Raw genomic sequence first — 115,343 nt, 5'->3', positions numbered from 1 at the left:
TACAACGAGAACGTGGCCTGGAGCCATACGGTCGCCACCGTGGCCCCCTTCGGACTCTTCGACGTCCAGGTGGACCCACTCAACCCCACCAAGTACCTGGTGGACGGAGCGTGGGAGCAGATGACCTCGCAGCGGGTGGAGGTCGACGTGCGGAAGCCGGACGGCTCCCTCGCCAAGGTCGGCCGGACGCTGTGGGCCACGCGGTACGGGCCCGTCACCACCTCGATCCACGGCAGGGACCTGCCCTGGGTGGTCAGCGCGCACGCCGTACGCGATGTGAACATGCACAACCTGCGGGCGCTCAACACCTGGTTCCGGCTCGACCAGGCCGAGGACGTCCATGAGGTGGTGGACATCCTGGAGAGCACCCAGGGCGTCCCCTTCTTCAACACCGTGGCCTCCGACCGTACGGGCAAGGCGCTGTACGCGGACATCCAGGCCGTACCGAACATCACCGACGAGCACGCGCGCTCCTGCCTCACCCTCACCGGGCAACTGCTGTTCAACCAGACGCTACGGCTGCCGAACGTGCCACCGGTCTCCATCCTCGACGGCAAGCGCAGCGCCTGCGACTGGCCCGACGATCCGGACGCGGTCGCCCCGGGGCTGCTCTCCCCGAAGGTGCAACCGCGCCTGATCCGGGGCGACTTCGTGGGCAACGCCAACGACAGCCCCTGGCTGCCCCACCCCGGGCACCAGCTCTCCTTCCCCCGGGTGATGGGGGACACCGCCGCGCCCCGGTCACTGCGTACGCAGGAACTCCTCCTGACCGCGCGGAAGCGGATCGACGGCACCGACGGCCTCCCCGGCAAGGGCTTCACCCCGCAGACCATGGGGCAGCTGCTCTTCGCCGACCACAGCAGGGCGGCCGACCTGGCGCTCGACGCCACGGTGACGATGTGCCGCAACGTCCCCCTGGGGCTCGTCCTGGTGGACGGCAACCTGGTCAACGTGAGCGAGGCCTGCCCTGTCCTGGCCGGCTGGAAGAGCCACGCCTACACGACGGACAGCCGGGGCTCCTGGCTCTTCGCCCACTACTGGGCCTATCTGCTGGGCGGGCAGGGGATCGAGAAGCTCCCGTGGCGGGTCCCTTTCGACCCCAAGAACCCGGTGCACACGCCCAATTCGCTGGACACCGGCAGCTCCGCCCTCCGCGACGCGCTCGCCCGGGCCGTGCACGCACTGCGCACGGCGGGCGTCGCGCTGAACGCCCCGCTGTCGGACGTCCAGAAGGTCACCCGCGGCGGTGAGCAGATCCCGATCCACGGCTCGCTCGGCCAACTGGGCGTACTGAACGTGATCACCCCCGGCCAGGTGGACGGGAAGTTCGACATCGTCTTCGGGTCCAGCTTCATCCAACAGGTGCGGTTCACCGCCGACGGCCCGCCGCAGGCGCTCTCCGTCATGGCCTACTCCCAGTCGGCCAACCCGAACTCACCGCACTACGCCGACCAGACGAAGTTGTTCTCGGCCGGTGGCTGGGTGACCGACCGCTTCACGGAGGAGCAGATCGCCGCTTCACCGGCACTGCGGATCAAGGTTCTGGACTGACCTGACCAATGACACACCCTACGGACGACCTCACTTGGGGGAAGACAGTGACGAGAACAGCACACTGGTGGCGGCTCGCGGTGGCCTGGATGGTCGCGGCGGTGGCCGTGGCCGTCGTCGCCCCGGCGGCTCCGGTACGGGCCGCCGACGCGGCCTCGGCGCCGCCGCCCTTCACGTACGGCTTCGGACTGACCGAGGCCCGCGCGGCGGTCGGCAGCGCGACCAACTTCCATCTCACCGTGACCACACCGGAGGTCGCGGGCGAACAGCACATCAAGATCATCCTTCCGAGCGGCTACCACGACGACCCGGACCGGCGCTATCCGGTGCTGTACTTCCTGCACGGCTCGCCCGACGACCCGGTCGGGCAGAACTACCCGGCGCTGACGATGTCCGACGAGATGATCACCGTCATCCCGGACGGCGGCGCGCGCGGCTGGTACACCAACTGGCTCAACCAGAAGACCGCTGCCGGTGCGCAGAACTGGGAGAACTTCCACCTCAAGCAGGTGATCCCGTTCATCGACGCGAACCTGCGGACCATCGCCGCCAAGAAGGCCCGGGCCGTCGCGGGCGTCTCCATGGGCGGGTTCGGTGCCTTCCACTACGCCCAGATCCGCCCTGACCTGTTCAGCCACACCGCCTCCCTGTCGGGCGACATCGACTTCTCGGTCCGGCACATGGGCCTGCGGATGGCCGTCGTCGCCTCCCTCATCGACGGCCAGGGCGCGATCTGCGCCCTGGCGTCCGGGAGCTGCGACCCGAACGACTCCCCGTACAAGCCCGCCGTGGACAGCGACGCCGCGTTCGGCTCGCCCTACCCGGTGTTCAACGCCGACTGGCGGTGGAACCAGGTCGACCCGTCCCAGAACATGGCCAAGCTGGCCGCGGCCGGCGTCGGGGTCTCCATCTACACCGGCGACGGGGGCGGTGCGGTCGGCAGCCTGGAGTTCTGGGTGGCGGGCGCGGCCAAGAACGTCAAGGAGGCCATGGACGCCCTGGGCATGTCCTACTACTACGTCAACTACGGCGACGGCGCCGGGTGGGGCACGCGGTGCGACGGCCACCACAACGGCGGTTGCTGGGAGGAGACCCTCCGCGACCTGATCCCCCGGCTGGAGCGGGAGTTCTCCACTGCTCGATCCGCGGTGTGAACCCCTGACCTGACGCAGGAACGCGCGCCCGGGACCTTCTCCGGGCGCGCGCTGCCCATGTCCGCACCGACCAGGTCAGTCGATGGCCGGTCCGGAATCGTTCAGCCAGGCCCACTGCGACCACGTGGCGAATCCGGTCTGCCAGCGGTGATAGACACCCGCGTGACTCGTACCGAAGACCTCGATCCGGCCGTCGGCGTTGTTGGCCGTACCGATCGAGGTGCCTCCGCCGCCGAAGGTCTCCCACTGCGAGAACGCCGAGTTCGGCCGTGTCTGCCAACTCTGGCTTGCAGTAGTCGTGTTGATGGCGAACACCTCGACCCGCCCGTCCACCGAACGCGACGTCGCCAGCTCGGCGTCGGGGATGCCGCCCGTACCGGTCCACGCCGACCACGCGGTCGGACCGGTCTGCCAGCGGTGGAACACCCCCTCGCCGCTGGAGGCGAACACCTCCAGCCGGCCGTCCTGGTTGTGGCTTACGGCAACGGCGCGCCCACCGGTGCCGAAGGTCTCCCAGGCCGACCAGCCCCCGTTGACCCGGGTCTGGTAGAGGTGCTCGAACGTCGAGTCGGAGAGGGCGAAGACCTCCAGGCGCCCGTCCGGCGCGTTCTCCATGGCCAGCCGCGCGTTGGGCGGGCCGCCGCGGGTGCCCTCCCAGGCGGACCAGCCGCCGCTGGGAGCGGTCTGCCAGCGGTGGAACACCCCCTGGGTGTTGGAGGCGAACACCTCGATCCGACCGTCGGCGTTGTGGCCCGCCGCCAGTCGGTGCCCGCCGGTCCCGAAGTTCTTCCAGGCGGACCAGCCGGCACTGGGCCCGGTCTGCCACATGTGGTCGAACGTGCTGTCCGAGAGCGCGAACAGCTCCAGCCGCCCGTCCGCGTTGGACGCCACCGCCAGCTGCGCGTTGCGCGGGCCGCCCACGAAACGCCAGGTCGACCAGGCGCCGTTCACCGCGGTCTGCCACGCGTGGTGGACCCCGTCGGCCCCGGCGGCGAACGCCTCCAGACGTCCGTCGGCCGACCGGCCGGACACCACCCGGCCCGAGGCGTACGGGTGCTTGGGGCCACCGCTCGTACCCGACCAGAGGGCGTTGGCGATCAGTGTCGCGTCGGCCGCCTCGATCCCGTACAGATGACGCAGGTCCTCCCGGGGCTGCTGCACCCGCCAGCACACCTCGCCGATCGGCGCGCTGTTCCACGAACCGTTGGGGTAGCGCCGCTCCATGTCGTTGAGGAAGGCGTTGGTGGCGTAGGCCGGGTTCAGCCGCTGCTCCCGGCTGCCCCACCAGTCCTGCTGCTGGAACAGCCCGATGCTGGTGTGGTCGACGGCCTGCGAGTAGTTGTTCATGCTGGATTCCACGATGATCGTGGCGATGGCGATCGCGGCGGCCCGCTGGTTGAGCCCGCGCTCCTTCACCGCCTGGGTGACCATGCGCGCGCAGGACATCCGGTAGGCGTTCAGGTGGCGGGCCATCTTGTTGCCGAGCTGCGGGTTGAGCTGGGCGGCCATGGTGCCGTCGGTGGCCGAAGGGCCGGCCGGATCGCACGGCGCGGTCGGAATGGCCAGGCCTTCGGGGCCGCTGAAGTACCGGGAGACACCGGACCGGTCGTCGCCCCGCGGCGGACCGGACGAGGTTCCTGGCCCGGGCGCGGGCCGGGCGACCGCGACCGAGGAGGCCATCGCGATCACCGCCGCCCAGACACCGGCCAGCAGGGCCAGCCGGGTGAGTACGCGGTGCAAGCCGCTTCGTGCCATGAGGGTGCCTTTCCTTCATGAGCTCCTGTCGTGGGCGGCCGACAGTAGAAGACGGTGGTGAAATGACGATGGAATCGGGCCCTGTCCGATTCCGTGTCCGTTTCAGCGCTCGTTTCATCGGGATGTCATCGGCCGCTGCCAGGGTCGGGAGGCGTAGTAGGCAGACCAGATGGGGAGGAACGCATGCGGATCAAGAGGATGGCGGCCGCCGTGGCCGGACTTCTGCTCACGGCAGGGCTCTCGGTGACCCAGACGTCCACGGCCCAGGCGGCGCAGGCCGCGGCCCCGTGCACCGGCACGTACACCATCGTCGTCGGCGGTACAGGAAGCTCCTGGGACAACGACGGCTTCACCGGCAACATCCAGCAGCACGTCGGCTACCCCACCACGATCCCCAACGGCGCGAGCGCCCGCGCGGGCGTCAACGAGCTGAACCGGCTGGTACGCAACCAGCGTGCCGCCTGTCCCAACCAGCACGTCAAGATCGGCGGCTACTCCCTGGGCGCCGCGGTCGTGCACATCTGGGTCACCGAGAACTGGCGGACCTTCAACAGGGTCAACGCCATCCTCATCTCGGACCCCAAGCGCCAGGGCGGCCCCGGGGCCAACGGCGGATCCGTCCCGTTCGGCGGCATCGTCGGGGCCCCGCTCGCCGGCGCCGACAAGTTCTTCGGCAACGTACCCGTCAAGACCATCTGCCACTGGGACTACGTCTGCGACGAGTCAGCCGGCATCTGGACGTACCCGCACAACCACATCCACAACTACCCGCACGACTTCAACATGGACCACCACAACAACACCGCCAACGAGCAGTGGTACAACGGCGCCTGGCACCCGGCGTCCTGGTGACCCGGTGAGGTGATCCGGGGGCCTACTCGCCCCGGAGGATCATCTGGTGCGCCCGCCGCAGCAGGCGGCTCGGGGGGACCCCCAGGTCGTCCGCGAGACGGCGGCGGGCGCGCTCGAACACCGTGAGCGCGTCGGCCTGGCGCCCGCCCCGGTACAGCGCCCGCATCAGCGTCGCGGCCAGCGGCTCGTTGTGGGGGTGCGCCGCCGAGAGGGCGGACAACTCGTCGATGGCCTCCGCGTCCTGACCGAGGCGCAGTTGCCACTCCACCTTCCGCTGCACGATGGCGACCCTGCGTTCGCCGAGCCGTAGCCGCTCCAGCTCGGCGAGCGGCCCCGGCAGCCCGGCCAGCGGTTCGCCCCGGAACAGCTCCAACGCCTGTGAGCACAGGTGGAGCGCCTGGAGCGGATCGCCGGCCCGGTCGGCCCGCCCGATCCCGGCGACCAGCTCCTCCATACGCTCCACGTCGAGGTCGACCGCGCCCGGGGCCAGCTGGTAGCCCCGGGGGCCGCGCTCGATGACCGCGTCCGGACCGCGCCCGTCCCCGTCGTCGCCGTCGTGCAGGGCCTTGCGTAACCGGTAGATGTAGACGGGCACCACATTGGTGGCCGGTGGCTCCAACCCCCAGACATCGTCGAGTAGTTCATGCCGACTGAGACATCGCCGCCCCGCACCCAGCGCGAGCGCCGCCAGAACGGCCTGCTGACGCAGATGCCCCAGCTCCAGGCACCGGCCGCCCCGCCACGCCTGCAACGGCCCGAGCAGCGAGATCCGCACCCGCGGCCGCGCCACGGCCCGTACGGAGACCGCCTGCACCGAGCCCGCCCGCGCGGCCGGTCGCGCCGCCCGGGCTCGGGGGCCGCGCCCGGGGACGACCAGCCCGCAGTCGAAGGCGTGGACGACCGCGGCGGCCCGGTCCCGCAGCCCCAGCTTCGCCAGGACCCGCGCGACATGCCCGGCCACGGCCTCCTCGGGGAGGGCCAGGCCGGAGGCGATCTCGTCGTCCCGCAGCCCGCAGCCGACCGCGGAGAGCACCTGGCGCTCCTGGTGGGTGAGGGCGACAGGGGCAGTGGGACGGTCGGGGGTGTGGCCGTCGGGGGCGGGGGCGAGGGTGGTGACCGCGGGACGGTCCACGGGGACGGTGGCGGGGCGGTCGGTGGTGACGGTCGTCGGCATCTCTGCTCCCCGGACTCCGGACGGGTCGGTCTTGCGGGTGCCGTCGAAAAGTAGTCGGGGGAGCGCGGGGCCGGGCATCCGGAACGATCCGGAGTGACAGACGCGAGCGCCCGTCACCTTCGGGCACGCGTCAGCCGCGTGCCGGGGCAGAAGGCGTACGAGGAACTGCGCGAGGCGCTCGCCCCGGGCCCGGACATCCCCTTCCGCCGGACGCACCCGGACCAGGGTGCTCACCGGGACGAGGCTGCGTCGGCGGAGGATGAGCTGCTGGTTCGTCACCGGCCGGAGGCGGCGGGTGCGCCCCGGCAGCGGAAGCCGGAGCAGTGGGCCGCTTCGCCCTTCCGCCGGACACGCCGCAGGGCCGGTGCCGAGGTCGGGCGAATCAGGTTGATTCGTCCACCTCCGTCCCCCCTTCCGGAACCCGCGTTGCGCGTTCCCGACCCCAGGGTTCCCTTCATTGAGGGCCGCCGACCGACCAGGCTCGTCACGTACGGCGCCGAGACGGGCACAGCCGGGACGCACCCGGTCGATTCACGCCCGTCGGAAGAGCGAGCCCTGAATCGAGGAGCGTCCCGTCCGTGAAATCCCAGCGTGAAACCCTCACCCCGCAGATGCTGCGGTACGACGACTTCGACGACCGGGCGGAAACCCGGTATCTGCCCTACCTGATGTATTTCCACCGGGCGGATTACCGCTCCGCCACGATCAACACCGATCGGCTGGGGTTCCGCATCTCCCACGGCGCCACCGGGCAGGGATCGGTGGGGAACCCGCCCGAGGGCCCGGTCCGGCTGCTTGCAGGCAGCTCCACGCCGTTCGGGATCGGGGCGACCAACGACGGCGCCACCCTGGCGTCACGGCTCTGGAGCCGGTACGCGCCCTCCGTTCCCTGGCTCAACTTCGCCGGACGCAGCCACAATTCGATGCAGGAGCTGCTGCTGTTCCTGATGCACCGGGAGCTGGTCCCCGAGATCGACGAGATCGTGGTGTTCTCCGGGCTCAACGACCTGGCGCTCAGCCGGCTGCCCGAAGCCCAGCGCGGTGACCACGGCGGATTCTTCAATTGCGGCGAGTACTTCGACCAGATGGAGGAGTTGCGCGCCTCCCACCGCAAGAGCAGGCGGGGCTTCGGCCGGCGGGCGAGCGGGCCGGGGGAGGAGCCGCACGTGGTGCCGCCCCTCACGGAACGCATCGCGTACGCCGTCGACCTGACCGCACGTCATCTCGCGTCCCTCCGCCTGCTGGCCGGGCCGACCGGCGCCCGCATCACCTACGTGCTCCAGCCGTTGGCGACCTGGGTGCGGGAGTCGGGGTCGCCCGAGGAGAAGGCGGTCTTCGGGGAACTCGACGAGATCTCCAACTTCTGGGAGCTGTACGGGGACATCGCCACGCTGGAGACCGGCCGCAGGTACGCCGAAGCGCTCCGCACCGCCTGCGAGGCCCAGGACATCCGCTTCCTCGACATGAGCCCCGTCCTCGCCGAGTCCGTCACGGGCGACGACTGGCTCTATGTGGACCGTGCGCATTTCACCGACCACGGTACGGAAATCACCTCACGACTGCTGGCCGAATCCCTCGGACTTTCCTGAACGGTCCGCCGGTTCCCGTACACCCCTAGGCGAGAGAGGGCTATGTGTCATGTCCTTCGTGCGGAAAATCATCGCGAAAGTGTTCCGGCGCAAGCAGAAGGCGAAGAACGACGCCTCCATTTACCCCATGTTCTGACCGCACGTCCCGACCGCACGCGAACCGACGGAGAGAGGGAAACGATGCACAGCCAACAGGCAGCCGCCTCCGCCCCGGCTGCGGCCACGACGGCCGCGGAGCGCCGGACGGGCCGTCCGCACGGGCTGCCGGGGGACGGCGGCTCGGCACGGACCGTGTACGCGTACGCGACGGACCCGGAGGCGTCGCTTCCCGAGGGCGGACTGGTGGAGGAGGTGCGGACCGTACTGCGCCGCCCGGCCGCGGAAGCGGGTGCGGCCACGGGCGGCGGCTCGCTCGACGACCTCCTCCGGCAGGCCGCCGACTGGGCGGCCGGTGAGCGTCCGCGCTACCTCGCCCTCGTCACCCCGGAACAGGGGGAGAAGCACCCCGACGGCCACCACGACGTGCTCGTCCGGCGGGCCGTCCTCGGCTGCGCACCCCTCGCCCTCCTGTCCGGCGCCTGGCTCCAGTGGCTCAGCGCCCCCGGGAACGCCGACGACCCCCTCGTCCTGCGGATCCTCGCCCTGTACGCCTCCGACGTGGGCGCCGGGCACCCCGCGGCCTCCCGGGGCAGCGCCTACCTCGAACTGCTGCGCCGACTGCGGCTCGCCGAGAACGCGGCACCGGCCGCCCGGCTCACCGGCGACCAGCGCATCCCCGACAGCGCGTTCCGCCTCCCGGCCCTGCTCCTGGCCATGAGTCGGCGCCCCGACGACTTCCGGGGCGAGATCCTCGGCGCCGACCTGTGCCTGCGCGCCGTCGGGCTGCTGCCCGCACTGGAGCTGGTGCGGGCGGTGCTGCCGACGGGCGCGGAGTGGACGACCCTCGACCCGGCGGGCAGGCGTGCCTCTGAAGACCCCCTACCCGTCGAGCGGTGCCGGGCGGCCGTGGACACGCTGGTCGAGCGGGAGGGTGAGCGCGGTGCCGACGCCGTGCGCTCCGGCTTCCGCTGGATGCTGGCCGGTCTGCGGGAGTGGTCCGAGGTGCTGCGCGCGGAACTGGTGGCGGCCGGGGACCCCGCGTTCGACATGGCCGAGCTGATGCGGCTGCGGTCGCGCGAGGGCTCCGTCTACCACCACCAGTTCCTGCTGGAGGGCAAGCCCCTGGCCCGCTGGCTGGCGGAGTGCCGGACCGATCCGGCGCCACTGCTCGACGTCCTGGCGCGCAGCAGACTGGTCAAGCCCGGGCGTTCCGGGGCCAGTTCGCTCGTACGGGGGCTGGTCGGCGAGCGCGGACCGATGTTCCGGGTCTTCTCGCCGGATGACCTCACGGTCATCCGGCGGTGGATCGACTCCCTCCCGCCGAAGCCCGCCGAGGCCTCCCGGACACCCCCGGGCGCCGGGGCCCCCGGGACTTCCCAGGCGCCGGTCGGGCCGCCCCCGGCCGGCGCGCGGGACGCCCTCGCGGGGGTGGCCGGAGCCCTGCGGGCCGGGGCGCGTTCCCCGGGCCGTACGCCCTCCGGGCTGCGCGAGGCGTACCACCTGCTGATGCGCCGTACCGACACCCCCGCCCTGCGCACCTGGGCCATGGAGTACGTGGACGGATGGCTCGCGCGCTCCGGCCACGGCATGGACCGTACGGCGATGCCGCTGCCCGAGCGCTGGAGCCACGAGGGACTGCGCCCCTGGCTCCAGGCCCAGCACGACCGGCACGGAGCCGAGTTCGAGGAGAACGCGGCGATCCCTCTCCCCTCGAAGGAGGCGGTGGTCGACGACACCGTACAGACCGCGCCGCTCACCCTGATCGACGGCAGCTGGCTCCAGGGGTTCACCGACTACGAGCAGGCCTCGTCCGCGATCGGGCACTCCCTCTTCGAGACGTACTGGGACGAACTCGGCAACGGCGAGCCGCACTTGAACCATCCGCTCATCTACCGCGACGTGCTCAAGGAGATGGGAGTGGAGCTGCCGCCGACGGCCTCCGCCGCGTTCGCGCAGTGGCCCGGCTTCCGTGAGGAGTCCCTCGAACTCCCGGTGTACTGGCTGTGCGTGGGGCGGTTCCCCCAGACCTATCTGCCGGAGGTCCTCGGTCTGAACCTGGCCATGGAGCTGTCCGGCGTCGGCGGCACCTACCGCCGGGCGCGCCTCGCCCTCAAGGCGTACGGCTTCAGCACCCGCTTCGTGGACATCCACAACACCATCGACAACGTGGCGACCGGCCACTCCGCCTGGGCCGCCGACGCCGTGGACACCCTGCTGGCCTCGCTGCCCGACGCACCCGGACCCGGGGCCCGGGCCGAGGTCTGGGGGCGGGTGCGGGTCGGCTACCGCTCGCTCAACCCGCCGAGGAGCGTCGGCGCCCGGCTCGCCGCCCGCCGCACCCGCTTCACCGGCCGCCGTAGGTGAGCCCCCGCGCGGACGCCCGTCCCACGCCCCTCACCCCCCGCCCCGCCCCAGCCCGATTCCCCTCTCGATTCCCCATGCAGCCGGAGGAACGCAGCGGTGTCTGACCTCATTCTCGGAGTCTCCGCCTTCTACCACGACAGCGCCGCCGCCCTCATCGCCGACGGCGTTCCTGTGGCCGCGGCCCAGGAGGAACGCTTCACCAGGCGGCGGCACGACCCCTCCTTCCCCTCCCGCGCGGTCGCGTACTGCCTCGACGAGCAGGGCGTCAGCCTGGACGACCTCTCCGCCGTCGCCTACTACGAGGACCCCCGCCTGAAGTTCCGCCGAGTGCTGGCCACCTTCGCGGGCGCCGCGCCCACCGGCTTCGCCTCCTTCCGGGAGACCCTGCCCGCCTGGCTCGGCCGAAGCGGCAAGCTGCGCACGGACGCGACCGTACGCGCCGAACTCGCCGCCCTCGGCCGGGGCCGGGTGCCCGAGCTGTCGGTCCGCCGCCACCACGAGTCGCACGCGGTCTCCGCCTTCTTCCCGAGCCCGTACGAGTCAGCGGCCGTGCTCTGCATCGACGGTGTCGGCGAATGGGCCACGACCACCCTCTGGCACGGGCGCGGCACCGACCTCCGCCCCGTCTCCGAACTGCGCTTCCCCCACTCGCTCGGCCTGCTGTACTCCGCGTTCACCTACTTCTGCGGCTTCAAGGTCGACTCCGGCGAGTACAAGCTCATGGGCCTCGCGCCCTACGGGAAACCGCGCTACGCCCGCCTCATCCGCGAGGAGCTGATCGACCTCAAACCCGACGGCTCCTTCCGCCTGAACATGCGCTACTTCGAGTACCTGCGCGGCCAGGTGATGACCGGGCGCGGCTTCGAGAGGCTTTTCGGCGGACCCCGCCGCACCTCCGAAACCCCTCTCACCGAGCGGGAGTTCGACCTCGCCGCCTCGGTGCAGGCCGTCACCGAGGAAGCGGTGCTCCGGCTCGCCCGCACCGCCCGCGAGCGTACGGGGGAGTCCCGCCTCTGCATGGCGGGCGGGGTCGCCCTCAACTGTGTCGCCAACGGCAAGGTGATCGACGCCGGGATCTTCGACGAGGTGTGGGTCCAGCCCGCCGCCGGCGACGCCGGGGGAGCCCTCGGCGCCGCCCAGGCCGTCGCGGCCGAGCGGGGCGCGCGCCGCGACCACGTCCGCACGGGGCGCGACGCGATGAGCGGGTCCCTGCTCGGGCCCGCCTACGGCGACGACGAGATCGCCGCCTTCCTGGACGCGCGCGCCATCCCGTACCGGCGGCTGGACAGCGACACCCTGGCCGCACAGGTCGCGGACGGGCTGGCCCGGGGGAAGATCGTCGGCTGGTTCCAGGGGCGCATGGAGTTCGGCCCCCGGGCGCTCGGGGCCCGCTCCATCATCGGCGACCCGCGCAACCCGGACATGCAGTCGGCCATGAACCTCAAGATCAAGTTCCGGGAATCCTTCCGCCCGTTCGCCCCCGCCGTCCTGGCCGAGGACGCCAAGGACTACTTCGACCTGCCGCAGGAGAGCCCGTACATGCTCGTCGTCTCCCAAGTCGCCGCCGCCCAGCGGCTGGAGGTCCAGGACGGCGGTGCCTTCGGACTCGACCTGCTCAAGGTGCGGCGCTCCACCATCCCCGCCGTCACCCATGTCGACCACTCGGCACGGGTGCAGACGGTCACCGACCGAGAAAACCCGGCCTACCACCGGCTGTTGACCGCCTTCAAGTCCCTCACCGGCTGCCCGGTGCTGGTCAACACCTCGTTCAACGTACGCGGAGAGCCGATCGTCAACTCCCCGCAGGAGGCCTACACCTGCTTCATGCGGACGGACATCGACATGCTGGCGCTCGGCAACTTCCTGCTGGAGAAGAGCGAGCAGCCGGTCTGGACGGAGGAGTCCGACTGGCGCGAAGAGATCCCGCTCGACTGAACGGACCCCACCCGAACGCTGCCCCGCCTTCCGGCACTCCTCCGCGCCGACACGAGAAACGGAACGAAAGCCCATGCGTACCGTCCTGCTCCTCCTCGTCTACTACCTGGTCGTGACCCCCGTCGGCCTGTTGAGCCGACTCGTCGACGACCCTCTCGCGCGCCGCTGGAACCGGCGCGCCGACACGTACTGGAACGCGCCGCCCCCGTCACCGGCTCGCTGAGCGAGGCGACGAGGGCGTGCAACCGACCCAACGGAGACAGACGATGACCAGCTTGCTCCAGTTCGCCCGGTACCGCGTCGAGGACAGCGCCCGGGACCTGCTGCGCAAGGAGATATCGGCCCGGGTATCGGAGACCAGCCTCGATTCCGACCTCGACGACGCCATCCTCGGAGGGATCGGCGCCTACGCCCTGCGACGCCACCTGCCCGGCGACATCCTCCAGGGCAGCCAGGTGTTCACCGCCGCAGGCTCCCACGCGCTGCTCCTGTCCAACCTGCCCACCCAGGACTTCCCCGCCACCCCGGTCAGCGGCTTCGCCGACGAGAGCGAACTCGCCGTCACCAACGCGATCCACCTGGGGATGATCCGGCTCCTCGGCTGCACGCCGTTCGCGGTGAGTTACGAGAACGACGGCCGCCTCATCCGCAACGTCGTCCCCAACCCGGCGGCCTCCGGCACCACCAGCTCCTGGGGGGCCGACTCGGAGTTCTTCTGGCACTCCGACAACCCCCACCAGCCGTTCGGCCCGCCCGGCTCCGATCCCCGGCTCTACGCACCGCCGTACCTCACCTTCTTCGCCATCCGCAACGAGGAGCGGATCCCCACCGAGGTCGCGGCCCTCGACGACGTCGTCGTACGGCTCGACGAGGAGACACAGACCATCCTCAGGGAACCGGAGTTCGAGGTCGGAGCGCCCGACTCCAACGACGGTGACACCAGCGGCCCGCTGCTCAAGACCCCGGTCCTGGAGACCGGGCCGGACGGCCGCCACCGCGCCCGCTACGACCGGGGGACCACCGCCGGACTCACCCCCGCCGCCCAACAGGCCCTGGAGCGCTGGCGCGAGGTCCTGCGCGACATCCCGGCCGCCGATCTCACCCTCCAGCCCGGCGACTTCATGATCTTCGACAACCTCCGGGTGCTGCACCGCCGCAAGGCGTTCACACCACACCCGAACGCGACGGCCCGCTGGCTCCGCCGCTGCTACGCCGCCTGACCCGCCCCCTGCTCAGCCCCCCCGGCTCACCCCATCGCCTCCACCTCTCACCCGAACCCCGAAGGGAACCTCATGGGCAAGTACCGCGTGGCAGTCATCGGCGGCCGGCCGGCACCGGTCGCGGGAGCCAAGGAACTCGGCATCGACGTCGTCCTCGTCCACGAGGAGGGCGCCTACGACGTGGCCGTCGCCCAGCACTGCGAGCGCATCATCCACGGCCCCCTGGCCGACGGCCCGGCCATCCTCGAACTCCTCAAGCCGCTGCACGAGGAGCGCCCGTTCGACCGGGTCCTCACCACCACCGAACCGGCCGCCGAGTCCACCGGTTTCGTCGTGGACGCCCTCGGCCTCCCCGGCGTCAGCGAGTTCACCGCCCGCGCCCTCAAGGACAAAGCGCTCACCCGGCAGTTGCTCGATGAGCACGGCCTGAGCCCCGTCCGCTACCGGCTGGTCCGGAGCGCCGAGGAGATCGCCGCGTTCCGGGCCGAGGTCGGTGACCGGATCATCGTCAAGCCGGTGGACGGCGTCGCCAGCCTGCACATCCACCCCGTGGACAGCCCCGAGGACGCCGAGAAGGCCTGGCAGGCGCTCCGGGAGGCGGAGACCTCGGCCGTCATCGCGGAAGAGTACCTGGACGGCCCCGTCGTCAGCGTCGACTCCTTCTCCCATGCGGGCCGCCACCTCACCATCGGGTACTCCGAGTACCGGATGAACGAGCGGTACGTCGAGTGGGAGGTCAGCACGCCCAGCCGGTACGCCACCCCGTGGCTGGCCGAACTGCGCGACCTCACCCCGAAGCTGCTCGACGCGGTGGGCCTCACCGAAGGCCCCTCGCACAGCGAGTTCGTCCTCACTCCCAAGGGCCCGCGCGTCCTGGAGTCCCACGCCCGACTGGCCGGCAGCGGAGCCCCCGAACTGGTCCGCCGCGCCTTCGGGTTGAACCTCAACCGGATGTTCCTCACGGTCCCCCTCGGCATCGACGAGCTGCCCGCGACCTCGCCCGAACCGCTGGGTGGCGCGGCGGTCCGCTTCTTCACCCCGGAGCCCGGCACGGTCGACGCCATCGAGGTGGCCGACGACGCGGCCGACGAGATCCGCCGGGTCCCGAAGGGCGAGAGGAGTTACGTCTTCCTCCCGTACCTGGACGAGTTCGCGAACACGGAGGTGGCGGCGGTGATCGGCAAGAGCGTCGGGGAGACCGTACCGCCGCTGCTGACCGTCGCGGACTGCGTCTCCGGGTACGTCATCGCCTCCGGGCGCGACGCGGACGACGCCGTGGCCAAGTGCGAGGCGGCCAACGACCGCATCCGCTTCAAGACGAGCTGAGGGCCGCTCCTAGGGCTCCGGGCCGCGTCCCGCCGTGCCCGCGCTGCGGAATCCGGGTGGCCGGACCTCGCCCGTGGTCCGGCCACCCGCCCGCCGCCGTACGCCCTTCGTTTCCTCCGCCTCTTCCGCTCCTGCCCCCTGGGATGGACTCACCGATGAACACGATCATCTGCCCTGTAGGGACGGAGGGGTCCCGGCCGGACCCCGTCGCCCAGCTGCACACCGTCCGCCGACTGGTCGAGGAGCGGTACAGCAGCGAACAGCCCCTCGCCCGGGCCGCGCTCCACCTGATCGACTGCGCCACCGACATCGTCGGCCAGCTCCCGGACGGTGACCTGGACGCGGCGCGCGGCGCACTGGGCTCGGCCCGGGCCGCCGTGGTCTCCGCGACCTTCGCGGTGGGCCGGGTCCGGGACATGTCGGCCGCCGGAGCCGATCGGACATGAGCGACCACATCGTCGTCATCCACCGCTGGCGCGACCGGCACGCCCACTACGAGGACTACCTCGACCACCGCGCCCACCGCGTCACCTACGTGACCACGGAACTGGCCCTCGACTCCGTACCCGGCGGCGCGGCGGCCGCCCGTACCGTCCCGGCCACCGACGACCTCGACGCCGTCTGGCGCGCGGTGACCGAGCTGCGGACCCACTTCGGCGTGCCCGAGCGGGTGGTGGCCCTCAACGAGGGTGATCTCGACATCGCCGCCCTGGTCCGTGACCGGCTGGGCTGCGTCGGTCAGACCTCCGGCGAGCTGGCCCGCTTCCGCGACAAGCTCACCATGAACCGGGTGACCGATCGGGCCGGGATACCCGCCCCCGCCTTCGCGGACGCCCCCGACGAGGCCGCTGTCCTGGCCTTCGCCGAGCACCACGGCTGGCCGGTCGTGGTCAAGCCGCGCCGGGGTACCGCCAGCCGGGGCGTCGTACGCCTCGACTCCGAGGCCGACCTGCCGCTGCTGCGTACGTCACCCCCGGAACCCCGCCTGGTCCAGGAGTTCTGCGCCGACCCGATCTTCCACATCGACGGCCTGTGGACCGGCGAGCAACTGGGCCCGTGGCGGGCCTCGCGGTACGTCAACACCTGCGTGGACTTCACCCAGGGCGAGGCCCTCGGCTCGGTCGAGGTCGACGACCCCGAACTCCTCGGCCCCCTGGGCGCTTTCACGGCCCGGGCAGCCGAGGCCCTCGGCCCGGAACCATGGGTCTTCCATCTGGAGGCGTTCGTCGGTACGTCGGCCGACGGCTCGCCCTCGATCCGGTTCCTGGAGGCGGGGTACCGGGTCGGCGGGGCGGAGATCCCGTTCGTCTGGCGGGAGGTGCACGACATCGACCTCGCGGGGGCCGCCGCCGACGTCCAGCTGGGCCGACGCCCGGAGCTCCCCGTACCGGAGGAATGGCGTACGGGCGGCTGGCTGCTGGTGCCGTCCCCCGTACCCGCCCCGTGCCGCGTGACGGCCTGGAACCTCCCTGAACCGCCGACCCCCGACGAGGGCCCCTACACCGCTGTGATCCCGGCCGTGGGCCAGGTGGTCCCGCGCGTGGGCGGGTACGAGCACGTCGGCGCCCGGTTCCGGTTCCGCGGCGGGTCGAGCGGCGATGTGGAGAAGGCCATCCTCAGGACGGCGGCCCAGTTCCGGCTGGAGTGCGCCCCGGAGCGAGGAGCGCGTGCGGTCTGCGGACTGGATCGATGAGGGGCGGGCGCGGGGACGCAGGCGGGGGCGAACGGCCCGCCGTACTCGTCCTGGAGGACGGCCGTACGTTTCGTGGTCGTGCTTATGGGGCCGTGGGGGAGACCTTCGGCGAAGCGGTGTTCTCCACCGGCATGACCGGCTATCAGGAGACGTTGACCGACCCGTCGTATCACCGGCAGGTGGTGGTGATGACGGCCCCGCACGTCGGCAACACGGGCGTCAACGACGAGGACCCGGAGTCGGGTCGTGTCTGGGTTTCGGGTTACGTCGTCCGTGACCCCGCCCGTAAGCCGTCCAGCTGGCGTGCGCTGCGGTCGTTGGACGAGGAGCTGGCGGCGCAGGGTGTGGTCGGGATCAGTGGTGTCGACACGCGTGCGTTGACGCGTCACCTGCGGGAGCGGGGTGCGATGCGGGTGGGGATCTTCTCCGGTGATGCGATTCCGGATGAGGGCACGTTGCTGGCGAAGGTGCGTCAGGTGCCGGAGATGGCGGGTGCGGACCTCTGCGCGGAGGTGGCGACGGAGGAGGCGTATGTCGTTCCTGCGATCGGGGCGAAGAGGTTCACGGTCGCGGCGGTCGATCTGGGGATCAAGGGGATGACGCCGCACCGGATGGCGGAGCGGGGTATCGAGGTGCACGTGCTGCCCGCCACGGCCACCTTGGAGGATGTGTACGCGGTGAAGCCGGATGGGGTGTTCTTCTCCAACGGTCCCGGTGACCCGTCCACCGCCGACCACCCCGTCGCTCTGATGCGTGGCGTGCTGGAGCGTTCGACTCCGTTGTTCGGTATCTGTTTCGGTAATCAGATCCTGGGCCGGGCGCTGGGTTTTGGTACGTACAAGTTGAAGTACGGGCATCGGGGGATCAATCAGCCGGTGCAGGACCGCACGACCGGCAAGGTGGAGGTGACGGCGCACAATCACGGCTTCGCTGTGGATGCCCCGCTGGACCGGGTCTCGGAGACGGAGTTCGGCCGTGCCGAGGTGTCCCATGTCTGCCTGAACGACCAGGTGGTCGAGGGTCTGCACCTGTTGGACCGGCCCGCGTTCAGTGTCCAGTACCACCCTGAGGCCGCTGCCGGCCCGCACGATGCCGCCTACCTGTTCGACCGTTTCGTTTCTCTGATGGAGGGCCAGCGTGCCTAAGCGCTCCGATATCCAGTCCGTCCTGGTCATCGGCTCGGGTCCGATCGTCATCGGCCAGGCCGCCGAGTTCGACTACTCCGGCACCCAGGCCTGCCGCGTCCTCAAGGCCGAGGGGTTGCGGGTCATTCTGGTGAACTCCAACCCGGCCACGATCATGACCGACCCCGAGATCGCCGACGCCACCTACGTCGAGCCGATCACCCCGGAGTTCGTCGAGAAGATCATCGCGAAGGAGCGCCCCGACGCGCTCCTGCCCACCCTGGGCGGTCAGACCGCCCTGAACACGGCGATCTCGATGCATGAGCAGGGGGTGCTGGAGAAGTACGGTGTCGAGCTCATCGGCGCGAACGTCGAGGCGATCAACAAGGGCGAGGACCGCGACCTGTTCAAGGGCGTCGTCGAGGCGGTGAAGGCGAAGATCGGCTACGGCGAGTCCGCCCGCTCGGTCATCTGCCACTCCATGGACGACGTCCTGGCCGGGGTGGACACCCTCGGCGGCTACCCCGTCGTCGTCCGCCCCTCCTTCACCATGGGCGGCGCCGGCTCCGGCTTCGCCCACGACGAGGAGGAACTGCGCCGGATCGCCGGGCAGGGCCTCACCCTCTCCCCGACCACGGAGGTGCTCCTGGAGGAGTCGATTCTGGGGTGGAAGGAGTACGAGCTGGAGCTGATGCGCGACAAGAACGACAACGTCGTGGTCGTGTGTTCGATCGAGAACTTCGACCCGATGGGTGTGCATACCGGTGACTCGATCACTGTCGCCCCGGCGATGACGCTGACCGACCGGGAGTACCAGCGGCTGCGGGATGTCGGGATTGCGATCATCCGCGAGGTGGGGGTCGATACCGGTGGGTGCAACATCCAGTTCGCGATCGACCCGAAGGACGGGCGGGTCATCGTGATCGAGATGAACCCGCGTGTCTCCCGCTCCTCGGCTCTGGCGTCGAAGGCGACGGGTTTCCCGATCGCGAAGATCGCCGCGAAGCTGGCTGTGGGTTACACGCTGGACGAGATCCCGAACGACATCACCGAGAAGACTCCGGCGTCGTTCGAGCCGACCCTCGACTACGTCGTGGTGAAGGCGCCGCGTTTCGCGTTCGAGAAGTTCCCCTCGGCGGATGCGACGCTGACCACCACGATGAAGTCGGTGGGGGAGGCGATGGCGATCGGCCGGAACTTCACCGAGGCCCTGCAGAAGGCGTTGCGCTCTTTGGAGAAGAAGGGTTCGCAGTTCGCTTTCACCGGCCCGGTGGGGGACAAGGGGGAGCTGCTGGCGGAGGCGGTCCGCCCCACCGACGGCCGTATCAACACGGTCATGCAGGCGATCCGTGCCGGAGCCTCCCAGGAGGAGGTCTTCGAGGCGACGAAGATCGACCCCTGGTTCGTCGACCAGCTCTTCCTGATCAAGGAGATCGCCGACGAGCTGGCCACTGCGGAGCGCTTGGACGCTGAGCTGCTGGCCGAGGCGAAGCGGCACGGGTTCTCCGACGCCCAGATCGGGGAGATCCGCGGGCTGCGCGAGGACGTCGTCCGCGAGGTCCGCCACGCGCTCGGTATCCGCCCGGTCTACAAGACGGTCGATACGTGTGCGGCGGAGTTCGCGGCGAAGACCCCGTACTTCTACTCGTCCTATGACGAGGAGTCCGAGGTCGCGCCCCGCACCAAGCCCGCGGTGATCATCCTCGGATCGGGGCCCAACCGGATCGGGCAGGGGATCGAGTTCGACTACTCCTGTGTTCATGCCTCCTTCGCCCTGTCGGACGCCGGGTTCGAGACCGTGATGGTTAACTGCAACCCCGAGACCGTCTCCACGGACTACGACACCTCCGACCGGCTCTACTTCGAGCCGCTCACCCTGGAGGACGTCCTGGAGATCGTCCACGCCGAATCCCTCGCCGGCCCCATCGCCGGTGTCATCGTCCAGCTCGGCGGCCAGACCCCCCTCGGCCTCTCCCAGGCGCTCAAGGACAACGGCGTTCCGGTCGTCGGGACCTCCCCCGAAGCGATCCACGCGGCTGAGGACCGGGGGGCTTTCGGGCGGGTCCTGGCCGAGGCAGGCCTGCCCGCACCTAAGCACGGCACGGCCACCACCTTCGCCGGGGCGAAGGCGATCGCGGACGAGATCGGCTACCCGGTCCTGGTCCGCCCCTCCTATGTCCTGGGCGGGCGCGGGATGGAGATCGTGTACGACGAGGCGCGCCTGGAGTCCTACATTGCCGAGTCCACGGAGATCAGCCCGACCCGGCCGGTGCTGGTGGACCGGTTCCTGGACGACGCGATCGAGATCGATGTCGACGCGCTGTACGACGGGACCGAGCTGTATCTCGGTGGGGTGATGGAGCACATCGAGGAGGCCGGGATCCATTCCGGTGACTCGGCCTGTGCGCTGCCGCCGATCACGCTGGGCGGGTTCGACATCAAGCGGCTGCGGGCCTCGACCGAGGCCATCGCCCGGGGTGTCGGGGTGCGCGGGCTGATCAACATCCAGTTCGCCCTGTCCGGGGACATCCTCTACGTCCTGGAGGCCAACCCCCGCGCCTCCCGCACGGTGCCCTTCACCTCCAAGGCCACCGCCGTCCCCCTGGCCAAGGCCGCCGCCCGTATCTCCCTCGGGGCCACCATCGCCGAACTCCGCACCGAGGGCCTGCTGCCGAAGACGGGTGACGGCGGCACCCTGCCGCTGGACGCGCCGATCTCTGTCAAGGAGGCGGTGATGCCGTGGTCCCGCTTCCGTGACATCCACGGTAGGGGCGTCGACACCGTTCTCGGGCCGGAGATGCGCTCCACGGGTGAGGTCATGGGTATCGACTCGGTCTTCGGGACGGCGTATGCGAAGTCGCAGGCCGGTGCTTACGGTCCGCTTCCCACCAGTGGGCGGGCGTTCATCTCGGTGGCGAACCGGGACAAGCGCTCGATGATCTTCCCGGCCCGGGAGCTGGTCGCGCACGGGTTCGAGCTGATGGCGACCTCGGGGACGGCCGAGGTGCTGAAGCGCAACGGGATCAACGCCACGATCGTGCGCAAGCAGTCCGAGGGGCCGGGGCCCAACGGTGAGAAGACGATCGTCCAGCTCATCCACGACGGGGAGGTCGATCTCATCGTGAACACCCCCTACGGCACGGGTGGTCGTCTCGACGGCTACGAGATCCGCACCGCGGCCGTCTCCCGCTCCGTCCCGTGCCTGACCACGGTCCAGGCACTCGCCGCCGCCGTCCAGGGCATCGATGCCCTCAACCACGGCGACGTCGGCGTCCGCTCACTCCAAGAACACGCCGAGCAGCTCACGGCCATGACCTTGCGGGATCAGCTCGAAGCGGACGTGGGGATCGAGGTGTCCAGGGCGACGGAGACGGCCAGAAGGGCGAGCGCCGTTCCCATCATGTAGCGCTGTACCTTGAGCCACGAGGGGCGGCGGGCCAGGAAGACGGCGATCGAACCGGCGGCCAGGACGATGGACAGGTTGACCGTGAGCGCCACCGCGATCTGGACGGAGCCGAGCACGAAGCCCTGGAACAGCACGTGCCCCGACTCCAGGTTGATGAACTGCGGGATGAGGGACAGATACATGATGGCGATCTTCGGGTTGAGCAGATTCGTCATCAGCCCCATCGTGAACAGTTTTCGCGGGGAGTCGTGGGGCATCTCCTGGGGGGCGAAGACGGAGACGCCGCCGGGCTTGAGGGCGGTCCAGGCGAGGTAGCCCAGGTAGGCCGCGCCGGCCAGTTTGACCGCGACGTACAGCTCGGGCACCGCGACGAAGACCACGGAGAGGCCGAGGTTCGTCGCCAGCAGGTAGACCAGGAAGCCGACCGCCACCCCGCCGAGGGAGACGACCCCCGCCCGACGGCCCTGGGTGATGCTCCGGGAGACGAGGTAGATCATGTTCGGGCCGGGGGTGAGCACCATTCCCAGGGCCACCATCCCCACTCCCAGTACCCCGGTCAGCTCAACCATCGCTGTGCGCCGCCTTCTGTCCGTGAGTCTTCTGCCGTGGTCTGTTCCGTAGCCGATCGGTCGTGCTGCTCGGCGCTCCGCTCGCTCACTTCCGTGCATTTCTCGTTCCCGATCGCTGCGCATCGGAGCAATTCGAGTGTAAGGGCCTGTCATTCCTCGGTTCAATACGAAATATTGAACTCGGTGCAATGCTGTGCTTCGATGCTGGTGACGGTGTGCGTGATACGTGGTGGGTGCGGGAGTGCGGGAGTGCGGGAGTGCGGGAGTGCGGGAGTGCGGGAGTGCGGGAGTGCGGGAGTGCGGGAGTGCGGAAGTACGGGAGGTGGGGTCCGTGAAGGACTACCGGAGCGTTGCCGACGCGGTGGCCGCCGAGATCCGGGCCGGTCGGCTCAAGGCGGGTGAACGGCTGCCCACCCAAAGGGAATTCGCCCGGCAGTACGGCATCGCCAATTCCACGGCCACCCGCGTCTATCAGGAGCTCGCACGTCGGGGTTTCACCGAGGGGCACGTGGGCCGTGGCACCTTCGTGCGCGACACCTCCGGCGCGGCGGCACCACCCGCCCCCGCGCTCTCCGAACCCGCCGAGAGCCGGGTCGATCTGGAGCTGAACTACCCTGTGGTGCCTGAGCAGGCCGAGGTGCTGGCCGCCGGGCTGGGCGGGCTGCTGCGGCCCGGGCGGCTGGAGCCGGTGCTGCGCCCGGTGGGTGCGGCCGGCACCCCCGCGGCGCGCGCCGCCGCGGCGGACCTGCTCGCACGGGGTGGCTGGCGCCCGGATCCGGCGCGGGTCCTGTTCGCGGGGAGCGGCCGACAGGCGATCTCGGCGGTCGTGGCCGCGCTGACCCGGCCGGGTGCGCGGCTGGGCGTCGAGGAGCTGACGTACCCGGTGCTCAAGGCGATCGCCACCCGGCTCGGTGTCACTCTCGTGCCGCTCGCGATGGACGGGGCCGGGCTCATCCCGGAGGCGGTGGAGGAGGCGCACCGGGCCGGGCCGCTGCACGCCGTCTACGTACAGCCCGTCCTGCACAATCCGCTGTCGCTGACCATGCCCGAGGAGAGGCTGGACAGCCTGGCCGATGTGCTGCTGACGTGCGGTGTCCCTGCGATCGAGGACGCAGTGTGGGCCTTTCTCCGGGATGACCTGCCGCCCCTGGCCTCCCGTGTGCCCGAGCGGACGGTGCTCGTCGACAGTCTGTCGAAGCGGCTCGCGCCGGGGCTGTCCCTCGGGTTCGCGGTGGCTCCCGCCGCCGTGTCGGGCGGGGTCGCGGCCGCTCTGCGCTCGGGTGGCTGGACGCCCATGGGGTTCCCGCTGGAGGCGATGGCCCGGTGGCAGGAGGTCGGGGCCGTGGAGTCGCTCGTACGGGCCAAGCAGCGGCAGGCCGTGGAGCGGCAGGAGATCGCGGAGCGTCACCTCGGCGACTTCGTGACCCGCAGCGCGCCGGGGTCGTACTACCGCTGGTGGGAGCTGCCGAGGCCGTGGCGGGCCGACACGTTCGTAGCCGCCGCGGCGCGGCACGGTATCGCGGTGACCCCGGCGGCCGCCTTCGCCGTCGGGCGCCACCGGGGCCCGCACGCGATCCGCCTGGGCCTCGCCTCGCCGTCGGCGGAGACCCTGTCCCGTGCTCTCGCGACCCTGGCCGACCTCGCGAGGTCGGCTCCGGAGGATCTCGCCCAGGACTGAGGCCAGGCGTCCCCGACAACCGCCAGTCGTCTCAGAATGTGAGATTTTTCCCCCTGAATTTCCGGAGGAAAAAGTCCGGATCCGGAATGACGTCGTTTGTGCCGGGCGTGCATCAGCCCCAGGCGGAGTCTTTTCTTGCTCCCTCCGCACGGCACGTGCGCGGCGTAAAGCAAGTGTGCGCAGCATTGACGGTCCGATACATACCATCACCTTATCGATGTGATTGTTTCCATGTTTCACTGCGGGGGTTTCCCGTTTGTGAAATTTCCCGGGCGAGTTCCTGTGAATCGACTCGGGGGAGGTGTCGCAACTGCCTTTTCTCGGGCGCATTGTTTGCGTCACGGTCATCCTTTCGCATATTCCGGCGGCGATGCGAGCCTGCCTGTCGTCCTGAGCACGAATTGCGGGAACATGAAGGATGGGCAGATGACGCCAGAACCTGACATAACGTCACTAACCGAGGTACTCCTGTGCGAGGAGGGGCTGAGGCGCTACCGCGAGGCGCTGGAGGCGGGGACGGTGTCCGGGGACGTGCCCGGATGCCTCGTACGGTCCGGTCTCCTGAAACCGCTGCCCGGTGGGCGGGACGTGTACGTTCCCGTTCCCCCGGCAATCGCCGAATCGCTGCTGGCTCGTCCCGTCGAGCGTGACATCGAAGAGCGCCGGAAATCCCTGGAAGTCCTGCATTCATCCTTTCTCGCGGCGGAGGCCGTCTATCGGAAGGTACAGCGCCGGGCGGAACCGCCCATCGAATCGCTGCACGGTGAAGAGGTCATCGGTGAGGCGCTGCGCAAGGCTGTCGCCTCCTGCCGGGAGGAGCTGCTGACCGCGCAGCCCGGCGGTGGCCGGCCGCCCGCTCTGCTCGCCGAGGCCCTGCCCCGCGATCTCGCCCTGCTGCGGAAGGGGGTGCGGCAGCGCACGCTCTACCAGCACAGCGTCCGCTCGCACGCACCCACCCTCGCCTACATCGAGCGGGTTCTCGCCGAAGGCGCCCGCGTCCGCACCGTGGACGAGGTCTTCGAGCGGGTCATCATCTGTGACCGTACGATCGCCTTCATCCCGGGCACCGAGGAGCGCAGGAGCGCCGCGCTGGCCGTCCGGCACTCCGGGGTGATCGAGTTCCTGGCCAAGATGTTCGACCATGCGTGGGAGCGCGCCGAGCCCGTCGCCATCAGCGTCGAACGCCACCGACCCGACCTGCTCACCAGCTCCGTACGCCGGACCGTGCTCCGCATGGTCGTCTCCGGCCACACCGACGAATCGATCGCGTCCCGGCTGGGGATGAGCGCGCGGACCGTCTCCACCCACATCCGGAAGGTCTCCGAAGCGCTGGGCAGCCGCAGCAGGGCCGAGCTGGGCTATCTCCTCTCCCAGCGGCGCCTGCTCGAGGAGGGCGGCGGCCTTCCCGGCGAGACTCCCCGTTCCCCGGCGCGTCAACGTCGGCCCCCCGCGCCGGAGTCGTGCGGCTGAGGGGGAGTCGGCCGCGGCAGGGCAAGTTCGGACGGGAGCCTTCTCAAGGGCTGTGCTGTGTGAAATTGTACTGTCGTACTGCACCTTGCGTGTCCATGCCAAAACTGGGCGCGTGGGGTGCTGCTCCGCCATCCCCACCACCCTCATCCCCCGCACCCGTACCGGGTGAGCCCGAAGAGGAGGCAGCTGGTGAGACCAGCATCGATGCGCCGACGCGCCGCGGCCCTGGCCGCGTTGGCGCTCTGTATGTGTCTGAGTACGACCTCGTTCGGCGCCCCGTCGTTCGCTTCCACCCCGCAGCGTCCAGCCGCCGTCGGGGAACCGGGGCCGGCGGGCGGCGGCAGTGCGGAGATCCCGCCAGCCGCCTCCCTCGTACCGGACGCGGCGCCCGAGCCCGACCACGTACGCGCCTCGGCGCTGCCCGTCGACGAGCGGGGCCCGGCCCCGGCCTCCGGCGCGGAGCGCAGGCGGGACTACGACGAGCCCCGTCAGGAGGCCGCCACCGCTGCCTCCGCCTGCGATCCGGTGGACTTCACCTCGCGTACGGGCAGCGCCCTCGTACAGCGGATCAGGGAATCCGCCACGGAGTGCGTCAACACGCTGTTCGGCCTCACCGGCGAGAACGCGCGCCTGGCCTTCCGGGAAGCGCAGATGGCGACGGTGGCGCACGCGCTGCGCGAGGCCTCGGCCACCTACCCGGGCAACGGTTCCACCGGCGTGCCCCAGTTGGTGCTGTACCTGCGAGCCGGGTACTACGTGCAGTGGTACAACGAGTCGGCCGTCGGGCCCTACGGACCGGCCCTGACCACAGCGATACGGGGAGGACTCGACGCGTTCTTCGGCTCACCGCGCTCCCGTGACGTCACCGACGCCAACGGGGCGACGCTCTCCGAAGCGGTCGTGCTCATCGACAGCTCCCAGGAGAACGCCCGCTACCTCGACGTGGTGAAGCGCCTGCTCGCCGCCCACGACGCCTCGTACAACGAGCTGAGGAACATGCGGGCCGCCGTGAACAGCACCTTCACCGTGCTGTTCCGGGGGCATCAACTCCCGGACTTCGTCGAGGCGGTGACGGCCGACCGGTCCACCGCCGACACCGTCCACTCCTTCGCCGACCGCAACCTCGCCCTGCTCGGCACCGGCCACTCCTTCCTCGTCACCAACGCGGGCCGTGAACTCGCCCGCTTCCTGTCGTACGAAGCGCTGCGCACCGGCGTGCGCCCGCAGGTGAAGGGGCTCCTCGACCGGACCTCCATCACCGGTGCGACCGCACCCCTGTGGGTGGGCCTGGCCGAGACGGCCAACCACTACGACGCCGCCAACTGCGTCTACTTCGGCACCTGCGACCTGGCCGACCGCCTGGACCGGGCGGCCCTGCCGGTCCGACATGAGTGCGGCGAAAGCCTGCGCATCCGCGCCCAGGAGATGTCGGCCGCCCAACTCGCCGCCACCTGCGCCGATCTGGCGGGACAGAACGCGTTCTTCCATGAACTCGCACGGGACGAAGGGCCGGTGCCCGGCGACCTCAACACCCGGCTCGAAGTCGTCGTCTACCACTCCAGTGGCGACTACGGCACGTACGCGGGAGCCATGTTCGGCATCGACACGAACAACGGCGGCATGTACCTGGAGGGCGACCCCTCCGCCGTGGGCAACCAGCCGCGCTTCATCGCCTACGAAGCCGAGTGGCTGCGGCCGGACTTCCAGATCTGGAACCTCAACCACGAGTACACCCACTACCTCGACGGCCGCTTCACCATGGCCGGTGACTTCGCCGACGGCATGACCACCCCGACCGTCTGGTGGGTCGAGGGCTTCGCGGAGTACGTCTCCTACGCCTACCGCGGTCTCACCTACGACGCGGCCATCACCGAGGCGGGCAAGCGCACTTACCCCCTCAGCACCCTGTTCGACACCACCTACGGCAACAGCGACAGCGCCCGGATCTACCGCTGGGGCTACCTCGCGGTCCGCTACATGCTCCAGTCCCACCGCGCGGACCTGGACACCGTCCTGCGCCACTACCGCGCCGGAGACTGGAACGCGGCCCGCACCCATCTGAAGACCACCATCGGCACTCGCTACGACGCCGACTGGAACACCTGGCTCACGGCCTGCGCGGCGGGCGACTGCGGTGAGATCACGGATCCGGACGATCCCACCGATCCGCCGGCTCTGCCCGAGTGCACCCACCCCGAGCGGACCCGGCTCGACCGCGACTGCGCACGCTCCGGCATCTCGATCCGGACCGGTGACTACGCCTACCTGACCGTGTATGTCCCCGCCGGGACCGCGAAGTTGCGCATCACCACCCATGGCGGTACCGGCGATGGTGACCTGTACCACCGCGCCGGTTCCTGGCCGTCGAAGACCGACTTCACCCACCGGTCGGCCACACCGGGCAATGCCGAGACGGTGACGGTCGACAACCCCGCCCCCGGGTGGCACTACCTGTCCGTCGCCGCCGAACAGGCGGTGTCGGGGCTCGTGGTCTCCGCCGGGTTCTGAGCCCGTGCGCGCGATCGATCCGCTCCCGGTCGGCCGGGAGCGGATCGATCGGCCGGGAGCGGGTCTTGGCAGACAATGCGTCATGTGACATGTTACCGGCGTGCTCAAGGGAGAGTCCGTGGATCTCGTCGTGATCGGCGCCGGAGTCGTCGGTGCCGCGTGTGCCTACTACGCGGCCCGAGCCGGTCTCTCGGTGGCCGTCGTCGACCGGGGGCCGGTCGCGGGCGGCACCAGCGGTTCGGGGGAGGGAAACCTCCTCGTCTCGGACAAGGAGCCGGGGCCGGAACTGGAGTTGGCCCGGATGTCGCTCACACTCTGGGGCGAGCTTGCCCAAGTGCTGCCCAAGGACATCGAGTTCGAGACCAAGGGCGGGATCGTCGTGGCGGAGGACGGTGGACAGCTGTCGTCGTTGAGGGAGTTCGCCGCTTCCCAGGAACGTGCCGGGGTCGCCGTGGAGGAGGTGGGTGCCGACGGGCTCCGGACACGGGAGCCCCACCTCGCGCACGGGCTGGCCGGAGGGTTCCACTACCCCGAGGACGCCCAGGTGCAGCCGGCCCGGGCCGCCGCCAGGCTGCTGGAGTGCGCCGGGCGAGCGGGTGCGCGGATCTTCCTGGGGGAGGAGGTCACCGCCGTGACGACCACCGCGGACGGCCGGGTGAGCGGCGTTCGGACCTCGCGTCGGCGGCTGCTCACCGGGGCCGTCGTGAACGCGGCGGGCACCTGGGCGGACCGGGTCGCGGAGCTGGCGGGTTCGTACCTCCCCGTCCAGCCGCGCCGGGGCTTCGTCCTCGTCACCGAGCCCCTGCCCCCGCTCATCCGCCACAAGGTGTACGCGGCGGGGTACGTCGCCGATGTGGCGAGCGGGGACGCCGAGTTGCAGACCTCGCCCGTCGTGGAGGGCACGCCCGCCGGGCCCGTCCTCATCGGCGCCAGCCGGGAACGGGTGGGGTTCGACCGCAGCCTCTCGGCGGAGGCCGTCCACCGGCTGGCCGCCGCCGCGACCGGCCTCTTCCCGGTGCTGGCGCAGGTGCGTGTGCTCCGCGTCTACTGCGGCTTCCGTCCGTATCTGCCCGACCACATGCCGGCCATCGGCCCCGACCCGTGCGTGCCCGGCCTGTACCACGCCTGCGGCCACGAAGGCGCCGGGATCGGCCTCGCCCCGGCCACCGGACTGGTGATCGCCCGGCAACTGATCGGCGAGGGCGTGGGGTTGGATACCGGGCCTTTCGATCCGGGGCGGCTGGCCGAATCCGCAGCCGATCCGCTGCCGACGTGAGTGCGGGCTTGAGGGTGAGGCCAGAGAAGGCTTGAGGGTGAGGCCAGAGAAGGAGGAGTGGTCCCATGCACGACCGGTCCGAACCATCCGCCGAGGCGGAGGGCGCCGAGGGCGAAGTGAGAGGGGACGCCGACGTCGTCGGCTTCGCCTTCGACGGGCGGGCCCTCGCCGCACGCCAGGGGCAGAGCATCGCAGGCGCCCTCTGGGACCACGGCATCGTCGCCTGGCGCACGACGCGCGGTGGCGGCCGACCGCGCGGGGCGTTCTGCGGGATGGGCGTCTGCTTCGACTGCCTGGTCGTCGTCAACGGTGTACCCGGTCAGCGCGCCTGTCTCGTCCGGGTGGTGGAGGGCGATGCGGTCACCTCGCAGGAAGGGCACGGGCATGATGCGCTCGGCAGCTGACGGGGGGCGGGGGGACGGCGGGATGGCGCTCGGCCGTACGGAGAGCGGTGCCCGCCGTGCGTCAGACGGCTTCGACCTGGCGGTCGTCGGCGCCGGGCCCGCGGGCCTGGCCGCCGCCGTCACCGCCGCCGACGGGGGCCTCCGGGTGGTGCTGATCGACGGGTCGGAACGGCCGGGCGGGCAGTACTTCCGTCACGCGGCCCCTGCCCTCAGTCCCCGCCCCGCCGCCGATCGCGGCCTCGCCTCCACCCCTGCTCCCGGCCTCGCCAGGGGCGGCAGGGCCGTCCATCGCGAACGGTCCGCCTTCGCCGCCCTGTCCGCCCGTCGCGCGGCGCACCAACAGGAAGGGCGGATCACCCACCTCCCGCGACGCCATGTCTGGACGGCCGAAGGGGGCGCCCCGGCGGCGGCGGACCGGGACCGCTGGACACTCCGCCACATCCCGGTCGACGGGGTGCCGACAGCGAGTGGGCCGGTCCCCGGAGAACCCGCCCCCGGCATACACGTCACCACAGCCCGCTTCCTCCTCCTGGCAACCGGTGCCTTCGAGCGCCAACTCCCCTTCCCCGGCTGGACCCTGCCCGGGGTGGTCGCCGCCGGTGGGGCCCAGGCCGTGCTCAAGGACTCCCGCGCCCTGCCCGGGCGGCGCATCGTCGTGGCCGGGAGCGGCCCGCTCCTCCTCGCCGTCGCCGTCTCCCTCGCGGAGGCGGGCGCCGAGATCCCGGTGCTGGCCGAGGCCGCCTCGTACGCCGCCTACGCCTCCCGCCCCGGTGTCCTCGTCCGCAACCCGGCGAAGGCGGTGGAGGGGGCCCGGCTCGCGGGGGAGCTGCTGCGGTACCGGATCCGGGTGCGTACCCGCAGAGCGGTCGTCCGGGCGCACGGTACGCACCGGGTCGAGGCGGTCACCCTCGCCACGCTCGACCGGGAGTGGCGGCCGGTGGCCGGGACCGAGGTACGGATCGCCTGCGACGCGCTCGCCGTCGGCCACGGCCTCGTCCCTCAGCTCGAACTCGCCGTCGCGCTGGGCTGCGCGCTCCGCACCGCACCGGACGGAACGCCCGCCATCGTCGTCGACGATCAACAGCGCACCTCGACACCGGGGTTGTGGGCAGCGGGTGAATCCACCGGCGTCGGTGGCGTCGAACTGGCTCTGCTGGAAGGGAGAGTGGCGGCCCTGAGCATGACTGCACGGCTCAAGGAGCAGGGGCGTGCGCGGGCGCGGGTGACGGGGGCCGCCCGGCAGCGCCGCTTCGCCGACCTCATGGCGGGCGTCCACCGCCCCGGCGCCCACTGGACGAGCTGGCTCACCGACGAGACCGAGGTCTGCCGCTGCGAGGAGGTCACCGCCCACGCGCTGCGGCAGGCCTGCGCGTTGGGCGCCCAGGACGTGCGGAGCGCCAAGCTTCTCACCCGGGCGGGCATGGGCTGGTGCCAGGGCCGTATGTGCGAGACGGCCGTCACCGCTCTCGCGGCCGGCGGTGACGGCACGGCCCCGCTCGCCCCCGCCCGCCGCCCGCTCTCCTGTCCGGTCCCCCTCCGCGACCTCGCGGAGTCCCCACCCACGGCCGATCCCGGCGCGGCCGACTGACCTCCACCGCCCCGACTGAGGACGAACATCCCCAACCACCCATGTGAACAGAGGAGTTCCTCATGCACCGGTCCCGCCCCTGGCACGGCGTCATGGTCGCCACCACGCTGCCCTTCCGCGACGACCTCTCCGTCGACCACGACGCCTACGCCGACCACGTCCGTTCGCTCATCGACGCGGGCTGCGACGGCGTCGTGCCGAACGGGTCCCTCGGCGAGTACCAGACCCTCACCGAGAAGGAGCGCCGCCGCGTGGTCGAGACCGCCGTCGACGCGGCGGGCGACGGAGCGCGGGTGATGCCGGGCGTGGCCGCGTACGGCAGTGCGGAGGCCCGGCGTTGGGCCGAGCAGGCGGCGGAGGCCGGGGCCGGTTCCGTACTCCTGCTGCCGCCCAACGTCTACCGGGCCGACGAGAGTGCCGTACGCGCCCACTACGCCGAAGTCGCCCGCGCCGGGCTGCCCGTGGTCGCCTACAACAACCCGTACGACACCCGGATCGACCTGACCCCCGCGCTGCTGGCGCAGCTCCACGAGACCGGGGACATCGTCGCCGTGAAGGAGTTCACCGGCGATGTGCGCCGGGCCTGGGAGATAGCCGAACGGGCGCCCGGTCTCGACCTGTTGATCGGCGCCGACGATGTCCTGCTGGAGCTGGCCGTGGCCGGGGCCGTCGGCTGGATCGCCGGATTCCCCAACGCGCTCCCCGGCTCCTGCACCGCCCTCTACCGCGCGGCGGTCGCCGGCGACCTGGAGGCCGCCGTACCGCTGTACCGGCGGCTGCACCCGCTGCTGCGCTGGGACTCCCGGACCGAGTTCGTCCAGGCGATCAAGGTGTCCCAGGACGTGGTGGCCGACGGCAGCGGCGGGCCCTGCCGCCCTCCCCGTACCCCCCTCGCCCCGCAGGACGCGGAGACCGTACGCGCGTTGACCGAGAAGCTGCTCGCGGAGGGCCTGGACTGAGCCCGGGAAACGAGCCCCGAGACCGAGACCGCACGCCGCCACCTCACCGCCAAGGAGCAGCACCGTGCGCAGCCGCCGCACCATTCACACCGTGGAATCCCACACCGAGGGTATGCCGACCCGGGTCGTCACCGGCGGCGTCGGAGCCGTGCCCGGCGCGACCATGGGGGAGAAGCGTGCCTACTTCCAGAAGCACCTGGACCACCTCCGCACCTGGCTGATGTACGAGCCGCGCGGGCACGCCGCGATGAGCGGCGCGATCCTCCAGCCGCCCACCCGGCCCGACGCCGACTGGGGCGTCCTGTTCATCGAGGTCTCCGGGCTGCTGCCGATGTGCGGGCACGGCACCATCGGCGTCGCCACCGTGCTGGTCGAGACCGGCATGGTGGCCGTCACCGAGCCCGTCACCACCGTCCGCCTGGACACCCCCGCCGGTCTGGTCGTCGCCGAGGTGCGCGTGGAGGGCGGCGCGGCCACCGCCGTGACCCTGCGCAACGTCCCTTCCTTCACCGTCGCCCTCGACCGGCAGGTGGAGATCCCCGGGTACGGCACGGTCGCCTACGACCTCGCCTACGGCGGCAACTTCTACGCCATCCTCCCTCTCGACCGGCTCGGCCTGCCCTTCGACCGCGCCCGCAAGGACGACATCCTGCGGGCCGGGCTGGACATGATGGCCGCCGTCAACGCGACGGAACCGCCCGTCCACCCCGAGGACACCTCGATCACGGGCTGCCACCACGTCCAGTTCCTGGCCCCCGGCTCGACCGCCACGCACTCCCGCCACGCGATGGCCATCCACCCGGGCTGGTTCGACCGCTCGCCCTGCGGCACCGGCACCTCCGCCCGGATGGCCCAGCTCCACACCCGGGGCGAACTGCCCCTGCACCACGACTTCGTCAACGAGTCCTTTCTCGGTACGTCGTTCACCGGCCGGCTCGTCGCGAAGAGCCGGGTGGCCGGGGCGCCGGCGGTCGTCCCGGTCATCACGGGGCGCGCGTGGATCACCGGCACCTCGCAGTTCCACCACGACCCGTCCGACCCGTTCCCGGACGGCTTCCTGTTGTGACGGCCCCCGCCCTGCGGCTGTCCGAGGTTCCGACCCCCTCCGGAGGTGAACTGCCGTCGGGTAACGTGACATTGCACCGAAGAAGTCCGAGGTCCCGGAGGACGCCGTGGTCACCCTGCAGTCGCGCAAACTCGTCGCCCCCACCGAGAACCTGCGCGACCAGGTGGCCCACGCGCTGCGCGCCGCGCTCATCGCCGGGGAGATCAAGCCCGGAGGCGTCTACTCGGCCCCGGCTCTCGCCGCGGAGTTCGGCGTCTCGCCCACCCCGGTGCGCGAGGCGATGCTCGACCTCGCCCGTGAAGGTCTGGTCGAGGTCGTACGGAACAAGGGCTTCCGGGTGACGGAGATGACCGAGCAGGACCTGGACGAGTACACGGAGATCCGTACGCTCATCGAGGTGCCCACCGTCGCCAAGGTGGTCCGGACCGCCACCCGCGACCAGCTCGAAGCCCTGCGCCCGGAAGCGGAGGCCATCGTGGCGGCGGCCCGGGCCCATGACCTCATCGGCTATCTGGACGCCGACCGCCGCTTCCACCTCGATCTGCTCGCCCTCGGCGGGAACCGCCACCTCGTCTCGGTCGTCGGCGACCTCCGCAAGCGGTCCCGGCTCTACGGCCTCACCGAGCTGGACGAGGCCGGGGTCCTGGTCGACTCCGCCGAGGAGCACGTGCGGCTGCTGGACCTGATGATCGCCCAGGACGCGGAGGGCGCCGAGGCCCTCATGCGCCACCACCTGGAACACGTACGGACCCTGTGGGCCAGCCGCCCGCAGCCGGAGCCGCGGAGCGTGCTCACCCTCGGCAGGGGCTGATCCCCCGCCGGGGCTCAGCCCACGTCGAGGATCTTGCCCACGAGCCGGGTCAGGGTCCGGCGTTCGGCCGCGGCGAGGGCGCCGATGGCCCGGTCCGGCAGGCGCGGAACCCTTTTTCCGCCTCCTCCGGCGCGGGCCCGGCCTCCGGTGTCGGCGTCACCGCGTAGGCCCGGCGATCCCGGGGGTGGCGCTCCCGCCGTACGAGACCGGAGCCCTCCAGTCCGTCGATGCACCCCACCATCACGCTGCGGTCGATCCGCAGCTGTGCGCTCAGCCCCACCGCCGTAGCGGAACGGAAGCCGGGGGAGGGGTGCCCCGCGAACCCCTGTACGTTTAGCTTAGGCTTACCTATCCTTACTGCTCGTCCAACCTGAGGAACACCCATGCTCGGCTTCACCCGCGTGCGTCGTCACACCCTTGCCGCTTCGGCCACCGCCGTCGCCCTCGCCGTCGTCCTGGCCGGCTGCTCCTCGGACGGCGACAGCGGAAAAGACGCGGCGAAGGACGCGGGCAAGGACACGAGCAACAGCGCCGGCGCCTTCCCCGTCTCGATCAAGAGCTCGCTCGGCACCGCCGAGATCAAGGAGAAGCCGCAGCGCATCGTGACCCTCGGCCAGGGCTCCGCCGAGACCGCGATAGCCCTCGGCCAGACCCCGGTCGGTATCGAGAGCTACCCGTGGGGCAGCGACAAGTCCGGCTACCTGCCGTGGATCAACGAGGCCGTGAAGAAGTCCGGCGACAAGCTGCCCAAGCAGTTCACGGGCGGCGAGGAGATCGACTTCGAGGCCATCACCGAGCTGGAGCCCGACGTCATCCTCGCCCCCTGGTCGGGCATCACGCAGAAGCAGTACGACGTCCTCAAGGACATCGCCCCCACGGTCGCCTACCCGGACCAGGCGTGGAGCACCGACTGGGACCAGCAGATCGACATCATCGGCAAGGCGCTGGGCCGCACGAAGGACACCGACGCCCTCAAGACGAAGATCGAGAAGCAGCTCTCCGACGCCGCGGCCACCCGGCCGAACTACAAGGACGTCACCTTCTCCTACATCTACAACACCGGCCCCGGCACCCTCGGCGTCTTCAAGCCCGAGGAGCAGCGCGTCAAGATGGTCTCCTCGCTCGGCCTGACCGTCGACCCGGTCGTCAACGGCTTCAAGGAGACCCCCGGCACCGACTCCGCCCTCATCGGCCTGGAGAACGCCGAGAAGCTGAAGGACAGCGACGTGATCTTCACGTTCTACACGGACGAGAAGAACCGCAAGGAGATCGAGGGCCAGAAGCTCTACGGCGAGATCCCCGCGATCAAGAAGGGCGCCGTCGTCGCGAGCAACGACAACTCCTTCGTCACCGCCTCCTCGATCATCAACCCGCTGACCGTGCCGTGGACGATCGAGCGCTACCTGCCGATCATCGACGAGGCCGTCAAGAAGGCCGGCAAGTAACCCCGGCCGGGTATCGGAACCGCCGAGGTCACCAGGCACACTTCACTCCCATGGCAACCACCACGGTCGCACCGCCGAGCGGCACCGGAACCTCCCGTTCCGGTGCCGCTCGGCCGGCGTTCCTCCTGCTCATGACGGTCGCGGCGGTCGTCGCCCTGGCGGTCGCGCTCGGCGCGAGCGTCATGTTCGGCAGCCGCTCCACCTCGTTCGGCGAGGTCCTCGACGTGCTCGGCGGCAGCGCCGACGCCAATGTCACCGCCATCGTCGAGAGCCGCTACCCGCGTACGGTCCTCGGCGTCCTCGCCGGGCTCTGCCTCGCCGTCGCGGGCACGCTCATGCAGGGCGTCTCCCGCAACCCGCTGGCCGAACCGGGCCTGCTCGGCATCAACGCCGGGGCCTCCGCGAGCATCGTCGCCGCGACCGCCTGGCTCGGTGCCTCGGGCGCCACCGACACCATGTGGTGGGCGCTGCCCGGAGCGCTGATCGCCGGGGTGCTCGTCCACGTCATCGGCTCCGCCGGTACGGGGACGAGCGTGGTGCGCCTGGTGCTCGCCGGGGCCGTGCTCACCGCCGTACTGATGGCGTTCATCCAGGCGGTGACCCTCAGCAAGCCGCAGGTGTTCGACAGCTACCGCTACTGGGTCGTCGGGGCGCTCGGCGGCCGGGACTTCGACGTGTTCTGGTCCGTGCTGCCCTTCGCTGCCGTCGGGCTCCTCCTCGCGCTCGCCCTCGGCCCCGGTCTCAACGCCCTGGCCCTCGGGGACGCGACCGCCGTCGCCCTCGGCTCCCACCCGGCCCGCACCCGGGGCGGCGGGCTGCTCGCCGCCACCCTGCTCAGCGCCGCCGCGACCGCCGCCGTCGGCCCGATCGCCTTCGTCGGCCTCGCCGTTCCCCACGTGGTACGGGCCCTGGTCGGCGTCGACTTCCGGGTCCAGCTCCTCTTCTCCGCCCTGCTCGGACCGACCCTGCTGCTCCTCGCGGACGTGATCGGCCGGACCGTCATGCGCCCCACCGAACTCATGGTCGGCGTCGTCACCGCGTTCATCGGCGCACCCGCGCTGCTCATCGCCGTACGCAGGATGCGGGGCACCACATGACGCTCACCACCGAACCCACCGCCCCCGCCCGCGAGCCCGTCAAGGCTCCCCGCGGCTACCTGGTCGTCGGCCGCACGGTGGCGGTACCGATGCGCCGCGCCTCCGTCCTCGCCTTCGCGGGACTCCTCGTCCTCCTGCTGGCCGCCGCCGTGGCCACGCTCACCTGGGGACGCCTCGGCCTCGACATCGCCGACCTGCCCGCGGCCCTCCTCGGGGACGCCCAGGGCAAGGACCGCTTCGTCTTCAACCGGCTCCGCGGCCCCCGGCTCACCGTGGCCATCGGGGTCGGCGCCGCGCTCGGCCTCTCCGGCGCGCTCTTCCAGTCCGTCACCCGCAACCCCCTGGGCAGCCCCGACGTCATCGGCCTCTCCGCCGGGGCCGGGGCGGGCGCCGCGATCTGCGCGCTGATGTTCCCCGGCGCCGTCCCGGTCGCCCTCGGCGCGCTCATCGGCGCGGTCGCCGCGATGGCCCTCGTGTACGTGTCCACCGGCACCGGCTTCCGCAACCCCGCCCGGCTCGTCGTCGCCGGTATCGGGGTCGCCGCGATGGGCGCCGCCGTCACCCAGTACGTCGTCTACGCCCTGGAGCGCGACAAGGCCTCTGTTCTCACCGCCTACGTCAACGGCAGCCTCACCGCCCGCTCCTGGACCGACGCCACCACCATCTGGCTGGTCCTGCTCGCCGTCGCCCCGCTGACCGCGCTGATCTCCCGGCGGCTCGACATCGGTGAGATGGGCGACGACATCTCCCAAGGGCTGGGCGCCGAACCGAAGAAGGCCAAGACCCTGGCCGTCCTCCTCGCCATCGTCCTCTCCGCCGCCGCCGTCAGCGTCTCGGGCCCCATCGCCTTCATCGCCCTGACGGCCCCGCAGATCGCCAGGAGGCTCACCCGCGGATCGGGCCCCCACCTGCTGCTCTCCGGTCTCACGGGCGGGCTGCTGCTGGTCGCCGCCGACCTCTGCGCCCAGCAGCTGCCGCTCTTCGACGATCTGCCGGTCGGCATCTACACGATGGCCATCGGTGGCGCGTACCTGGGCCATCTGCTGATACGGGAGTGGCGCCGGGGCGTGCTCTGAGACCGGCCGCCGCCGCGGGCAGGGCGGGAGCCGGAGTTCGCGGCCATGCCAGGCAGCGGCGGCCGGCCGCCGCCGAGCCGTTCCTGACGTCCTTCGCCGGAGCGTACGACGGCGCCCGGGTCGGGATCGGGGCGCCGAAGACGGTGACGACTGGTCACGTACAGGTTCGTCGACCATACTGCCCGCCGTGGAGCAGAGCATAGATTCGAACCAGAAGCCCGAGTTCGCCGCAGGCACCGACCCGGCGTTCATCCCCCTCCCCGGTCTGGCGGCGCCCGTCGCGCCCCGGAAGACCGAACCGGAAGCGGAGGCCGGTCCCGATCCGGAGCCGGAGGACGCGCCGAAGGCGGCGACCGACATCGACGGAGGAGCGGACTCGGAGGCAGCAGCCGAAGCGGTAGCGGACCCGGAGTCGACACGGGAAGCGGAACCGACATCCGAGTCGGCATCGAAGGCGGAGTCGGCATCGGAAGCGGAGGGCGCCGAGGACGGTCCGGCCTTCGAGATCAGTGACCGTCGCGGCTCGATCCGGGTGGCCCGGGAAGGCGTCCGGTTCACGCTGGACGACCAGGAGGCCGAGTTCGACTGGGCCGAGATCGGCGCGGTGGAGATGCACGCCGCCCGCTTCGGCCGCCGGTTCACCGTGACCGTCCACCTGTCGACCCGGCGCTGGTTCAACGCCGAGGTCGAGGCGGCGAGCCGGGCCCGGCTCAAGGAGTGGCCGGCCGAACTGGACGCCGTCCTGGACGCCTACTTCGAGGAGTCCTGACCGGACTGCTCCCCCAGCCGTCGCCGGACGCCGCCGACCGGGGCCGGTGGCGGGGGGCGCGGAGCCGTTCGCCCCGGTGCCTGTGCGAGGCTGGCGGCGGTCCGGCACGCCGTCGGCGACCGCGTTCCCGGGAAGCGCGGAGCCCGGCGCCGGACGGATGAGGAGAGGTACGTGACCAGGGACGCCCGGTGGGACGCGCTGCTGGAGCTGGTCGGCAGGCACGGCAGGGTGGAGGTCGAGGAGGCGGCGGCGGCGCTCGCCGTGTCGGCCGCGACCATCCGCCGTGACCTGGACCAGCTCGCCGAGCAGCACCTGCTCACCCGCACCCGGGGCGGGGCGGTCGCACACGGGGTCTCGTACGAACTGGCGCTCCGCCACAAGACCGGCCGCCACGCCCTCGAGAAACAGGCGATCGGCCGCGCGGTCTGCGAACTCGTCGCCGTCGGCGAGGTGGTCGGCCTGACCGGCGGGACGACGGTGACCGAGGTGGCCCGGGCCCTGGCGGTCCGCCCCGACGTCGTCGGTGAGACGGCGCTCGCGGGCGGCCGGCCGACACTCACCGTCGTGACCAACGCGCTCAACATCGCGAGCGAGCTGGCGATCCGGCCGCAGATCAAGATGGTCGTCACGGGCGGGGTGGCCAGACCGCAGTCGTACGAACTGACCGGCCCGCTCGCCGTCGGGGTGATGAACGAGATCACGCTCGACGTCGCCGTCCTCGGAGTCAACGCCATCGACCTCGAGCGTGGTGCCTACGTCCACCACGAGGGCGAGGCGAGCGTCAACCGGCTCCTTGCCGAGAGGGCCCAGCGGGTGGTGGTGGCGGCCGACTCCTCGAAGATCGGCAAGCGGGCGTTCGCCCGGGTCTGCGACCTCGGGCGGGTCGATGTGCTGGTCACCGACTCCCGTATCCCGGAGGCTGCGAAGAACCGGCTGGGTGAGGCGGGAGTCCAGGTCGTCACGGTGTGAGAGCGGCCCCCCGCCTGGCGTGGAGGCGGTTCCCGGCATGGTGTGGGAGCGACTCGATCCGGCCCTTCGCCGTGTCGCTGGTACGCCGAACGGGTGAGGGAGGAGAGGATTGGCCGATGAACAGTGAGTGCAGCCGGCGCGGACCCGCCCGGCTCGACGACGGGGTGGCCCTGTGAGCAGGTACGACAGGTACGACAGATATGACGCCACCGACGAACAGTGGGAGGGGCTGGCCCAGGTCGTACCCCTGCGCGGCCGGGACGAGTGGCCGTCCCGGATCGACCACCGCACGGTCCCGGACGAACGCGCGGCCGAGCAGCGCCGCCTGGTGGTGCTGAGGGTTCAGGTCTTCGCGGACGCGCGCGAGGTCGCGGAGTACCTGGTCGCCCAGGTGCCGGTGCTGCTCGACCTGACGGCGGCGGAGACGGACGTGGCCAAGCGGATTCTCGACTTCAGCAGCGGTGTGGTCTTCGGGCTCGGCAGCGGAATGCACCGCGTCGACCGGAACGTCTTTCTCCTTGCCCCGGAGGGCATGGAGGTCGAAGGGGTCACGCCCGCGGGCCTCACCCAGGCGTAGTACCCGCGTCCCTGGCTCCCGGCCCCCTGAACGCCACGGTCCCGCCACCGGACGCCCCTGTGGGCGTCCGGGGCGGCGGTGGTAGACCTGGGGCCGTGACAGAACTCGATGTGGCGGAACTCCAGCGTCGGCTGGCCGCGTTCGCGGCGGCCCGCGACTGGGGGCAGTACCACACCCCGAAGAACCTGGCGGCGGCCCTGAGTGTCGAAGCCTCCGAACTGCTGGAGATCTTCCAGTGGCTGACGCCGGAACAGTCCGCCCGGGTCATGGACGAGCCCGGGGCGGCGCATCGCGTGACCGACGAGGTCGCGGACGTGCTCGCCTATCTCCTCCAGCTCTGCGCGGAGTTGGGTATCGACCCGCTGCGGGCGCTGGCGGCCAAGATCGAGCGCAACGAGAGACGCTTCCCCGTCCCGGCCCCGGCCCCGTCCCCCGCCCCCGCCCCTGCCCCCGCCCCGGCCCCTGCTCCGGACCCGGTTCCGGACCCTCCGGAAATCCAGGATCGTCACTCTTCGGAGTGATCGTGTTATCCACAATCGATTTTGTGTCCACAGATTTCCGATTTCCTCTGGCCTTCCGGTGCCATCTACCTCACTGTGGGTAATGAAAGGGAAGAGCGGGGTTGTGTGACGACAGGCACGACGGGGGAGACCTGGCATGGAAGCGGAGCGACTCATCGAGAGCGGGCGGCGGGCCCTGGCGGAGAGCCGGGGTGCGCTGGAGGTCATGGCGGAGGCCTGGCAGGCACAGGCCCTCGCGCGGGCGGTCGGCGGCCGGCTGGCGCTGCTCGGCCCGATGGAGTTACGGGGGGAGGCGCGGGCCCTCGGCGAGATCGGCGGCGGGTCCCCCGCGCCGGACCATCCGGCGGTCCTCGGCCGGGGCACCCGGGCGGCGCAGCTCTCCGGGATCACCGATGTGCGGGCGGCCCTGACGGATCTGGCGCTGCTCCTCGGGGAGGCGGGCATCGCGCTCGTCTCGGTGGCCTGCGACACGGGGGAGGACGGTCTCTACTGGCAGTGCATCGAGGCCATGGACGCCGCCGACGAGTCGCTGGACCGGGTGCACGGGCTGCTGAGACGGCTGGGCGAGCGGGAGAGGGAGCGTGACGGCCCCTACGGCGGGATACGCGGCCCGGCCCCGTCGGCGGCGGGGTCCTGAGGGAGCGTGCCGGTGAAAGAGGCAGGATGGGGGGCATGGATCTTCGCATCTTCACCGAGCCCCAGCAAGGGGCCGACTACGACACCCTGCTCACCGTCGCCAAGGCCACCGAGGACCTCGGCTTCGACGCCTTCTACCGCTCCGACCACTATCTCCGCATGGGCTCCGGCGACGGCCTGCCCGGACCGACCGACGCCTGGATCACCCTGGCCGGTCTGGCCCGCGAGACCCGGCGGATCCGGCTCGGCACCCTGATGACGGCGGGCACGTTCCGACTGCCCGGCGTGCTCGCCATCCAGGTGGCGCAGGTGGACCGGATGTCCGGCGGCCGGGTCGAGCTGGGCCTGGGCGCGGGCTGGTTCGAGGAGGAGCACAAGGCCTACGGCATCCCGTTCCCCAAGGAGAAGTTCGGTCGGCTGGAGGAACAGCTGGCGATCGTCACCGGCCTCTGGGGGACGGAGATCGGCAGGACCTTCAGTTACGACGGCACCTACTACCAGCTCACCGACTCGCCCGCGCTCCCGAAGCCGGCCCAGGCCAAGGTGCCCATCCTGATCGGCGGCCACGGCGCGACCCGCACCCCGCGCCTCGCCGCGCAGTACGCGGACGAGTTCAACATCCCCTTCGCCTCGCTGGAGGACAGCGAGAAGCAGTTCGGCCGGGTCCGGGCGGCGGCCAAGGCGTTCGGGCGCGAGCCGGACGACCTGGTGTACTCCAACGCCCTGGTCGTCTGCACGGGCAAGGACGACGCGGAGGTGGCCCGGCGGGCGGCGGCCATCGGCCGGGACGTGGAGGAGCTGAAGGCCAACGGGCTGGCCGGCTCGCCCGCCGAGGTGGTCGACAAGATCGGCCGGTACGCGGCGATCGGCTCGTCCCGGATCTACCTCCAGGTCCTCGACCTGGCCGACCTGGACCATCTGGAGCTGATCTCCGCGCAGATCCAGTCCCAGCTGGACTGACGGCACCCGGCCTCTGGAAGGGGCGGAGGAGGAGATGACATGAGTTCCGGCCGTACGGTGGCCGAAGCGCTGGCGGAGGGGCCCGTCCTGCTGGACGGCGGGCTCTCCAACCAGCTGGAGGCCCAGGGATGCGACCTCTCCGACGGGCTCTGGTCGGCCCGGCTGCTGGCCGACGCGCCGGAGCAGATCGAAGCCGCCCACCTGGCATATCTGCGGGCCGGAGCACAGATGCTCATCACATCCGGCTACCAGGCCACGTTCGAGGGGTTCGCGCGCCGGGGGATCGGGCCGCAGCGGGCCGGGGCGCTGCTCGCCCGCAGCGTGGAGCTGGCCCGGCGGGCGGCCGACGCCTCCCGCCGGGCCGGACCCGGGCGGGAGGTCTGGGTCGCCGCCTCGGTCGGCCCGTACGGGGCGATGCTGGCGGACGGCAGCGAGTACCGGGGGAGGTACGGGCTGACCGTCCGGGAGCTGGAGCGGTTCCACCGCCCCCGGGTGGCGGCGTTCGCGGAGGCGGGGCCGGACGTCCTGGCGCTGGAGACGGTGCCCGACATCGACGAGGCCGAGGCGGTGGTGCGGGTGGCCGAGGAGACCGGACTGCCGTACTGGCTCTCGTACAGCGTGGCAGGCGGCCGGACCCGGGCAGGGCAGCCGCTGGAGGAGGCGTTCGCGGTGGTCGCCGGGCGGGAGCGGGCGGTGGCCGTCGGGGTCAACTGCTGCGACCCGGCCGAGGCGGAGGAGGCGGTGCGGGTGGCGGCGGCGGTCACGGGCAAACCGGCCGTGGTCTACCCCAACAGCGGGGAGGACTGGGACGCCGAGGGCAGGGGGTGGACGGGGCGGAGCACCTTCGCCGCGGAGCGGGTGCGGGCCTGGACGGGCGCCGGGGCGCGGCTGGTCGGCGGCTGCTGCCGGGTGGGTCCGGACCGGATCGAGGAGTTGGCGGCGCTGCTGGGCACCGGGCCGGGGCCCCACGGGGCACCGGCTTCCTGAACCGGGCCCGGCGAGACAGTGGTGGGGAAAATGCCTGGTGGGGACGGGAGGTGAGGGCCATACTCGGACGGGTGTTCCTGACGATCAGCACGACCGGCACCCCAGACCGTCCCGCCACGGACCTCGGCTTCCTGCTGCACAAGCACCCCGACCGGGCACAGGCGTTCTCCACCTCGCACGGCACCGCCCACGTCCTCTACCCCGAGGCGTCCGCCGAGCGCTGCACAGCCGCTCTCCTGCTGGAGGTGGATCCGGTGGCGCTGGTGCGGCGCGGCAAGGGCAAGGGCCGGGGCGGGGCGCCCGACGCGGCGCTCGCGCAGTACGTCAACGACCGCCCCTACGCGGCCTCCTCGCTGCTCTCGGTCGCCCTGGCCGCCGTCTTCAAGTCCGCGCTGGCGGGAGTCTGCCGGGCCCTGCCCGAGCGGGCCGAGGCTCCGATGCCGCTGCGGATCGAGGTGCCCGCGCTTCCCGCCCGGGGCGGTGCGGAGCTGGTGCGCAAGCTGTTCGTGCCGCTCGGCTGGGAGCTGGTCGAGGCCACGGCCGTACCGCTGGACGAGCAGTTCCCCGCGTGGGGCGACTCGCGCTACGTACGCCTGGTGCTGGAAGGGGAGCTGCGGCTCGCCGACGCCCTGCGCCAGCTCTACGTCCTGCTGCCGGTGCTCGACGACGCCAAGCACTACTGGGTCGCGCCCGACGAGGTGGACAAGCTGCTGCGGGCCGGTGAGGGCTGGCTGGCCGACCACCCCGAGCGGCCCCTGATCACCCGGCGCTACCTCTCCCACCGCTGGGGGCTGACCCGCCAGGCCGACCAGGCCCTGGAGCTGGTCCGGCTCGCGGAGTCGGACGACCTGGACGTGGAGAGCGTCGACAACGCGGTGGACGAGAGCACCGACACCGAGGAGAAGCCGGTCCCGCTCGCTGAGCACCGCCGCACCGCGATCCTCCAGGCGCTGCGCACGGCCGGCGCGCACCGGGTGCTCGACCTGGGGTGCGGCCAGGGGCAGTTGGTGCAGGCGCTCCTGAAGGACGCGGAGTTCACCGAGATCGTCGGTGTCGACGTGTCCATGCGTGCCCTCACCATCGCGTCGCGACGGCTGAAACTGGAGCGGATGGGGGAGCGCCAGGCGGCCCGGGTCACGCTCCGGCAGGGCTCCCTCTCCTATACGGACAAGCGGCTCAAGGGGTACGACGCCGCCGTGCTCAGCGAGGTGATCGAGCACGTCGACCTGGACCGGCTGCCCGCCCTGGAGTACGCGGTCTTCGGTTCGGCGCGCCCGCGCACGGTCCTCGTGACCACGCCCAACGTCGAGTACAACGTCCGCTGGGAGACCCTCCCGGCCGGGCAGGTCCGCCACGGCGACCACCGGTTCGAGTGGACCAGGGCCGAGTTCCGCGCCTGGGCCGAGAAGGTGGCCGAGCGCCACGGCTACACCGTCGCGCAGCTGCCCGTCGGCCCGGACGACCCCGAGGTCGGCCCGCCCACCCAGCTGGCCGTCTTCACCCTGACCGACACCGCGCACGACCACAGGACCGAGAAGAAGAAGGAGGCGAAAGCCGCATGACGAACAACCACGGCACCACCGGCGCCCCCGGCACCGCCTCCCGCACCCTGCCCGTCCCCGACCTCTCCCTCGTCGTCCTCGTCGGCGCCAGCGGATCGGGCAAGTCCACCTTCGCCCGCAAGCACTTCAAGCCCACCGAGATCGTCTCCTCGGACTTCTGCCGGGGCCTCGTCGCCGACGACGAGAACGACCAGAGCGCCAGCGGTGACGCCTTCGACGTGCTCCACTACATCGCGGGCAAGCGCTTGGCCGCCGGGCGGCTCACCGTCGTCGACGCCACCAGCGTCCAGCCCGAGAGCCGCAAGCAGCTCGTCCGGCTGGCCCGGGAGCACGACGTGCTGCCCGTCGCCATCGTCCTCGACCTTCCCGAGGAGGTCTGCCTCGCCCGCAACGCCACCCGTCCCGACCGCGCGGACATGCCCCGCCACGTCGTCCAGCGCCACCGCCGGGAGCTGCGCCGTTCGCTGCGCGGGCTGGAGCGCGAGGGCTTCCGCAAGGTGCACATCCTGCGCACCGAGGAGGAGGCCGAGCGCGCCGCAGTGGTCCTGGAGCGCCGCTACAACGACCTGCGCCACCTCACCGGCCCCTTCGACATCATCGGTGACATCCACGGCTGCCGCTCCGAGCTGGACACCCTGCTCGGCAAGTTGGGATACGTGGACGGCGCCCACCCCGAAGGGCGTACGGCCGTCTTCGTCGGTGACCTGGTCGACCGGGGTCCGGACAGCCCGGGGGTGCTGCGCCGAGTCATGTCCATGGTGGCGGCGGGCACCGCCCTCTGCGTCCCCGGCAACCACGAGAACAAGCTCGGCCGCTATCTCGCGGGCCGCAAGGTTCAGCAGACCCACGGCCTCGCGGAGACCGTCGAGCAGCTGGAGCGCGAGGACGCCGAGCACCCCGAGTTCCGGCAGCAGGTGCGGGAGTTCATCGACTCGCTGGTCAACCACTACGTCCTGGACGGCGGCAACCTGGTGGTCTGCCACGCCGGGCTGCCCGAGAAGTACCACGGACGCACCTCCGGCCGGGTACGCTCGCACGCGCTGTACGGGGACACGACAGGCGAGACCGACGAGTTCGGCCTGCCCGTGCGCTACCCCTGGGCCGAGGAGTACCGGGGCCGGGCCGCCGTTGTCTACGGCCACACCCCCGTGCCCACCACCTCCTGGATCAACAACACCATCTGCCTGGACACCGGCGTCGTCTTCGGCGGGAGGATGACCGCGCTGCGCTGGCCGGAGCGCGAACTCGTCGACGTACCGGCCGAGAAGGTCTGGTACGAGCCCACCCGGCCGCTGTCGACCGAGGCGCCCGGGGGCCGGGAGGGCAGGCCGCTGGACCTCGCGGACGTGCAGGGCCGCCGGGTCGTGGAGACCCGGCACATGGGCCGGATCGCCGTGCGCGAGGAGAACGCGGCCGCCGCGCTCGAAGTGATGAGCCGGTTCGCCGTCGACCCGCAGCTCCTGCCGTATCTCCCGCCCACCATGGCCCCCACCGCCACCTCCCGGGAGGACGGCTTCCTGGAGCACCCGGCCGAGGCGTTCGCGCAGTACCGGGCGGACGGCGTCGAGCGGGTCGTGTGCGAGGAGAAGCACATGGGCTCCCGGGCCGTCGCCCTGGTCTGCAAGGACGCGGCCGCCGCCACCGGGCGCTTCGGCACTGACGGCCCCACCGGCGCGCTCTACACCCGCACCGGCCGCCCCTTCCTCGACGACCCGGCCCTGACCGAAGGGGTCCTGGACCGACTCCGTACGGCGGTCACCGCCGCCGGGCTCTGGGCGGAGTGGGAGACCGACTGGGTGCTGCTGGACGCCGAGCTGATGCCGTGGTCGCTGAAGGCCGGCGGCCTGTTGCGCTCGCAGTACGCGGCGGTCGGCGCGGCCTGTGGCGCGGTCTTCCCGTCCGCGCTCGCCGCCCTGGAGACGGCCGCCGCACGGGGGGTCGACCTCGGGGACCTGGTCGTACGGCAGCAGGGCCGGGCGGCGGACGCGGACGCGTTCACCGAGGCGTACCGGCGCTACTGCTGGACCACCGAGGGGCTGGACGGGATGCGGATCGCCCCGTTCCAGATCCTCGCCGTCCAGGGCCGCTCGCTGGCCGCCGTCCCTCACGACGAGCAGCTGACCTGGCTGGACCGGCTCGTCGAGCACGACCCGACCGGGCTGCTCCAGGTCACCCGCCGGCTTGTCGTGGACCCGGCCGACGAGGCGTCCGTCCGCGCGGGCACCGACTGGTGGCTGGAGATGACCGGGCGCGGCGGTGAGGGCATGGTCGTCAAGCCGCTCGGCGCCCTGGTCCGGGACGCCGGGGGACGGCTGGTCCAGCCCGGCATCAAGGTGCGCGGCCGGGAGTATCTGCGGATCGTCTACGGCCCCGAGTACACCCGCCCGGAGAACCTGGAGCGGCTGCGCTCCCGCTTCCTCGGCCACAAGCGCTCCCTGGCGCTGCGGGAGTACGCGCTGGGCCTGGAGGCGCTGGACCGGCTGGCGGAGGGCGAGCCCCTGTGGCGGGTCCACGAGGCGGTCTTCGCCGTCCTGGCCCTGGAGTCGGAGCCGGTCGACCCCCGGCTCTGAGCACCCGAAGCGGCAGCCCGCGCCAACCCATGGGCGGTTCGCGGGGTGAACGGTGCTCCGCCCGGTGAGGATGAAGACATGGGATTCCACGTCGACTCCGAAGCCGGGCGGCTGCGCCGCGTCATACTGCACCGCCCCGATCTGGAACTGAAGCGGCTGACCCCCCGCAACAAGGACGCGCTCCTCTTCGACGACGTGCTCTGGGTGCGCCGGGCCCGGCAGGAGCACGACGGGTTCGCCGACGTCCTGCGCGACCGGGGGGTGGAGGTGCACCTCTTCGGCGACCTCCTCCAGGAGTCCCTGGACATCCCCGTCGCGCGGCGGCTCGTCCTCGACCGGGTCTTCGACGAGAAGGAGTACGGTCCGCTCGCCACCGAGCATCTGCGCGCCGCCTTCGAGGAGCTGTCCTCCGCGGAGCTGGCGGAGGCGCTGGTCGGCGGGATGACCAAGCGCGAGTTCCTGGAGCGGCACAGCGAGCCGACCTCCGTCCGCTTCCATGTGATGGACCTGGACGACTTCCTGCTCGGCCCGCTGCCCAACCACCTCTTCACCCGGGACACCTCCGCCTGGATCTACGACGGGGTCTCCATCAACGCGATGCGCTGGCCCGCGCGGCAGCGCGAGACCGTCCACTTCGAGGCGATCTACCGTCACCACCCGCTCTTCACCGGCCCGGAGGCCGGGGTCTTCCACCACTGGTCGGAGGGGCAGGGCGACTACCCGTCCACGATCGAGGGCGGTGACGTCCTGGTCATCGGGCAGGGGGCCGTCCTGATCGGAATGAGCGAGCGCACCACCCCGCAGGCGGTGGAGATGCTGGCGCGCGGCCTCTTCGACGCCGGTTCCGCGCGCACGATCGTGGCGCTCGACATGCCCAAGGCCCGCGCGTTCATGCACCTGGACACGGTGATGACCATGGTCGACGGCGACACGTTCACCCAGTACGCGGGGCTCGGGATGCTCCGCTCGTACACGATCGAGCCGGGCAGCGGCACCCGTGAGCTGAAGGTCACCGACCATCCGCCCGAGCACATGCACCGGGCCATCGCCGCCGCCCTCGGCCTCGATTCCGTCCGGGTCCTCACGGCCACCCAGGACGTGCACGCGGCCGAGCGCGAGCAGTGGGACGACGGCTGCAACGTGCTGGCGGTCGAGCCGGGCGTCGTCGTCGCGTACGAGCGGAACGCGACCACCAACACCTATCTGCGCAAGCAGGGCATCGAGGTCATCGAGATCCGGGGCAGCGAGCTGGGCCGGGGGAGGGGCGGACCGCGCTGCATGAGCTGTCCGATCGTACGGGACCCTGTGTAGCACCGGCGTTTTCGGGACGGGAAGCGACGGTTTCCGGACCCAGGGGGCTGTATATAGATGCGGATGATCGTATAGACTTCCAACATTCTCCGCCGCCCCCCTGAGGATCCACGGCCCCGTGGATCCCGCAGACACCCCCGTCCCCCTGGAGCAGTCACCATGGCCATCGACCTCACCGGCCGCCCCTTCCTCAAGGAGCTGGACTTCACCGCCGAGGAGTTCCTCGGTCTGGTCGCGCTGGCCGGTGAGCTGAAGGCGGCCAAGAAGGCAGGGGCCGAGGTGCAGCGGCTGCGCGGCAGGAACATCGCGCTGATCTTCGAGAAGACCTCCACCCGTACGCGCTGCGCGTTCGAGGTCGCCGCCGCCGACCAGGGCGCCTTCACCACCTACCTGGACCCCTCCGGCTCCCAGATGGGCCACAAGGAGTCGGTGAAGGACACCGCCCGGGTGCTCGGCCGGATGTTCGACGGGATCGAGTACCGGGGCGACAGCCAGCAGGTGGTCGAGGAGCTGGCCGCCTACAGCGGTGTCCCCGTCTTCAACGGCCTCACCGACGACTGGCACCCCACCCAGATGCTCGCCGACGTGCTGACCATGACCGAGCACAGCGAGAAGCCCGTCACCGGCCTGGCCTTCGCCTACCTCGGGGACGCCCGCTTCAACATGGGCAACTCCTACCTGATCACCGGCGCCCTGCTCGGCCTGGACATCCGCATCGTCGCCCCCGAGATGTACTGGCCGGCCCCCTCCGTCGTGGCCCAGGCGGAGAAGCTCGCCGCGGTCAGCGGGGCGAAGGTCACGCTCACCACCGACGTCACCGAGGGCGTCCGGGGCGCCGACTTCGTCGCCACGGACGTCTGGGTCTCGATGGGGGAGCCCAAGGAGGTCTGGGACGAGCGGATCGCGGCCCTCGCCCCGTACGCCGTGACGATGGACGTGCTGCGGGCCACCGCCAATCCGGACGTCAAGTTCCTGCACTGCCTGCCGGCCTTCCACGACCTCGGCACCCAGGTGGGCCGGGACGTCCACGCCGCCCACGGCCTCACCGAGCTGGAGGTCACCGACGAGGTCTTCGAGTCGGCGCACTCCGTGGTCTTCGACCAGGCCGAGAACCGGATGCACACGATCAAGGCCGTCCTGGTGGCCACGCTGGCGGGCCCGTAGCGCGCCCGTACACGGGCGGGGGTTCGCATGCTCATACACCCGATTGGGTGAACATGCGCGGAGGTGGCTACCATGTCGCCTCTTGGTGGGGTTCGGGCTCTGACGCGCCCGGGCCCCTTTCCCGTGCCGCCCCCGCGCGGCCGGAACCGCCCCCCCACTGCACCACCAGAGAAGAGAACGTCCCGCATGAGCCCCGGTCTGCCGAACTCCGGCCCCCCGAAGCGCACCGGCCCCTCCCGGCCCGGTCTGCGCCGCAAGAGCCCCGCCCAGCTCATCGCCGAGTCCGGCGGCGACCTGGAGGGCCACGGCCTCAAGCGGACGATGGGCCTCTTCCAGCTCGTCTGCTTCGGCGTCGGGGCCATCGTCGGCACCGGCATCTTCGTCGGTCTCTCCGACACCGTCTCCGAAGCCGGGCCCGCCGTCGTCATCTCCTTCGTCCTGGCCGCGATCACCTGCATCTTCACCGCCTTCGCCTTCGCGGAGCTGGGCAGCGCGATCCCGGTCTCCGGAAGTTCGTACTCCTTCGCGTACGCCGCCCTCGGCGAGCGCACGGCGTTCCTCGTCGGCTGGTGCCTGATGCTGGAGTACGGCGTCTCGGTCTCCGCCGTCGCGGTGGGGTGGAGCCAGTACGTCAACGAGCTGCTGAACAGCCTGATCGGCTGGCAGCTGCCCGCGGCCGTCTCCGCCGGACCCGGTGACGGCGGGGTGGTCAACCTCCCCGCGGTCGTGGTGATCGCCATGGCCGCCACCCTGCTGGTGCGCGGTGTCCGGGAGAGCGCGGGCGCGACCGCCGCCATGGCGGTCCTGAAGATCGGCATCCTGCTGGCGTTCTGCGCGATCGCCTTCACCGCGTTCCAGGACGACAACCTCGTGCCGTTCGCCGGCCACGGCCTCGGCGGGATCACGGCGGGCGCCTCGCTGGCGTTCTTCTCGTACATCGGCTTCGACGCCATCACCACCGCGGGCGAAGAGGTCAAGAACCCCCGCCGGAACATCCCCATCGCCATCCTGATCTGCATCGGCCTCGTCACGCTGCTCTACTGCGCGGTGGCGCTCTCGGCCATCGGGGCGCTCGGCGCGGACGCCGTCTCCGACAAGCCCGCGGCCCTCTCGCTGGTCGTCAACCAGGTCACCGACTCCGCCGTGGGCGGGGGCGTCATCGCCTTCGGCGCGGTCGTCGCCATCGCCTCGGTGGTGCTCGCCGTGATGTACGGGCAGACCCGCATCCTGATGTCGATGTCCCGCGACGGGCTGATCCCGCGCGTCTTCGAACGGGTCTCGCCCAGGACCCACACCCCGGTCGCCAACACCTGGATCGTGGCCAGCGTCTTCGCCGTACCGGCCGCCTTCGCCTCGCTGGACGTCGTCGTCAACCTGACGACCATCGGCACACTCGCCATCATGGTCGCGGTCAACGCGGCCGTCGTGGTGCTGCGCCGCCGCAACCCCGAGCTGAAGCGGACCTTCCGGGTGCCGCTCTACCCGGCGAGCCCGGTGCTCGGCGTCGTGTTCTGCCTGTATCTGATGTACGGCACCGGCTGGACGACCTGGCTCCAGTTCGCGGTCTTCCTCGCCGCGGGTTCGCTGCTCTACACCTGCTACGGGCGCAAGCGGTCCCGGCTGGTCAGCTCTCCGGGGACGGACCCGGCTGGGACGGTATCGCCGGAAGCGTGAACCAGACGGCCTTGCCGTGCTCCGTGGTGCGGTGGCCGCAGGCGGCGCTGAGGGTCCGGATCAGCAGCAGACCGCGCCCGTGCTCCTGCCAGGGGTCGACCTCGAAGCCCGGACTGGGCCGGGAGAGGTCGCCGGGCGGAGCCGGGTCGTGGTCGTGCACCTCGACCTGGCAGCCGGTCGGCAGCAGTTCCACGACCAGCTCGATCGGCTCGCTGCTCACCGTGTGCTCGACCGCGTTGGCCACCAGCTCGGCGGTCAGCAGCTCGGCGGTGTCGCTGTCCGCCGGGGCGTCGATGTCCGACAGGGCGGTACGGACGAGGGCGCGGGCGATCGGCACGGCTGCCGTGGAGTGCGGCAGGGCGATGCGCCAGGAGGCGGGAGCGGCGGGATCGGGCGGCACGGCGGGGTTCCGTTCGGGAGCGGGTCTTCCTTGCGGCGGGATGTCTCGGCGCGTCGGAGCTGCGCGACTCGCCGGGGCATCTCGACGAAACGGGGTTTCTCGACTCATCGGCATCGCGTATCGAGACTTCCTGGGGTCAACCTTACGAACCGCGCGGTCCCGGCCATAGAGCCGGTCGGCCGGTGCAAACAGGACTTTCGCCACAACGGTCTCATGGCTTGTCTATCGCGACCTCGTGACGACAGTCACGTACGAGTGATAGCTTCGGTGGTGGAACGTGCCCCGCGCCCGGTCGGCGACCCGCCCGAATGCTGAAGGGAACCCCTTCATGAGTTCGTATCCCAGCTCCGCCCAGCGCGTGGAGGAGTGGCGTCACCTCCGGGTCACCCGGGAGGACGGTGTGGTGACCGTCACACTGGACCGGCCCGACCGACTCAACGCCCTCACCTTCGGTGCCTACGCCGACCTGCGCGACCTGCTCGCGGAGCTGACCCGGGAACGTTCCGCGCGCGCCCTCGTCCTCGCCGGTGAAGGGCGCGGCTTCTGCTCCGGCGGCGACGTCGACGAGATCATCGGCGCCACCCTCGCGATGGACACCGCCGCGATCCTGGAGTTCAACCGGATGACCGGCCAGGTCGTACGGGCCCTGCGTGAATGCCCCTTCCCCGTCGTCGCGGCCCTCCACGGCGTCGCCGCCGGGGCCGGAGCCGTGCTGGCTCTCGCCGCCGACTTCCGGGTCGCCGACCCCACCGCCCGCTTCGCCTTCCTCTTCACCCGGGTCGGCCTCTCCGGCGGCGACATGGGCGCGGCCTATCTGCTGCCCCGGGTCGTCGGCCTCGGCCACGCCACCCGGCTGCTGATGCTCGGGGACGCCGTGCGGGCCCCCGAGGCCGAGCGCATCGGGCTGATCAGCGAGCTGACCGAGGAAGGCCAGGCCGACGCCCGCGCCGCCGAGCTGGCCCGCCGCCTCGCGGACGGCCCCGCGCTCGCCCTCGCCCAGACCAAGGCGCTGCTCACCGCCGAACTGGACATGCCGCTCGCCGCCTCCGTCGAGCTGGACGCCAACACCCAGGCCCTCCTCATGCACGGCGAGGACTACGCCGAGTTCCACGCCGCCTTCACCGAGAAGCGGCCCCCGAAGTGGCGGGGAAGGTAGCCGTGGCGGGCAGCGGACCGTCCGTGCGGCGCATCGCGGTCATCGGCGGCGGACCCGGCGGACTCTACGCCGCCGCCCTCCTCAAGCGGCTCGGCCCGGCCCGCACGATCACCGTCTACGAGCGCAACGCCCCCGACGACACCTTCGGCTTCGGCGTCGTCCTCTCCGACGAGACCCTCGGCGGCATCGAACACGCCGACCCCGAGGTCTACCGCGCCCTCAGCCGTGAGTTCGTCCGCTGGGACACCATCGACATCGTCCACCGCTCCCACACCCACACCTCCGGCGGCCACGGCTTCGCGGCGCTCGGCCGCCGACGGCTGCTGGAGATCCTGCACGAGCGCTGCACCGCCCTCGGCGTCGACCTCCGCTTCCGCGCCGAGGCCCCGCCCGCCGCCGAGCTGGCCGCCGACCACGACCTGGTCATCGCCGCCGACGGGGTCAACAGCGCGACCCGCCGGGCACACGCCGACGTCTTCGGCCCCTCCCTCACCGAACACCGCAACCGCTACACCTGGCTGGCCGCCGACTTCGCCCTCGACGCCTTCCGCTTCGAGATCGCCGAAACTCCCTACGGCGTGATGCAGTTGCACGGCTACCCGTACGCCGCCGACGCCTCCACCGTCATCGTCGAGATGCGCGAGGAGGTGTGGCGGGCCGCCGGGCTCGACCGCTGCGACCCGGCCGAATCCACCGCCCGCTGCGCCAAGTTCTTCACCGAGGCCCTGGGCGGCAGGCCCCTGCGCTCCAACAGGTCCAGCTGGATCGCCTTCCGTACGGTCACCAACTCCCGCTGGTCGCACGGGAACACGGTCCTCATCGGGGACGCCGCCCACACCGCGCACTTCTCCATCGGATCCGGCACCAAACTCGCCGTCGAGGACGCCCTCGCGCTCGCCGCCTGCATCGAGGAACAGCCGGACCTGCCCGCCGCGTTGACGGCGTACGAGGCCGAGCGCCGCCCGGTCGTCGCCTCCACCCAGCGGGCGGCGGCGGCCAGTCTGCGCTGGTTCGAGGAGCTGGCCGGCTATGTCGACCAGCCGCCCCGCCGCTTCGCCTTCAACCTCCTCACCCGCAGCCGCCGGGTCACCCACGACAACCTGAGGCTGCGCGACGCCGCGTTCGCGGCCGCCGTGGAGGAGGAGTTCGGCTGCCCGCCCGGCACCCCGCCGATGTTCACCCCCCTCCGGCTGCGCGGCCTGGAGCTGCGCAACCGGGTCGTCGTCTCACCCATGGACATGTACTCGGCCACCGACGGGCTCCCCGGCGACTTCCACCTCGTCCACCTCGGTGCCCGCGCCCTCGGCGGTGCCGGACTCACCATGACCGAGATGGTCTGCGTCAGCCCCGAGGGTCGCATCACCCCCGGCTGCACGGGCCTGTGGGCCGACGAACAGGGCACCGCCTGGCGGCGGATCACCGACTTCGTCCACACCTCCGCCCCCGGCGCGGCCATCGGCGTCCAGCTCGGCCACTCCGGCCGCAAGGGCTCCACCAAGCTGATGTGGGAAGGCATCGACCAGCCCTTGGAGACCGGCAACTGGCCCGTCTCGGCCGCCTCCCCGCTTCCGTACCGGCCGGGCGTCAACCAGGTCCCGCGCGAGCTGGACACGGCCGGGCTCGCCGCCATCCGCGACCAGTTCGTCCAGGCGGCCCGCCGGGCGGCCACCGCCGGGTTCGACCTGCTCGAACTCCACTGCGCCCACGGTTACTTGCTCTCCGGCTTCCTCTCCCCACTCACCAACCACCGCACCGACGCCTACGGCGGCCCCCTGGAGAACCGGCTCCGCTACCCCCTCGAAGTCTTCGACGCCGTCCGTGAGGCCTGGCCCGCCGAAAGGCCGATGACCGTCCGGATCTCCGCCACCGACTGGGCCGAGGGCGGCACGGACGCGGCCGACGCCGTGGAGATCGCCCGCGCCTTCGCCGCCCACGGGGCCGACGCCATCGACGTCTCCACCGGCCAGGTGGTGCCCGAGGAGCGCCCCGAGTACGGCCGCTCCTACCAGACCCCGTACGCCGACCGGATCCGCAACACCGTCGACGTCCCGGTCATCGCGGTCGGCGCCATCTCCTCCTGGGACGACGTCAACTCCCTGCTCCTCGCGGGCCGCGCCGACCTCTGCGCGCTGGCCCGCCCGCACCTCTACGACCCCCACTGGACCCTCCACGCTGCGGCCGAACAGGGCTACACCGGCCCGGGCGCCCCCTGGCCCCTCCCGTACGGCGCCGGCAGCCGCACCCCGCCCACCGGCCGCACGGACGCCCCCAAGCCCCGGCTCACCCTGGAGTGATCGCCCGGGGGCTAGGCCCTGTCCGATGGGTCGTGTAACCAGGTTGGCGGTTGCATCGTTCCGGCTGGTGTGGGGCGGGGTGATCTGTCGGATCGGGAGTGGGCTCGGCCCGAGCCGCACTTGCCGAAGAACGTGGGACGTGGCGGTCGTGGGAAGAGCCATCGCAGGGTGATCAATGGCATCCTCTTCCGGCAGCGGACCGGTGGCTGAGTGGCGTGATCTGCCAGCACGGTTCGGGAAGTGGAAGACAGGGCACGACCGCCACCGGCGCTGGTCGGCGGACGGCACGTGGGACCGGATCCTACGAGCCGTCCAGGCCGATGCTGACGCGGAGGCCGGATCGACTGGAGCATGGTCAGCGTGGACTCGACCTCCTGCCGGGCCCATCAGCACGCTGCGGGCGCCTGCAGCGGCGTGGCTCGCCCTGATCACCTGGGTGGCGATGCCGGAAAGCCCCTAGCACGAGCACGTCCATCTCATGGCCTTCCTCGCGGATGCCCGATGCTGTCGCCGGTTCAAGACGACGAGCAAGTCCGCCCGTCTCTCTGGTTACTCCCTGGAGTGGCCACAGAGTACGGGCGGCAGGGGTTGAGCTTGGTGTCTACCGTCTTCGAGGTCGCGACAGCTGGTGAACACCCTCACGGCCCGGATGCTCAGGGCATGAGCGGTGTGCGATCGGCTTCGCTGTCAGTCGATGGTGACGACGAACTCGGGTTCTTCGTAGTCGCCCCTCGGTACGGCGAACCTGATTTCTTCGCCGGCCTTCCGGTCGGCCAACTGGGGGGCAAAGGCCATCAGCGAGGCACACGGCCGGATTCTCACGCAGCTCGGTTTCCACCGCGTCGTCTATCCCGAGCGCGACATGGGGCAGCGCGTCGCCCACCTCGTACGGGGCCGCATGCTGGACCACATCGAGTTCGAGGACGACTTCGCCATGGTCAAGACCAACCCGCCCGCCGACATCATCGGGTTGCCCCTCTCCAACAGCGCCGTCCGCTCCCGCTACGGCATCACGGTCGTCGCCATCAAACGCCCCGGCGAGGGCTTCACCTACGCCACCCCGAGACCGTCGTGGAGGCGGACGACACCATCATCGTCGCCCGGCGTACCCGGGAGACCGAACGTTTCAGCGAACTGCGGCAGCGCCGTCCTTCTGTCGCCGGCGGGCCGCCGGTGTGACCCGGAGTCCGGCGACGAGGCCGACACGGTCCGCCGTGTCCGCGAAGTGGCGCGGGGCGGCGTTGCCGGTGTCGACGGAGGGACGGTGACGGCCGGGGTGCGCCGGACAGGGATGCCGCACCGGTCGCAGTGGGCGACGTACATGTGGAGGGGCTACATGCGTACGACGATGTTGCCGATCTTGCGGCCGCTGTCGACCCGGCGATGCGCCGCAGCGATGTCGCGCAGATCGTAGACCTGGTCGATCACGACACGGAGCGCGCCATCGGCAGCCAGCCGCAGAAGGAAGTCGAAGTCCTCGGCCCGTTCGGGCGCGGGGCCCGCGACGGCGTCGCCGCGGGCGCGGACCGTGTCGCCCAGGCCCGCGACGGCCAGCAGCAACACTCCTCCGGGGCGCAGCAGGCGCCGACCCGACGTGATCGAGAGGTTGCCGACCGCGTCCAGCACCACGTCGAACCGGTCGGCGACCTCCGCCAGTTCGTCTTTTCTGTAGTCGATGACCTGGGACGCTCCCAGGTCGGTCACCAGGTCGGCGTTCGCCGTGCTGGTCACACCGGTGACGGTTGCGCCGAAGTGCTTCGCCAGCTGGACGGCATTCGTGCCGATCGCGCCCGACGCGCCGTTGACGCACACCGACATGCCGGGGCTCACCGAAGCCTTGTCCCGGAGGAAGTGCAGCGCTGTCGAGCCTCCGAACAGCACCCCGGCCGCGTCCTCGTGACTCACCGTGGACGGCTTCCGCGCGAGCTTCTTCGCCGAGGCCACGACGTACTCGGCGTGTGCGCCCAGTTTCGCCCCGGTCATACCGCACACCTCGTCACCCGGCGCCACGTCGTGGACGCGCTCGCCGACTGCCGTGACCTCCCCCGAGAAGGCACTGCCGAGGATCGTCCGCCGGGGGCGGAACACGCCGAACGCCAGCCGCGCGAGCAACCCGAAGCCGGCGGGGAACCGGGCACCGCGGATACGCGAGTCGCCCGAGGTGACCGCCACCGCTCTCACGCGCACCAGCACCTCGCCTGCACGTGGCGCGGGCCGCGGAACCTCCCCGATGCGCACGACATCGGGCGAGCCGTACCGATCGATGACTGCTGCCTGCATGACCTCTCCTTACGGGTGTAAGCCTACGGGGGACGGTAACCTTACGAGCGTAAGGAAGCAAGCCTGATCCGAGAGGCCCTGTCATGCCGCGGCGCTCTGCCCTCAGTCACGACCGCATCATCGAGGGTGCGGTCCAGGTCGCCGACCGGGGTGGCCTCGCCCAAGTGAGTATGCGCAACGTCGGCAAGGAACTCGGCGTCGAGGCGATGTCGCTCTACCATCACCTCGCGGGCAAGGACGCGCTGCTGGACGCCCTGGCGAACTGGATCTTCACAGGGATCGCGCTGCCGGAACCCCATCAGCCCTGGCGCCCGGCGATGGCCGACCGTGCGGCATCGGCCCGCGCCACCCTGTCGCGGCACCCATGGGCCCTCGGCCTCATCGAATCGCGCCGCGTCCCCGGCCCGGCCCTGCTTCGGCATCATGACGCCGTGCTCGGCTGTCTGCGTGGCAACGGCTTCTCGGTCGCGCTCGCGGCACACGCCTTCTCCGCCATCGACGCCTACGTCCACGGCTTCGTGCTGACCGAGCTCAACCTGCCCTTCGACGCCGGCGCCGGGGCCGGGGAGTTCGTCGGCGAGCTCCAGGACCAGCTGCCTCCTGACGCCTACCCGCACCTGGCCGAGCTGGTCACCGAGCACGTCGTGCGGCGGGACTACTCCTATGCCGACGAGTTCGACTACGGCCTCGGCCTCATCCTCGACAGCCTCGAGTCACGTCTGGCGGACCGGTGAGCCGGCCTCGGGGCTCCTTCGCTCAACCGACCGCCGAGCGCGGTGCCAGGCTCTGTCGACCCCCGACAACCAGGAGTTGTCGCCGGGTTCATCCGGGATGCATGAACGCCAGGGACGATCGGTCCTGCTCGTGCCGCGGATGGACGGCAACTACTGGAGGTCATGGATGGTCAAGCGTCGTGAGCTGCTCGGGATGGTCGGCGCGACCGTCGGAGCCGGAGTGCTGGGAACGGGCGCGGCCGAGGCCAGGCCGCGGGATGTCCACGGCCGCCGCCCTCCCGCGAACCGAACGCTCAAGGTCATGCAGTTCAACATCTGGCTCGGCGGCAGCCGGGTGCCGGGGGGCCGGGCGGGGATCGCCGACACCGTCGCCGCCGTGGAGCCCGACGTGGTGATGCTCAGCGAGTCCAACCCGGAACGGGTGGCCCACCTCCTGGCTGATCTCGCCGCGCGCGGGTTGACGTACTTCGACAACAGGAATCCGACGGACCCCGGGGTGATCTCGCGCTACCCGATCATCGAGTACGCGTCCTTCCCCTCCTGGTCGAAGGCGGTCGTCTCGGTCGACGGCGTCGAGGTCGCGGCCTACTCCGGTCATCTGGAGTACCGCTACTACGTCAACTACCTCCCGCGCGGATACGGCGGCGGCACTCCGGCGCCCCTTGAGACCTCCGAGTACGGCTGGAACGAGATTCCGACCGGTCCGATCACCGATGTCGGCCTGATAGAACGGCTCAACGAGGCTTCGGGGCGCACAGCGGTGACGAGGACGGTGCTCGCGGACGCCGCAGAAGAACGCGCCAAGGGGCGGCTCGCGCTGCTGGCCGGTGACTTCAACGAGCCCTCGCACCGCGATTGGAACCACCGGACCCGGAACCTGTTCGACCACCATGGCACCGTCGTCGCGTGGTCGACGACGAAGGCCATCGAGGACGCGGGGTTCCGCGACAGCTACCGCGCGGTCCACCCCGACCCCGTGCGTACCCCGGGCTTCACCTGGCCGAGCGACAACCCGGGTGCCGACGTCGGTGAGCTCACCTGGGCGCCGAAAGCGGACGAGCGGGACCGGATCGACTTCGTCTTCTACCACCCGGACCGCCGGATCCAGCTCCTCGACAGTGTGATCGTCGGGCCGTCCAGCACCATCGTGCGCAATCGGCGGGTGGAGGAATCAGGCAGGGACCCGTTCTGGAGGCCCACGTGGACCTGGCCGACCGACCACAAGGCCGTACTGAGCACGTTCCGGGTGAGCACGCGCTGAGCGGACTCGTGTTCAGGTCGGGAGCGTCCGGTGTCGCCGACCGCGACGGGACCGCCGGGGGCGAGCGTCAGGGGCGCCCGCTGAGGCGGTGGGAGCCGTACCCGGCCGCGCGTGACAGATCGCCGATCACGCCTCGACGGTGAGGGAGTGCCCGCTCCGGGACAGGGGTAGACGGGCGGCCTTCGCGGGCCCTCGCGTCACGATCCGGTCTCGGACAGGGAGCGGAGTCTTGCCTTCCGCCGCGCGATCGATTCCATGGAGCCGTGCAGGAGCGGTCCACCCTCTGGTTTCGAGGTGTACGGAAACCACAAGGAGGTGGTCCGGACATGGCGAGCACCAAAGATGTCGCGACCCCGGCGGGGGTCTCCGTCGCCACGGTCTCGCGGGTGCTGAACAGCCGTCCGTCCCTCAGCAAGGAGGCGCGCGCCCGCTGCCCGTTCTGAGAATGCGTGCGGACTTCGACATGGAAACCGCGCCGTCGTTGAAAGCGTTGCCGCTGCCCCTGTGGCCGCGCAGGGTGGAGATGAATCCCGCCGACGTCACTTTCATCGGCTCATCCGGCGTCAACTTACTGCTGGCGCATCACAGGCACTGCCGGGAAGCGGGTAGTCGTCTCCTGGTGGTCCACCCGTCCAAGACGGTTGAGCAGATCATCCGGCTTCTGGGTGTGCAAGAGCTGCTGATGGATGAAGGCAAGGACGAGGCAAACCGCGAACGGTGGGGCGACCCGCCGGACCCGCCCTAGCCAACTCCCTTTCTCCGCAAGGGAAACCGAGTAAAATTGACCCTCTACTCGGGGGAGGGCAGATGTCCGAACTGCTGGCTGCCGCCGCAGTCATCGCACCGTTCGTCAGCGCCGCCGCGACCTCGTTCGCCGGGGCCGTCGTCGACTCCGCGCGACAGGCTCTGGCGGACAGCGCGGTGGAGCGGGGGCGCAGACTGCTCGGCGCGGTGCTCCACCGGGGGAGCGAGGACCCGCCCCTCACGGGGGACGATGCCGACGCGGCCACGGCCATCGAAGGGCTGCCGCTGCGCGAGCGGGAGATGTTGGAGAGCGCGATCGGGAGATGGCTGGCCGACGGCGGTGACCTGAGTGCGGGCTCCCTGGTCCACTCCATCGGTGTCGTCCACAGCGAACACCGGGCGGGTGACCGGATCCAGGTGACCACCCACGGGCCCAACTCCCCGGCGATCGGCACCGTGCACACGGCGACCTTCACCTTCAACGGCGGACCGGACGGCGGAACGGCTTGACGGCCCAACCGCCGCCCCGGGGCGACACCGTCACCCATGGACCCAACTCCCCGGCGATCGGCTTCGTCGGCAAACTCTTCCTGAGCGTCCTCGTCGGGGACTTCGTCGACCTCACGGACCGGGCCCGGCGCTGGAGCGTCTGGAACTGGCCCCCCTTCCTGCTGGTGGTGACGCTCGCCGCCGTCGCCCTGGTCACCGCCCCGGCCGGGCCCGCGCGCCAGTTCCTCTGGGTCCACGTCGCGCTCGGCCTCTCGGTGGCCCTGGTGCTCCTCCGGCTGGTCCTGCCGGTGCGCAGAGGCCGACCCCACTGGCGCGTCCTGATGTCGGCGACGGCCCTGATCGGCTCGCTGTCCGCGGTGGTGGGCATGGACCATCTGGCGGACCACGGTGAGCTGGACGTCACCGGGCGCAGCCGGATCGGCGGTGGCCCGTTCACCGACGGCTCCACGGTGGGCCTCGTGGTCGACAGCCCGGCCGACCGTGCACGGCTGCGGCTGACCCTCACCGTCCGGGACGCCGACCGGGCCGCCCAGTTCTGCGCACCGGAGACCCGCTACTCCGCCCAGCTCCGCGGGGTCGCGAGCACGCGCGTGGAGGATGTGCGCGGCGGACAGACGATCGGCTTCCCCCTCGGCGGGCTCCGGGGCCCGATCGACGTGGAGATCACCCTGCGGACCGACGAAGGGTGCTGGATGAACCTGTCCGTCGCCCACGCCGTACTGCACGACTGAGAGGACACCGTGGCTTCCACCCGAGAGAGAAGGCGCCCGGCGCGGCCCGGGACCGGCCGACTGGCCGCAGGCCTTGCCGCGCTGGGCCTGCTGGTGGCCTCCGCGGCCTGTTCCTCCCCGCAGGAGGAACGGGAGTTCCTCGGCGTGAAACGGGTGACGGTCGCGATGCACAACGACCTGCCCGGCCTGTCGTACTCCTCGAACTACGACCGCTCCGGGCTCGACTTCATCATGCTCCAGCACATCGAGGAGGAGATCGACGTCCCCTTCAGCGAGCCCGTCGACGTCTCCTCGGGGGACCGGATCACCCAACTCCTTCAGCGCAAGGCGGACATGACCATCGCCTCGTTCTCGATCACCGCCGAGCGGATGGAGGCGATCGACTTCGTCGGCCCGTACTTCAAGACCCGCCAGGGCTTTCTCGTCGGCCCGGAGAGCGCCGGTGTCGAGCGGCTGAGCGATCTGCGCGGCAGCCGGATCTGCACCTGGCAGGGGACCACGTCGGTCGAGGCGCTGGACGGCATCAGGGAGAGCAGCGGCTCCGATCCCGTCGTGCTGACCGATGCCTCCGACTGTATCGACCAGCTGGTGGACGGCCAGGTGCAGGCGGTCTCCACCGACCAGGCCATCCTCTACGGCTTCGCGCGCCAGCACGAGAAGGAGGGCCTGCGCGTGGTGCCTGACGTCACGATAGGAGCCCCCCAGCACTACGGCATCGGGCTGCCCAAGGGGCACGCCGAGGACTGCCGCAGGCTCGCGTCCTGGCTGAAGAGGCATGTCGGGACCAGCGGTTGGATCAGGGACGTGGAGACCTCCCTGCCCGCACTCATCAAGGCGGATCCGGGCTGGATCAGCAGCCACAAGCCGAGCGCCGCCGAGATCGAGGCCCGCTCGTGCCGCGGCAGCATCAGCCCCTGACGAACCGCTCCCCGGCGTCCCGCAGCCGCTCGTGCAGCTTGCCGAACACCTCCGCCGAGCGCCCGCCCGGCCACCCCTGAGGCAGCAGCTCCTGCGGCAAGCCCGGGTCGGCATAGGGGAGTTGGCGCCAGGAGTCCAGGGCCAGCAGATAGTCCCGGTAGGCGTCCTGCGGGCGCGGGCCCTCCTCGGTGGCGGGAGCCGCCTCCCACTCCCTCAGCACCGGCTCGTGCAACTCCAGGAAGTCCCGGTGGAGTCGGGCCACCGCCTCCAGGTCCCACCAGCGCGCCACCGACTCCCGGGTCGCGGTGAAGCCCAGGTGGACGCCGCGGAACAGGTCGACGTAAGGGGCCAGTTCGAGCCGCTCCAGGGTGTGCCGGGTCTCCTCGTAAAGCCCGGCCGGGGCGATCCACACCCCGGGGGCCGCCGTGCCGAAGCCGAGCCGGGCCAGCCGGGAGCGCAGCAGATGGCGCTTGCTCCGCTCGGCCTCGGGCACCGAGAAGACCGCCAGCACCCATCCGTCGGCCAGCCGGTGCGCCGGGCGGTCGTAGATCCGCCCGTCCCCGTCGTCGAGCAGCTGGCGGGCGTCCGGCGACAGGGCGTACCCCGCCGACCCGTCCGCCGCCCGCGCCGCCACCAGCAGCCCGCGCCGCTTCAGCCGCGAGACGCACGAGCGTACGGAGGGCGCGTCGACGCCGACGGCGTGGAGCAGCCGGATCAGCTCCGACACCGGGAAGGGGGCGTGGTCGGAGGGTCGACCGTAGGCGCCGTAGAGCGTGACGATCAGGGAACGGGGGGTGCGCAGCTCGGCCACGTGATCACTCTAGGGTGTGTCCTTCCTGAGCAGGAAGCGCTGGAGTTTGCCGGTCGCGGTGCGCGGCAGCGACTGCTCGAAGGCGAAGACGCGCGGGCATTTGTGCGGGGCCAGGTTGGCCTTCATATGGGCGCGCAGCGAGTCCGCCGTCTGCTCCGAGTCCTCCGTCAGCACCACGTGCGCCACCACGATCTCCCCGCGGAGTTCGTCCGACCGGCCGACCACCGCCGCCTCCGCGACCTCCGGGTGGCACAGCAGGGCGTCCTCCACCTCGGGGCCCGCGATGTTGTAGCCCGACGAGATGATCATGTCGTCGGCGCGGGCCACGTAACGGAAGTAGCCGTCCGGTTCGCGGACGAAGGTGTCGCCCGTCAGATTCCAGCCGTGCCGGACGTACTCCGTCTGGCGGGGGTCGGAGAGATAGCGGCAGCCGACCGGGCCGCGGACGGCGAGCAGCCCCGGTTCGCCGTCGGGCAGCTCCTCGCCGTGCTGGTCGACCACCTTGGCCTGCCAGCCCGGCACGGGGACGCCCACGGTGCCGGGGCGGATGGCGTCGTCGGCGGCGGAGATGAAGATGTGCAGCAGCTCGGTGGCGCCGATGCCGTTGATGATGCGCAGCCCGGTCGCCTCCCGCCAGGCGTGCCAGGTGGCGGCGGGCAGGTTCTCCCCGGCCGAGACGCAGCGGCGCAGCGCGGAGAGGTCGTGGCCGTCCAGCTCCCCGAGCATCGTGCGGTAGGCGGTCGGCGCGGTGAAGAGGACCGAGACCCGGTGGCGTGCCAGGGCGGGCAGCAGCTGCCGCGGCCCGGCCTGCTCCAGCAGCAGCGTCGAGGCCCCGGCCCGCAGCGGGAAGACCAGCAGCCCGCCGAGGCCGAAGGTGAAGCCGAGCGGCGGGCTGCCCGCGAACACGTCGTCGGGGACGGGCCGCAGGATCTCGCGGGAGAAGGTGTCCGCGACGGCCAGCAGGTCCCGGTGCAGGTGCATACAGCCCTTGGGCCGCCCGGTGGTCCCCGAGGTGAAGGCGATCAGCGCGACCTCGTCGGCGGCCGTGTCGACCGCCCGGTACGGGCCGGAGCCGACGTGCGCGGCGGCCAGTCGGGTCAGGTCGTCGGGGTCCTCGCCGCCGTACAGGGTGGTGCGCAGCCCCTTCACATCCGCCTCGGCCAGATCCGCGGCCGACCGCGCGTCGCACAGCGCGTGGCTCACCCGGGCGAGGGAGCAGATGGTGGCCAGCTCGCCTGCCCGGGCCTGCGCCAGGACGGTCACGGCGACCGCGCCCGCCTTCATGACGGCGAGCCAGCAGGCGGCCAGCCACGGTGTGGTGGGTCCGCGCAGCAGCACCCGGTTGCCGGGCACCACGCCCAGATCACCGGTCAGGACGTGCGCGATGCGGTCCACGGTCTCCCGCAGCTCGCCGTAGCTCCAGACGCCGCCGTCGCCCGAGCGCAGTGCGGGGCGGTCGGGCCCCCGCTCCTCGATCGTGCGGTCGAGCAGTTCGTGGCCGCAGTTGAGCCGATCGGGGTACTGCGGCGCGGGCGGTCCGAGGAGGAGCCGCGGCCACTGGTCCCGCGGTGGCAGATGGTCGCGCGTGAACGTGTCGGTGTGCGCGCCGGGGACGCGTACGGACGCGTCGGCGGCGGCAGTGGGCGTGTTCGGCGTGCTCGAGGAATTCGGCTCCATGAAGGATCGCCCCCTTGTCGCTTCTGGAGCGTATCGTTTGGGTGACGGTAGTCAACGGTCCGCGATAAGACGGTTCCGCGGCAAGACTGGGACGCGACAAGACGCAGACGCGAAATGACCAGAGAAGCGACAAGAGAGGCGCCGCCATGACGGCATTCTCCCTCGAACCGGAACAGACCGCCTGGTGCGAGGAGCTGCGCACCCTCGCCGAGGAGCGGCTCCGACCGCTGGCGGAGAAGGGGGAGCCCGGACGCGTCAACCGCCCGCTGCTGGCCGCCCTCGGTGAGCTGGGCCTGCTGGAGCGGATGTTCGGCTCCGGCGCGCTGGACCTGTGCCTGCTGCGGGAGTCGCTGGCCCGGGGCTGCACCGAGGCCGAGACCGCGCTCGCCCTCCAGGGGCTCGGCGCCACCCCGATCGTCCGGTCGGGCTCCCCGGCCCAGCGCGAGCGCTGGCTCCCCGGCGTCCGGGAGGGCCGGGCCGTCGCCGCCTTCGCCCTGAGCGAGCCGGGCGCGGGGTCCGACGCCGGAGCCCTCGCCCTGGCCGCCGACCCCACCCCCGGCGGCTGGCGGCTCACCGGTGAGAAGTGCTGGATCTCCAACGCGCCCGAGGCCGACTTCGCCACCGTCTTCGCCCGCACCACCCCCGGTGCCGGATCGCGCGGGATCACCGCCTTCCTGGTCCCCGCCGACCGCCCCGGACTCACCGGCCAGGCCCTCGACATGCTCTCCCCGCACCCCATCGGCACCCTGGAGTTCGACGGCGTACCGGTCACGGCCGACGACGTCCTCGGGGAGCCCGACCGGGGCTTCCGGGTCGCGATGGACACCCTCAACCTCTTCCGCCCCAGCGTCGGCGCCTTCGCCGTCGGGATGGCCCGCGCCGCCCTGGACGCCGCCATCGCCCACACGGCCCACCGCACCGCGTTCGGCGGCACCCTGAGCGATCTCCAGGCCGTCTCGCACCAGGTGGCCGAGATGGCCACCCGCACCGAGGCCGCCCGCCTCCTGGTGTTCGCAGCGGCAGCGGCGTACGACGCGGGGGAGAGCGGGGTGCCGCGCCGTGCCGCGATGGCCAAGCTGTACGCCACCGAGACCGCGCAGCACGTCGTCGACACCGCCGTCCAGCTGCACGGCGCCCGGGCCCTGCGCCGCGGCAATCTGCTCGAACACCTCTACCGCGAGGTCCGCGCACCCCGGATCTACGAGGGCGCCAGCGAGGTGCAGCGCGCCATCATCGCCAAGGAGCTGTACGCGACGGCAGCTCAGCAGGCCGACGCCCGGCAGCCGGCGCCCCGGCAGGCGGACGTCCGGGAGCCCGCAGCCCAGGAGGCCGCCACCACCCCCCGTACCCAGGAGCCGACCCCATGAGCCCGTCCCACCGGATCAACCCGGCCGAACTCTCCCCGCCCACCGGCTTCTCGCACGCCGTCGTCGCCACCGGGGGCCATCTGGTCTTCCTGGCCGGGCAGACCGCCCTCGACACGGAGGGCAAGGTCGTCGGCGCGACCCTGCCCGAACAGTTCGCCACCGCGCTCACCAATCTGCTCACCGCCCTGCACGCGGCGGGCGGCGCCCCCGCCGACCTGGCCCGCGTCACCGTCTACGCCACCGATGTGGCCGACTACCGCTCCCACGCCCCCGAACTGGGCCGGATCTGGCGCAGGCTCGCGGGGCGCGACTACCCGGCCATGGCGGTCATCGGGGTGGCCCGGCTCTGGGACGAACAGGCGGTGGTCGAGATCGACGGGATCGCCGTCCTGCCCTGAGGGGTCGAGCCGCCCCGGCGTGCGAGCCCGGTCGCGCCCCGTTTCCTCCCGACCCCGGAGACGCCGAAGCAACCATCCCGTAAAGAGGCCGCCAAGAAGACCGCGTCAGGCTCGCCGGGCACGGCACCACAAAGAACAACTCCACCGGCGGCGGCCCCCGTGCCCCGGCCGACGGCGCTTCGAAGCCGCCCCCGGCCCAGGCGGGACGGATCGTGCGCGGCGTGCCGGTCCGGTGAATCCGGTGGCGCGATATATCTCTATTCGGTGCCCTCCATCCGGATTGTCCCCGTCTCCCAGCCCGACCCGCACACCGCCCTGTGATCGCGCTCGTCCTCTTCCATTTCGCGCTGGCGGCCTGCGCGGGCCCCCTGGTGCACCGGCTGGGCCGGCGCGCCTTCGTCGTGCTCGCCCTGCCCCCGGCGGCCGCCGCGGGCTGGGCGCTGACACAGTGGAACACCACCGCCTCCGGCGACGCGGTCACCTGGTCCTGGCAGTGGATCCCGGACTACCAGGTCGGGCTCGACCTCCGTCTGGACGCGCTCTCCGAGCTGATGGTGCTGCTGGCCACCGGGGTCGGCGCGCTCGTCCTCGTCTACTGCGCCTCCTACTTCCGCGACGACACGCCGCAACTGGCCCGGTTCGCCGGGAACCTGCTGGCCTTCGCGGGCGCGATGCTCGCCCTGGTCCTCGCGGACGACCTGATCACGCTCTATGTGTTCTGGGAGCTGACCACGGTCTTCTCCTATCTGCTGATCGGCCACAGCAGCGAACACCGCCACAGCCGCCGCTCGGCCCTCCAGGCCCTGACGGTCACCACGCTCGGCGGCCTCGCCATGCTGGTCGGCTTCCTGATCGTCGGTCACGCCGCCGGTACGTACCGGATCTCCGCGATCGTGGCCGACCCTCCGGAGACGACCCTCGCCCTCTCCGTCGCCCTCGTCCTGATCCTGAGCGGCGCCCTGTCGAAGTCCGCGATCTGGCCGTTCTCCATGTGGCTGCCGAACGCCATGGCCGCCCCCAGCCCGGTCAGCGCCTATCTGCACGCCGCAGCGATGGTGAAGGCCGGTGTCTACCTGGTCGCCCGGCTCTCCCCGGCCTTCGCCGACGTGCCCGTGTGGAAGCCCGTCGTCCTGGTGCTCGGCGGCGCCACCATGCTGCTCGGCAGCTGGCGCGCCCTGCGCCTCAACGACCTCAAGCTGGTCCTGGCCTACGGGACCGTCGGCCAGCTCGGCTTCCTCACCCTGCTCGCCGGCACCGGCAACCGGAACGCCGCCCTCGCCGCCGTCGCGATGATCCTCGGCCACGCCCTCTTCAAGGCCCCGCTCTTCCTCGTCACCGGCATCGTCGACCACGCCACCGGCACCCGCGACCTGCGCCGGCTCTCCGGAGTCGGCCGTTCCCTGCCGTACGTCGCGGGGGTCGCCGGCCTCGCCTCCGCCTCCATGGCCGCCCTGACGCCACTCCTCGGCTTCGCCGCCAAGGAAGCCGCGTTCGAGGCGCTGCTGCACGGCTCCACCGCCGAGCGGTGGGCGCTGGCGGTCGTCGTCGTGGGCTCGGCGCTGACCACCGCGTACACCCTGCGCTTCGTCTGGGGCGCCTTCGCCCGCAAGCCCGGCGTCCCCGACACCCCCGTGCACCGCGTCGGCTGGGCCTTCCTCGCCCCGCCCGCCCTGCTCGCCGCCCTCGGCCTGGTCCTCGGCCCCGCCGTCGGCCTGACCGACCGGCTGCTCTCCGCGTACGCCGACACCTACCCGGCCACCGAGAACCCCTACCACCTGGCCCTCTGGCACGGGTTCGGCCTCGCGCTGCTCCTGTCCGCCGTCGCCTGGGCAGCCGGTGTGGGCCTCTTCCTCGCCCGGACCACCGTCGCCGAGCTCTCCCGCCGCGTCGCCTGGCCCACCGCCGACAGCGTCTTCGGCCATCTGCTGCTCGGTCAGGAACGGCTCGCCCTCCAGGTCACCGGCTTCATCCAGCGTGGTTCCCTCTCGGTCTACCTGGCGACCACGCTGCTGGTGATGGTCGCCGGCCAGCTCGCCGTACTGATCACCGACACCCCGTGGCAGGGCGCCCCCGCCCCCCGGCTCTGGGACAACTGGCTCCAGGGCGGCGTGGCCGTGCTCACCTGCATCGCGGCTCTGATGTGCCTGACCGTACGGCGCCGCATGAAGGCGGTCGTCCTCAGCGGCCTGATCGGATACGGGGCCGCCCTGCTCTTCGTCGTCCAGGGCGCGCCGGACCTGGCGCTCACCCAGTTCTGCGTCGAGACCGTCGCGATGGTCGTCTTCGTCCTGGTGCTGCGCCGGATGCCGGTCCACTTCGAGGAGACCGTCTCGCCCTGGCGGAGGGCGGTCCGCATCCCGGTGACCCTCGTCGCCGCGGCGACCGTCGGCGTCGCCGTCTGGGTGGCCGCCGCCGCCCGGACCGCGGACCCCGCCGGTGCCGCCATGGTCGAGGAGGTCGCGGCCCACGGGTACAAGGACGTGGTCGCCACGATCCTGGTGGACCTGCGCGCCTGGGACACCATGGGAGAGTCCGCGGTGCTGGCCGCCGCCGCGATCGGCGTCACCAGCCTCATCTACCTGCACCGCCGCAGCGACGGACCGATGCCGCCGGAGGAGCTGAAGGGGCGCACCGCCTGGTCGCTCGCCGCCCAGCACACCATCCGGCTGCCGCGGGGCGACGACGTGGCGCCCGAGCGCAGCTGGCTGGCGGCCGGCTCCACCCTCGCCCCCGAGCACCGCTCGATCGTCTTCGAAGTGGTGGCCCGCCTCCTCTTCCACCCGATCCTGATCCTCTCGGTCTACCTGCTGTTCTGCGCCGAGAACATGCCCGGCGGCGGCTTCGTCGCCGGACTGGTCGCCGGGGTCGCGCTCATCACCCGCTATCTCGCGGGCGGCCGCTTCGAACTGGCCCAGGCCGCGCCCCTGCAACCCGGGCTCTTCACCGGACTCGGCCTCTTCATCTCCACCGGCGTCGGCCTGCTCGGTCTGATCGACGGCACCGTCCTGCACGCCTTCACCTACCACGGACACCTGCCGATCTTCGGCGCGTTCCACATGAGTACGCCGGTCCTCTTCGACTTCGGCGTCTACCTGCTGGTGCTCGGCGTCGTCCTGGACATCGTCCGGGCCCTCGGGGCCAAGATCGACCGGCAGATCGAACGGGCCGCGGGAGCCCTCAACGCCCCGGACCGTCCCGCGGCGGGAGGGGTCCCCCGATGACCGTCAGCGCCTCGCTCCTCGCCACCGCCGTGGTGCTCTGCGCGGTGGGCGGCATCCTGATGCTCACCCGGCCGCTGACCCGCATCCTGCTCGGCGCCGTGATCCTGAGCAACGGGGTCAACCTGCTGATCATCGCCTCGGCGGGCAGGGCGGGCGCCGCCCCGCTGCTCTACGGGGCCGACCTGGACCTGGTCACCGACCCGCTGCCGCAGGCCATCGCGCTCACCGCGATCGTGATCACCCTCGGCACCACCGCGTTCCTGCTCGCCATGGCCTACCGCAGCCACCAGATCACCGGCACCGACGAGGTGCACGACGACCTGGAGGACCGGCGCATCGTGCTCCGCGCCGAAGTGCTCGGCGAGCGCGCCCAGCTCCGCGAGGAGTTCCGCTCGGGCGCCGAACCCACCGCGGACGAGCGCGAGCGCTACCGGGAGGAGCGCCGCAGACTCCGCGACCGGCTCCGCGCCGACCGCGCCCGCCAGGCCCGTGGCCGCGACGCGTCGGGCGACCTCTGGAACGACGTCATCGGCGCCGACCCCGAGGACTACGAGCGCGACGGCGACGCCAGGGCCGACGACCGCTACCCCCGAGACGACAGAGGAGCCGCCGGATGAACGCGCTCGTCCCGCTGCCGGTGCTCCTGCCGCTCTGCGCCACGGGACTCAGCCTCACCTTCGGCACCCGGATGCAGCGCTTCCAGCGCTTCATCAGCGTCGCCGTGCTCACCGCCGTGCTGGCGCTGTCGATCGCCCTGATGATCGCCGCCGACCGCCAGGGCCCTCTCTCCGTCCACCTCGGGGACTTCGCCCCGCCGCTCGGCATCACCCTGGTCGCCGACCGGCTCGCCGGGCTGATGCTCACGGTCTCCTCGGCCGTCACGCTCTGCGTGCTGATCTACTCCCTCGGCCAGGGCATGACCGAGCGGGACCGGGAGACCCCGCTCGCCGTCTTCCACCCGGCCTACCTGATCCTGGTCGCCGGAGTCTCCTGCACCTTCCTCGCGGGCGATCTCGTCAACCTCTTCGTCAGCTTCGAGATCATGCTGGTGGCCAGCTTCGTCCTGCTCACCCTCGGCGGCACCGGACCCCGTATGCGGGCGGGCTCCACCTACGTGATCATCTCGCTGTTCTCCTCGATGCTGTTCCTCATCGCCATCGCGATGACGTACGCGGCCCTGGGCACCGTCAACTTCGCCCAGCTCGCGGAGGGGCTGCCCGGACTCCCCGTCGGGGTGCAGACCCTGATCCAGGCCATGCTGATCACCGTCTTCGCCATCAAGGCGGCGGTCTTCCCGCTCGCCGCCTGGCTTCCCGACTCCTACCCGACAGCGCCCGCGCCCGTCACCGCCGTCTTCGCCGGGCTGCTCACCAAGGTCGGCGTCTACTGCATGGTGCGGGCCGAGACCCTGCTCTTCCCGGGCAACCGGATCGGTGACCTCCTGATGGCCGTCGCTCTGGCTTCGATGATCATCGGCATCCTCGGTGCGGTCGCCCAGACCGACCTGAAGCGGCTGCTCTCCTTCACCCTGATCAGCCACATCGGCTTCATGGTCTTCGGGATCGGCCTCGCCACCCGGGAGGCGTACGGCGGAGCCGTCGTCTACGTGGTCCACCACATCACCGTGCAGACCACCCTGTTCCTCGTCGCGGGACTCATCGAGCGCCGGGGCGGCACCACGGAGCTGACCCGGCTCGGCGGACTGGCCAGGGCCGCGCCGATGCTCGCGCTCCTCTTCTTCGTCCCGGCCATGAACCTCGCGGGCATCCCCCCGCTCTCCGGCTTCATCGGCAAGCTCGGGCTGATGCGCGCGGGTGTCGCGGACGGCTCCGCCTGGGCCTGGATCCTGGTCGCCGGGTCGGTGGTCACCAGCCTGCTGACGCTGTACGTCACCGCCAAGGTGTGGAACCTGGCGTTCTGGCGGGCGGCCCCGCCCGGACAGGCCGAGGCGGGCACCGTCCTGGAGTCCGAGGACGACAGCGACGACGACGCCGACGTGGGCCCCGACGGCCTGCCCGGCACCGGAGACGAGGGCGTGAGCCCGGTCCTGTCCGACGGGCCCCTCGCGGCGAAGCCGCGGGAGAAGTCCGTCACCACCACCAGCCGGCTGCCCTGGCCGATGACGGCGGCCACCGCCGCGACCATCGCGCTGGGCCTCTCCTTCACGGTCCTGGCCGGTCCGCTGACCGCCTTCACCGACCGCTCGGCCGTCGAACTGCTGCAGCGCACGCCCTACGTCGAGGAGGTGCTGGGCCGGTGAGCCCTTTCCTGCGGTTCTCGTACCGCAACGCCGACCTGCCGCCGATGAGCTGCACGGTCGGCCGCCGCGGACGGGTGCTGGACCTGCCGCTGATCGCCTGGCTCACCCTCATCTGGGTGCTGCTCTGGTCCACCTTCAACCTGGCCAACATCATCACGGGCGTCATCGTCGCCACCGCCGTCTGCCTGGCCTTCCCGCTTCCTCCGGTGGACCTGGGGCTCCGGCTCCACCCCTGGGGCATCATCCGGCTCGCCGGCTATCTGCTCTACGACATGTACACCTCGGGAGTGAAGGTCACCCGGCAGATCTTCGTCGGTCTGCCGCACCGGGCCGCCGTCATCGGCGTCCCCCTGCGCTGCCGCAGCGACCTGATGCTCGCCGCCGTCGCCGTAGCGGTCTCCAACGTGCCGGGCGGCTCCGTCATCGAGGTGCGCCGGGCCACCGCCACCGTCTTCCTGCATGTCCTGGACGCCGATCTGCCCGAGCAGTTGGCCGCCGCCCGGCGCCAGGTCTGGCGGCTGGAGGAGCTGACCGTGCGGGCCTTCGGCACCCCCGACGAGATCGCCCGCGTCGCCGAACCACCGCCACCGCTCCTGCCCGACGCCGGAAGGCCCGCCCCGTGAGTGTTCTCGAACAGACCGACCGCATCCTGCTGACGGCCGCCGTCATCCTGGTGCTGGTGGCGGGCCTCCTGCTGCTGGTCCGGGTCTGGCGCGGGCCCTCCATGCTGGACCGGGCCATCTCGCTGGACGTGATCGCCGCACTGATCATCGCCGGGCTCGGCGCCAAGTCCGCCTTCGCACGGGACGCGTTCTACTTCCCGATCATGATGGTGCTGGCCTTCCTCGGCTTCACCGGCTCCGTGGGCATCGCCCGCTTCATCGCCGTACGGGACAGGCCCGCCGTCGCGGCCCCGGCCCCCGGCATCGACGAGACCGAGAAGGGCCCGCAGTGAACGCCTGGCTCCAGATCCTCGACACGGCCGGTGCCGTGCTGGTCCTCCTCGGCGCGGCGATCTGCCTGCTCGGCGTGATCGGCATGCTCCGGCTGCCCGACGTGCTCTCCCGCAGCCATGCCGCGACCAAGCCTCAGACCCTCGGCATGATCCTGGTGCTGGCAGGGGTCGCCCTGCGGCTGCGCACCGGCATGGACCTCGCCACGCTCGCGCTCATCGGCTTCTTCCAGATGCTCACCGGCCCGGTCGCCTCGCATCTGGTCGCCCGCTCCGCGTACCGCACCGGACAGGTCCAGCACGAGGAGTTGCTCTTCGACGACCTGGACGAGCAGCTCACCGACGGGAAGAGGAAGTAGTCCGTCCGCCCTTCCCCGGGATGATCACGGAACTGTTCCGGCTGTGCCGATCGCCCCACGCCCCCGGGGTCCGCATGCCATGATGCGGGCAATGCCGGACGCTGGGGGGCGTATGGGAAGCACGGGCACCGTGCTGCGCGAACTGCGCGGCGCACAGAAGAGCGCCAAGGGCGTCTCGCTCTACTCGCGGTACGTGAACCGCCCGGCCGGGCGGTTGCTCGCAGCGGGCGCCTACCGGGCGGGACTGACGCCCAATCAGGTCACCTTGATCAGTGGCCTGTTCACCTACTCCGCGATCGGGGCGGTGGCGCTTGCCGAGCCGTCCTGGACGCTGGGGCTGGTCGTCTACGCGGCCCTCGCGATCGGCTTCGCCTTCGACTCGGCCGACGGCCAGCTCGCCCGGCTCACCGGCCGGGGCGGCCCCGCCGGGGAGTGGCTGGACCATGTGGTGGACTGCGGCAAGCTGCTGCTGGTCCACGCCGCCGTGCTGGTCTCCTTCTACCGCTTCGGGGAACTGCCCTCGGACGGTTGGCTGCTGCTGCCGCTCGGCTTCCAGCTGGCCGCCGTGGTGACCTTCTGCGCGGGGCTGCTGCGCGAACACCTCGGCAAGGCGGCGGCCGCCGGGCGGGCGGCGACGGCTCCCGCCGCCCCGGTCTCCCGGGTGCGGGCGATCGCCCTGCTGCCCGCCGACTACGGGGTGTTCTGCCTGGTCTTCCTGCTGCTCGGCGCACCCGGCGCCTTCCTGGCCGGGTACGCCGCGCTCGCGGCGGTCCACACGCTCTTCCTGGCGGCCTTCCTCGCCAAGTGGTTCAGGGAGCTGACAGCGCTCCGTCCCGGCTGACGAGCACGTCCAGCGCCCGGCGCAGCTGGGTGCTGGACGTGTGCACGGTGTACGGGAAGTAGACGACCTCCACGCCGACCTCGGCGAAGTCGCGCTCCAGCTTCTTCCCCTTCTCCGTGCCCCGCCAGTCGTCGCCCTTGAAGATCACGTCGAACCGGACCTGCTGCCAGGTCTCGACCTTGTCCGGCACGGTCTCCACGAACGCGGCGTCGACGAACCGCACGCTGCGGACGATCTCCAGGCGCTCGCGCAACGGGATCACGGGCGTGTGGCCCTTGGCGAGAGCGGCCATCTCGTCCGAGACGACCCCCGCCACCAGGTAGTCACACTGACTGCGGGCGTGCCGCAGGATGTTGAGGTGACCCACGTGGAACAGGTCGTACACCCCTGGCGCGTACCCCACCCTGTGCTGCACCATCCGTATCTCTCCCCCCACGGTCGACATGATCCGGTGATGTTCCAACGACCTTACTGTGAAGAACACTTGTGCAGGCCGTGAACGGATAAGCTCGACAGGGGCCGCTCCCGGGCAGGGAGCGGCGGCTGTTGTGGGGGGAAGGGCGAACGACCGATGTCCGATGCAGAACGGCGCAGGCCGTTCGAGGGCCGCCGTGTCCTGGTGGTCTCGACGAACTACGCACCCGAGGTCACGGGCATCGGCCCGTACGCCACTCAACTCGCCGAGCACTGGGCCCGGTCGGGTGCCCGGGTGCGAGCGCTCACCGGGATGCCGCACTACCCGTCCTGGCAGCTGGACGAGGCATACCGGAGCGTCTGGCGGACCGTGGAGGTGCGCGGCGGTGTCGGGGTGCACCGGCGACGCCACTACGTGCCGTCCCGTCAGAGCGCCCTGCGACGGGCCGCGTTCGAGGCCACCGTCCTGGCCACCGGACTCCTCGCGCCGCCGCCGGGTCGGCCGGACGTGGTGGTCTCGCAGATGCCCAGCCTGGCCGGCGGGGTCATCGGCGCCCGTATCGCCCGCCGCCACCGCGTGCCCTACATACCCGTCGTCCAGGACCTGATGGGTGCCGCCGCCGCGCAGAGCGGCATCCGGGGCGGGGACCGGGCGGCGGCGCTCGCGGCGGCGGCCGAGCGGTACGCCCTGAGCGGCGCGACCCTCGTCGGTGTCATCCACGAGAGCTTCGTCCCCCGTGTCACCGCCCTCGGAGTCGACCCCGGCCGCATCCGCACCGTCCCCAACTGGACCCATGTGCACGGCCCCACGGCCGACCGGGCCGCCACCCGCGCCCGGCTCGGCTGGGACCCCGCCACCCCCGTCCTGCTCCACTCGGGGAACATGGGCCTCAAGCAGGGCCTGGAGGTCCTGGTGGACACCGCCCGTCTCGCTCCCGACCTCCGGGTCGTCCTGATGGGCGACGGCAACCAGCGCGACGCCCTGCGCGCCCGCGCCGAGGGGCTGCCCAACGTGGACTTCCTGGAGCCCGCGGGGGCGGGGGAGTTCACCGAAATCCTCGCCGCCGCCGATGTCCTCGCGGTCACCCAGCGGGCCTCCGTCCTCGACATGAGCGTCCCCTCCAAGCTCACTTCCTACTTCGTCTCCGGCCGCCCGGTCGTCGCCTCCGTCGCCGACGAGGGCGGCACCGCCGACGAGGTGCGCCGCTCCGGGGCCGGGGTGCTCGTCGCCCCCGAGGACCCGGCCGCGCTGCTGGAGTCCGTACGGAAGCTGGCCGCCGACCCCGCCACCGCGGCGGCGCTCGGGGCCAGGGGCCCGGAGTACGTGGCCCGCCACCTGAGCCGGGAGGCGGGGCTCGCCCGCTTCGACGACCTGCTGACCGAGGCCCTGGACGGGCGAGGGAGCGCCGCCCGATGACCGCTGCCAACCGAGTCCCCGACGACCAGGACGAACCGGCGCTCCTGCGCGACCAGTTCCGCCAGCTCCTGCGCTACCGGGCGCTGCTGGCGGCAGGTGTCGTCATCGGGCTGTTCGGCGGCGGCTTCCTCGGCCTCAGCGGCGAGGACACCTACACCGCCACCGGTGAGGTGCTCGTCCGCTCCGCCATCTCCGACCCCTTCGCCGCCGGGGCCAGCGCGGACAAGGGCATCAACATCGGCTCCGAGCGCCAGACCGCCGTCAGCGACACCGTCGGCACCCTGGCGGCCGGCACGCTCCTCAAGCGGGGCGACGACGTCACCGCCCCGGACCTCCTCGCCGGGCTCCAGGTCACCAACCCGCCCAACACCCTCATCCTCCGCTTCGCCTACACCGGCGCCACCCCCGAGCAGTCACGGGCCCGTGCCGAAGCCCTGGCAGGCGCCTACCTGACCCACCGCAAGGCGCGCACCGAGGACAGCATCAAGAACATGTCCGACGGCTACCGGGCCCAGCTCGGCCCGCTGGAGGAGAAGCGCGACCTGCTGGAGAAGCAGATCGGGGCGGGCGCGGACAACGACGTCACCAGCGCCCGCGCCAACATCATCGTCTCCATCTCCGAGCTGAGCCGGAAGATCTCCGAGCTGAAGGCCCTGGACACCACCCCCGGCTACCTCAACAAGAAGCCCGTCGCCCCCACCTCGCCCACCGGCCCCGGTCTGCCCCTGCTGCTCGGGCTCGGCGGGGTCGTCGGCCTCGCGCTCGGGCTGCTGCTCTCCTGGGTGCGGCTCGTCTTCGACCCCGCCGTACGCTCCACCCGCGAGCTGGTCCGCTCGCTCGGCGCCCCGCTGCTCGGCACCCTGCCCCGCGAACGGGCAGCCGCCGGGACGGTGCTCGCCATCGGCCGCAGTGGCTCCCGGCTCGCGGAGGAGTACCGAGCCGTCGCCTTCCGGCTCGCCTACGACCCCGAGTTCGCCGAGCGCCGCAGGTTGCTGGTCACCTCCCCGCGCGGCGACAACCAGGAGGCGGCGGCCGCCGCCGCCAACCTGGCCGCCGCCTTCGCCGAGATGGGCCGGGACGTCCTCCTCGTCGAGGCCGACCTCCGTACGCCCTCCCTCGCCCGCGCCCTGGGCCCCGCCGCCCACGAGGTCCGCCCCCCGCGCTGGGCCGCCGAGGAGGGGGACGGCAGCTGGCCCACCGGCGGTCGCTCCAACGTGGACGTGCCCGGCTCCGGCGCCTTCGCCCTGATCCCCGGCACCACCGTCGACAACGTCCCGCGCGCCCTCACCTCCACCCCGGTCGGCCGCATCGTCGCGGAGGCCGACCGGCCCGGCAGCGTCGTCATCGTCCTGGCCCCGCCGGTCCTCTCCTACGCGGACGCGGTCGCCCTGGTGGACCGGGTGGACGGCGTCATGATCGTCTGCGACCCGCGCGAGGTGCACCGCAGCGACCTGGAGCGCATCCGCGAGATCATCGGGGCCTCCGGCGGCTCCGTCCTCGGCGCCCTGCTCCACCCGGGCCGACGGCGGCTGTGGCAGCTTCGCCGCTCCCAGTCCGCCCGGCGCCGTGCCGGGGGCGGCGGCCCCGACTCCACCGGTGGGCCGGACGGCCCCGAGATCACGGGAGACCCCACCGAGACCCTCGGTCTGCGCTCGCTGACCCTTCCGGCGGTCCGGCGGTGAGAGCCCGCTGGGCCGTCCTCAGCTCGGTGGCGGACCAGGGCGTGGCGGCGCTCACCAACATCCTGGTGCTGGTGGCCGCCGCCCGGCTCTCCACCGTGGCCGACTTCGCCCGCTTCTCCGCGGTCTACCTGGTCTTCACGGTGCTGCTCGGCGTCTCGGGCGCGTACACCGGACAGCCCCTCGTCCTCAAGCGCGGCGCCGGTGCCGAGACCCGGGGCGCCTGCCGTTCGGCCGTCGCGTTCACCCTGCTCGCCGCCGCCGCGCTCGGCGCGCTCCTGGCCGCCGTCTGCCTCCTCGTCCCCGGGGACACCGCACGGGCGCTGACCATGCTCGGCCTGGTGCTGCCGGTGGTCCTCGGCCAGGACGCCGTTCGATACGCCTTCTCCACCCTCCAGCAGCCCCATCTCGCCCTGCTCTGCGACCTCTTGCGACTGGCCTGCGTCCTCGGCGCGCTCGGCACCCAGGTGTACGGGGCCTCGCCCGCGCGCCTGGTCGCGCTCTGGGGCCTCTCCGCCCTGCCGGCGCTGCTGCTCTCCGCCGCCCTGCTCCACCGCGCCACCGCCGGGGCCCCCATGGCCCTGCGCCCGCTGATCCGGCGCGGCCACCTCGGGCAGCGGTTCACCGTCGAATTCGGGGTCGGCAACGCCACCAGCCAGCTCTCCGTCCTCGGCCTCTCCGCCGTCGGCAACCCGCTCCTGGTCGGCGCCCTGCGCGGGGCCACCACCCTCTTCGGCCCGCTGAACGTGCTCTTCACCTCCGCCACCTCCTTCGGCCCCCCGCTGCTCGGCCGCATCACCGACGAGCGCCGCCGTGTCCGGGCCACCGCCGCCCTGGCCGCCGTGCTCGCCGCCACCGCCGCCCTCTGGGCAACCGCCCTCGCCCTGCTCCCCGACCGCGCCGGACGCCAACTCCTCGGCGACACCTGGTCGGTGGCCGCCGGACTGCTGCCCGCGACCGGTAGCCAGTACGCGGCGATGGCCGTCGGCACCTGCGGGCTGCTGGCCCTGCGGATGCTCGACCCGCGCACCACGCTCGCCATCCAGGTGGTCTTCTCGCTCACCGCCGTGGCGTTCCTCGCGGGCGGCTACCTCCTCGGGGGCGTCCCGGGGGCCGCCTGGGGGCTCTTCCTCGGCTCGCTCTGCAAGGCCGTCGTCACCTGGATCAGGGTCTGCCGCCTGCGCCGCCGCCCACCGGCTCCGCGGCCGGAGGGCGTCAGCGCCGACGCGCTGCCCGCTGCTCCCTGAACGTGGCGATCGCCAGCAGACAGAGCGCGGCGATGGCCAGCTTCCCCGCCGCCTGGAGGAGCGGGCCGCGCAGCAGGATGAAGGTGTACCCGGCGAGCAGCGGCGCGGCGATGGCCAGCACGCTCCCCGGCCCCGGCCCCGCCCGGGTGACGGCCAGGGCGTACCGGCGGTCGGTGCGCGCCGACGCGTAGCCGATCAGCGCCAGCCCGCCGATCATGCCGGTCGCACCGAGATCGACCCAGAACTCGGTCCACAGCGGGGCCGAGAGATTGGTCATCCGCAGCCCCATCCACTGCCCGACCCGGACCCCGGTGTCCTCCGGCTTCCCGCTCCACACCGCGCGCGGCACGAAGAACAGGCCGGAGCCCGCCAGTTGGCGGCCATAAGTATGGCCCCGGGTGTCCACCCACGAGATGGTGTTGGCGAACATCACCATCTGGTCGTAGTCCTTGGTCACCAGCGGCTCGAAGACCGATGCGGACTGCGCGGGCCGCTGTCCCTCCTCGTCGTACCGGAACTTGTCCGCGTACGGGAACACCACCAGCGCCCCCACCACCCCGGTCGCCAGCACCGTGCGGTAGACCGCCGCGCTGCTCGGCATCGCGGTGAACACGAACGCCATCAGCACCGTCAGGAACCAGTAACGCGCGTTGGAGATCGGGTTGTTGACCACCAGGTTGAGACCCGCCAGCGCCACCCACACCAGCACCGTCGAGGGGGTGCGCCGAGCCCGGTACGAGGTCGCCAGCCGGCGGGTGTAGAAGAGCAGCGCCAGCAGCGCCGGGACCTGGCCGAACCCCTTGATGAAGGCCGAGCCCACATTGGACCCCTCCGTGACCACCCCGCTCGCCGCCACGGTCTCGTTGATCTCCTGGCGGCTGGTGAAGAAGACCGCGGGCCCGCCCAGTTTCAGCACATAGAACGCGCTCGCCGCGAACGCCAGCACCACCAGCAGCCGCAGTCGCACCGGATGTGCCACCGCGGGACCGCCGCCCCACCCCCGCGCGGAGTGCGTACGGTGCCGCAGCGGTCGGCGCGAGGCCAGCAGTGCCCCCAGGTCGTAGGCGGCACACCCCACCAGGACCATCGCGATCGCGGTCACCAGATCCTGGCGCGGCCCCACCATCGGCGTCGGCGTCTGCCCGATCACCACCTGGGCGAACGGCGCCACGCCCATCGCGATGTACACGAACATCCAGAAGACGCCTTGGAGCAGCCGCCGCCGGGTGGAGAGGATCATCGTCGCCAGCCGGGCCCCCGCATAGCAGGTGAGCACCAGCTGGAGCCAGTACGCCGTGTCCCGGACCCCGCTGCCGGGCTGGGCGGCGATCACCGCGGGCAGGAAGCAGACCAGCCCCAGGACGATCGGCACCGAGAGCGCCCGCGACAGCATCGACCAGGCGATCGGCCGCTCGGGCGGCTCGGAGGGGCCGCGCGGAGCCCCCGGCCCCTTCGGACCCGTCACCGCGCCCCCGGCCTCGTGCCGCGCCGACGTGTGCACCGACGCCATGCGCCCCCCAGAGATCAGTGAACCGCTGAACACTCTAACGAATCAGCCCACTTGGGGAGAGCCGATGACTACCCTGTAAATACTTGGCCTTAGTTGAGGGGAACTCTGGTGAAAATCCTGCACGTCGTCACGCTCCACACCCCGGACCACGCCTTCGGCGGTCCGACCCGGGTGGCGTTCAACCTCTCCAAGGTCCAGCGGGCACACGGCGACGACGCCCGGGTCATGGCGCTCGGCGACGGCTTCCCCGGCGGCGAACTCCCCAGCCACGTCGAAGGGGTTCCGGTCCACCTCTTCCAGGCCCGCCACCTGCTCCCGATGTTCGAGGTCAGCGGCATCACCTCCGCCGGGCTGCTGCGCACCGCCCGCCGCATGATGCGCGGCGCCGACCTGGTCCACGTCCATCTGATGCGCGACCTGGTGACCCTGCCCGCGGCGCTGCTCGCGCTCGCGACCCGTACGCCGCTGGTCGTCCAGACCCACGGGATGATCGACCCCACCGAGAAGAGGGTCGCCCAGCTCACCGACCTCCTCGGGGTGCGGAAGGTACTGCGCGAGGCCGACGCCGTGCTGCACCTCACCGAGATGGAGCGGCTCGATGTGAACGCCGTCGCCGCCCCCGTCCCGCTCACCCGCACCGTACGGCTGGTCAACGGGGTCCGCCCGCAGGAGCGCAAGCCCGCCCGGGAGCCCGGCCGCCCGCCCACCATCCTCTACCTCGCCCGGATCCAGGAGCGCAAGCGGCCCGAGGACTTCGTCGCCGCGATGCCGCACGTCCTCGCCCGCCACCCCGACGCCCGCTTCGTGCTGGCCGGTCCGGACACCGGGGCGCTGTCCGGCACCCTCGCCCTCGCCCGGAAGCTGGGCGTGGCCGACTCCCTCGACCACGTGGGTCCACTGGAGCACGACGAGGTGCTGGCCGCCGACCGCGAGGCCGATGTGTATGTGCTCCCCGCGATCGAGGAGCCGTTCCCCGTCTCGGTGCTGGAGGCGATGTCGGTCGGCACCCCGGTCGTCATCACCCGTACCTGCGGGCAGGCCCCCGACGTGGCGGCGGCGGGGTCGGGCCGGGTCATCGACAGCCAGGTGGGCGAGGACGAGGCCAACGCCCGCAAGGTCGCCGACGCCGTCCTGGAGCTGCTGGAGCCCGAGGCCGCCGAGCAGGCGGGCAAGGCCGCCTGGGAGCTGGTGAACGGGCAGTTCACCATCGAGGCCGTCACCGCCACCCTCCGGCGGACCTGCGAGGACGTGGTCCACCGGAGGCGAGGGTGACCGGGAGGCCCGTCAACGCGCTGGCTTCTCACGGGACTTGAGTGCGATCTGCCAGCGGTAGAAGCTCATCGCCAGCGCGAAGTCGAACCCGGCCCGCCCGTCCAGGAAGCCCCGCTTGTAGAGATACATGTAGGCGAACGAGACCACCGGCTTGAACGGTGCCTTGTGGAACAACTGCCCCTGGCGGGACTTGACCTGGCGCACCTGCTCCTTCACCTGGGGGTGGTGCTCCAGCCAGGCCTCCCAGTCCGAGTACCGGTTGTGGCGCTCGAACCAGGCGGTGACCGGGTCGAGGTCCTGGTGCTCGATGGGGTGCGTGAGCGTGCCCACGCTCGCCGCCACCGGCTGGTAGTGGCCCTCCACCTCCCCGATCCCCGGCGCGTCCAGGTCCCCGACCTCCGGGTAGTGGCAGCGGGTCCGGTCGGTCAACGACCGCTTGCGGATGGTGTATCCGTGGCGCAGCCGCTTGCCGGAGAACCAGTAGCCGAGCGGGATGTCGTACGCGGCGGGCTTCGGCGCCGACGGATCGCGGAAGGTCTGCCGCAGCTCGGCCAGCAGCCCCGGGCTCAGCCGCTCGTCGCCGTCGAGCAGCAGGATCCAGTCCAGGTCGGTGCGGACGTTCTCCAGACACCACTGCTTCTTGCGGGGGTGGCCCCCGTCCCAGGTGTACGTGACCACCTCGGCCCCGCACTCCTCGGCGATCTTCACCGTGTCGTCGGTGCTGTGGGAGTCCACCACGACGACCGCCTCGAAGTGGCCGAGCACCGACTTCACCGCCTCGGCGATGTTCAGACCCTCGTTCTTCGTGGGGATCGCCACGGCTATGGGCAGCTTCGTCGTGCCGGTGGTCATCCCTTGGCTCCTTCGGGCAGCCAGGCGTAGCAGCCTGTGGAGGTGAACGTACGGGCGGACTTCGGGATAGTGATCTTCCGCGACTCGCCCGTGTCGGAGGTGCCGGAGGCCAGCTCCTTGCCGTCCGCGCCCTCGATCTGCCAGGAGCAGTCCAGGGTGGGGGAGGCGGAGCGGTAGACGCCGGGGCGCAGTGCCCTGCCGGTGTGGGTGCCGTCCGCATAGGCGTACGCGGCCTCGTCGACCAGGTCCTGGTGCTGGGGGCAGAGCCCGGCCACCGCGGCCGGGGCGTCCTTGATCTCGCCGGTGGCGATGGCACCCACGGCCGTGTCCCGGTCGGCCTTGATCAGATAGCGCAGCTTGTCGCAGGTCTCCTGGCCGGTCTGGAGCACGGCGGCCGGGTCCATGCCCTTGGGTACCCGGTCCTCCAAGTACTTCTTCTGCTTCTCGGTGAAGGTCCCGGTGGCCGGAGTGATCTCCCCGACGGGTGTCCTGGGGCCCTCGGCGCTCGCGGAGGGAGCGGACGGCGCAGGGGCGCCCGGCTCCTCGGTGGCCGGCACCGCGGGCGTGTCGGTCGTCTCGGGCGGGGTGGACGTCGTGGCGGACGGGCCGGGGGCGGAGGGCCCGGAGGCCGCGGGGCGCTCTGCGCCCGCGGCCTCCGGCCCGTTCCCGTCGGCGGACGACCCGCAGGCGGCCAGCGCCGCCACCGTCAGGACGACGGCGGCACCGGCCAGGAACGGATTTCTCATGGGGTCAGCTGTTCCTCAGGGCGTAGTGCGCACTGACCTGGGAAGAGGTCAGCGTGGTCGGGTAGACGGCTGTCTCGTCGATCTGCCCGGCGAAGAAGTTGCTCGTCGGCCGGTTCGGCCAGCTGCCGAGGTTGTCCCCGCCGATCCGCCAGTACCCCGGGGTGCTCTCGTTGGTGGAGACCAGGGAGTTCGACGCGCGCAGCTGCCCGTCGACGTACAGCGACATGCCCTGGCCGAAGGGGCCCTGGGTGGCGACGACATGGTGCCACTGGCCGTCGTTGTAGGCGGCCGGGGTGGTGACCGTCTGGGCGGAGCCGGAGTAGACGCCGAAGACGAGCCGGCCGTCGTTGCGCATGTAGATGTGCTTGTCGTGGCGGGTGCTGTTCTGCTGGGTCAGGTTCCCGAAGCCGATGATCTTCCCGCCGCGGGTGGTGGTGGTCTTGATCCAGGTCTCGATGGAGAACCGGCCCGGCGCGGGGTGCTGCCGGTTGCTGTAGGCGTACTGGTTGGTCCCGTTGAACCCGATCGCGGTGGACGGGCCGGTGATGGCCGCCGGGGTCTGCCGGTAGGCCGGGGCGTTGCGCAGGAAGCCGTTGTTGAGGTTCCCGCTGCTGTCGTGGGCGAAGGTGGCGCTCGGCTCGTCGAAGCGCCAGTAGAGGATCGCCCCGTCGGACTTCACCCGGGCCGGGTAGGCCTGGGTGGAGGTCGCCACGGTGGCCGACTGGGCCGGGGACTTGGCGCTGGTGTTGATGCCGTCGCTCGCGGTGATCCGGTAGGAGTAGGTCTGGCCCGGCACGACGTCGGTGTCCGTCCAGCTCAGCTGCGGCCGGTTCCAGAAGACGGAGTAGCCGGTCGTGGTGTGGACGGGGGTGTTCGACCCGTCCTTGTAGACCCGGTAGGTCAGCTCACCGTCGTCGGTGTCGAAGCTGGTCTGCCAGTTCACCTCGACCGTGCCCGGGTTGAGCGTGGAGAGGCTGACGTTGGGCACCCAGGGCGCTCCGGTGTCCGGACCGTCCCAGAACCGGGTCAGGCCCTGCTGCGGGGCCCCGTTGACGGTGGTGAACTCGCCGCCGACCCACAGGTAGTGGCGGCCGTCCTTGCCGGTCTGGGCCATGACGCGCGGACCGACCGGCTCCCCGATGCCGTCGTTGGTGTCCGGGAACCACGGCAGCAGCTTCGGGTCGTCGACCGACTGGGCCAGCAGGTGTTTGCGCGGCTGGTCGGGGAAGGCGCCCATGGAGGAGCAGTCGTGGGCGTGGCTGCCGCTGTAGAGCACGCCGGAGTAGACGGCCACGGCCTGGGTGGCGCCCAGGCAGGTGTCCCGCCAGCGCTGCTGGAAGTTGCTCAGGTTGAGCGCGATCCGGCCGTCGAACACCCCGCCGCCGGTGCCCTCGTTGGCGGTGTAGAAGCCGGTGGCGTCGGTGGTGATGTCCATGACGGTGGACCGGTCGTGGATGAATCCCGGGTATGACTTGGTGAGTTGGCCGGTGGTGGCGTCGACGACGGCCAGCGCGTGGGTGCTGGTGCCGTTGATCCGGAAGAAGTCACCGCCGAGCAGTACGTTCTGCCCGTCGGGGGTCACCTCGACCGCCCGGCCGACCTCGTCGGCGTTGGCCGTGAACGGCAGCAGGGAGGCCCCGGCGGTCGTGACCGCCGCGAACCGCGTCCTGCTCTGGCCGCCGACGGTATTGAAGTCACCGCCCAGGTAGACCGTGTCGGAGGTGACGGCGAGCGCCCGCACGGTGGCCGAGACGGCGATCTTGAAGTCGTTGCGGACGGTGCAGGTCGCGGTGTCGATCGCCGCGATGTTGCTGACCCCGACGCCGTTCACGCCGCCGAACTGGCCGCCCGCGTAGAGCGTCTTCCCGTCGGGAGAGAGCGCCAGCGAACGTACGGTCGCGGTCCCCGAGGAGATGGTGAACGACAGCGAGCAGTCGGTGGGCGCCCCGGTCGCCGCGTCGAAGGCGGCGAAGTTCACCGCGGGCTGTTCACTCGTGCCGGGTGAGGCCTTGGGCGGCCGCAGAGTGGAGAAGGTGCCGCCCGTGTAGACCACGCCGTCGCCGGCCGCCATCGCCCAGACGATGCCGTTGGTCTGCCAGGTGGACTGGTCGTCCGCGGTGAGGGCCACCGGAGGGGTCAGTGCGGCTGCCGGGGAACCCCCGGCCGCCGTGGCGGTCAGGGCTCCGGTCAGCAGGCAGAGAGCGGCGGAAGCGGCCCGCAGACGGCCGCGCCCTCCGAATCCTTGCCCCGTACTTCCGTTCATCATTCAGCTCCGAAGGTGAGAACGAGCTGCGGCCGACAGGCCGCTGATCCTGCCTCGCCCGGCCGGCTGCGGGGACGTGGTGTCCCGCCGCCGGTCGGGGCGAGTGGGTGGACGGGGCGAAGCGCCCCGCCCCATGCCGGCGCGGTGAGCCCCGCCGAGTGCTCGGTGGGGACGGCGGTTGCGCCGGTGGTGCTCCCCGGCACGGACGCGCTGGGCGCCGGCCGGGAGTCATGGGTGACCGGGGGCCCGGTCCGGGCAGCGGCGGAGCCGGCCGGGGCGGTCGGAACGGCGGCCGGAGCGGGGACCCCGGCGGCCGGTGCGGTCACGGCGGTGAAGGGCCCGCCGCGCCGGGGTGCCGGGGCAGCCGGGGGCCGGGCGGGGGCAGGCTCCCGGCGTCCCGGCCCGGTCATCTGTCCACCCGGACGGCGGCGCCGGTCAGCTGGTCCGAGAGCAGGCGTATGTCCGCGTCCACCATGATGCGGGCCAGCTCCTTCGACTTGACCTCGGGTTTCCAGCCCAGCAGCTCCTCGGCCTTGGAGGCGTCACCGATCAACGCGTCGACCTCGCTGGGGCGTTCGTACTTCGGGTCGTACCGCACGTGCTCGCTCCAGTCGAGCCCCGCGTGCTCGAAGGCGAACTCCAGGAACTGCCGGACGCTGACCCCCTCGCCGGTCGCCACCACGTAGTCGTCCGGCGTGTCGCACTGGAGCATCCGCCACATGGCGTCCACGTACTCCGGCGCGTACCCCCAGTCCCGGACCGCGTCCAGGTTCCCCAGGTGCAGCCGGTCCTGGAGCCCCGCCTTGATCCGGGCCACCCCGCGGGTGATCTTCCGGGTCACGAAGGTCTCCCCGCGGCGCGGCGACTCGTGGTTGAACAGGATCCCGTTCACGGCGAACATGCCGTACGCCTCACGGTAGTTGACTGTCGCCCAGTACGAGTAGACCTTTGCCACGCTGTACGGGCTCCGCGGGTGGAACGGCGTCTTCTCGTTCTGCGGCGGCGGGCTGGCGCCGAACATCTCGGAGGACGACGCCTGGTAGATCCGGGTCTCGATCCCGCTGGCCCGCACCGCCTCCAGCAGCCGGATGGTGCCGAGCCCGGTGACGTCACCCGTGTAGAGCGGGGCGTCGAAGGAGACCCGCACATGGGACTGCGCGCCGAGGTTGTAGACCTCGTCGGGCCGGATGTCGCGCAACAGGTTCACCAGCGCCACCCCGTCGGAGAGGTCCGCGTGGTGCAGGACGAAGGAGCGCTCCGGCTCCTCGGGCCCCTGGTAGATGTGGTCGATCCGCTCGGTGTTGAAGCTCGACGAGCGACGTATCAGGCCGTGGACCGTGTACCCCTTGTCGAGCAGCAACTCCGCCAGGTACGAGCCGTCCTGGCCGGTCACTCCCGTGATGAGCGCGGTCTTCGCCACGTTTCCCCCTTCTCTGCTGTCCGTCCGTGCGACGAACAGTTCACCGACATATCGGAATTGGAGCGGTCTGCGGCAAAACGTCACCGCAGTCCCTCGCTGCTGGCACAATCCGAGCCATGACGACCGAACTCCCCGTCCCGTCCCAGGAATCCGCCCGTCCCCTTCTGCGCCCCGGCTCCCGCATATTCGTCGCGGGCCACCGCGGCCTGGTCGGCTCGGCGGTGGCCCGCCGCCTCGCCGACGACGGCCACGAGGTCCTCACCCGTGGCCGGGACCTCCTCGACCTGCGCGACAGCGCGCGCACCCAGACGTATCTGCGGGACGTCCGCCCGGACGCCGTGGTGCTGGCCGCCGCCAAGGTGGGCGGGATCATGGCCAACAGCACCTACCCGGTGCAGTTCCTGGAGGACAACCTGCGTATCCAGCTGAGTGTGATCGCCGGGGCGCACGCGGCCGGGACCGAGCGGCTGCTCTTCCTCGGCTCGTCGTGCATCTACCCGCGCCTCGCCCCCCAGCCCATCCGCGAGGAGTCGCTGCTCACCGGCGCGCTGGAGCCCACCAACGAGGCGTACGCGCTGGCCAAGATCGCCGGCATCGTCCAGACCCAGTCCTACCGCCGGCAGTACGGCGCCGCCTACATCAGCGCCATGCCCACCAACCTCTACGGGCCCGGCGACAACTTCGACCTGGAGACCTCGCACGTCCTGCCCGCGCTGATCCGCCGCTTCCACGAGGCCCGGCGTGACGGGGCGCCCGAGGTCACCCTCTGGGGCTCCGGCTCGCCGCGTCGCGAGTTCCTCCACGTCGACGACCTGGCCGCCGCCTGCGTAACGCTGCTGGAGGCGTACGACGGTGACGAACCGGTCAACATCGGCTGCGGTGAGGACCTCACCATCCGCGAACTCGCCGAGACCGTAGCGGAGGTGACGGGCTACCAGGGACGGATCTGCTGGGACACGTCGAAGCCCGACGGGACCCCGCGCAAGCTGCTCGACGTCTCCCGTCTGACCTCCCTCGGCTTCAAGCCGCGGATCCCGCTCCGGGACGGCATCGCCCGTACCTACGCCTGGTGGCTGGGCCAACTCCCGCCCGCCGCCTGACCGTCCGTGTCGCCGCCGGGCGTCACCGCCCGCGTGGCGGCACACCGGGGCTCCTCGCAACCGCACGCCCGCCGTCCTCAGTAGGCCCCGCGGCCGTCGGTGACGGCACGCACCGTACGGGCGAGGAGCCCCATGTCCGTGGCCACCGACCAGTTGTCGACGTACCAGAGGTCCAGGGCGACGGTCTCCTGCCAGGAGAGGTCGGAGCGCCCGCTGACCTGCCAGAGCCCGGTGAGGCCCGGCTTCACGGCGAGCCTGCGGTGCTCCCGCTCGTCGTAGCGGGAGGCCTCCTCGGGCAGCGGGGGCCGGGGGCCCACCAGGGACATCTGACCCAGCAGCACGTTGAACAGCTGCGGCAGTTCGTCGATGGAGGTCCGCCGCAGTGTCCGCCCCACCGGGGTCACCCGCGGGTCCTGGCGCATCTTGAAGAGCGGACCGTCGACCTCGTTGTCCTTGGTGAGCTGCGCCTTGCGCGCCTCCGCGTCCGCCACCATGGTGCGGAACTTCCACATGGTGAACGGCCGGTTGTGCTGGCCCTGGCGGACCTGCCGGTGGAAGACCGGGCCGCGCGAGGAGAGCCGTACGCTCAGCGCCACCGCGAGCAGCAGCGGCGAGAGGACCAGCAGCCCGAACAGTGCGCCGGCCCGATCCACCGCGGCCTTGAGGAGCCCCTGCGGGCCGCCGCGCAGCGGGGGTGCGATGTGCAGCAGGGTGAGCCCGGCCGCCGTCACGGGGCGGACCCGGGAGGCGGCGATGCCCGAGAGCTCGGAGAGCACGCACAGGGCGACGCCCGCGTCATGCAGTCCCCAGCCCAGCCGCCGCAGCCGGTCCCCGGTCAGCCGGGGCCCGGGAGCCACCAGTACGAGGTCCGCCTCATGGGCGTAGGCCCCGCCGAGCACGGTCGTCACATCGTCGTCCGCCGGGCAGGAGGCGAGCCGCCCCGGCACCTGCACCGTGTCCTGCGTCGGTCGGCCGGGCCCGACCGGAACCGCCGCCACCAGTTGGTAGGCGTGGTCCGTTCGGGAGTTGAGTAGCTGCGCCGCATGGTCGATGCCCCTCGCCTCGCCCACCAGGAGCACCCTGCGCACGCCCCGGCCCCGCCGTCCGGTGCGCGCCCGGCGCCGTACCCCCTCGACGACGGTGGCGACCAGCAGCCCCGGCGCCACGGCCAGGACGGCCGCCGCCGGGGCGACGGGGCCCCCCGCGGCCGCGTGCAGGACCGCCAGCACCCCGAGCAGCGCCAGCCAGTCACCGAGGGCGCCGAAAGCGCCGCCCGGCTCGCCCCGCAACGGGTCCGCGTACCGTCCGCGCGCACCGCGCAGCCCGGTCCACACCAGACCCGCGACGGCCGCCGCCCAGGGGTGGGGCTGCCCGCCCAGGTGGAGCAGGAGCCAGGCGGGTCCGGCCATGCCCAGCAGGTCGGTCAGCGCGCCGACCGCGGGGCGGTGGGCCGGCCGCCGACGGGCCGGTGGCCGGCCCGTGCCCGGACCGCGCTCGGCCGACGGGGCCCTCCACAGCTGCTCCAGGGCCGCCGTACGATTCCGGGAGGCGGCGGTACGGGGGCGTGGTGCGCCCCGGATCCCCACCGGCCCGGATATGTCAGTCTCCGGTATCTCGACATGCCCCATGAACCCCCCAGCCACAGTCGCACCCCCACAAACGCGACGCATCCGTCGATCCCTTGGACAGACGGATGCGCCCTCGCCCGGTGCACGATATCCACACACGTGCCATTTCGCTGGAGTTCTCGTGAAGTTCAGACGGCTCGGTCCAGACTCCCGCGATCTGCCGCAACCCGCCGATCTACCCTGCACAGGCCGGTTGTTGACGGGCTACCAGGCTGGCAAGCCCTTGTGGGGCGCGTCCAGTGGCAGTCGACGGCGGAAGCGTTCACTCCGGCGTGCGCCGGAGTGAACCCACAAACCCCCTGGCGGCGACCTGTGCCGTCAGGGGGCCGTGGTCCGTGGACGGCCCAGCCGGGGTGGAAGGGGGGCGCCAGCGAAGTCATGCGGGACCCGTCGTGTGCCTCCCGGCCGGGCGCCGGATCGGTGCGCCGCCGCCAACGAGTGCGAGGGCAAGAAGAGTTACCGAGATCACAGTCAGCCCGGTCGCCGCGAGGCCGCCTCGGGATGCCGCCCCCGCGGCCCAGCCGCCCGCGACACCGCCGCCGACGGTCGATCGGGTGCCACCGGTCGCGGAGTCGCCGGAGCCGGACGCCCCGTAGGGGCCGGATGTGCTGTCGGACCCGTTCGCGGCCGAGCTGCCGACCGCGCTGCCACTGGTGCCGTCGAGGCCTGTCTACCCGTCATAATCGGTGCTCATACAGCCACTTGACGCGCTCTCGGAGCCGACTGCGTCGCCGGAGCCGCCGGAGCTGTCGGACCCCCCTGATCTGCCGGACCCGCCGGACCCGGCCGTGTCCCCGCCGCCCGTGGCCTTGGGTGACCGTCAGCGTGATCGGGGCCGTACGCGTGGTGCCGACGTCGTTGCGGAACTCGGCGCGGTGGCGGTAGCCCTCCTGGGCCGTCCGCGCGGTGGACCTGAGCACCGGCTCGGTGGCCCCCTCCAGCTCCCGCCAGGTCCCGGAGGACCAGCCGGAGGCCATCGCTGAGGCGATCAACCGGTGGGCCGCCCGGCATGCGCTCATCCGGTAGCGGGAGCCGGGGCCCGGGCTCTACAACCTTGGCCCCGGGCCGGTCGATGCCGTGGGCCTGGGATGATGAAACGTTCCTGCACGCGAGCCCATGCGCGCGTGCCACTCTGCCGAGGGAAACCAGTGTTGAACGATATGAACGTCCTCCGTCCGAGCCGCCGCAGCCTGCTTTCCTGGGGTGGCGTAGCAGCTCTCTCCGCCGCCGGGCTGGGCTCGGGGATGTCCTCCGCGTACGCCGCCGGGGGCATCCCCGCCTCGAAGTTGATCAGGGTCGAGGGCAACACGGGGCCGGCCTACTTCCGCGAGAAGGCGCTGCACCACGGGACGGTGCTCCAGTCGATCGGCTTCGACAACGTCAACCGCCGAATATACATAGCCCAGCTCATGCAGGGCGGCATCAGACTCGCGGGCGAATCGAGCGCGCTGTCAGGCGCCACGCGTGACCTGCACGGCGACCTGACGGTCACCCAGTGGGACATGTCCGGCAACATCACCGGTCACATGTACCTGCGCGGCTTCGGCCACGGCGTCAGCTTCGGCGTCGAGCCGTCCGGCACCAGCACCTACCTCTGGTTCGAGGTCGACGCCGTCCAGGACCGCGACAAGATGACCAGCCGGGGTCGGCGGATCTGCCGCTTCAAGTTCGTCAACACCAATACGCCGCTGGACGCCACCAGCACCAGCTTGCAGAAGTTCACGCCCGTAGCGGGCAGCACCACCAACACCGTCAGCATCGACCCCGTCCACAACCGTCTGGTCCACCGCTACAACCTCGGCGGGATGCGGTTCGCCGTCCACGACCTGGCCAAGGCGCGCGCCGGTGACTTCGGCTCCCCGCTGGTGGACATCGCGCAGCCCGCCGTGAAGATCGACCCGCAGGTGTACGGCAAGCCGTCGTTCCAGGGCTACGCGGTGGGGGGCAGCTACCTCTACCTGCTGCACGGCAACTCGTACGACTACTACCAGGACCACGACGGCAACCCGGACACTCCCAAGATCAACATTTCTCGGCAGGGTGAGGGCAACACCCACCTCACTTCCGTGAACCTGAACACCGGTCAGGTCGTCAAGACCTTCCACACCAGGGCCGCCCACACCCTTTCCTTCCGTGAGCCCGAGGGCCTGGCGATCCAGATTCCCAACCCGGCGACGCCGGGCGTCTTCCGTCTCTGCATGGGCTTCGCCTCCGGTCTTCAGCCGGGCAAGCGCCTGGCGTCGATCTACTACAAGGACGACCTCGTCCAGCCGTAACCGACGCCGCTCCTCCCCGCGGGCGCAGCGAGCGCGTGGCGGCCGTCCAGGACCACGAACGCCGCCTGCGGGGAGGAGCCGACCCGTCCGCCGTTGAGCACGGTGGCCAGGACCCGGTCGGCTGAGGTGAGCTCGGGTTCGGCTCCTGTGCCAGGGGCCGTCAGGCGTTCGTGGCCCCTGCGGGTGGGGAGCACCTGCTCGCGTCGGATCTCCATCGCTGGAGTCAGCACGTCGATGCGTTCGTCGCGCTGCCGGCGGGGCATCCCGGTCGGTTCCGGGCCCTGGAGCGAACGCCGTGTGGGGCGGGCCGGTTGGTGCGCCAGGGCCCTGTCCTGTGTGCTGGCGGTGGTCGCCGCGTTCGTCGGGCGGTGGGGGTGGAGGGTGTGGTTCCAGTCACCGTGGAAGCGGTGGCGGGTGATGGGCAGGGCGGCGATCTCGTCGTCGCTGACGCGGGTGCCGGTGGAGTACTCCCCACAGCTGGAAGCCACGACTTGTCCCCCGGCAGGCCTTAGGTGGGCATACCTGAGTCCGAAGAAGTCGACGGTGTCGACGGAGCCGCCCGGGAGGCCCGGGGAAAGGGACCGGGTTCAGCCGAACTCGCCCGGAGGGAAGGCCTGTTCCGTCCAGATGGTCTTGCCGGCCGGGGTGTAGCGCGTGCCCCAGCGCTGGACGAGCTGGGCGACGATGAACAGTCCGCGCCCGCCCTCGTCGTCCTCCGCGCTGTGCCGCAGATGCGGCGAGGTGTGGCCGGTGTCCGCGACCTCGCAGAGCAGCGTGCGGTCCCGGATGAGCCGCAGTCGCAGCGGCCCGCCACCGTACCGGACCGCGTTGGTGACCAGCTCGCTGACGACCAGCTCGGTGGCGAACGACAGCTCCTCCAGCCCCCACGCGGTGAGCCGGCCGGTGGCCAGCTCGCGCGCCCGGCCCACCGCCACCGCCTCGGCGGGCAGCTCCCACTCGGCCACCTGGCTCTCGTCCAGCTGCCGGGTCCGGGCCAGTAGCAGGGCCGTGTCGTCGGCGGTCGTGGCGTCCGGCACCAGCGCGGAGACGGCCCGGTCGCACAGCTCCTCCAGTGAGGCGGCCGGTGCGCCGAGCACCCGGCCCAGCGCGTCGAGCCCCTGGTCGATGTCGTGGTCCCGGGCCTCCACCAGCCCGTCCGTGAACAGCGCCAGCAGGCTCCCCACCGGCAGCTCGATCTCCATGGACTCGAAGGGCAGGCCCCCGAGCCCCAGCGGCGGTCCGGCCGGCAGGTCCGGGAAGGTCACCTGCCCGTCGGGATGCACCACCGCCGGCGGCAGATGTCCGGCCCGCGCCATGACGCACCGCCGAGAGACCGGGTCGTAGACCGCGTACAGACAGGTCGCCCCCGTGGTCAGCTCGTCGTACGCGTCCGAGGGCGGGCCCTGGGGTACGCCGGGCTGCCCCACCAGGTCGTCCAGCCGGGTCAGCAGCTCGTCCGGGGCCATGTCCAGCTGGGCGAAGGCCCGTACGCTCGTGCGCAGCCGCCCCATGGTGGCGGCCGCCTGGAGACCGTGACCGACCACGTCCCCGACCACCAGGCCGACCCGGGTCCCGGAGAGCGGGATCACGTCGAACCAGTCGCCGCCGACCCCCGTCACATCGTCCGAGGGCAGGTAGCGGTAGGCGATGTCCACCGCCGACTGCGGCGGCACATGGTGGGGCAGCAGCTGGCGCTGGAGGGCGAGGGAGGCGGAGCGCTCACGGGTGAAGCGGCGGGCGTTGTCGATCCAGACCGCGGCCCGGGCGGCCAGCTCGTCGGCCAGGGCGACCTCGCCGTTGTCGAAGGTGTTGGCGGAGCCGTGGGCGAGCGGCCGGCCGGACACCTGGGGGCGCGGGCTCCGTACGAAGGTGACGAGCCCCAGCACGCTGCCGCCGACGCGCAACGGCACGACCAGGACGTGGTCGTCGAGCACCAGGCCGCCCGAGGCCAGACTGCGGTCCTGGGGCGAACCCGGCGGATAGGCGACCGGGGGATAGCGGTCGGCCGCGCTCCCCGGCGCGCCCCGGTACAGCGGCTCCGCCGCGTCGGCCGCCGCCGGGTCCACGGAGTGCTCACCGACCCGCAGGAGGTCCATTGCCGCCGAACTCCCGGTCGCGGGCAGCTCCCCGCTCATCACCGTCACCCGCGCGATGTCGACCCGTACGGCGGCGGCGAACTCCGGCACCGTCACCTCGGCGATCTCCTCGGCTGTGGTGACCACGTCCAGGACCGTCCCGATCCGGCGGCCGACCTCCACCAGCAGGGCGAGGCGCTGCTGGGCGCGCTGTCGGTCGGAGATGTCGAAGGCGTCCTCGCAGACCCCGAAGACATGGCCGTGGGCGTCCTCCAGCCGGTAGTAGGAGCACGACCACAGGTGCTCGCTGCCCGGGTCGCTCGGCGGAATCCCCTGGAAGTGCAGATCGAGGACGGGCTCCCCGGTATCGATCACCTGGTGCATCACGGCGTCGAGCGTCGAGGGGTACCCCGGGGTCACGAAGCGGCCCCCGGAGTACAGCTCGTCGGCCCGCATCCCCAGGTACTCCGCGAGCGGCCTGCCGATCTCCCGCTCGAAGGCGGTGTTGCTCCAGGTCAGCCGGAGGTCGGTGTCGTAGATCGCCAGCCCGACGGGGGACTGGGTGGCGAGCCCCTGGAGCAGCGCGAGCCGGGACTCCCACAGCCGCAGCTCGCCCAGCTCCGCCGCGACGAGCACCCGCTCCGGCGCCCCGCCGTCCGTACCACCGTCCCCCGGGCCGGCCAGCGGGCACAGGGTCGTCACCACCAGCAGCTCATGGCCGTCCCGGTGGCGGGCGAGGCGGATCTCGTGGCCGGCGGGCGGCTGCCCGGGCCCGGGCGGCTCAGGGAGGCCCGGGGCGGCGAGCGCGCCCGAGGAGACAGCGGCGGCCGGGCGGTCCGAGGCGGCCGGGAGCGGGCCGTCGGTCGGCAAGGGGGCCAGGAACGCGCTCAGCGGCCGCCCGGCGGCCTCCCGCGGGCTGTAGCCGAGCAGTGCGGTGGCGGCCGGGCTCCACCCGATGACCGTGTCCCGGCCGTCCAGAACCACCGTGGCCGCCCTGGTGATGTCCAGGGGGCCGCGGAATTCGGCGGCGTCCGCCGCTCCGGTCGCGCTCACCGCGACACACCGGCCTGGTCCATGGTCTTCAGAATCCGCCCTGGTCGGGGTCGGCACAACTGCGGTAGGCCCCCGCCAGGGGCCGATCGAGGGGCCTGGCGCCTTTCGTTCGGATCTCGCCGGGCGCGCGGGCCCCGGCACGCGCCCGCCCGCGTGCTCAGCGCACCCCCTCGGGGCGGAACTGGACGCTGATCCGGGGGCCCGCCGCCCGTGCCGTCTTCGGGACCGCGTGTTCCCAGGTGCGCTGGCAGCTGCCGCCCATGACGATCAGGTCGCCGTGGCCGAGCAACCGGCGTACGGGGGCGGGGCCCGGGCGGCGGGGCCGCAGGGCCAGGTGCCGGGGGGCGCCGAGCGAGAGGATCGCGACCATGGTGTCCTCGGTGGAGCCCCGGCCGCTCGTGTCGCCGTGCCAGGCGACCCCGTCGCGGCCGTTGCGGTAGTAGCAGAGCCCGGCCGTGGTGAACGGCTCCCCGAGTTCGGCGCCGTAGTACGCGCTCAGCGCCGTGCGGACGGTCTCCAGCGCGGGGTGCGGCAGGAGATCGCGCCGCCCGAAGAAGGCCAGCAGCCGGGGGACCGCCACCACCCGCTCGTACATCACCCGCTGCTCCGCCCGCCAGGCCACGTCGCGGGCCAGCGCCTCGAACAGGGTGTCGGCCCCCTGGAGCCACTGCGGCAGTACGTCGATCCAGGCGCCGTCGCCCAGCTGCTCGCGGCGCACCCCGTCCAGGGGGCGGACGGCGACCTCGTCCGCCTGGTCGAAGAGCGAGCTCTGCAGATGAAGGGCCATGGAGCGAGCGTAACGCTGATTCGTTCATACGTGCGAATGCGTGGCTCGGGGCCGTCAGCTCTCCCTGATCAGATCGGCGCATTTCTCACCGATCATCATGGTCGTGATGCACGGATTGGCCGTGGTCAGCACCGGCATCACCGACGCGTCCGCCACCCGCAGCCCGGTGACCCCCTTGACCCGCAGCTGCGGGTCGAGCGGCGACTGCGGATCGTCGGCCGGACCCATCCGGACCGTCCCCGCCGGGTGGTAGACGGTGTTGTGGGTCTCGCGGATGTAGGCGAACAGCTCCGCGTCGGTGGTGGCGCCCGGTCCCGGGGCCAGCTCGGCCCCCGCCCAGTCGGCCATCGCGGGCCGCGCGACGATCTCCCGCGCCAGGCGGAGCCCGTACGTCATCACCCGTACGTCGTGCTCGTCGGTGAAGTAGCGCGGATCGACCCGGGGCTTGTCCCGGAAGTCCCGGGTGCGGAGGCGGACCGTGCCCCGGGAGCGGGCGCGGGTGACGTTCGGGGTGAGGCAGAAGGCGTTCTCCGACGTGGGGTAGCCGCGCCGGTAGGTGTTGAGGTCGAACGGCACCGAGCCGTAGTGGAACATCAGGTCCGGCCGGTCCAGCCCCGGTTCCGTGTCCGCGAAGATGCCGATCTCCCACCACTGGGTGGAGGTGGTGACCATGGGCCGCTTCGCCTCCCACATGATCACGCCCTCCGGGTGGTCCTGGAGGTGCGAGCCGACGCCGGGGGAGTCCACCCGGACCTCCACGCCGGTCTCCCGCAGATGGCCGGCCGGACCGATCCCGGAGAGCATCAGCAGCTTGGGGGAGTCGATCGCCCCGCAGGCCACGATCACCTCGCGCCGGGCGTGCATCCGGCCGCTGTGGACGGTGTCGGGCTCCAGGTACTCCACTCCGGTGCACCGCCGCCCGTCCTCGCCCCCGAAGAGCAGCCGCTTCGCCTGGAGCCCCGTCCGCACCTCCAGGTTGGGCCGCTTTCCCAGGACCGGATGGAGATACGCGACCGAGGCCGAGGCCCGGGTGCCGTCCTCGCGGGCGTTGATCTGGAACCAGTGCGCGCCCCTGAGCACGGTGGTGCCCGTGTTGAACGGGGTGGTCGGGATGCCGGCCTCGGCGCACGCCTCCAGCAGCGCCGCACCGCACGGGTCGGCGGGCGGGACCGTGCGGATGGTGACCGGGCCGGAGCGGCCGTGGTGGTCGCCGGGGGCGTCGTTGGTCTCCAGCCGCCGGTAGAGCGGGAAGCACTCCGCCGCGCTCCACCCGGTGCAGCCCAGCGCACCCCACTCGTCGAGGTCCTCGGCCGGTGCCCAGAAGGCGATGCACGAGTTGTGCGAGGAGCAGCCGCCGAGCACCTTGGCGCGGGCGTGGCGCATGAAGCTGTTGCCGTACTCCTGCGGCTCCACCGGATAGTCCCAGTCGTAGCCGGACTCCAGCAGCGCCATCCACCTCTCCAGCCGCAGGATGCTGTCGTCCCCGACGTCCGATGGCCCGGCCTCCAGGACGCAGACGGTGGTGGCGGGGTCCTCGCTGAGTCGGGCGGCGACGACGGCACCCGCCGTACCGCCGCCGACCACGACGTAGTCGTACACGGTCACAGGGCTCTCTTCGGGCATCGCGTCTCCAGGGGTCAGCGGTTCAGCGGTCGGGCGTTGCCGGCGGCGCAGCGGTGGGGCCCCGGCGGCCACCGGACCCCTTGGGCCCGCTCGGCCCCTCGGCGTGTCCGGGGCGGGCGGGGCGGCTCATTCGAACCACCGTTGCGGGGCCGTGGCCACATTGCGCCAGATGTGCTTGGCCTCCTGGTACTCCGCCAGCCCCGTCGGCCCCAGCTCGCGACCGAAGCCGGACTGCTTCATGCCGCCCCACTCCGCCTGCGGCACGTAGGGGTGGAAGTCGTTGATCCACACGGTCCCGGCGCGCAGCCGGGAGGCCACCCGGTGGGCGCGCCCGGCATCCTGTGTCCAGACCGCGCCCGCCAGCCCGTACACCGTGTCGTTGGCCAGCCGCACCGCCTCGTCCTCGTCCCGGAACCGCTCCACGGTCAGGACGGGCCCGAACGACTCGTCCCGCACCACGGACATGGACGGACGGCACTCGTCGAGCACGGTCGGCAGGTAGTAGAAGCCGTCCGCCAGCGCGGGGTCGTCGGGCCGCGCGCCCCCGCAGCGCAGTACGGCGCCCTCGGCGACGCCCTCGGCCACGTACGCCTCGACCTTGTCGCGGTGGGCGGCGGAGATCAGCGGGCCGCTGCGGGCCTCCTCGTCGAAGGGCCCGCCGAGCCTGATCCGGCGGGCCCGCTCCACCAGCTCGTCCACGAACCGGTCGTGCAGCTCGTCCTGCACGAGCAGCCGGGCCCCGGCGGAGCAGACCTGCCCCGCGTGCAGGAAGACCGCCATCAGCCCGTAGTCGACGGCGGTGTCGAAGTCGGCGTCGGCGAAGACGATGTTGGGGTTCTTCCCGCCCAGCTCCAGGGCCACCTTCTTCACGGTCGGCGCGGCGGCCGCCATGACGGCCCGCCCGGTGGCGAGCCCTCCGGTGAACGACACCATGTCCACCCGCGGGTCCTCGGTGAGCGGCGCGCCCACGGCCGCGCCCGCCCCGAGCACCAGGTTGGCCACCCCCTCCGGCAGCTCGGCCTCGACGAGCAGCCCCATGAGCAGGACGGCGGTGTGCGGGGTCAGCTCGCTCGGCTTGAGAACGAAGGTGTTGCCGGCCGCGAGCGCCGGGGCGACCTTCCAGGCGGTCTGGAGGAGCGGGTAGTTCCACGGGGTGATGAGCGAGCAGACGCCGACGGGCTCGTACACGATCCGGCTGTCCACGTCCGCGTTCCCGGTGTCGACGACCCGGTCGGTGGACCCGGCGGAGACGAGGTTGCCGAAGTAGCGGAAGCAGTTGGCGATGTCGTCCATGTCGTACGCGCTCTCCACCAGCCGCTTCCCGGTGTCCAGCGACTCCGCCCGCGCGAAGGTGCTCCTGTCCCGCTCCAGCAGCTCCGCGACCCGCAGCAGCAGCCGCCCGCGCTCGGCGGCCGGCATCCGCGGCCAGGGCCCCTCGTCGAAGGCCCGCCGGGCGGCGGCGACGGCCGCTTCGGCGTCCGTCGGCCCACCCTCGTCGACGGTGGCGACCAGCGTGCCGTCGGCCGGGCAGCGGATCTCCCGCGTCCCCCCGTCGGCGGCGGCGGTCCACCGGCCGCCGATGAACAGCTCCGGCATGGCTCCTCCTGCTCCCAGCGCCCTCTGTGGCGACTCCAGGACAGAGAGTATGCGCAGCGGGACGGACCCGCAGCGTGGACGGGGCCGGCCGGGCACCGGCCCCGTAGTGATCCGCCGCCTGCGGCTACTCCGGGGCGAAGGACATCATCCGGGCCTCGCGACGCGAGTCCTGCCCGTCGACGATCGACGGGGTGATGACGAGCCGGTCCTTCACATAGGCCAGGCGCCCGGCCAGCATCCCGGCCTCGGTGGCGCGGGCCGCCTGGGGATGGCGAAGCACCTGCTTCTTCGTGTCCACGCCACCCGGGCCGAACCGGATGATCCCGCCGTCGCCGCTCGGCAGGCCCTGCTCGTAGACGAACGCGGACGTGCCGCCGGCCCCGCGCAGGGGGTGGAGGGTGCTCGACTCGGACTTCACCCCCCAGACGAGCTTCCCGGTGGCGAGATCGTAGGCGCCCACCTGCTTCGTCCCCCCGACATGGACGGCCTCCTCGCCGACGACCATGCCCGGACAGTTCTGGATGCCCTGGCCCGAATCCCCCGAGTCGCCGCACTTCTTGAAGCCCTTCGCCCGGGCGTCGATGGTCGTACGCGGCTTGCCGCCGGGGCCGAGCGAGACGATCCGCCAGTTGCCGACGATGTCCTTGGCGTCAAGGGAGACATAGACGACGGGAGCCACGGAGAGCACCTTGCCGACCTTCCAGCCCGGCTCGGTCCGGTGGCGCCAGAGCACCTTCCCGGTGCGCGGGTCGATCTCGCGGAGCTGGTCGTACGACTCACCGCGGTCGGCGCCGATCGCGCAGTTGGCGTTGACCAGGAGCCGGGAGCCGCCCGCCACGTCGTCGGGGTAGCACTTCCCGGGGTTCTCCATGGGGATGTCGTACAGCTTGGTGCCGTCATCGACCCGGTACGCGGCGGCGGTCATGCTCTGCACGACGGCCAGGACATCGCCGCTGATGGCGGTGTGCACGATGATCGTGTCGTCCATGGACCCGGACTCGGTCAGCTCCTTGTGCCATCCTGCCTTGCCGCTCCGCAGATCGATCATCTGGAGCTGGTTGCACCGGTTCCCGCTCTTCTCCTGGCTGTTCTTGTACACCAGGACCACCTTGCCGTCGGGCGTCGGATGGACCGGTGTCTCGCAGACGGGGGCGGGCAGGGGCACGCTCCACGCCTCGGAGCCGTCCGCGAGGCGGTAGGCGGTGACCTTCCGGTGCATGGCCTGGACCACGGTGTCGCCGACGATCCACAGATCGTGGAGCAGGATGCTGCGTCCCGGCAGGTCGGTCGGGTCGTCGACGACCCAGGCCTTCGCCTCGCCCGGCCCGCGTCCGGCGTTGATCTCCTCGGACGTCGGTATCCGCTTCGGCTCGGGTGCGGGCGCCGCGGAAGCCGGGGGAGCGGTCGGGGTCTTGGGGGCGGCGGGTGAGGTCTCCTTCGCCACGGGCGCGGCGGAGTCCCCCCACCACCGGCCGTCGGTGACGGCGTACACCCCGCCACCGGCCACCAGGAGCAGCAGGACGACGGCGGCGGCGATCACCGGCACCTTGGAGGAGCGCCTGCGCCGGGGCGGCTCCACCGGGGGGCCGAAGCCCTGCGAGGCGTACGGATTGCCCGGCAGCGGCCGGTGCTCCGGGGGCAGTTCCCAGGGGTGGGGCGGGCGAGGCATCAGCCCGCCCGGAAGGCGACGCGTTCGCCGGACGGCTCGGCGACGACGATCTGAAGGTGGTGCGGGGCGTGCGCCCGCGCCTTGCGGACCATCTTGTCGAGGTCGAACTTCCCCCGGGGTACGGAGACATGCACCGGCGCGGGCATGTCCGGGCGGGGCGGTGCGAGGCCCGCGTCCGCGGGCGGGAGAGCACCGGACCGCAACCGGGCGCCGATCAGCGCGTGGTGCTCGTCGGGGGTGGCCACGACGAGCTGGGTGACGTCCTGCCACGGCAGCGGCACCTGCCCGAACCGGACACCGGCGGCGTCGAACTGGAAGGCGGTGCGCCGCTTCTCGTGCCAGGAGATGATGAAGGGGATCGCCAGGACGATGACCGTGCCGCCCTTCATATCGAGCGCCCAGCCGAGCAGCAGGGCCAGCGCCACGACCCCCGCGATCAGCCCCCACAGCCCCGCCTGGTCCTTGGCGGAGAACGGGTGCGTGACGCGGTAGCGCTCCCATCGCGCACCGCGGCGAGTGGGCCCCGCACCGGGGGCGCGACTGCCGTGTGACATCGGTTTTCCCTTTCCTTCACCGGCCCGCCCACCCGTGCTCACCAGGTGTCCGGGCCGGTGCCCCGAATGGCGCCGACACCGGCGCAACCTGGCAGACTCTGTCGCGACGCGCTGAAACGCCGATGAAATTCCGCTGAAGCGGCGGACGCGGCACGGGGATGTGGGGGAGCGGACGTGGACGTGGACGTGTGGCGGACTCCGGCAACCTTGACATGGGCATGAGCGAGAAGGATCCGGTCGGGGACGCGGCGGGAACGGACGGGCGGGTGCGGATCGAGGTGCTCGGACCGGTCGGCGCCCGGCGCGGCACGGCACCGCTCGCGCTCGGACCGGTACGGCGGCAAGCGGTGCTCGCGGCGCTGATCCTGCGGGCACCCGCCCTGGTGACGTACCGTCAACTGCTGGACGACGTCTGGGGAACGGAGACCCCCGGCACGGGCCACCGGGTCCTCTCCAGCTACGTCTACTCGCTGCGCAAGGCGCTGGACGTGCCGGGCGCCGGGGCCTCCCGTTCGGTGATCCGCGGCGGGCGCGGCGGCTACCGCTTCGAGCCCGGTGCGGCCCGGACCGACCTTGCGGAGCTGGCCGAAGAGGTTGCCCATGCCCGCCGGGCGAAGACCGCGGGCGACCTCGAAGCGGCGCTCGCCCACGCCGACCGGGCCCTCGCGCTGTTCCGGGGCGAGCCGCTGCCCGGCCTGCCCGGCCCGCTCGCCGCCACCGAGCGCGAACGCCTCGCCCGGCAGCGCCGCACGGCGCACCAGGACCGGGCGGAGTGCCTGGTGCTGCTCGGGCGCTACGCCGAGGCCCTGGACGCCCTGATGGCCACGCCGCTGTCCCACCCGCACGACGAGCCGCTGGCGGGCCTGCGGATGCGCGCGCTGTACGGCACCGGGCGCCAGGCCGAGGCGCTGGCCCTCTACCGGGAGATGCGGCACCGGCTCCTGGAGGAGCTGGGCATGGAGCCCGGCGAGGAGCTGCGCCGGGTGCACCAGGCCGTCCTGCGCCGGGACGACGAGACGCTGCTGGGCCGCCGAACGCCCCGTACGGCGAAGCCGCCCGCGCCCGACCGGCCGCCCCCCGGCGAGACCCGCCCCGCCCCCGGTGGGGCGGTCCCCCGCAGGAACGACCTCCCCGGCGACACGGCGTGTCTGGTCGGCCGCGAGGCGGAACTCGCCCTGCTCACGGCCCCGGTCCCGCCGGAGGGGGTCTCCGTGGTGGCGGTCGACGGCACGGCGGGCGTCGGGAAGACCGCGCTGGTGGTGCGGGCCGCCAGGGCGCTGGCCGACGCCTACCCTGACGGCTGCCTCTTCGTGGACCTGCACACGCACGGCGCCGCCCACGAGAGAGTCGGCCCGCAGCGCGCCCTGCGTCGGCTGCTGCGCGCGGTACGGGGCAGCTTCGACGAACTCCCGGACGACCTGGACGAGATGGCGGACCTGGTCGCGGTCTGGCGCACGGCCACCAGCACGCTCCGGCTGCTCCTGGTCGTCGACGACGCGGACAGCGCCGCCCAGGTGCGCCCGCTCCTGCCCGCAGGACCGGGCAGCCGGGTCCTGGTGGCGGGCCGACGGCGGCTGCTCGGCCTCGATGCCGATCTGCGGCTCACCGTGGAGCCGCTGGAGACGGACGACGCGGTCGTGCTGCTCCGGGACCTGATCGGGAGGTCCCGGGCGGACCGCGAACCCGAGGAGGCGGCCGAGCTGGCCCGGCGCTGCGGCGGCCTGCCCCTGGCCCTGCGCATCGCGAGCGCCCGGTTGCAGAACCGCCCGTCCTGGACCCTGGCCCTGCTGGCGGGCCGGATGTCCGACGACGTGCGGAGCCTCGGTGAGCTGAAGGCGGGGGACCGCAGCGTGGAGGCGGCCTTCCGGATGTCGTACGACCAGCTCGCCCCCGAACTGCGGCGAGCGTTCCGGGCGTTGGGGCTGGCCCCGACCGCGCGCTTCGATCCGCTCACCCTCGCGGCCATGCTGGGGGTGTCCTGGGAGGAGGCCGAGGAGATCCTTGAGGACCTGGTCGACGCGAGCCTGCTCCAGCAGCCGCACCCCGGCCGCTACCGCCTGCACGATCTCGTACGGGCCCACGCGAGGCGCCTCGCCTCCGAAGTGCCCGAGGAGGCCGCCGCCGACCGTACGGCCGTCCTGGACCTCTACGTGGCCGCGGGCCGCGCCGCCGGTGACTGGGGCCCGGGCGGCTTCCCGGCCGATGCCCGCGCGTCGGGCCCGTCCCCCTTCCTCGGCTGGCGGGAAGCCGCGGCCTGGCTGAAGGCGGCCGGCGGGGAGCTGGTGGACGTGGTGGCCTACGCGGCCGCCGCCGACCGGCACGACCACGCCTGCAGGATCGCCGAGGCCCTGGTCGACCACCTGGTCCACCAGGGCCGGTACCACGACTGCCGGGCAGCCCTGGAGCTGGCGCTGCCCTGCGCGGACCTGGCCACCGACCGGCGGATGGCCTCCTCGCTGCGCAACTGCCTGGGCATGGTCGACATCTACCAGGGGCGGTTCCCCCAGGCGCACGCCTGGTTCACCAAAGCGCTGGAGCTGGGCCGCCGCCGGGACGCCCTGCGGGAGCAGGCCCGCGCGACGGCCGGTCTGGGCGCCGCCGAGTCGATCCTGGGCGACCTCGAAGGAGCCGTGGCCCATCTGAGTGAGGCGGTGGAGCTGGCCCCCCGGACCGGCGACGACTGGCTGAGCGGGATCGCGTGCTGCAACCTTGGTGCGATCCGCTCCCAACAGGGTCGGCACGAAGAGGCGCTCGGGCACGCGTCGGCCGCCCTCGCCACCGCCGAGAAGAACGGCCGCCCCCGGGCGATCAGCAACGCCCTGTGCTTCACCGCCGACGCCCTGATCGCCCTCGACCGCCAAACGGAGGCCACGGAGCTGCTGCTGCGCGCGGTCCGACTGGCCCGTGACGCCGAGGACCTGCCCCTGCACGCGGCGAGCCTCTCCCGCCTCGCCACCGTGGCGCATCTCCAGGGCAGCCTGCACTCCGCCGTCGACATCCACCGGGAGGCCCTGTCCACGCTCACGCCGAGCGCGAGCACCTGGCTGGAGATGGAGGTACGCGTCCGCCTCGGCACCACGTACGCGGCAGCGGGCCGCCACACCGAGGCCCGCCACGAGTTCGAGACCGCCCTCACCCTGCCCGCCGCAGCCGACCACCCCCGCCAGCACCGCGCGGCCCACGAGGGGCTGCGGGCCCTGGACGCCGCCGGGGATCCGTCGCCCTGACGTCGGCCGTGCGGGAAAGCGGAGACGTGCGCGGTGTGTCAGGGCAAAGTGCTGAATGCACCACAGAGACGCCAGGAGTGGGCATAGTCTGCAGGATCACCGCGGACGAGCCGGGGCGGGCTCGTGGTTGGGGCGGAGGTGCCATGGGCGGGGACCTGTATGAGCCGGTTACGGACAGTGGGTGCGGGAGAGCGGAGACCCCCGATCCCTATGAGGAACGGGCGCTGCTGACGCGGGCCATGACAGCAGGGCACGATGCGGTTCCCCCGCAGGAGCGCGAGCGGCTGCGAAGCTACCTCCAGGGCGTCGTGGCGGCCCGTCGGACACCTGTGCACACCGCGGTCGCGTTCAACGCCGCGTATTTCGGATACGACCGCGGCGGCGAGGGATACGGCGCGAGCCCCCTGCGCCCCGAGGACTTTCCTGTGATCACCCTCGGCGAGTGCGCTCCGGTGCTGCCGGTCGGCGCGATGGTGTGCGTGACCACAGGATCGGATCCGCTCTTCGCGGAGATCGTCTACCGGGAGGGCGCCCACCCGGAGGTGAGCGCGCACGGTGACGTCCCGGCGTGGGTGTCGGGAGCGCCCGCGGAGGCCGAAGGGCCGGGAGAACCGGGAGACGGGGCCGCGCCGCGACGCAGGGAACTGCTGGTACCCGACCTCGACGCCTTCGGGCCGGCCCTGCGACTTTCGCCGACCCAGCTCCACCGCCTGCGTACCCGTCAGCGATGGATCAACGCGGACGGACACCTGGTCGTCGACGTCTGCTACCCCTCCCAGCAGGCTGCCCGCCGAGACGAACTGTCGGCGTACGCCGACCATTTGATGAGCACCGCCCGGGACCAGTTACTCAGCCCCTTCGTTCCCGTCTCCCTCGCCGAACTGGTGGGCGGGACGCGTGACGAGGATATGCGGGCAGGGCTGGCGGGCCTCTTCGACACGATCCGGGGGGTCCTCGGTTCCAGCGACCTGCTGCGTACCTGGGGCGAGTACGCCATGACCAGGGCGTCCCTGGCCGGATGCTGGCGGGACACCGGCCCGCTGGGCGGCAACGACCTCAGATCGCTGGCGGCGGCCGTGGAGCACGCGGCCGCGCCGGTGAAGCGCCGCCACATGCTCACGTCCGCGCACCCCGTCCACACCGCCGTCGGCCCGAGGCTGCGGGCCTTCCCCGGGGCGGCGGATCTGCTCACGGGGACCGGATACGCCACCGCGGTGTGCCGGGCGAACACGGCGCTCGCCGATGTCGTCCAACGGGACAGCGAACAGGGCCTGTTCCCGAGCGGAATCCTTGTCACCCTCGACGACGCCTTCGAAAGCGGAGGTGTCTGGCGGTCCCACCGTCCCGGCGCACCGGAGCCCTCAGGGGACCCCCTCGTGCCCGCCGGGCGGGGCTGGGCCTCGACCCTCGGCCCGGAGGCAGTGCCCGGGGCCGGTGTGGACCTGGAGCCGGTCGATCTGCCGCTCGCCGACGACACCCTTCTCGGCTCCGGTGAACTTCTGCGCAGCGACGGTACCGATGTCGTCTGGCGGGCGCCCCTGCGGCTGGCCCACCTGATCGACGGCTGGTTCCCCCTGCCCTCGGAGGCCGTACGCGACCTCTGCCGGTCCCGCGACAGGCATCCGGCCTTGCGCCTGGAACTGCACCACCCGGGGCAGACGCTGGATGAGAAGGAGGCGGAGCAGGATGTCACCGTGGATCTGAGCCACGAGGTGCCACGGCTGACCGGCGTCCGCTGGCCGCTCGGCTTCTTCCCCGGACTGATGATCGAGATCCACCGCTGTCTCGGTGCCCCCGCGATCCGCCTGACCACGACGCCCCTTCGCGAGCGGGTACTGATCGGCGACCGCGAGACGGGCCACCGCTACGACCCGCGCGTGCTCACCCGCGAGGACGTCCCGGGCAGCGACCGCCACGGGGACAGCGCGGCCGGACTCGGCCCACGGCAGTTGGTCATGCGCACCGTGCGGCGCTGTGGTCTGCTCACCCTCGACGGGCACGCCCTCATGGACCGTGAGGCGCTGCCGACCGCCGCATACGGGCACCGTCCGGCCCGCGCGCAGGCCACTCGCCTGGAGTCGGCGGTCATGGAGCTGTGCGCGGAACGGGTACTGGAACCGGCCTGCGGCAGCCGGGACGCCCTCGGGCGCCCCCACCACCCGGCGCGCGATGGTCAGCCGGTCATCGAGCTGATCGGCTACCGACCGCTGGAGCGACGCGTGATACGCCCCTGGGGCGTCGCGGACGAGGGCGGTGCGCTGCCCGGCATCCAGTTCGTCCCCGGTCATCTGCGCCGCCTGCGCCCGGGGTGCTCACCCAGTGAGGCCCAGCGTGCCGCCTTTCGCGACTACTGCCGCCGTCTCGGCAAGGCGGACGGCTGGGAACTGCCCCATGGCTACACATTCGTCACCGAGCACACGCGCGGACACTGAAGACCGGCGCGCTTCCGGTCGATCCCGTACGCCCCCACCGATCGTGCGACCTGGGTCGAACCCTCGAGCGCACCATCCCCCTCCCGCACCGCCGTCGGGCCGGCCCCGTGCCCGTCCCGTGGAACCGCACCCGCCAGGGCGGGCCCGGCACCTGCGGGGCTCAGCCCGCACACCGTTCAGAAGTACGAGGAAACGGAGTACCCCCGTATGCAAGATCGCTACCACGTCGTCACGGGGCCGCCCCTGTCCCCGCGAGGCACTCCCGCCGAGGAACTCGAAGGTCTGGCGCAGGCGCTCGGGGCCCTGACGACGCCGGCTGTCGCCGCTGTGCACCGACTCCCCGTCAGTGCGGTGGAGCTGGCGTTCAACTCCCTGTCGCCCAAGGGGCGTCAGCACCTGCTGGACAGCCTGGGTATCCGCATCGCGGCGCCGCGGCGGGCGAGCAAGTCCCTGTGCAGGGATGTGCTCGGAAGGCTTCAGCGCGAGGCGCGGCAGCAAGCGGGCACCGGTGCGCTCCAGATGCTCACGCACACCGTGATGAACCAAGTCGGCCAGCACGCCTGCGCCACCCCGAAGGAGGCCGCGTCCGACCCGGCTTCCCGGTGGGGAGAGCCGTTGGTCAGGGCCACGGTCTTCGCATGGTGCAACGCCTCGGTCGGCGACGCCCACATTCTGGCCTGGGCCGCGGACCAGGACTGGTTCGCCGGGAGCGCGGACGAGGACGAGAAGGCCCGCTTCGACAGGGTCGGCGAGCTGGCCAGGGAGATCGTGGCCGCGTATCCCACCTTCCAGCCAGGCATGCCCGGAGAGCGGGGAACCACGCCCGAGGCCAATGCGCACCGGCGCACGCCGCGGACGGCCGTGGATACCGTCCCCGCCGAGGCGCCAGGGGCAGGCGTTGGGGCGGGGCCCGAGCCGGGCGACATGTGCCGGGAGCTGGGGGCGGGCCTTGCCCGGGCCCGGCAGGCCGCTGAGAAGGTGATGGTGGCGGTTGCGGACGGAGTTCCGCCACAGAACGAGGACCTGCTGCGGCTGACCGCGTTGAACACGCTGTTCGACCGTGCGGAGGCGGCGTTCGACGCGGCCGGGATCAGAGGGGTGCCCCGCCGCCTGGAGGACATGGTCCGCGCCGCGGAAGCGCACCGGGCGGTGAGTGAACGCGACGTACGGGCGCGAGAGGGGCTGCGGGAACTACTCGGTGTCGTATGCCGCCCCGGCAGCACCGCTGCGTCCGCCGCCGAGGCCGCGCGGGAAGCGGCGCGGAACCTGCTGGGAGAGCAGACATGGGGGGACGAGCAGCGCGAGGAGAGTACGGCCCTCCTGGCGCTGGCGCGGATCGTCCGACTGGGGCGCCAGGTGGACGCGGCGGCGGAGATCCTCGCTCTTCAGGAACAGGTCGTGCGGGTGCTGCCCAGCTGCGCGATGGCCGCCGTCATGGCCGCCGACCTGTCGTTCCCGCGGCCCGAGGCGGCGCACCGTACGTCGGCCCGGGCGGAAGCGGCGGCGGAGACCGGCGAGGGGCCGGGCAGCACGACGGCCGAGGAATCCGCGGAGGGACCGCCTCCCGCAGCGACAGACCCGGCGGCTGACGTCACCGCCGCCCCCTCCCGTCAGGCCACGCCCGTCTCGGCCTGCGAGAAGCGGAAGGCCCCGCCCGCGGAGGCGGTCCGCGAACCCGTCGGCCCTGCCTCCCAGCAGCCCGTGGTGCCCGGGGACAGCGCCCGGGCGACCACTCACGACACCGTCCCCACGCCCACGCCCACCAGCGCTACCGCGCCTGCGAGCGCGCCCACCACGGTGTCCCCGACTGCGGACGCGGTGCCGCCCGTCGAGCACGCGCCCTCCCCCGGGACGGCCCGCGTCCAGGAGCCGCCCCGGCACGACGACGGCCCCTCAGCGGAGGGAGAGCCGGATGAGGCGAGCGCCGAGGAGACCACGGCCGAGCGGGTTCTCGCCCGCTTGATCGTCGAGCGGCGCTTCGGGCTCGCCCATCAGATGGCGCGCGCCGCAGGTCGCCCCGAGCCGCAGGCGGCGGCGCTCCGGCTGGCCGGTGCCGCCGCGTTGCTCAGCTCCAACGACAGCCGTGGCGCACGGCTCACCACCGGCCTTCTGGAGAGTTACGGGGGGTACGGTCGTGACACCGAGGGAAGCGAACTCCTCCTGCTCCCAGCCCTGTTGCGCACAGCGCTGATCACCGGAGACCACCTGGCGGGAGCTCAGCTCAAGGCACTGGTACCGCGTCTGCCCGACCAGCTCGGCGGGGCGGCGACCGCGGTCGCCGACCGTGCGCTCAGCGGTGCCCTGATCGCGTCGCCGCTGGTCGTCATCGCCGACGACGCCGAGCGCGACGCACGCCTTGCGGAGTTGCGCGACCACTGCAACACGTTACTGGCGCCGCAGCGGCTCCGGTTCGCGCGGGCGACGGAGATCGCCAAGCGATGGCTGACACCCGGGGGCGGTCTGCTCGGCTCGCTCCTGACGGCTGTCGCGCACGACGACCGGGGCGCGATCCAGCACGTGCGAGAACAGGCGGAACGCCTGTCGAAACTGGCCGAGATCAACAGCGAGATCGACCGGATGGATCGCACATACCGCTCGTCGAGCGGCAAACCGCTTCAGGGATCCGGACGGCAGGACCTGGTGCACCTCGTGGAGCGCGCCGTCGGTCTGGCCAAGGAATGGTGCCTGGTGGTCGACGGCACCCGCCGCTCCGACCGGTCCGACCGCAACCGCGCGGTCAAGGAGATCTCCGCCCTTCGGCAGTCGCTCCTGGACGGAAAGGACGGCGTACTGGCGGAGTTGAAGCAGCTCGCCGGGTGCTCGGCAGGTCTCGCCGCGGCGACGGCGTGGGCGGCCCGTGCCTCCATGAAGGAGCTCTACGCTCTGCTGACCGGGGACAACGCGACCATGCGGACGGGCGGACCGATTCCTCCTGAGGTCGTGTTGGACGCGGAACTGCTCAAGGTGTGCGACTCGGTGGAGGAGCGACCGCCCTCGGCTGTGCTGCTCGCCGCGGTCGACCGCAGCTGGGCGGAAGCCGTCGCCGAGCGACTGGACCACGACGCCTTCGCCGCCGTCCGCACCATCGTGGAACTGGCCGACCGCGGGGTGCTGCCCGCCGCCCGCGCCGGGGAGTTCCTGCCGCCGTCGCTCCTCGAGGTCGAGGAGCGCGAGAGCGTCCGGCGTGGGGAACTGCGTGGGCAGCACGGCGAACTCGTGGCCGAACTGCACCGTGCCCAGGCCGAGGGCGCTGTGACCGATGATCAGGATCTGCGTCTCCAGGAGCTGCTCGCGGATGCTGAGGAGCGGCTCGACAAGGCCGAGACGCACGACCTGGTCTCCGTGCGGCGCGGCCTGGACACCGTACGGAGCAGCCTCCCCGACTTCCGGCGGGAGGCGGCCGACCGGATCCGGGCCCGACTCGACGTGCTGGACAGCACCGCGGACCAGCGGGCACAGGTGCTGCGAAGCCTGGAGACCAACGACCTGGCCACCGCCGCCGACCTCGTCTACTTCCTGGAGATCGGCGAGGACGTACCCGAGATCGAGAACGACGAGTCCCACCTGGCGGAGTTCTTCCCGGCGGTGCCCGACGGACTGCGCGGCGGTATCGACCGCGACCTGATCGACCTGGTGCGGTCGTGCGGCACGCATCCCGCCGTTCCCACGCTGGACTACAGCGCGCTGTCCACCGACGAGGCCGCGCTCGCGGCCGACGCCCTCGACGAGTGGAGGCTCATGGGCACCACCGAGCCGAAGGACAGGCTGCACGTGGCGCACACACGGCGGGTGCCGCCACTCCTCAAGCTGCTCGGCTACGACGCCAAGAGCGCACGACAGCTCGACGAGCGGTCCCAGAACCGGCGCGAGTACCGGCTCTTCGAGGCGACGGACGTGGTGATCAACGGCAGGGCGAAGGCGCCGGCGTTCGGCTCCCAGATCCGTGAACACGGCGGAAACCTGCGGGTCATGATGGTGTGGGGTCGGCCGCCCGCCAAGGTCGTGATGAGCTGGGCCGAGCGCGACACCAGTGGAACAAGCCTGGTCGTGCTCTACTTCGGCACCCTCAGCCGGGAGGCGCGCATCGAGCTCGCCGTGGGCTCGGGGCAGCTGTCCCAGCCCTTGCTGGTCGTCGATGACGCCGCACTCGCCTACCTCGCGGCCCACGGCAACCGCCAGGTCAGCATCGCCACCCAGACCCTGCTGCCGTTCTCCGGCGTCAACCCGTACATCAGGGAGAAGCGGGGCCGGATCGGCGGTGAGATGTTCTACGGCCGGGACGCCGAACGCAAGAGCATCCTCGACCCGCGCGGTACCCAGGTCATCTTCGGCGGCCGAGGCCTCGGCAAGTCGGCACTGCTCGCCGACGCCGGGGACAAGTTCATGGAGCAGTACCCCGATTACCACCTGTCGGTGTACGTGAACCTCGACCAGGAGAACATCGGCAAGGGCAGCTCACTCGGGCCGGAGACCCTGTGGAGCGTCCTGGACCGCAAGCTCACCGAGGCGCAGGTGCTGGGCCCTCCCCAGGGCCGTAAGCCCGTGAAGGACATCTCCGAGCGGGTGCGCGCGGGAATCCAGGCGTGGACTGACGGTGACTCGCGCCGACGGCTGCTGATCCTGCTCGACGAGTGCGACCAGTTCTTCGAGGCGGACGCTCCTCGCTTCAACCAGACCAAGAAGCTCAAGGGCCTGGGGGACGACACCAAGGACAGGGCCAAGGTCGTGTTCGCAGGCCTGCACTCCGTGCAGCGGTTCTCCAAGATGGCGAGCAACGGACCGTTCGGCCACCTCGCGCAGACCCCCAAGGTGATCGGTCCGCTCGCTCCGCAGTTCGCCGCCGAGCTGCTGGTCGAGCCCATGCGGGCCCTCGGCTTCGAGTTCCTCGACCTGGACCTGGTCAACCGGGTGCTCGGATACTGCTCCTACCAGCCTTTCCTGCTCCAGATGTTCGGGCATCGGCTGGTGGAGGTGATGCACCGCAAGCGGGCACGGCGTGGGCCCAACGGGCCGACGGGGCCGTTGTACAAGGTGGAACTGGCGGACATCGAGGTCGTGGAGTCGGACACCGGGCTGCGGGACAGCATCTCGGCCGCCTTCAAGGACACGCTGAGCCTCGACCACCGTTACGACGTGATCGCCAACGTGCTGGCCTACCACGCCCGGCACCACGGCCTGGAGGTGCGGCTGAGCGACACCGAACTGCGTGAGGAGTGCGAGACGTACTGGCGGAGGGGCTTCGAACAGCTCGACACCGAGGGCTTCAGGGCGTACCTCTCCGAGATGGTGGGCCTCGGCATCCTCGCCCCCAACCACGACGGTCTCGGCTGGCATCTGCGGGGTCCCAGCGCCCTGCGGATGATCGGCAGCTCCCACGAGGTGGAGGCCCGACTGCTCAGGGCCGAACAGGACTGTGAACTCCAGGAGAGCATCGTGCTTGAGGGCCGTCCCGAGCTGCCCGACGGCCGGCCCGCCCCGCTCACCATCACCCAGCTCGACGACCTGCTCGGGGAGCGTTCGAACCAGGCGAGGGTGGTCCTTGGCAGCGCGGCGACGGGTGTCACCGACGTCGGCGACACCCTGCGCAGGGTCGCGGGACGCATCGCCGACTGGAAGCTGCCGGCCGTCGGCAACGGACGCGTGTACCGGCAGGAACTCACGGGCGGAGCGCCGCGCGAGCGGAGGGTCGTCATCAGCGACTTCGCCAACTACCCGGCCCGTCCGGAGACGTGCCGGGAGGCCGTCGACCAGGCCGCGACGCTGCTGCCCGGCACGCCCGGCGTGACGCGAGCGGTCGTCCTCATCACCGATGTCGACCAGCTGGGCCTGTGGCGAACGCTGCTGACGGGCGCTGAGCACGCCCCTGCGGCCCCGGTCGTGCTGCGCCGCCACGATCGCCGCAGTCTGCGGGGCTGGGCGCAGCGCGTGGAGATGTTCCACACCGAGGACCGTCTGGACCGACTCCACGAACTGACCGGAGGCTGGCCGCTCCTGGTCGACCGGGCGCACCGGCTGCACGGCGAACTGGGCGACGCCGACAAGGTGTTCCGCCAGCTCGCTGACGTCCGCGCGGGCCGGGCGGGCGCCCGGGCCTTCACCGAGGCGACCGGGATCTACGCCGACCCCCTGCTGGCCGCCGGCTATCAGGCCCTCGCCGCCGAGTTCAAGGAGGACCGGTTCGACCTGTTGAGCGCGGTCACCGCTGTGGCACTCACGGTGGCCGGGCTCGAGGACGAGGAGGAGGCCCGCTGGATCGTCTCCTGTCTTGACGCCCTTCAGGTCTTCGACCGGGAGGACGGACACCTGAGACTGGAACCGTTCCTGCGGGAGTGCGTGGCGCTCTGCACATGAGGCCGTGACCGAAGAGTCGGCACGGTGCGTATGTCCCTGATACGCACCGTGCCGAGGGCCAGGCGGGATGAACCACCCCGGGTTGCCGCAACGCCCTCATGCCGATGTGAGGACCCGATGCCATTCGGCGAGAGCGGGGAGGGGAGCGCGGATCCAGCGCAGGATTCCACCAGGCTCCGTCATCGAGCCCCGTACCCGCCCCGAAGTCGGCATCCGAGCGTAGGGTCTGATGATCTAGGAGTTCGAACTGGGGGGAGCTACAGATGAGTTCGGCGCTGACGCCTGACGATCCGCAGCGGATCGCCGGATACTGGCTCGCTGCGCGGCTCGGCGCCGGCGGGCAGGGCGTGGTCTATGAGGCGTACGACGGGGCCGGTGTCCGGTACGCGCTCAAGACGCTGCACCGGGGTGCGGAACGTGTTCACCAGGAACGGTTCGCGCGGGAGGCCGAGGCGGCCCGGCGGGTAGCCGCGTTCTGCACCGCGAGAATCCTGGACTCCGGCGTCGACGGAGATGTGGCATACCTGGTCAGCGAGTACGTTTCAGGGCCCACACTGGCCTCCCGGGTGCGGGCGCACGGACCTATGGAGTCAGGTTCGGTGCTGCGTCTGGCGACCGGGGTCGCGACCGCGCTGGCCGCCATCCACCAAGCGGGGGTTCTGCACCGTGACCTGAAACCGGGGAACGTGCTGCTGGGGCCGGACGGGCCCCGGATCATCGACTTCGGCATCGCCCGCACCTCCGAGATGTCGCTCACCGCGACCGGCGCGATCATGGGAACCCTCGGCTACATGGCGCCGGAGGTACTGGCCGGGCGTCGGGCCACTGAGGCGTCCGACGTGTTCGCCTGGGCGGCGGTCGTGCTGTACGCGGCGACGGCCACCGAGCCCTTCCGAGGGGAGAACATCGCCGAGGTGGCGCACCGCACCACCACTGTCACACCCGATCTCCGTACGCTGCCCGCACCCGTACGGCCCCTCATCGCCGCGGCCCTCTCCAAGGACCCGCAGCATCGGCCCACGGCGGGCGACCTGCTGATGGGCCTGGTGGGTGCTCCCGTACGGGCCGCAGATCCCCGGATCGGCCTCATCCAGGAAGGCGCGCGCAAAGCCGCCGTACCAGCGCGGGGCACGGGGCCGGGCGAGAGCGATGACGCCGACGCGGTAGGCGGCGGCACCACCGGGTCCGGCACCGGCTCCGCGACGGGCGAAGGGAGCCCCCCGCGTACCGCGGTGGAAGCGTCACTCGGTGAACGTGCGGAGGCCGCTTTCACGGCGCTTTCCCCCGCGGCACAGTCGACCGCGCACGAGCTGCTGCTCCGGCTCGTCGTACCCGGCTCCGCGACCGACGGCTCCCAGGACTCCGTACGTACCGCCCAGTCGGCCGAGATCCTCGCGGGACGGCCCGACGCCGAACGGCGAGCCCTCACCGAGGCCGTCCAGGCGCTCACCGAGGCGGGGATCCTGGTCACCGAGGCGGATGGGTCGGTGCGCCCCGTCAGCGCGGCCCTGGTGCCGGCCTGGCGTCGGCTGCGTGCCGGGGTCGACGTCGATCGCCCGGGCATCGCGAGGCTCCAGCGGATCAGTGGCGCGGCCCAGTTGTGGGAGGCGCACGGCGAGCGGCCCGAGGACCTACTGCGCGGCACCGAGCTGCGGGCGTGCCTGGAGTGGCTGCCCACGGCCCCGTACCACCTGCGGCCGAACCCCCTTGAGCGGCGGTTCCTCGCGGCGGGCCGCACCGCCGCCGCACGCACAGCACGCCGCCGCCGCCAACTGCTTGCCGGCCTCGCCGCTGCGACGACGGTCGCGCTGGTGGCGGGAGGTGTGGCGTGGACGCAGAGCCGGGAAGCCGAACTGCGCCGTTCCCAGGCGACGGCCCGTGCCGTGGCACAGGCGGCGGAAGCCCTCCGGGGCACAGAGCCGGAGAAGGCGATGCTGTTGGGGCTGGCGTCCTGGAGGCTCGCCGAGGTCCCGGAGGCGCGAGCGGCACTGACGGCGGCCGCCGTCCAGCCGGAGCGTGCCGCGCTCGACGTCTCGGCTCTGCCCGGCGGCCTTCACGCGATCTCACCGGACGGACGCCGGCTCATGACCACGTCGGGCCAGGGCATCAGCTTCTGGGACCTGTCCCAGATCCGTGCGGGCGGCGCCGAACCACGGGTGACCCTGTCCTCCAAGGACTTCCGGCTGGACGACCTCCCCACGAACGAGCCCGTGCTGAGCCCGGACGCCCGGCTCATACTGCTGAGGGGCAAGGACGGTCCTACCTTTCAAGACGTGGGTCCGCTCCGGTCATTCGTAAGATCGGAGGGCCCGGGGGTTCTGGGTATGGCTGGCATGGCGGAGACCGCTC

87 protein-coding genes and 3 pseudogenes (1 of these 90 running past the window's edge) are annotated in these 115,343 nt (G+C 71.8%); 67 read left to right on the top strand and 23 right to left on the bottom strand.

What is annotated here, in order from left to right; translation table 11 throughout:
• Positions 1-1,551, top strand: partial view of a penicillin acylase family protein gene (locus tag AC0682_RS20940; RefSeq protein ID WP_478534533.1) — the 3' portion only. It extends 888 nt beyond the left edge of the window; 1,551 of the gene's 2,439 nt are visible here — the last part of the coding sequence; the start codon falls outside the window, past its left edge; it ends in the stop codon at positions 1,549-1,551.
• An 89-nt stretch (positions 1,552-1,640) separates the two neighbouring features.
• A complete protein-coding gene (locus AC0682_RS20935) occupies positions 1,641-2,705 on the top strand; it encodes an alpha/beta hydrolase (RefSeq protein WP_478534580.1) in 1,065 nt (354 codons plus the stop codon).
• Positions 2,706-2,780: 75 nt separating this feature from the next.
• On the opposite strand, the gene AC0682_RS20930 is transcribed toward AC0682_RS20935, so the two are convergent.
• Complete coding sequence (locus AC0682_RS20930) at positions 2,781-4,460, bottom strand: PLL family lectin (protein WP_478534531.1); 1,680 nt, start codon at positions 4,458-4,460, stop codon at positions 2,781-2,783.
• Between the two features lie 183 nt (positions 4,461-4,643).
• Here AC0682_RS20930 and AC0682_RS20925 point away from each other — a divergent pair, with 183 nt between their 5' ends.
• Positions 4,644-5,312 (top strand): cutinase family protein, encoded by a 669-nt coding sequence (locus tag AC0682_RS20925; RefSeq protein WP_478534529.1) that lies wholly within the window; start codon positions 4,644-4,646, stop codon positions 5,310-5,312.
• Between the two features lie 22 nt (positions 5,313-5,334).
• Here the strand turns inward: AC0682_RS20925 and AC0682_RS20920 are convergent, their stop codons facing one another.
• On the bottom strand, positions 5,335-6,486 hold the full coding sequence (locus AC0682_RS20920; protein ID WP_478534578.1) for a BTAD domain-containing putative transcriptional regulator: 1,152 nt from the start codon (positions 6,484-6,486) through the stop codon (positions 5,335-5,337).
• A gap of 578 nt (positions 6,487-7,064) precedes the next feature.
• On the opposite strand from AC0682_RS20920, the gene AC0682_RS20915 reads away from it, so the two are divergent.
• The 10 genes from AC0682_RS20915 to carB all read left to right on the top strand — a co-directional run bounded on the left by AC0682_RS20915 (position 7,065) and on the right by carB (position 21,242).
• Complete coding sequence (locus AC0682_RS20915; protein ID WP_478534527.1) at positions 7,065-8,075, top strand: Inducer of phenazine A; 1,011 nt, start codon at positions 7,065-7,067, stop codon at positions 8,073-8,075.
• A gap of 180 nt (positions 8,076-8,255) precedes the next feature.
• A complete protein-coding gene (locus tag AC0682_RS20910) occupies positions 8,256-10,538 on the top strand; it encodes an iron-containing redox enzyme family protein (RefSeq protein ID WP_478534525.1) in 2,283 nt (760 codons plus the stop codon).
• A gap of 96 nt (positions 10,539-10,634) precedes the next feature.
• The gene (locus tag AC0682_RS20905; protein WP_478534523.1) at positions 10,635-12,473 is read left to right on the top strand and encodes a carbamoyltransferase family protein; all 1,839 of its coding nucleotides are present in this window, start codon (positions 10,635-10,637) and stop codon (positions 12,471-12,473) included.
• Between the two features lie 73 nt (positions 12,474-12,546).
• Positions 12,547-12,696: a hypothetical protein gene (locus tag AC0682_RS20900; RefSeq protein WP_478534521.1), complete on the top strand. Its 150-nt coding sequence runs from the start codon at positions 12,547-12,549 to the stop codon at positions 12,694-12,696.
• A 43-nt stretch (positions 12,697-12,739) separates the two neighbouring features.
• Positions 12,740-13,693, top strand: a complete 954-nt coding sequence (locus AC0682_RS20895; protein WP_478534519.1) for a TauD/TfdA family dioxygenase — start codon at positions 12,740-12,742, stop codon at positions 13,691-13,693.
• Positions 13,694-13,765: 72 nt separating this feature from the next.
• Positions 13,766-15,019 (top strand): ATP-grasp domain-containing protein, encoded by a 1,254-nt coding sequence (locus AC0682_RS20890; RefSeq protein WP_478534517.1) that lies wholly within the window; start codon positions 13,766-13,768, stop codon positions 15,017-15,019.
• A gap of 155 nt (positions 15,020-15,174) precedes the next feature.
• Complete coding sequence (locus AC0682_RS20885) at positions 15,175-15,465, top strand: hypothetical protein (protein ID WP_478534515.1); 291 nt, start codon at positions 15,175-15,177, stop codon at positions 15,463-15,465.
• Positions 15,462-16,712, top strand: a complete 1,251-nt coding sequence (locus AC0682_RS20880) for an ATP-grasp domain-containing protein (protein ID WP_478534513.1) — start codon at positions 15,462-15,464, stop codon at positions 16,710-16,712. The genes AC0682_RS20885 and AC0682_RS20880 overlap by 4 nt, the downstream gene beginning before the upstream one ends.
• On the top strand, positions 16,709-17,857 hold the full coding sequence (gene carA / locus AC0682_RS20875; protein WP_478534511.1) for a glutamine-hydrolyzing carbamoyl-phosphate synthase small subunit: 1,149 nt from the start codon (positions 16,709-16,711) through the stop codon (positions 17,855-17,857). The genes AC0682_RS20880 and carA overlap by 4 nt, the downstream gene beginning before the upstream one ends.
• Complete coding sequence (carB, locus tag AC0682_RS20870; protein ID WP_478534510.1) at positions 17,850-21,242, top strand: carbamoyl-phosphate synthase large subunit; 3,393 nt, start codon at positions 17,850-17,852, stop codon at positions 21,240-21,242. Before carA ends, carB begins: the two co-directional genes overlap by 8 nt.
• On the opposite strand, the gene AC0682_RS20865 is transcribed toward carB, so the two are convergent.
• A complete protein-coding gene (locus AC0682_RS20865; protein ID WP_478534508.1) occupies positions 21,161-21,811 on the bottom strand; it encodes a LysE family translocator in 651 nt (216 codons plus the stop codon). The genes carB and AC0682_RS20865 overlap by 82 nt on opposite strands.
• Positions 21,812-22,142: 331 nt before the next feature.
• Here AC0682_RS20865 and AC0682_RS20860 point away from each other — a divergent pair, with 331 nt between their 5' ends.
• The 9 genes from AC0682_RS20860 to AC0682_RS20820 all read left to right on the top strand — a co-directional run bounded on the left by AC0682_RS20860 (position 22,143) and on the right by AC0682_RS20820 (position 33,571).
• On the top strand, positions 22,143-23,489 hold the full coding sequence (locus AC0682_RS20860) for an aminotransferase-like domain-containing protein (RefSeq protein ID WP_478534506.1): 1,347 nt from the start codon (positions 22,143-22,145) through the stop codon (positions 23,487-23,489).
• A 426-nt stretch (positions 23,490-23,915) separates the two neighbouring features.
• Complete coding sequence (locus tag AC0682_RS20855; protein WP_478534504.1) at positions 23,916-24,959, top strand: LuxR C-terminal-related transcriptional regulator; 1,044 nt, start codon at positions 23,916-23,918, stop codon at positions 24,957-24,959.
• Positions 24,960-25,163: 204 nt separating this feature from the next.
• Positions 25,164-27,467, top strand: a complete 2,304-nt coding sequence (locus tag AC0682_RS20850) for a M9 family metallopeptidase (protein WP_478534576.1) — start codon at positions 25,164-25,166, stop codon at positions 27,465-27,467.
• A gap of 118 nt (positions 27,468-27,585) precedes the next feature.
• Positions 27,586-28,743, top strand: a complete 1,158-nt coding sequence (locus AC0682_RS20845; protein WP_478534502.1) for an NAD(P)/FAD-dependent oxidoreductase — start codon at positions 27,586-27,588, stop codon at positions 28,741-28,743.
• 65 nt (positions 28,744-28,808) lie between these two features.
• Positions 28,809-29,147: a (2Fe-2S)-binding protein gene (locus tag AC0682_RS20840; RefSeq protein WP_478534500.1), complete on the top strand. Its 339-nt coding sequence runs from the start codon at positions 28,809-28,811 to the stop codon at positions 29,145-29,147.
• Positions 29,128-30,735, top strand: a complete 1,608-nt coding sequence (locus tag AC0682_RS20835; protein WP_478534498.1) for an FAD/NAD(P)-dependent oxidoreductase — start codon at positions 29,128-29,130, stop codon at positions 30,733-30,735. Before AC0682_RS20840 ends, AC0682_RS20835 begins: the two co-directional genes overlap by 20 nt.
• 62 nt (positions 30,736-30,797) lie before the next feature.
• Positions 30,798-31,694, top strand: coding sequence for a dihydrodipicolinate synthase family protein (locus AC0682_RS20830; protein WP_478534496.1), 897 nt, complete (start codon positions 30,798-30,800; stop codon positions 31,692-31,694).
• 64 nt (positions 31,695-31,758) lie between these two features.
• Positions 31,759-32,760, top strand: coding sequence for a proline racemase family protein (locus AC0682_RS20825; protein ID WP_478534494.1), 1,002 nt, complete (start codon positions 31,759-31,761; stop codon positions 32,758-32,760).
• A 106-nt stretch (positions 32,761-32,866) separates the two neighbouring features.
• Positions 32,867-33,571, top strand: a complete 705-nt coding sequence (locus AC0682_RS20820) for a GntR family transcriptional regulator (protein WP_478534492.1) — start codon at positions 32,867-32,869, stop codon at positions 33,569-33,571.
• Between the two features lie 49 nt (positions 33,572-33,620).
• Here the strand turns inward: AC0682_RS20820 and AC0682_RS20815 are convergent, their stop codons facing one another.
• A complete protein-coding gene (locus AC0682_RS20815; RefSeq protein ID WP_478534490.1) occupies positions 33,621-33,851 on the bottom strand; it encodes a MarR family transcriptional regulator in 231 nt (76 codons plus the stop codon).
• A gap of 103 nt (positions 33,852-33,954) precedes the next feature.
• On the opposite strand from AC0682_RS20815, the gene AC0682_RS20810 reads away from it, so the two are divergent.
• From AC0682_RS20810 to AC0682_RS20740, 15 genes are all read left to right on the top strand, one after another.
• The gene (locus tag AC0682_RS20810) at positions 33,955-35,016 is read left to right on the top strand and encodes an iron-siderophore ABC transporter substrate-binding protein (protein WP_070202388.1); all 1,062 of its coding nucleotides are present in this window, start codon (positions 33,955-33,957) and stop codon (positions 35,014-35,016) included.
• A 50-nt stretch (positions 35,017-35,066) separates the two neighbouring features.
• Entirely contained in the window at positions 35,067-36,113 is a 1,047-nt protein-coding gene (locus AC0682_RS20805) for a FecCD family ABC transporter permease (RefSeq protein WP_478534487.1), read from the top strand.
• Positions 36,110-37,189 (top strand): FecCD family ABC transporter permease, encoded by a 1,080-nt coding sequence (locus AC0682_RS20800; protein WP_478534485.1) that lies wholly within the window; start codon positions 36,110-36,112, stop codon positions 37,187-37,189. The genes AC0682_RS20805 and AC0682_RS20800 overlap by 4 nt, the downstream gene beginning before the upstream one ends.
• Before the next feature lie 187 nt (positions 37,190-37,376).
• A complete protein-coding gene (locus tag AC0682_RS20795; RefSeq protein WP_478534483.1) occupies positions 37,377-37,958 on the top strand; it encodes a hypothetical protein in 582 nt (193 codons plus the stop codon).
• A 171-nt stretch (positions 37,959-38,129) separates the two neighbouring features.
• Positions 38,130-38,927, top strand: a complete 798-nt coding sequence (locus AC0682_RS20790; RefSeq protein WP_478534482.1) for a DeoR/GlpR family DNA-binding transcription regulator — start codon at positions 38,130-38,132, stop codon at positions 38,925-38,927.
• A 172-nt stretch (positions 38,928-39,099) separates the two neighbouring features.
• Positions 39,100-39,504: a cell division protein SepF gene (locus tag AC0682_RS20785; protein WP_018491767.1), complete on the top strand. Its 405-nt coding sequence runs from the start codon at positions 39,100-39,102 to the stop codon at positions 39,502-39,504.
• A gap of 95 nt (positions 39,505-39,599) precedes the next feature.
• Positions 39,600-40,025: a nucleotide pyrophosphohydrolase gene (locus tag AC0682_RS20780; protein ID WP_478534480.1), complete on the top strand. Its 426-nt coding sequence runs from the start codon at positions 39,600-39,602 to the stop codon at positions 40,023-40,025.
• 136 nt (positions 40,026-40,161) lie between these two features.
• The gene (locus AC0682_RS20775; RefSeq protein ID WP_478534478.1) at positions 40,162-40,662 is read left to right on the top strand and encodes a DUF6099 family protein; all 501 of its coding nucleotides are present in this window, start codon (positions 40,162-40,164) and stop codon (positions 40,660-40,662) included.
• A gap of 35 nt (positions 40,663-40,697) precedes the next feature.
• Positions 40,698-41,621, top strand: a complete 924-nt coding sequence (locus tag AC0682_RS20770; RefSeq protein ID WP_478534477.1) for an LLM class F420-dependent oxidoreductase — start codon at positions 40,698-40,700, stop codon at positions 41,619-41,621.
• Positions 41,622-41,660: 39 nt separating this feature from the next.
• Positions 41,661-42,608, top strand: coding sequence for a homocysteine S-methyltransferase (gene mmuM, locus AC0682_RS20765; protein WP_478534475.1), 948 nt, complete (start codon positions 41,661-41,663; stop codon positions 42,606-42,608).
• A 71-nt stretch (positions 42,609-42,679) separates the two neighbouring features.
• Positions 42,680-44,170, top strand: coding sequence for a 3' terminal RNA ribose 2'-O-methyltransferase Hen1 (locus AC0682_RS20760; RefSeq protein WP_478534473.1), 1,491 nt, complete (start codon positions 42,680-42,682; stop codon positions 44,168-44,170).
• Positions 44,167-46,740: a polynucleotide kinase-phosphatase gene (locus tag AC0682_RS20755; protein ID WP_478534472.1), complete on the top strand. Its 2,574-nt coding sequence runs from the start codon at positions 44,167-44,169 to the stop codon at positions 46,738-46,740. The genes AC0682_RS20760 and AC0682_RS20755 overlap by 4 nt, the downstream gene beginning before the upstream one ends.
• A 78-nt stretch (positions 46,741-46,818) precedes the next feature.
• A complete protein-coding gene (locus AC0682_RS20750) occupies positions 46,819-48,051 on the top strand; it encodes an arginine deiminase (RefSeq protein ID WP_478534470.1) in 1,233 nt (410 codons plus the stop codon).
• Positions 48,052-48,210: 159 nt separating this feature from the next.
• Positions 48,211-49,215 (top strand): ornithine carbamoyltransferase, encoded by a 1,005-nt coding sequence (gene argF, locus AC0682_RS20745; RefSeq protein ID WP_478534469.1) that lies wholly within the window; start codon positions 48,211-48,213, stop codon positions 49,213-49,215.
• 186 nt (positions 49,216-49,401) lie between these two features.
• Positions 49,402-50,889, top strand: a complete 1,488-nt coding sequence (locus AC0682_RS20740) for an amino acid permease (RefSeq protein ID WP_478534467.1) — start codon at positions 49,402-49,404, stop codon at positions 50,887-50,889.
• Here the strand turns inward: AC0682_RS20740 and AC0682_RS20735 are convergent.
• On the bottom strand, positions 50,840-51,289 hold the full coding sequence (locus tag AC0682_RS20735; RefSeq protein WP_478534466.1) for an ATP-binding protein: 450 nt from the start codon (positions 51,287-51,289) through the stop codon (positions 50,840-50,842). The two genes, AC0682_RS20740 and AC0682_RS20735, sit on opposite strands and share 50 nt — an antisense overlap.
• A 328-nt stretch (positions 51,290-51,617) precedes the next feature.
• On the opposite strand from AC0682_RS20735, the gene AC0682_RS20730 reads away from it, so the two are divergent.
• The 4 genes and pseudogenes from AC0682_RS20730 to AC0682_RS20715 all read left to right on the top strand — a co-directional run bounded on the left by AC0682_RS20730 (position 51,618) and on the right by AC0682_RS20715 (position 56,153).
• Positions 51,618-52,445, top strand: a complete 828-nt coding sequence (locus AC0682_RS20730; RefSeq protein ID WP_478534465.1) for an enoyl-CoA hydratase family protein — start codon at positions 51,618-51,620, stop codon at positions 52,443-52,445.
• Positions 52,430-54,739: a bifunctional salicylyl-CoA 5-hydroxylase/oxidoreductase gene (locus AC0682_RS20725; RefSeq protein ID WP_478534464.1), complete on the top strand. Its 2,310-nt coding sequence runs from the start codon at positions 52,430-52,432 to the stop codon at positions 54,737-54,739. The genes AC0682_RS20730 and AC0682_RS20725 overlap by 16 nt, the downstream gene beginning before the upstream one ends.
• 69 nt (positions 54,740-54,808) lie before the next feature.
• A pseudogene (locus AC0682_RS20720) lies at positions 54,809-55,231 on the top strand (IS5 family transposase); the annotation flags it as partial.
• A gap of 370 nt (positions 55,232-55,601) precedes the next feature.
• Positions 55,602-56,153, top strand: a complete 552-nt coding sequence (locus tag AC0682_RS20715; RefSeq protein WP_478534583.1) for a hypothetical protein — start codon at positions 55,602-55,604, stop codon at positions 56,151-56,153.
• On the opposite strand, the gene AC0682_RS20710 is transcribed toward AC0682_RS20715, so the two are convergent.
• The gene (locus AC0682_RS20710) at positions 56,072-57,019 is read right to left on the bottom strand and encodes an NAD(P)-dependent alcohol dehydrogenase (RefSeq protein WP_478534463.1); all 948 of its coding nucleotides are present in this window, start codon (positions 57,017-57,019) and stop codon (positions 56,072-56,074) included. The genes AC0682_RS20715 and AC0682_RS20710 overlap by 82 nt on opposite strands.
• Positions 57,020-57,102: 83 nt before the next feature.
• Here AC0682_RS20710 and AC0682_RS20705 point away from each other — a divergent pair, with 83 nt between their 5' ends.
• The 7 genes and pseudogenes from AC0682_RS20705 to AC0682_RS20675 all read left to right on the top strand — a co-directional run bounded on the left by AC0682_RS20705 (position 57,103) and on the right by AC0682_RS20675 (position 61,917).
• Positions 57,103-57,753 (top strand): TetR/AcrR family transcriptional regulator, encoded by a 651-nt coding sequence (locus AC0682_RS20705; RefSeq protein WP_478534462.1) that lies wholly within the window; start codon positions 57,103-57,105, stop codon positions 57,751-57,753.
• A gap of 166 nt (positions 57,754-57,919) precedes the next feature.
• Positions 57,920-59,014 carry an endonuclease/exonuclease/phosphatase family protein gene (locus AC0682_RS20700; protein ID WP_478534461.1) on the top strand — a complete coding sequence of 365 codons (1,095 nt, stop codon included), beginning with the start codon at positions 57,920-57,922 and terminating at the stop codon, positions 59,012-59,014.
• A gap of 326 nt (positions 59,015-59,340) precedes the next feature.
• Positions 59,341-59,445, top strand: a pseudogene (locus AC0682_RS20695) (LacI family DNA-binding transcriptional regulator); the annotation flags it as partial.
• A 14-nt stretch (positions 59,446-59,459) separates the two neighbouring features.
• Positions 59,460-59,759, top strand: coding sequence for an STAS domain-containing protein (locus AC0682_RS20690; protein WP_478534460.1), 300 nt, complete (start codon positions 59,460-59,462; stop codon positions 59,757-59,759).
• A gap of 62 nt (positions 59,760-59,821) precedes the next feature.
• Complete coding sequence (locus tag AC0682_RS20685) at positions 59,822-60,268, top strand: hypothetical protein (protein ID WP_478534458.1); 447 nt, start codon at positions 59,822-59,824, stop codon at positions 60,266-60,268.
• Positions 60,265-60,999, top strand: a complete 735-nt coding sequence (locus AC0682_RS20680) for a hypothetical protein (RefSeq protein WP_478534457.1) — start codon at positions 60,265-60,267, stop codon at positions 60,997-60,999. Before AC0682_RS20685 ends, AC0682_RS20680 begins: the two co-directional genes overlap by 4 nt.
• Positions 61,000-61,008: 9 nt before the next feature.
• Positions 61,009-61,917 (top strand): transporter substrate-binding domain-containing protein, encoded by a 909-nt coding sequence (locus tag AC0682_RS20675; protein WP_478534456.1) that lies wholly within the window; start codon positions 61,009-61,011, stop codon positions 61,915-61,917.
• On the opposite strand, the gene AC0682_RS20670 is transcribed toward AC0682_RS20675, so the two are convergent.
• Together AC0682_RS20670 and AC0682_RS20665 are read right to left on the bottom strand one after the other, a co-directional pair.
• Positions 61,907-62,728 carry a PaaX family transcriptional regulator gene (locus tag AC0682_RS20670; RefSeq protein WP_478534455.1) on the bottom strand — a complete coding sequence of 274 codons (822 nt, stop codon included), beginning with the start codon at positions 62,726-62,728 and terminating at the stop codon, positions 61,907-61,909. The genes AC0682_RS20675 and AC0682_RS20670 overlap by 11 nt on opposite strands.
• A gap of 9 nt (positions 62,729-62,737) precedes the next feature.
• Positions 62,738-64,405, bottom strand: coding sequence for an AMP-binding protein (locus AC0682_RS20665; protein ID WP_478534453.1), 1,668 nt, complete (start codon positions 64,403-64,405; stop codon positions 62,738-62,740).
• 146 nt (positions 64,406-64,551) lie between these two features.
• Between AC0682_RS20665 and AC0682_RS20660 the strand changes: the two genes are divergently transcribed.
• The 9 genes from AC0682_RS20660 (at position 64,552) to AC0682_RS20620 (ending at position 73,803) form a co-directional block, all read left to right on the top strand.
• Positions 64,552-65,772, top strand: a complete 1,221-nt coding sequence (locus AC0682_RS20660; RefSeq protein ID WP_478534452.1) for an acyl-CoA dehydrogenase family protein — start codon at positions 64,552-64,554, stop codon at positions 65,770-65,772.
• Complete coding sequence (locus AC0682_RS20655; RefSeq protein ID WP_478534451.1) at positions 65,769-66,170, top strand: RidA family protein; 402 nt, start codon at positions 65,769-65,771, stop codon at positions 66,168-66,170. Before AC0682_RS20660 ends, AC0682_RS20655 begins: the two co-directional genes overlap by 4 nt.
• 317 nt (positions 66,171-66,487) lie before the next feature.
• The gene (locus tag AC0682_RS20650; RefSeq protein ID WP_478534449.1) at positions 66,488-69,391 is read left to right on the top strand and encodes a Na+/H+ antiporter subunit A; all 2,904 of its coding nucleotides are present in this window, start codon (positions 66,488-66,490) and stop codon (positions 69,389-69,391) included.
• Complete coding sequence (locus tag AC0682_RS20645) at positions 69,388-70,008, top strand: Na(+)/H(+) antiporter subunit C (RefSeq protein ID WP_478534448.1); 621 nt, start codon at positions 69,388-69,390, stop codon at positions 70,006-70,008. Before AC0682_RS20650 ends, AC0682_RS20645 begins: the two co-directional genes overlap by 4 nt.
• The gene (locus tag AC0682_RS20640) at positions 70,005-71,651 is read left to right on the top strand and encodes a Na+/H+ antiporter subunit D (protein WP_478534447.1); all 1,647 of its coding nucleotides are present in this window, start codon (positions 70,005-70,007) and stop codon (positions 71,649-71,651) included. Before AC0682_RS20645 ends, AC0682_RS20640 begins: the two co-directional genes overlap by 4 nt.
• A 44-nt stretch (positions 71,652-71,695) precedes the next feature.
• Positions 71,696-72,274: a Na+/H+ antiporter subunit E gene (locus AC0682_RS20635; RefSeq protein ID WP_478534575.1), complete on the top strand. Its 579-nt coding sequence runs from the start codon at positions 71,696-71,698 to the stop codon at positions 72,272-72,274.
• Positions 72,271-72,606 carry an MrpF/PhaF family protein gene (locus tag AC0682_RS20630; RefSeq protein ID WP_478534446.1) on the top strand — a complete coding sequence of 112 codons (336 nt, stop codon included), beginning with the start codon at positions 72,271-72,273 and terminating at the stop codon, positions 72,604-72,606. Before AC0682_RS20635 ends, AC0682_RS20630 begins: the two co-directional genes overlap by 4 nt.
• Complete coding sequence (gene mnhG, locus AC0682_RS20625) at positions 72,603-72,962, top strand: monovalent cation/H(+) antiporter subunit G (protein ID WP_478534445.1); 360 nt, start codon at positions 72,603-72,605, stop codon at positions 72,960-72,962. The genes AC0682_RS20630 and mnhG overlap by 4 nt, the downstream gene beginning before the upstream one ends.
• A 112-nt stretch (positions 72,963-73,074) precedes the next feature.
• Complete coding sequence (locus AC0682_RS20620; protein WP_478534443.1) at positions 73,075-73,803, top strand: CDP-alcohol phosphatidyltransferase family protein; 729 nt, start codon at positions 73,075-73,077, stop codon at positions 73,801-73,803.
• On the opposite strand, the gene AC0682_RS20615 is transcribed toward AC0682_RS20620, so the two are convergent.
• Positions 73,772-74,221 (bottom strand): FAD synthase family protein, encoded by a 450-nt coding sequence (locus tag AC0682_RS20615; protein ID WP_015612087.1) that lies wholly within the window; start codon positions 74,219-74,221, stop codon positions 73,772-73,774. The two genes, AC0682_RS20620 and AC0682_RS20615, sit on opposite strands and share 32 nt — an antisense overlap.
• Positions 74,222-74,374: 153 nt before the next feature.
• On the opposite strand from AC0682_RS20615, the gene AC0682_RS20610 reads away from it, so the two are divergent.
• The 3 genes from AC0682_RS20610 to AC0682_RS20600 are packed head-to-tail and all read left to right on the top strand — an operon-like array spanning position 74,375 to position 78,560.
• Positions 74,375-75,634, top strand: coding sequence for a glycosyltransferase (locus AC0682_RS20610; protein ID WP_478534442.1), 1,260 nt, complete (start codon positions 74,375-74,377; stop codon positions 75,632-75,634).
• Positions 75,631-77,316: a CpsD/CapB family tyrosine-protein kinase gene (locus tag AC0682_RS20605; protein WP_478534441.1), complete on the top strand. Its 1,686-nt coding sequence runs from the start codon at positions 75,631-75,633 to the stop codon at positions 77,314-77,316. Before AC0682_RS20610 ends, AC0682_RS20605 begins: the two co-directional genes overlap by 4 nt.
• Complete coding sequence (locus AC0682_RS20600; RefSeq protein WP_478534440.1) at positions 77,313-78,560, top strand: MATE family efflux transporter; 1,248 nt, start codon at positions 77,313-77,315, stop codon at positions 78,558-78,560. The genes AC0682_RS20605 and AC0682_RS20600 overlap by 4 nt, the downstream gene beginning before the upstream one ends.
• On the opposite strand, the gene AC0682_RS20595 is transcribed toward AC0682_RS20600, so the two are convergent.
• A complete protein-coding gene (locus AC0682_RS20595) occupies positions 78,529-80,070 on the bottom strand; it encodes a hypothetical protein (RefSeq protein WP_478534439.1) in 1,542 nt (513 codons plus the stop codon). The genes AC0682_RS20600 and AC0682_RS20595 overlap by 32 nt on opposite strands.
• Positions 80,071-80,178: 108 nt before the next feature.
• Here AC0682_RS20595 and AC0682_RS20590 point away from each other — a divergent pair, with 108 nt between their 5' ends.
• Positions 80,179-81,342 carry a glycosyltransferase gene (locus tag AC0682_RS20590; RefSeq protein WP_478534437.1) on the top strand — a complete coding sequence of 388 codons (1,164 nt, stop codon included), beginning with the start codon at positions 80,179-80,181 and terminating at the stop codon, positions 81,340-81,342.
• Between the two features lie 12 nt (positions 81,343-81,354).
• Here AC0682_RS20590 and AC0682_RS20585 read toward each other — a convergent pair whose 3' ends face one another.
• From AC0682_RS20585 to gmd, 4 genes are all read right to left on the bottom strand, one after another.
• Positions 81,355-82,194: a glycosyltransferase family 2 protein gene (locus AC0682_RS20585; RefSeq protein ID WP_478534436.1), complete on the bottom strand. Its 840-nt coding sequence runs from the start codon at positions 82,192-82,194 to the stop codon at positions 81,355-81,357.
• Positions 82,191-82,940: a hypothetical protein gene (locus tag AC0682_RS20580; RefSeq protein WP_478534434.1), complete on the bottom strand. Its 750-nt coding sequence runs from the start codon at positions 82,938-82,940 to the stop codon at positions 82,191-82,193. Before AC0682_RS20580 ends, AC0682_RS20585 begins: the two co-directional genes overlap by 4 nt.
• A gap of 4 nt (positions 82,941-82,944) precedes the next feature.
• Positions 82,945-85,206, bottom strand: coding sequence for a LamG-like jellyroll fold domain-containing protein (locus AC0682_RS20575; protein WP_478534432.1), 2,262 nt, complete (start codon positions 85,204-85,206; stop codon positions 82,945-82,947).
• Positions 85,207-85,609: 403 nt separating this feature from the next.
• Positions 85,610-86,623: a GDP-mannose 4,6-dehydratase gene (gmd, locus tag AC0682_RS20570; RefSeq protein ID WP_478534431.1), complete on the bottom strand. Its 1,014-nt coding sequence runs from the start codon at positions 86,621-86,623 to the stop codon at positions 85,610-85,612.
• Between the two features lie 116 nt (positions 86,624-86,739).
• On the opposite strand from gmd, the gene AC0682_RS20565 reads away from it, so the two are divergent.
• A complete protein-coding gene (locus AC0682_RS20565) occupies positions 86,740-87,723 on the top strand; it encodes a GDP-L-fucose synthase family protein (RefSeq protein WP_478534430.1) in 984 nt (327 codons plus the stop codon).
• 77 nt (positions 87,724-87,800) lie between these two features.
• On the opposite strand, the gene AC0682_RS20560 is transcribed toward AC0682_RS20565, so the two are convergent.
• Together AC0682_RS20560 and AC0682_RS20555 are read right to left on the bottom strand one after the other, a co-directional pair.
• Positions 87,801-89,351 (bottom strand): sugar transferase, encoded by a 1,551-nt coding sequence (locus tag AC0682_RS20560; protein WP_478534429.1) that lies wholly within the window; start codon positions 89,349-89,351, stop codon positions 87,801-87,803.
• Positions 89,352-90,028: 677 nt separating this feature from the next.
• On the bottom strand, positions 90,029-90,370 hold the full coding sequence (locus AC0682_RS20555; RefSeq protein WP_478534428.1) for a hypothetical protein: 342 nt from the start codon (positions 90,368-90,370) through the stop codon (positions 90,029-90,031).
• 141 nt (positions 90,371-90,511) lie between these two features.
• Between AC0682_RS20555 and AC0682_RS20550 the strand changes: the two genes are divergently transcribed.
• The gene (locus tag AC0682_RS20550; protein WP_478534427.1) at positions 90,512-91,627 is read left to right on the top strand and encodes a phage baseplate protein; all 1,116 of its coding nucleotides are present in this window, start codon (positions 90,512-90,514) and stop codon (positions 91,625-91,627) included.
• Positions 91,628-91,719: 92 nt separating this feature from the next.
• Here AC0682_RS20550 and AC0682_RS20545 read toward each other — a convergent pair.
• The 7 genes and pseudogenes from AC0682_RS20545 to AC0682_RS20515 form a co-directional block, all read right to left on the bottom strand.
• Positions 91,720-92,100 (bottom strand): annotated as a pseudogene (locus AC0682_RS20545) (ISAzo13 family transposase); the annotation flags it as partial.
• 114 nt (positions 92,101-92,214) lie between these two features.
• Entirely contained in the window at positions 92,215-94,755 is a 2,541-nt protein-coding gene (locus AC0682_RS20540; protein ID WP_478534426.1) for a SpoIIE family protein phosphatase, read from the bottom strand.
• A gap of 157 nt (positions 94,756-94,912) precedes the next feature.
• The gene (locus AC0682_RS20535; protein WP_478534425.1) at positions 94,913-95,542 is read right to left on the bottom strand and encodes an alpha-ketoglutarate-dependent dioxygenase AlkB; all 630 of its coding nucleotides are present in this window, start codon (positions 95,540-95,542) and stop codon (positions 94,913-94,915) included.
• Positions 95,543-95,596: 54 nt separating this feature from the next.
• Positions 95,597-97,165, bottom strand: coding sequence for a GMC family oxidoreductase (locus AC0682_RS20530; RefSeq protein WP_478534423.1), 1,569 nt, complete (start codon positions 97,163-97,165; stop codon positions 95,597-95,599).
• 126 nt (positions 97,166-97,291) lie between these two features.
• Positions 97,292-98,761: an aldehyde dehydrogenase family protein gene (locus AC0682_RS20525; protein WP_478534422.1), complete on the bottom strand. Its 1,470-nt coding sequence runs from the start codon at positions 98,759-98,761 to the stop codon at positions 97,292-97,294.
• Positions 98,762-98,885: 124 nt separating this feature from the next.
• Positions 98,886-100,430, bottom strand: a complete 1,545-nt coding sequence (locus tag AC0682_RS20520) for an outer membrane protein assembly factor BamB family protein (protein WP_478534421.1) — start codon at positions 100,428-100,430, stop codon at positions 98,886-98,888.
• Complete coding sequence (locus AC0682_RS20515; RefSeq protein ID WP_478534420.1) at positions 100,430-100,984, bottom strand: hypothetical protein; 555 nt, start codon at positions 100,982-100,984, stop codon at positions 100,430-100,432. Before AC0682_RS20515 ends, AC0682_RS20520 begins: the two co-directional genes overlap by 1 nt.
• Before the next feature lie 218 nt (positions 100,985-101,202).
• On the opposite strand from AC0682_RS20515, the gene AC0682_RS20510 reads away from it, so the two are divergent.
• The 4 genes from AC0682_RS20510 to AC0682_RS20495 all read left to right on the top strand — a co-directional run.
• Positions 101,203-104,211, top strand: a complete 3,009-nt coding sequence (locus AC0682_RS20510) for an AfsR/SARP family transcriptional regulator (RefSeq protein WP_478534419.1) — start codon at positions 101,203-101,205, stop codon at positions 104,209-104,211.
• A 239-nt stretch (positions 104,212-104,450) separates the two neighbouring features.
• Complete coding sequence (locus AC0682_RS20505; RefSeq protein WP_478534418.1) at positions 104,451-106,643, top strand: hypothetical protein; 2,193 nt, start codon at positions 104,451-104,453, stop codon at positions 106,641-106,643.
• 207 nt (positions 106,644-106,850) lie between these two features.
• Positions 106,851-112,994, top strand: coding sequence for a hypothetical protein (locus AC0682_RS20500; RefSeq protein WP_478534416.1), 6,144 nt, complete (start codon positions 106,851-106,853; stop codon positions 112,992-112,994).
• A 263-nt stretch (positions 112,995-113,257) separates the two neighbouring features.
• The coding region (locus tag AC0682_RS20495; RefSeq protein WP_478534415.1) for a serine/threonine-protein kinase at positions 113,258-115,343 on the top strand (2,086 nt) is incomplete at its 3' end.

The organism is Streptomyces sp. NPDC043746, assembly GCF_056436485.1.
Note: the sequence above shows the minus strand (reverse complement) of the source record. Positions and strands in the feature narration are given on the sequence as shown.

Excerpts from the sequence above, each read along its gene's own strand:
- AC0682_RS20520 (WP_478534421.1), bottom strand. The coding sequence starts at position 100,430 with ATGCCTCGCCCGCCCCACCCCTGGGAACTGCCCCCGGAGCACCGGCCG.
- AC0682_RS20620 (WP_478534443.1), top strand. The coding sequence starts at position 73,075 with ATGGGAAGCACGGGCACCGTGCTGCGCGAACTGCGCGGCGCACAGAAG.
- AC0682_RS20755 (WP_478534472.1), top strand. The coding sequence starts at position 44,167 with ATGACGAACAACCACGGCACCACCGGCGCCCCCGGCACCGCCTCCCGC.
- AC0682_RS20885 (WP_478534515.1), top strand. The coding sequence starts at position 15,175 with ATGAACACGATCATCTGCCCTGTAGGGACGGAGGGGTCCCGGCCGGAC.
- AC0682_RS20515 (WP_478534420.1), bottom strand. The coding sequence starts at position 100,984 with ATGTCACACGGCAGTCGCGCCCCCGGTGCGGGGCCCACTCGCCGCGGT.
- argF (WP_478534469.1), top strand. The coding sequence starts at position 48,211 with ATGGCCATCGACCTCACCGGCCGCCCCTTCCTCAAGGAGCTGGACTTC.
- AC0682_RS20935 (WP_478534580.1), top strand. The coding sequence starts at position 1,641 with ATGGTCGCGGCGGTGGCCGTGGCCGTCGTCGCCCCGGCGGCTCCGGTA.
- AC0682_RS20595 (WP_478534439.1), bottom strand. The coding sequence starts at position 80,070 with ATGGCGTCGGTGCACACGTCGGCGCGGCACGAGGCCGGGGGCGCGGTG.
- AC0682_RS20550 (WP_478534427.1), top strand. The coding sequence starts at position 90,512 with ATGAACGTCCTCCGTCCGAGCCGCCGCAGCCTGCTTTCCTGGGGTGGC.
- AC0682_RS20800 (WP_478534485.1), top strand. The coding sequence starts at position 36,110 with ATGACGCTCACCACCGAACCCACCGCCCCCGCCCGCGAGCCCGTCAAG.
- AC0682_RS20530 (WP_478534423.1), bottom strand. The coding sequence starts at position 97,165 with ATGCCCGAAGAGAGCCCTGTGACCGTGTACGACTACGTCGTGGTCGGC.
- AC0682_RS20700 (WP_478534461.1), top strand. The coding sequence starts at position 57,920 with ATGGTCAAGCGTCGTGAGCTGCTCGGGATGGTCGGCGCGACCGTCGGA.
- AC0682_RS20565 (WP_478534430.1), top strand. The coding sequence starts at position 86,740 with ATGACGACCGAACTCCCCGTCCCGTCCCAGGAATCCGCCCGTCCCCTT.
- AC0682_RS20715 (WP_478534583.1), top strand. The coding sequence starts at position 55,602 with ATGGGGCAGCGCGTCGCCCACCTCGTACGGGGCCGCATGCTGGACCAC.
- AC0682_RS20705 (WP_478534462.1), top strand. The coding sequence starts at position 57,103 with ATGCCGCGGCGCTCTGCCCTCAGTCACGACCGCATCATCGAGGGTGCG.
- AC0682_RS20770 (WP_478534477.1), top strand. The coding sequence starts at position 40,698 with ATGGATCTTCGCATCTTCACCGAGCCCCAGCAAGGGGCCGACTACGAC.
- AC0682_RS20605 (WP_478534441.1), top strand. The coding sequence starts at position 75,631 with ATGACCGCTGCCAACCGAGTCCCCGACGACCAGGACGAACCGGCGCTC.
- AC0682_RS20585 (WP_478534436.1), bottom strand. The coding sequence starts at position 82,194 with ATGACCACCGGCACGACGAAGCTGCCCATAGCCGTGGCGATCCCCACG.
- AC0682_RS20610 (WP_478534442.1), top strand. The coding sequence starts at position 74,375 with ATGTCCGATGCAGAACGGCGCAGGCCGTTCGAGGGCCGCCGTGTCCTG.
- AC0682_RS20645 (WP_478534448.1), top strand. The coding sequence starts at position 69,388 with ATGACCGTCAGCGCCTCGCTCCTCGCCACCGCCGTGGTGCTCTGCGCG.
- AC0682_RS20895 (WP_478534519.1), top strand. The coding sequence starts at position 12,740 with ATGACCAGCTTGCTCCAGTTCGCCCGGTACCGCGTCGAGGACAGCGCC.
- AC0682_RS20840 (WP_478534500.1), top strand. The coding sequence starts at position 28,809 with ATGCACGACCGGTCCGAACCATCCGCCGAGGCGGAGGGCGCCGAGGGC.
- AC0682_RS20900 (WP_478534521.1), top strand. The coding sequence starts at position 12,547 with ATGCGTACCGTCCTGCTCCTCCTCGTCTACTACCTGGTCGTGACCCCC.
- AC0682_RS20635 (WP_478534575.1), top strand. The coding sequence starts at position 71,696 with ATGAGCTGCACGGTCGGCCGCCGCGGACGGGTGCTGGACCTGCCGCTG.
- AC0682_RS20890 (WP_478534517.1), top strand. The coding sequence starts at position 13,766 with ATGGGCAAGTACCGCGTGGCAGTCATCGGCGGCCGGCCGGCACCGGTC.
- AC0682_RS20775 (WP_478534478.1), top strand. The coding sequence starts at position 40,162 with ATGGAAGCGGAGCGACTCATCGAGAGCGGGCGGCGGGCCCTGGCGGAG.
- AC0682_RS20575 (WP_478534432.1), bottom strand. The coding sequence starts at position 85,206 with ATGATGAACGGAAGTACGGGGCAAGGATTCGGAGGGCGCGGCCGTCTG.
- AC0682_RS20910 (WP_478534525.1), top strand. The coding sequence starts at position 8,256 with ATGCACAGCCAACAGGCAGCCGCCTCCGCCCCGGCTGCGGCCACGACG.
- AC0682_RS20665 (WP_478534453.1), bottom strand. The coding sequence starts at position 64,405 with ATGGAGCCGAATTCCTCGAGCACGCCGAACACGCCCACTGCCGCCGCC.
- AC0682_RS20690 (WP_478534460.1), top strand. The coding sequence starts at position 59,460 with ATGCGTGCGGACTTCGACATGGAAACCGCGCCGTCGTTGAAAGCGTTG.
- AC0682_RS20710 (WP_478534463.1), bottom strand. The coding sequence starts at position 57,019 with ATGCAGGCAGCAGTCATCGATCGGTACGGCTCGCCCGATGTCGTGCGC.
- AC0682_RS20535 (WP_478534425.1), bottom strand. The coding sequence starts at position 95,542 with ATGGCCCTTCATCTGCAGAGCTCGCTCTTCGACCAGGCGGACGAGGTC.
- AC0682_RS20660 (WP_478534452.1), top strand. The coding sequence starts at position 64,552 with ATGACGGCATTCTCCCTCGAACCGGAACAGACCGCCTGGTGCGAGGAG.
- AC0682_RS20740 (WP_478534467.1), top strand. The coding sequence starts at position 49,402 with ATGAGCCCCGGTCTGCCGAACTCCGGCCCCCCGAAGCGCACCGGCCCC.
- AC0682_RS20920 (WP_478534578.1), bottom strand. The coding sequence starts at position 6,486 with ATGCCGACGACCGTCACCACCGACCGCCCCGCCACCGTCCCCGTGGAC.
- AC0682_RS20810 (WP_070202388.1), top strand. The coding sequence starts at position 33,955 with ATGCTCGGCTTCACCCGCGTGCGTCGTCACACCCTTGCCGCTTCGGCC.
- AC0682_RS20925 (WP_478534529.1), top strand. The coding sequence starts at position 4,644 with ATGCGGATCAAGAGGATGGCGGCCGCCGTGGCCGGACTTCTGCTCACG.
- AC0682_RS20510 (WP_478534419.1), top strand. The coding sequence starts at position 101,203 with ATGAGCGAGAAGGATCCGGTCGGGGACGCGGCGGGAACGGACGGGCGG.
- AC0682_RS20555 (WP_478534428.1), bottom strand. The coding sequence starts at position 90,370 with ATGAGCGCATGCCGGGCGGCCCACCGGTTGATCGCCTCAGCGATGGCC.
- AC0682_RS20880 (WP_478534513.1), top strand. The coding sequence starts at position 15,462 with ATGAGCGACCACATCGTCGTCATCCACCGCTGGCGCGACCGGCACGCC.
- AC0682_RS20830 (WP_478534496.1), top strand. The coding sequence starts at position 30,798 with ATGCACCGGTCCCGCCCCTGGCACGGCGTCATGGTCGCCACCACGCTG.
- AC0682_RS20730 (WP_478534465.1), top strand. The coding sequence starts at position 51,618 with ATGAGTTCGTATCCCAGCTCCGCCCAGCGCGTGGAGGAGTGGCGTCAC.
- AC0682_RS20865 (WP_478534508.1), bottom strand. The coding sequence starts at position 21,811 with ATGGTTGAGCTGACCGGGGTACTGGGAGTGGGGATGGTGGCCCTGGGA.
- AC0682_RS20750 (WP_478534470.1), top strand. The coding sequence starts at position 46,819 with ATGGGATTCCACGTCGACTCCGAAGCCGGGCGGCTGCGCCGCGTCATA.
- AC0682_RS20655 (WP_478534451.1), top strand. The coding sequence starts at position 65,769 with ATGAGCCCGTCCCACCGGATCAACCCGGCCGAACTCTCCCCGCCCACC.
- AC0682_RS20805 (WP_478534487.1), top strand. The coding sequence starts at position 35,067 with ATGGCAACCACCACGGTCGCACCGCCGAGCGGCACCGGAACCTCCCGT.
- AC0682_RS20640 (WP_478534447.1), top strand. The coding sequence starts at position 70,005 with ATGAACGCGCTCGTCCCGCTGCCGGTGCTCCTGCCGCTCTGCGCCACG.
- carA (WP_478534511.1), top strand. The coding sequence starts at position 16,709 with ATGAGGGGCGGGCGCGGGGACGCAGGCGGGGGCGAACGGCCCGCCGTA.
- AC0682_RS20500 (WP_478534416.1), top strand. The coding sequence starts at position 106,851 with ATGCAAGATCGCTACCACGTCGTCACGGGGCCGCCCCTGTCCCCGCGA.
- AC0682_RS20525 (WP_478534422.1), bottom strand. The coding sequence starts at position 98,761 with ATGCCGGAGCTGTTCATCGGCGGCCGGTGGACCGCCGCCGCCGACGGG.
- AC0682_RS20685 (WP_478534458.1), top strand. The coding sequence starts at position 59,822 with ATGTCCGAACTGCTGGCTGCCGCCGCAGTCATCGCACCGTTCGTCAGC.
- AC0682_RS20850 (WP_478534576.1), top strand. The coding sequence starts at position 25,164 with ATGCGCCGACGCGCCGCGGCCCTGGCCGCGTTGGCGCTCTGTATGTGT.
- AC0682_RS20930 (WP_478534531.1), bottom strand. The coding sequence starts at position 4,460 with ATGGCACGAAGCGGCTTGCACCGCGTACTCACCCGGCTGGCCCTGCTG.
- AC0682_RS20615 (WP_015612087.1), bottom strand. The coding sequence starts at position 74,221 with ATGGTGCAGCACAGGGTGGGGTACGCGCCAGGGGTGTACGACCTGTTC.
- AC0682_RS20560 (WP_478534429.1), bottom strand. The coding sequence starts at position 89,351 with ATGGGGCATGTCGAGATACCGGAGACTGACATATCCGGGCCGGTGGGG.
- AC0682_RS20855 (WP_478534504.1), top strand. The coding sequence starts at position 23,916 with ATGACGCCAGAACCTGACATAACGTCACTAACCGAGGTACTCCTGTGC.
- AC0682_RS20580 (WP_478534434.1), bottom strand. The coding sequence starts at position 82,940 with ATGAGAAATCCGTTCCTGGCCGGTGCCGCCGTCGTCCTGACGGTGGCG.
- AC0682_RS20835 (WP_478534498.1), top strand. The coding sequence starts at position 29,128 with ATGATGCGCTCGGCAGCTGACGGGGGGCGGGGGGACGGCGGGATGGCG.
- AC0682_RS20505 (WP_478534418.1), top strand. The coding sequence starts at position 104,451 with ATGACAGCAGGGCACGATGCGGTTCCCCCGCAGGAGCGCGAGCGGCTG.
- mmuM (WP_478534475.1), top strand. The coding sequence starts at position 41,661 with ATGAGTTCCGGCCGTACGGTGGCCGAAGCGCTGGCGGAGGGGCCCGTC.